A 115,343-nucleotide genomic window follows, 5' to 3' on the forward strand; every position below is an offset into this window, starting at 1 on the left:
GCTCTGGCCACCGCAATCGGTGCATAAATCTAGCCGGAGTGCTACTCGTCCCACTTCAACACGTCCCGCTGCCAGTCTGGCGAGATCCGGAAGGGGCTGCGTCAGGCGCCTACATAAGCCCTAAGGTGCTTGCCCGTCAGCGTTGAACCGTCGGCGATGAGTTGCTCGGGCGTTCCTGTGAAAACGATCCTTCCGCCGTCGTGTCCAGCGCCCGGTCCAAGGTCGATGATCCAGTCGGCGTGGGCCATGACAGCTTGGTGATGCTCGATCACGATTACTGACTTGCCGGATTCGACCAACCGGTCCAGCATGCCCAACAGATTTTGCACATCAGCCAAATGCAACCCGGTGGTCGGCTCATCGAGAATGTAGATGTCGCCTTTCTCGGACATCTGCGTGGCGAGCTTCAGCCTCTGGCGTTCACCGCCGGACAAGGTGGTCAGTGGCTGGCCAAGCGTCAGGTACCCGAGCCCGACGTCGGCAAGCCTGTCCAGGATCTTGTGGGCAGCAGGCGTACGGGCGTCACCGCCACCAAAGAACTCTTCAGCTTCATTGACCGACATTGCAAGCACGTCTGCAATATTCCTGCCGCCGAGCCGGTACTCCAGCACCGAGGCCTGAAAGCGCTTTCCCTCGCATTCCTCGCAGGTCGACTCGACGGTGGCCATGACGCCGAGATCCGTGTAGATCACGCCGGCGCCGTTGCAGGTGGGACACGCGCCTTCGGAGTTGGAGCTGAACAGTGCGGGCTTGACGCCGTTGGCCTTCGCGAATGCCTTGCGAATGGGTTCCAGCAGTCCCGTGTAGGTTGCCGGATTGCTGCGCCGGGACCCACGGATGGCTCCTTGGTCGATCACCAGCACGCCATCCCGCTTTGCCACCGAACCGTGGATCAATGAGCTCTTGCCGGAACCCGCAACGCCGGTCAGCACGCACAGGACACCGAGCGGGATGTCCACATCCACGTTTTTCAGGTTGTTGGTGGATGCGCCGCGGATCTCAAGACGGCCCTTCGGCGTCCGGACCGAATCCTTGATACCGGCACGGTCGTCCAGATGGCGGCCGGTGATGGTGTTACTCCCCCGCAGCCCGTCCAGGTCGCCTTCGAAGCACACAGTGCCGCCGCCCGTACCTGCACCCGGGCCGAGATCGACCACATGGTCAGCGATGGCAATGGTTTCAGGCTTGTGCTCAACCACCAGCACTGTGTTGCCTTTGTCCCTGAGCTGGACCAACAGTTGGTTCATCCGCTCGATGTCGTGGGGATGAAGGCCGATGGTGGGCTCGTCGAACACATAGGTCACATCGGTCAAGGACGATCCGAGGTGGCGGATCATCTTGGTCCTCTGGGCCTCACCCCCGGACAGTGTTCCGGCTGGGCGGTCCAGGGACAGATACCCGAGCCCGATCCCTGTGAACGAATCAAGAAGGTGCTGGAGCCCCTTGAGAAGGGGTGCCACCGACGGCTCGTCCAGCTCACGGATCCAACCGGCCAGGTCGCTGATCTGCATCTTGCAGACATCGGCGATGCTCTTGCCATTGATCTTGGATGACCGGGCCTCGGGGCTCAGCCTGGTGCCCTCACACTCCGGGCAGGTGGTGAACGTGATGGCCCGCTCCACGAAGGCCCGGATATGTGGCTGGAGGGCATCGACGTCCTTGGACAGCATCGACTTCTGGATCTTGGGGATGATCCCCTCGTACGTGAGGTTGATGCCTTCCACCTTGATTTTGGTGGGTTCACGGTACAGGAGATCGTGGAGTTCCTTCTTGGTGAACCTGGCAATCGGCTTGTCCATGTTGAAGTAGCCGGAGCCGCTGAAAATCCGCCCGTACCAGCCATCCATTGTGTAACCGGGCACGCTGAGTGCGCCCTCGTTCAGGGACTTGGTCTCATCGTAGAGGGCAGTGAGGTCGAAGTCGCTGACGGATCCCATGCCTTCACATCGCGAACACATCCCGCCCAGCCGGTTGAAGGACGCTTTCTCGGTCTTCGTCTTGCCCTCGCCGCGGTCCACCGTAATGGCGCCGCTGGCTTTGACGGTGGGGACGTTGAAGGAATAGGCGTTGGGCGAGCCGATGTGCGGCCGGCCCAGGCGGCTGAACAGGATCCGCAGCATCGCGTTGGCGTCCGTGGCGGTGCCGACCGTGGAGCGCGGGTTCGATCCCATTCGTTCCTGGTCGACGATGATGGCCGTGGTCAGTCCTTCCAGCCGGTCTACATCGGGCCGCGACAAAGAAGGCATGAAACCCTGGACGAATGCGCTGTATGTCTCGTTGATCATGCGTTGGGATTCGGCAGCGATGGTGCCGAATACCAGGGAGCTCTTCCCCGAGCCGGACACGCCTGTAAACACCGTAAGCCGGCGCTTTGGGATGTCGATGCTGACGTCCTTGAGGTTGTTCTCGCGCGCACCCTGCACCCGGATGAGGTCGTGGGTGTCCGCAACATGGGTGGCAGAGGCCTGGGTGTCGGTCCTCGCGTCAATGCTCATCGTCTCTCCATCTGCTGGGCGGCGCTGCCCAACAGTCCCCCGTCGGCGCCGCGTTCTTGGAACTGGCCGGCCACGGCCAGTAGCTTCGATTCTCGTTGGTTGCCACGCCTGCGGCAACGCCAGTGTCCACCCTAAACCCACGGTCCGCCGGGCCGTGGAATGGCGCGACCCGGCCGGCGGATGGCGGGCAGGGCATTGTCTTCCACACCATACTCACTAAGAATGAAGCATGCCGGTATACGTGAGGTCCCTTGAAACCGCAGTTCCGCCGACCATCCTCGTCCAGTCCCAGGCGCGTGACGTGTTTGCCGCGCAGCCCGGGCTGACCCGCCTGGGTTCACGACTCGTTTCCACCTGCTTCGATTCAGCCGCCATCGATACCCGCTACACCGCCGTCGAGGAACTGAGCCTGGATGCACATCCGGAGAATCCCAAGTTCTTTGATCCGGGCCTGAACCAGGTGTTGAGCCCCAGCACCAAAGTCCGCAATGAAATCTTCGCCACGGAAGCCACCAAGCTCTTCATTGAATCAGCGAAGGCCGCCATCGCAGGCGTCCCGGATCTTGACCTGGACGACATCACCCATGTTGTCACCGTCTCCTGCACGGGATTCTTCAACCCCGGACCCGATTACAAGGTGGTGCGTGCTCTGGGCCTTAATCCGGCCGTACAGCGCTATCACCTGGGCTTCATGGGTTGCTATGCAGCCTTCCCCGCGCTAAGGGCCGCCAGGCAGTTCTGCACGGCAGATCCGTCAGCTGTGGTGCTGGTCATCTGTGCGGAATTGTGTTCGTTGCATGTCAGGACGTCGAACGACCCTGACACGATCATGGGCTCAGCCATTTTTGGCGACGGCGCCGCCGCTGCAATCGTCACGGCGCGCGAACCCCAGGGTCCCGAACCTGTGCTCAGGTTGGATCATTTCGAAACTGTCCTGACGCCGGTGGGTGAAGAAGCCATGGCATGGAACATTGGGGACGAAGGCTTCGAGATGGTGCTGGGCTCGTACGTGCCGCACATCATCGAAGAGCACATCACGGGGGCCCTTGAGCCGCTGCTTGCCAAGGAACCGGAGTTGGCCGCCCGTCCGTACAAGGACATTACGCACTGGGCCATCCATCCTGGCGGGAGAAGTATTTTGGACAAGGTTGAGTCCAGGCTGGAGCTCACCCGGGAGCAGCTGGTTCCTGCCCGCGAAACGCTTCGGGAATACGGCAACATGAGCAGCGCGACGGTGCTGTTCGTGCTTAAGTACCTGTTGGACAGGCCGGCCCAGGCCCGCGAGGAGCGGATATGTTCCATGGCATTTGGTCCTGGACTCACGGTTGAGACAGCCCTCCTGACGCTGGTCTCCCCTGCCCTGTGACTCCCTGGGGCGCCCTGCGGGAGAGGGACCTTGCCGCCGTCGAGGAGATGGACAAACCGGACTGCGACCTTCGACGCCTGGAGCGCAGCTACGCCAGGTTCCCGGTGGTCAACAGGCTTCTGTCGGAATGGCCGCGGACCTACCGCAGCAGGATCAGGCCCCTGCTTGCCTCCCGGGGTTCGCTGTCCTTGCTGGACATCGGTAGTGGCGGTGGGGACGTTGCCCGGAGCCTGGCCAGGTGGGCCCGGAAGGACGGCTTCGACTTGCAGGTGACGGCGATCGACCCTGATGAGCGGGCGTTCGCCTTTGCGATGAGGGCAGCCGCAGTGCCGGGGGTGACTTATAGGCAGGCGCACAGCGCTGACCTCGTGGCAGAGGGCCGTTCATTCGACGTCGTCCTGTCCAACCACATGCTCCATCACCTCCACAGGGAAGAACTGATGGGGGTCCTGTCGGATTCGGAGCGGTTGGCCGCGCAGCTGGCCCTCCACAATGACCTCACCCGAAGCAACATCTCTTACTGGCTGTTCCTGGCGGGATTCTGGCCGCTTGGGCTTGGTTCCTTCATCTGCGGCGATGGACTTACCTCGATCCGCCGCAGCTATACGCCCGGCGAACTGGCGGCGATCGCACCGCCCGGGTGGCGGGTGGAACCAAACGGACCCTGGCACCATCTGCTGGTGCATGGCGACGGGAGCGGCCCCGATGGGCAGGATTGACGTCGGCATCGTGGGTGCCGGGCCGGTCGGGCTGTTCCTCGGTGTGCTCTTGCTGCAGCAGGGACTGAAGGTCCGGATCCTGGAGCGCAGGGAGGGCCGCAGCGGCCGTTCACGGGCCATCGGAATACATCCTCCTGCGCTGGCGGTGCTGGACCGGGCAGGGCTGGCGGGCCCCTTGGTTTCGGGCGGGATCCGCATCCCCAAGGGCGTCGCTTACAGCCGGGGAAGGAAGGTCGCAGAACTGCCCTTCCAAGGCGACCCCGGCTTCCCCTACATCCTCGCCGTGCCGCAGCCGGTCACCGAGCAGGTTCTTGAGCAGGCCGTGGTGGCTTTGGACCCGGAAGCGGTCATCCGGGGAGCTGACGTCCGGAGCTTTATCGACGACGGCGATGCGGTCACCATCCGTGCCGCAGGGCCCGACGGCGATGCCACCTTTGAATGCCGGTTCCTGGCAGCCGCCGACGGTGCCCACTCCCTGGTCCGTCGCCGGCTCATGCCGCGCCTTGGAGTGCGGCGCTATCCGGACAGTTACCTCATGGGCGATTTTGCCGACGGAACCGGGCACGGCAACCAGGCGGTCCTGTACCTCGAACCCGATGGGATAGTCGAGTCGTTTCCCTTGCCCGGGGGGATCCGCAGGTGGGTCGCCCGCCTTGGCGCCCCGGACAGGGGCTCGACGGCGGGTGCCCTGGCAGCGTTGATTACGGCCAGGACCGGCGTCCCCGTAGACCCGTCCACCACCACGATGCTGAGTGCGTTCGAGGTGCAGTCCCGGATTGCACCGCGGATGGTCCACGGGCGCGTGATGCTCTTGGGCGACGCAGCCCACGAGATCAGTCCCATCGGCGGGCAAGGGATGAACCTGGGGTGGCTGGACGCCGCGTCCCTGGCGCCGGTCATAGGTGCGGCGCTCCGAGAAGAACGGGTCGACCATGACCTGCCGGCGTGGGAGAAGGAGCGGATCCGGGCCGCCTCCAGGGCCTCATTCCAAGCGGGGTTGAACATGGTTCTGGGAAGGCCCATGCAGCCGGCGTTGCTCTCGGCCAGGAACCGCCTTTTTGCATCCGCCCTGAAGTCCACGGCCGTTGCCGGGCTCGTTGAAAGCCGGTTCACCATGCGTGGCCGGCCATCATCGCCGCCTGCGTGCGACTATCCAGCGGCGGTGTAGTAACAGTCGTAGGTATCCTGGCTGACGATCAGTCCATCCCTCAGTTCAAAGACTGCGGTGCTTCGCGCACGGATGGTCTCCCCCGCATCCCAATGTGGAAGGTCAAGCAGTAGCCTGGCTGACCAGTTCATTTCCAGCACCACCCGGTTGCCCTCGCAGGTGGTGCGGACGATCTCGAACTTCTGGTCCGCCACGATGTTCTTGCTGTCGTCGGCACCGGTCAGGGTTTGCTCCAGGTTCCTGGTGGACCCCGTCTTGGAGAGGGCGTGCGGCCACTCCGTCAGCGTGAATTCCGGATCCAGGTACGGCCTGATGTCCTCTGCGCCGCCGCCGGCCTCGACTGTTCTAACGAAACCGATGACGTGGTCGAGGGTGCTGTTGCTCATTCGAAGAGCCTAACCCACAGCCCGGTTGTGCCAGGACTGAGGGCCGCCGGCGCTTGGCGTTAGGCTCGGAGCATGACGCACCAACCGATGACGGCCGTACAAGGTCCGGCCACTGACTACACGCGGCATCAGATCAAGGACGCCGTCCGGCGTTTGCTCGATGCAGAGGGGATACCCCCGATTGTGCAGGCCGGACATCCCGTTCTCCGGCAACTGGCAGCACCCTTCGACGGCCAGGTCGACGATGCCGAGTTGGAAGCATTCATCAACCTCATGCGTGAGGTCATGCACGCGGCGCCGGGGGTGGGACTTGCTGCGCCACAGCTGGGCGTACCCCTCCAAGTGGCTGTTTTGGAGGACAAATACGAACTTGATCCGGCAGCGGCCGCTGTCCGCCACAGGGACCCGCTGGAATTCATGGCGGTCATCAACCCGGCCTACCATCCACTGGGAACGGAAACCGCGTCCTTCTACGAAGGCTGCCTGTCCGTCAACGGATACCAGGCGGTCGTAACCAGGCATCGGAACGTGGAACTGAAGTATGCAACTCCTGCGGGAACTCCTGTGGAGGAATGGTTCTCCGGCTGGCAGGCGAGGATCGTGCAGCACGAAACCGACCATCTTCGTGGAACCCTCTACCTTGATAGGGCCGAACTTCGGTCGTTGTCCAGCAATGCCGAGCACTCGGCCCGCTGGTCACAGCCGGACATCGATGAAGCACGCCAGGGCCTTGGTTTCCTGTGCCCTTAGGCCGAAATCGCAGGATTCAGCGGGGTGGGCAGATGCACCGCACACCAAGCAAGGATGTGCTCAAACCGCTGCCGCCGGTGGTGCGGCGTTCCCGAGCGTGAAAGCTCATGGTCCTCACCGGGAAACACCAAAAAGGCAGTGTCCACCCCGCTCGCCTTCAGGGTTGCGTAGTAGCGCTGGCCCTGCTCCAGGGGGCAGCGAAGATCGTTCTCGCTGTGGATGACCAGCGTGGGCGTCTTCACCGCGGACGCCACGGCCATGGGACTCCGGGCCAGGAGTTGTTCCGGTGTTCCGCCGGTGTATTCGCCCCCAAAGAACCACCCGATGTCCGAAGAGCCGGCGAAACTGACCGGGTCCAGGAAACCACGTTCCACGACAGCCGCCTCGAACCGGTGGTCGTGGGCGATGATCCAGGCGCTGAGATAGCCGCCATAGGAGCCACCCATGATTCCCGCGCGGGCGGCGTCGATGACCGGGTGGGCTGCCACTGCCGCGTCAAAGAATGCCAGCACATCCTGCATGTCCAGGGTTCCCATCTGACCCTTGATGGCGCGGCCGTGGGCCTGCCCATAACCTGAGGAACCACGCGGATTGCACATCACCACCGCGTAACCAGCAGCGGCGTACACCTGGGCTTCGTCGAAGAACGCCCCGGTGTACTGCGCAAATGGTCCCCCATGGATGGTGAGCAGCGCTGGGTGTGGCCCCGGTCCGTCAGGCAGGACAACCCAGCCGTGCACGGGGTGGCCGTCACCGGATTCCACCTCGAACGCGACGGGCTCCACAATCCGCGAATAATTCCTGAGGGCTGCAGAGAAGTCCGTCAGCAGCCGGAGTTCTCCGCCTTCCAGCGAAGCCACATCTCCCGCCGTCGAGCCGTCCTGGAAGCTCACCGCGATTTCACCGTTGGCGGCGACCGTCGCCCCGGTGACCACTTTCGGTCCGAACACCAGCGGTGTGATGTCGCCCGCTGACGAGACGGTGAGCAGTTCCACCGTTCCGGCAACCGTGTTCAGCACCAGGACGCTGTCGGGTCCGTTCTGTTCCAAGGGGCCGGAGACGTCCAAGTGCTCGGCGTCGGTCAGCGCCACCGGTTCTGCCGGGCCTTCCCCGGGCTGGCCGAGGGACACGGCAAACAGCACGGAATTGCGGGCAACGAAATCCGTGCCCGACTCCCCCAAGTCCTGCGCGGTGAAGAAAAGCGACCGCCCGTTGGCGGACTCGCGGACGGCTGTGACGTTTTGCGGGCCGGAGTGGCCGGTATGGACAACGGAGGCGTCGCCGCCTGCTGCCGCCACCTTGTACATGGAGGTGACGAGGTCGTTGTCGTTGCCCTCATGCGCAGCAGCAAGGAAGTAGATATGGCGGCCGTCTGAGGAAAAGGTCGCTCCGTCGTGGTCGGCATCGTCGAAAGTGAGCTGACGCGCTGCCGGTACGTCCGTAAATTCCGCGGCGGGCATTTCATGCGCGGCGCGTCCCCGTGGCTTGACCACCGGCTCGCCGCCCAGTTCCGGGAGATCAAGGACGAACACCTGCAGGCGCTGGTCGCTGAGGTACCCCACCCCGTTCATGCGGTACTTGTTCACGGCGATCAGCCGGGCATCCTCCCTACCGGGAGTGACGCCGTCGACCGTTCCGTAGCGGCCGGGCTCCGGCACCCGGGCGGTAAAGACGATCCTGTGGGAGTCGGGTGCCCAGGAGAAACCACTGACACCGCAGCGCTGGTTGGTAACGCGTTGCGGCTCACCACCGGCGGACTCCACCACGAACAACTGCGGCTTGCCGTCGGCATCCGGCCGAAGAAAAGCCAGGACCAGGCCATCCGGCGAGAACGCAGGCGCCGTGTCGCGGAAACCGCGGGTGATCCTCCTGGGATACTTGGTGGGATCCAACGGAACACTCCACAACTGGCCAACGTAGTCATCGGCGTCGAAATCGGGTCTCGTCACGGAGACCACGGCCCGGCTGCCATCGGGATGGATGGCGGGAGCGGACAATGTATTGACCAAGGGCAGTTGCTCGGGTTTCACGTGGGTGAGCCTAGCCGCATGGGCCCGGCGCCCCGCATCGGACACTCCGACCACCGTAGGATTGAAGCCATGTCCTCCCCTGCTGTCCAAGCCCTGCGTTGTCCCGTGTGCCAAGGGACGCTCCGGCTCCTGGATAGCCGGCCGCCGACCCTGGCGTGCCAGGCCGGACACCGGTTCGACGCTGCAAAACAGGGCTATTTCAACCTGCTGACGGGCAAGGGCACCGTCTTCGAAGCCGATAGCCCAGGCATGGTGGAAGCACGCCGGCGCTTCCTGGACGGCGGCCATTACGCCGCATTGTCGTCCGCACTTGCCGGGCACGTTGCCGGGCGGCTGCCCCGCTCTGGCGCCGTAGTCCTCGACGCCGGAACCGGGACCGGAAACTACCTCCACACCGTTCTGGACCGCGTGCCTTCCGCGTCGGCTGTTGGTCTGGACATCTCCAAGTACGCACTGCGACGGGCCGCGCGTACTAATCCGCAAGCGGTGAACCTCGTGTGGGACATCTGGCGGCCGCTCCCGCTGGCCGACCACTCCGTGGACGTGGTGATGGTGGTCTTCGCGCCACGGAACCCGGAGGAATTCGTGCGCGTCCTCCGTCCAGGCGGCACCTTGGTGGTGGTGACACCCCGACCCGGCCACCTTGCCGGGGTTGCTGCACAGGCGGGCCTGCTGGCCATCGAGGAGGGCAAAGCCGACCGCTTGCGTGCCTCCCTTAACCCATACTTTGAACCCGGGGACGACCAGGAACTGGACGTCCGGCTGACCCTCACCGGACCGGACCTGGCCGACCTCGCCTTCATGGGTCCCGCAGGACATCACCTGAGCCCGGCGGCGGTTGCGGAACTTGCCGGCCTGGAGGGTGTTTTCAGCCCCACGGCCAAGTTCCGGATCAGCACATTTATCCCCCGCCCGGCAGCTTCCTGACGCTACCGGATCCACGGGCTAGGATGGAGGAACAGTGACTGTGTCCCCTGCTCAAAGGGGGTCCGGGATCAAGGGGGAATGATGTTTGAATGGCTTGGTGAGAACTGGTGGGCCCTGTGGCTTACTGTTTTCCTCGCGTTCGCAGTGGTGGAGATGCTCACCCTCGACCTCTTTTTCATCATGCTGGGCGGTGGAGCCCTGGCGGGCCTGATCGCAGACTTCGCAGGAGCGGACCTTTGGCTCCAGATCGTCATTTTCAGCGTGGTTTCCCTCCTCATGATTGCTTTCGTCCGGCCGGTTGCGCTCAAGCACCTTCACAAGGGACCAGCCGAGCAACGGACCAACATCGACCGCCTGATCGGACAATCCGCTGTGGTCCTCGAAGCCGTCACCGGAACCAGCGGCCTGGTCAAGATCGGCGGCGACGTCTGGAGCGCGCGCAGCACCAACGGCATTCTCGACGCCGGGGCCACGGTCCGGGTCACCAGGATTGACGGTGCGACGGCGGTAGTCGCCTCCACCACCGGCGACACCACGCCTGGCTGAACCACCAACGTATTACTGCGGGAGCCGGGCGTGTCCGCCGGCGGAAGGCCGCATCAGACCACGCAATTGGGGAACGAAGGAGATGTATGGACGGCCTGGGAGGAACAGCAGCGGCAATTGTGCTGATTGTTCTGGTCATTTTTGTCATAATCGTGTTGGTCCGGTCGGTGAGGATCATCCCGCAGGCTCGTGCCGGCGTCGTGGAACGCCTCGGCAAGTACCAGCGCACGCTCAACCCTGGACTCACCATCCTGATACCGTTCGTGGACCGGCTGTTGCCGCTCCTGGACCTTCGCGAACAGGTAGTGTCCTTCCCGCCGCAGCCGGTGATTACCGAGGACAACCTCGTGGTGTCAATCGATACGGTGGTCTACTTCCAGGTGACGGATCCCCGGGCCGCTACCTATGAGATCGCCAACTACATCCAGGCTGTGGAACAGCTGACCACCACTACGCTCCGCAACGTTGTTGGCGGCCTGAACCTCGAAGAAGCGCTGACTTCACGCGACCAGATCAACGGCCAGCTCCGGGGTGTCCTCGACGAGGCCACAGGCCGGTGGGGCATCCGCGTTTCCCGGGTGGAACTGAAGGCCATTGATCCGCCCCACTCCATCCAGGACTCCATGGAAAAGCAGATGCGGGCCGAACGTGACCGCCGTGCAGCCATCCTGACGGCCGAAGGCACCAAGCAATCGCAGATCCTCACCGCCGAGGGCCAGCGCCAGGCCGCCATCCTGGCTGCAGAAGGTGATGCGAAGGCGGCGATTCTTCGTGCTGACGGTGAAGCCCAGGCCATCCAGAAGGTCTTTGATGCCATTCACAAGGGCAATCCGGACCAGAAACTCCTTGCCTACCAGTACCTGCAGACCTTGCCCAAGCTGGCCGAGGGCAGCTCCAACAAGCTGTGGATCATCCCCAGCGAGGTCGGTGAGGCTCTCAAGGGCATCGGCGGGGCGCTGGGTGGGACCAACGGCGACTCACCCGTGGCGGGACTGTTTGGTCCCAAGGACGGCGCACCGGCAACGGCCACGGAGCCTCCAAGGCCTTCCGCTTAGGCGAAGTACCTGACAAGAGCGGTCGGCCACAGGGCCGGCCGCTCCTTCAGTTAACAGCGGTTTTGAGGCAGGTGGCCTACCTGCGTATAATGGGATATTTGTCCGGCTGGTACAGCCTGGATGGAACATTTAAGCTTCGCCGAGCGTTGCAATGTGTGATGCAAGGTGTGCAGAAGTAGTCCGCGAGGACCGTGCAAACGACTTGCGGCAAGCGCGGGGCTCCGGCCCCGCGGACAGACAGAGGGAGTAATCATGAGCGATCGCAGCCTGCGGGGTATGCGTCTTGGCGCCCAAAGCATGGAAACCGAATCCGGTGTCGAGCCGGCGCCGCGCCAGCGGGTCGAATACCGGTGCGAGGACGGCGAGCAGGTCTTCGTGACTTTTGCCGCCGAAGCCGAGATCCCTCCCGTTTGGGTTTCCAAGACCGGCAAGGAGGCGCTGCTGGTTGACGGTGAGCGTCCTGTTGACGCCAATGAAAAGGCGGTCCGTACTCACTGGGACATGCTCCTTGAGCGCCGTACGCTTCCTGAGCTGGAGCAGATCCTTGAAGACCGCCTCAACATCCTGCGTGAGCGCCGCGGAGAGCGTCGCTCCGCCTGATAAACGCTGATTGAACGAAAGCCGGGCCGGCTCCCCCTCGGGGAGCCGGCCCGGCTTTCTTAATGCAGAGGAGCCTACTTGGCCAGTGCCGGCCGCTTGCCGGTAAGTTTCGCCCAACGGGAGGACAGGCCCCACTTGGTGACATTGATCATGGCCTCGACCACGATGTTGCCGCTCATCTTCGAGGCACCAAGCTCACGCTCCACGAACGTGATGGGGCGTTCCTCGATGCGAAGGCCAAGCTTGGCCACGCGCCAGGCCAAGTCCACTTGGAATCCGTAGCCCACCGACTCGACTTCGTCGAGTTTGAGGGCCTCAAGGGTGGAGCGGCGGAACGCGCGGTAACCGCCCGTGACGTCCTTGATCTTGACGCCCAACATGATTCGCGCGTAGGTGCTGCCAATCCTGGAGATGGCCTGGCGGTAGAGCGGCCAGTTGACCACGCTGCCGCCGGGAACCCAGCGCGACCCCATGGCGAGGTCGGCGCCGTCCTTGACTGCGTCGAGCAGGAGCGGCAACTGCTCCGGTTGGTGGGAACCGTCAGCGTCCATCTCCACCAGGATGTCGTATCCTGCTGCGAGGCCCCACTTGAAACCTGCGATGTAGGCAGCTCCCAGGCCTTCCTTGCCCTTGCGGTGCAGCACGTGCACCTGGCTGTCATCCGCCGCGATGCCGTCGGCAAGCTGTCCCGTTCCGTCCGGGCTGTTGTCGTCGACTACCAGGACATCCGACTCGGGGACTGCAGCGCGCAGTCGACCCAGTGTCTTGGGAAGCGATTCCAGCTCGTTGTAGGTAGGGATGATCGTCAGGACACGCAAGAAGAGGCCTTTCCTTGATGGAGCGGTCAGTGTGTGCCGGGCCGGCCCCGACGGGCCGGCGTCCTGGCGCAACTCTCCATTATAGGACGAGGAACGAGCCCCGGACTGCGGCTGTAATGCGGAACACAGTGCAGGTTCGGGCGCAGGAGGTGCTGCGGGCCGGTCCACAGGCCGAGGTCAGGCGGCGCTTTGTGGCCAACCAACAAATTCGCCCTAGACCCGGAGGGATTCGTGGGCGAACAACTCACTGCCTTCCCGGACCGTCTGCAGGCAGAGAGGGTCGCTGCCGGTATCAAGCGCCGGAAGCAGTGGCGTCCTGGCCCGGGGATCGGTGCTCCATGACTGCACGCGGCTGTCCGCGACCTGCACCATCAGTTCCTCGACTTCCCACACGGCAAAGCTGGCGGGAGCGCCGGGAACCAGTTGCCCCATAAGGGGGTTCCGGTGTTTGCTGGCGCGCCAGCCGGCACGGGTGTGCCCCAGGAACGCCGCCCTGGCGGAAATACGCTCGGCGGGGTTGCTGTGTTCCAGGCAGGCCCTGATGCTGGACCAGGGGCTGAGGGGTGTCACCGGGCTGTCGCTGCCGAACGCAACCGGCACCCCCTTGGAGTAGAAGGAAGCGAAGGGATTCATGGTTCGGCTTCGCTCTCCCAAACGTTGCTCGTAGAGGCCGCCGGGTGCTCCCCAGGCTGCATCGAACCCGGGTTGCACGCTTACTGTGACCGAGTATTCGGCGAGTTTCTCCACTGCGGCCTGGTCAGCCAGTTCCACATGCTCGAACCGGTGTCCCGCCGCCCGGACACGCTGGGCGCCGACTTCCGCGGCTGCAGCGTCCAAGGCTTCCAGGCCAGCAGCCAGGCCCGCGTCGCCGATGACATGGAAACCGCCCTGGATGCCCAGCAATGAACAGGCAGCAAGGTGTTTGGCTGCCTCGTCCGCGGACAGGTACAGGCTGCCACGTTGTCCCGGTGCGTCCGAATAATCGTCTTTCAGCGCAGCCGTCCGGGAACCGATGGAGCCATCGATGTTGAGGTCCCCTGCCAGTCCCAGCACGTGGACGCCCAGGTCATCGAGAATCTGCCGGGCGTGATCCTGGGAGCCGGCCAGTTCGCCCCAGTACGGCAGGATCTGCGGCACATTGCCATTGTCGTTCCACGAAGCCGCAGACCGAAGGTCCTCCGGGCCACCGATATGGGGAGCCGACATCTCGGCCAGGGCAACGTAGCCGTGCGCTGCCGCCTGCCGAAGTGCAAGCTCCTGGTAAGTGCGTCGGTCATTTTCGGTGAACTGCCGCGTGAAGAGGCGTGCGGTGGTGTGGGCCTGACGCACCACCTGCGCGCTGCCGCTGAAGCCGTCCTGGCCCGGCAACCCGGCTTCAGCCGCCAGTGACGCAGAGACGAGGGCCGAGTGGACATCGATCCGGGACAGGTACACGGGTCGCCCGCCGGAAGCCCGGTCAAGTTCTTCAAGCGTGGGAAGGCTGCGGTCGCGCCATGTGGTGTCGTCCCAGCCGTGCCCGATGACCGTCCCGGTTCCGGGGGCGGCGGCAACGGCGTCGAGCAGTTCATGGGCGGATGCGACGCCTGACAGCTGAAGCCCGGCAAGGGCGAGTCCGGTTTCGGTGAGGTGGGCGTGCGAGTCAACAAAACCGGGCGCCAGCAGCGCTCCGCGGAGATCGATGATGTCCATGGAATCGTCCGCGATGGAAGTGGCCGCCTGCTCGGAGCCGACCCAGGCTACGGTGTCCCCGTCAACCACCATCGCCGTGGCAAAGGGATCGGCGGCCGTATAGATCGACCCGTTGCGGTACAGGGTGACCTTGCGGTCGCGGGAGGTGCCGGCTGCCTGGCTTGGCTGGTTCATGCGGTGTGCTCCTAGAACGTTCTTAAGATGAATAGACCGGAATCAGGCGACAGTGGAGTACGCCACCACACCCCGTCGGACGAGATCGATGGCGTCGCGGCAGATCCGGGCAATCCGGGGGTCGAGTTGCGGAATTTTGGCCAGCTGGTCCAACAGGTCCACTACTTGCTTGGCCCAGCGGACAAAGTCTCCGGCGGCGAGGTCGGTGCCGTTGAGGACATCCTGAAGATGCCGTCCTTTAGCCCACTTGTACATTGGCCAGACCAGTCCAAGTTCCGGTTCGCCGGTCAGTGGGAGGCGGTTCTGCTCTTCGGTGTCCTCCAGCTGCGACCATTCCCGGACCACAATGTCCACGGCAGTTTCCAAGGAGACGGATGGCATCCGGGGCCGCAGGCCGCGGTCCTCCCGCTTCGCCTGGTACACCAGCGCGCTGGCAAGGGAGGCGAGCTCGGCAGCGTCGAGGTCATTGAGGGCGCCCTGCCTGATCGCCTGCGATATCAAAAGGTCCTTTTCGCCATAGATCCTGCGCAACCGCTGGCCGTCGGCACTGATGGCGACCCTGCCGCCGTCGTGGGTTTCCAGATAGCCGTACGCGGAGAGGACATCGCACACGCGGTCGAAGGTCTTGGCAATGGTATTGGTGCGGCCCTGGATCTGGCGGACCAATCCGTCCGTTTCCTTGCGGAGCTTCCACCAACGCTCTGACCAGCGGGCGTGGTCCTCCCTCTCGCTGCAGCCATGGCAGGGGTGGGCCCGCAGCGCCCTGCGCAATTCGGTGATCTTCCGCTCCTGGTCCGGCATGCGCGCTCCGAGGCCGAAGTCTTCATGCCTGCTGTTGCGCCTGCGCTGGGGGGCCTCCTCGCTCACGGCATTGCGCACAGAAGAGGCGAGGTCCCTGCGGGACTTGGGAACCTTTGCGTTAAAGGACTTGGGAATGCGGATCCGGGTCACCGGCGCAACAGGCGCCTCGACGTCGTGGACGCTGATGCGCCGCAGCTGGCTGTCCGAGGTCAGCACCGAGGGCCTCGGCTCGCGGGCGTTGGGATCGGAATCAAGCACGACGGCGTAACCTGCCAGCCTGCCGCTGTCCACGCTGATGACGTCCCCGGGCAAGAGGCGCGTCAAGGAATCGGCCACCCTCGATTTCCGCGCCCTCTGGTGGTCGCGCGCGGCGAACTTTTCGGCATCGCCCAGCTCCCGGCGGAGCCGGGCGTATTCGGTGAAGTCGCCCAGGTGGCACTGCATGGATTTGGCATAGCCGGCCAAGGACTCTTCGCGGCCACGAACCTGCCGGGCGAGACCCACCACGGAACGGTCCGCCTGGAATTGGGCAAACGACGATTCAAGGATCTCGCGCGCACGGACGCGGCCGAACTGCGCGATCAGGTTGATGCTCATGTTGTAGGTCGGCCTGAAACTGGAGTTCAACGGGTAGGTCCGGCGGGATGCGAGGCCGGCAACCGCCGCCGGATCGGTTCCTGGCTGCCACAGCACCACGGCATGGCCTTCGACATCGATGCCGCGGCGTCCGGCGCGCCCGGTCAACTGGGTGTACTCCCCTGCCGTGATGTTCACGTGGGCTTCGCCGTTGAATTTCTCCAGCTTTTCCAGGACCACGCAGCGGGCAGGCATGTTGACCCCCAAGGCAAGGGTCTCGGTGGCGAAGACCGCTTTGACCAGGCCATCGGCGAAGAGCTTCTCCACCACCTCCTTGAAGGTGGGCAGCATTCCGGCGTGGTGCGCCGCGAAACCCCGGACCAGGCCGTCCCGCCAGGCCCAGAAACCCAGGACATCAAGATCGTCGGCGGGGATGTCGTGGCTGGCTTCATCAACCCGCTGGGCAATGATCTGCTGTTCGCGTTCCGTGGTAAGCCAGAGTCCGGAGGCAGCACACTGCGCTACCGCGGCGTCGCACCCGGCGCGGGAGAAGATGAAGGTGATTGCGGGAAGGAGCCCCTGGCGGTTGAGGCTGTCAATGACCTGCGGGCGGCTGGCCTTGCGCACAGGGCTGCGCTGCTCAGCCGTGTGCCGGTCATCACGGTTCCTGTCCTGGCGGCGCCTGCTGCGGCCGCCATGGCCGAACCTGCCGTTGAAGTTCATCCGGCTCTCAGAACGAGCCATGGCCAGCAATTCAGGGTTCACTTCGAATTCCGGACCGGTGACCGGCTGCCGGGCCGACGGGCGGCCGGCCCGCGTGGCCACGGATTTACGGGCCGCTGCCGGCAGGGCTGCCTCGTCCGGCGCGTCCTCGGCATCGCTGAGGTCCGGTACTTCATCGTCCGGCAGCGACACCGCGATTTGGTCGAAGGTGGTGTCGCCGGCGAAAAGATCCACGATCTCCCGGCCCACCATCACGTGCTGCCACAAGGGCACCGGGCGGTGCTCGGACACGATGACGTCCGTGTGGCCGCGTACCGTGTCCAGCCAGGCGCCGAATTCCTCGGCGTTGGAGACCGTGGCGCTGAGCGAGGCGACCTGTACTTCGCTGGGCAGGTGGATGATGACTTCTTCCCAGACGGCGCCGCGGAAGCGGTCCGCGAGGTAGTGGACCTCGTCCATGACCACGAAGCCGAGGTCACCCAGGGTCTCTGAGTCTGCATAGAGCATGTTGCGGAGGACCTCAGTGGTCATGACCACCACGGGAGCGTCTCCATTGATGGTGGTATCACCGGTCAGCAGGCCCACATTGCCGGAGCCGTACTTTTCCGCCAGTTCCGAAAACTTCTGGTTGCTCAGCGCCTTGATGGGCGTGGTGTAGAAGGCTTTCAGCCCGCGCTGGAGTGCCAGATAGATTGCGAATTCACCGACGATCGTCTTGCCCGCACCCGTAGGGGCAGCAACCAGGACTCCCCTGCCTTCCTGCAGGGAACGGCAGGCTTCCCTTTGGAAATCGTCCATCTCGAAGTCCAGGGAGCGGGCAAACGCTCCCAGGTAGCTCTTGGCCTCAGCGGCCCGTTGGGCTGCTGCCTGATAGCGGTCCGAGGGAGATGGAGAGGCTGACGTAAAGGACATGCATCAAGCCTAGTGGGCTTGGGTCTACAGATTCTCCAGATCGGACGCCGGGGTGGCGATATCGGCCGTGGCTTCTGTCTCAGCAGCCCGCTTTACTGCGCGGCGCTCCCGGCGGCGGTCGTTCAGGACGCACACTCCGATCGCGGCAAAGAACAGGAGCAGCATGGGCGCTGCCAGGTAGAACATGCTCATCGCGTCGGCACCGGGAGCGGCCATGGCCGCGAACAGGCACACCAGGAAGATCGTGATGCGCCAGCTCTTGATGAGTTGCTGGCCCTTCACGATTCCCGCAAGGTTCAGTCCGACCAGGACCACCGGCACGAGGAAGGCAATGCCGAATGCCAGCAGCAGGCGCAAGACAAAGGCGAGGTATACCTGGGCGGTGATGAAGTTCGACGCGCCGCTGGGAGTGAAGTCAGTGAGCACCCGGACGGCATTGGGCAGAACCAGCCATGCGAGCAGGACACCGCCGATGAAGAGTGGAACGGCGGCTGCAACGAACGACAGCGCCAGGCGCCGTTCCTTCTTATGCAGGCCGGGAACGATGAACGCCCACAGTTGGTAGATCCAGACTGGGCTGGAGACGAGCAGTCCGAGGAACACGGAAACCTGGACCATGAGGTCAAAGGAGCTGGCAACGCCGTCGAAGTTCAGTGTTGCGGCACGGCCCTCCTTTTCATTGAGGTCCTTGATCGGTTTGATCAAGGCCTCCAGGAGCGGCTGGTACACGATGAAGCCCACCACGGTACCCAGGATGACACCAATGGCAGCCTTGAAGAGCCGGTTCTTGAGCTCCTTCAGATGGTCAAGGAGCGCCATCCTGGCTTCGGGGTTGGCTTTGCGCCCCTTCGTCTGTACCACTTCTTCTTAGACGCGGTTGGAGGGCGGAACGTCGGTTTCGCCGTTGTTCCTGGCCTTGGCGTCCGGGTGGTCCACGACCTTGCCCTCGACGGCGTCGGAGGCTGCAGGCGTGTCCTTGGTGTCGGAGGCGCCGTCCTTCTTCATTTCGCGGACTTCCGACTTGAAGATCCGCATGGACTGGCCGATGCTGCGCGCCATGGACGGCAGCTTGGGTGCGGCAAACAGCACCAAAGCCAGGACGATGATGATAATGAGATGCCAGCCTTCAAGCCTCATGTGGGGAGGTCCTTTCCTTGTGGATTCATCCTACGTCTAACTGAATTCTATGTCGTGCAGGGACTGGGGTTGACCCCGTCCGGCTTTGCGCTCAACGCGTTTCCGGCGACGAACTTCCTGGCGGAAGGCTTTGGCCGTCACGTAATCATGACGCATCTGTTCCGGCGAGGCAAAAATCGCCAGGCCGGGTGCGGGCGTGTTGCCGGCGCGTTCAACATCGGAGGTTTCCTGCGGCTGCGGAAGGTTGCCGAAACGTTGACCCGCGTCGCCCAACTCATGAACAGTTGCCATGAATTTGCGGAACAAACGATAGCCGAGGGTCAGGTGCAGGAGCAGGGACAGGGCAACGAGCGCGATCCACAAAAGGATCCAAAACCACCAAGGCATCTGTGTAGTCTAGCCAGCCGGGGCGTCCTGCGGGGAACGGCCACCGTATTGCGACAGGGCGGCTTCAAGCCACCGGGTAGCAGCTGTCCTGAGCTCAGGCGGTTCCACGATCCTGGCCGCTCCGCCCTGCTGGGAAATAAACATGGGAAGCAGGTCGGCATTGCCAAAACGGATCTCGGCCACCAGTCCGCCGTCGGGCAGGGCAGCCGTACGCTCGGCATAGTAGTCCTCGGCGATCCCCGCGCCTTGCCTGGTCAACTCGAGGACCACGTACACGTCGTCCTCCCCGGGGGTGAACAGCCGCGCTGGAAAGTCCTGTCCCGCAGTCACTTCCCCGGACACTGGACGGCCGTTCTGCTCCACGTCCACCATGCGGTCAAGCCGGAAGTTCCGCAGGCCCTTCCTGCTGTGGCAATAGGCCTCCAGGTACCAGACACTGTCCAGTGAGAAGAGGCGGAGGGGGTCCACATCCCGCTCCGTTACCGTGTCACGTTGCGGCGACAGGTAACTCAGGTGCAACTGGCGGCCGTCCTTGATGGCCTGGGTCACCGTGGCGAAGGCTTGAGACTGCCGGGGTGCCACGGACTGCCCGGAAACCGTGCCGGCCATACGGGCGGCTTCCCCGGCCGCTCCTGTGAGTTTGATGATGACGGACTCCAGCGGATTCTGTTCCGGGTCCTCCCCCAGTCCGGCCAGCTCAGGCAGGTCCCCCAGCATCGCCAGCCCGGTCAACAGGGCGGCGGCCTCGTCCCCGCTGAAACGGACAGGACGGTTCAGGTCAAGATGTTCGGTGATGTAGACGTGGTCGTTTTCCCACTGGATGTCCAGGAGGTCGTCCGGGTAGCCCTCCGGCAGGCCCGAGCAGATCAAAATCTTGAGGTCCTCGATCAGCGCCTTGCGGCTGATCCCGAAATGGTCCGCCACTTCCTGGATGTGGAGCCCCTGGTGGTGCACCAGGAACGGTACGAGTTGAAGCATCCGGGCCAGTTGGTCCTCGGACGTTCGCTTCCTTGCCCGGGGTGCGGGACCCGCTTCGGGAAAGACAACAGGAAGGGGCGGGGCGGCGTTGAAAGCGGCAGCGGCCTCGAGCCTGCGTACGACGGCGGTCCGCAAGTCGGCCGGCTCCGTCACCTTGACGTGGGGACCGTAGGAGGAAAGCTCCTCCGCAAGTTGGTCGGGGTCCCGGAAGTCGACGGTGAGCCGGTCCCGGGAGCCGGGTCCTGCAGCTTCCTCCACCGAGATGGCCCGTTTACGGAGCGCCAGCAGGCGGCCCGGGTCCACGTCAAGTACTGCCTGCTGCAGCGGCAGCTCATTCAGGGCATCCAACTCTGCCCGCGCGTTGAAGCCGCTGGGAGGTTCGAAGGAACTGTTCGATACCACTGACACCGCCGTGGTCATGCGCGACAGCCTGAAGATCCGTTTGGCGCCCCGGCCCCGGTCGAAGCCCACCAGGTACCACTGGCCGAAGCGGCTCCCCAGGCCCCATGGTTCGACTTCGCGCTCTTCCTCGCGTTCCGTGCTGCCGGCAAGGTAGCCGAAACGGACGGCATGCCGGGAGTGCATGGCGGCTACGACGTCGTCGAATGCCTGGCCAGCCGGCTTAATCCGCGGCTGGACGCCTGCGGGCAGGTCCACATCGCTGAAGCCGCCGGAGGCTTGAAGCTTCCGGACGGCGCTGGCGGCAGCGTTGCCAAGGGCGGCCCGCTCCCATAATTGCGCAGCCAGGAGAAGGACCGTGGACTCCGCGGGAGTGAGGCTCACATCCGGTAGGCGGTTGGAGTCCTTGCCGATGCGGTACCGTGTGGTGGCCGGATCCTCGCCGCCAAAACCAGGCTCGGTCAGCGTCTCAATCTCGAAGCCGAATTGTTTCAACTCCACCTTGTCCCGCTCGAACATGCGGCCAAAGGCCACATCATTCTCCGCCGAGCCATGGTAGACCTTCTCGCGCAGCACAGCGCGCGTCAGTCCGACCCGGGTGTTGAGCAAGGCCAGGAGCAAGTTAAGGAGTCGTTCAGTGCGGGATGCGGACACGGTTGCTACGTTACTAAAGTCCCGGAGAAAAGCAGCAAAGCGCGGCACCCGCCGGGAAGAATCCGGTAGATGCCGCGCTTTGCGTTGCCAGTCTTTAGCGGACCGCCACGAGGTCGACGACGAAGATCAAAGCCTCGTTCGGCTTGATGGCTCCACCGGCGCCGCGGGATCCGTAAGCGAGCTCCGAGGGAATCTCAAGGCGGCGACGGCCGCCGACCTTCATGCCCAGGAGGCCCTGGTCCCAGCCCTGGATGACCTGGCCGACGCCGACGCGGAAGTCCAGCGGTGCCCCGCGGCCCCACGACGCGTCGAATTCTTCACCGGTGGACCAGGCCACGCCCACATAGTGGGTGGAAACAGTGTCGCCGGCCTTGGCCTCCTGGCCAGTGCCCTCGATGAGATCGACGATCCGCAGTTCTGTGGGGACGTCGCCTTCCGGGAAGTCGATCTCCGGCTTGGTGCGATCGTAATCACGCTGGCCAAATGACATGGTTGCTCCTTTAGTGGGGTGCTGATGGTGCCAGGAACCAGCTTAGCCAGTCCCCGGGAGGCTACTTGACGCCGAGGATGTCAACGACGAAGACGAGGTCGCCCTTCGCTTCGCCCTGGCCGGCCTCACCGTAAGCGAGGTCCTGCGGAATGACCAGGAGGACGCGCGAACCGACAGTCTTGCCTGCCAGGCCCTGGGTCCAGCCCTTGATGACGCCGGTCAGCGGGAAGCTGGTGGGCTCGTTGCGGTCAAAGCTTGAGTCGAACTTGGTTCCACCCTTGAGCGTGACGCCAACATAGTTGACCGTCAGCGTGTCCGATTCCTTCACGACAGCACCGTTGCCCTTGATCAGGTCCTGGGAAACCAGTTCGGTGGGAGCGGCAACGCCCTCCACGGAGATCTCCGGTACGCCCTGGTCATTTTCCTTGACGGTGGGCAATCCGGCCGGCGGCGTCACCGTTTCACCCTCGGGCTTCTCAAGGACAGGCGCAGGGTCCTTGGCCGCAATCAGCTTGAAAACCACCAGCTGGGTTGAACCTGTCCCGGAACCGGTGGCCGAACCCGGGGCAGCGAAAGCGACGTGCGAGCCAACCTTGGCGCCGACGATTGCGTTGTAGATGAGTTCGTTCCCTGATTTGAGCTGATCGTTCAGCTCCAGCGGCTGGGGGCCGTTCTGGTAAGCGTCCTCGACGGTCTTGCCGTCGTTGCCGTCCACGGCAACATAGGCCAGTTCCGCGACCTGTCCGGCCTTGACGCGGTCACCGTCGCCCTCGCTGACAACCTTGATGGTCGGTTCGGAAACAGTCAGCGGCTTGCTGAATTCGAGTCCGGGGGCTTTGTCGTTTCCGTTGTCGGATACCTTCACGGAGTCGAGCTTGGAGATGTCGCCCGAGGACTGGCTGGTGGGCTCTGCGGACGGGGTGCTCCCTCCCCCGCATGCCGTGATGAGCAGCAGGAGGGGGAAAAGAAGTGCTAGGAGTCGGCGCACAAAAAGACTCTTTCGTCGGGGCAATGGACACTCGGAAAGGCGCTCTGCGCATCCAAGGAAGCGGCCTCGCGAAAGCGGGCCACTATCCAGAATAGCCCGTGAAGCTGGGAGTCAGCTCATAGAGTCAAGGAGCGCATCCACCCTGTCATCCACACTGCGGAAGGGATCCTTGCACAGGATGGTCTGGTGCGCACGGTCATTCAGCTTCAGATGGACCCAGTCCACGGTGTAGTCGCGGCCCAGTTCCTGTGCCCGCCTCACAAAGTCACCGCGGAGCTTGGCCCGGGTGGACTGCGGCGGCGCATCAACGGCGTCTTTGACGTCCGTTTCGGTCACCAGCCGCTTTGCGGCACCACGGGACTGCAGCAGGTAGAACAAGCCGCGTTGCCGCGAGATGTCGTGGTAGGTGAGGTCAAGCTGGGCAATGCGCGGCGAATCAAGCCCAAGGTCATGCTTGCGCATGTAACCATCCATCAGCTTCTTCTTGATGGCCCAGTCGACTTCCGTGTCGATGCTGCTGGAGTCGCCGCTTTCGATGGCATCCAGGGTACGGGACCAGAGATCAAGGATCAGGGGTACATGGGGGTTGTGCGCACCGTTGGCCGCAACGAACTCCGTCACCTTGGCCAGGTACTCCCGTTGGATATCCAAGGCGGACAACTGGCGGCCGTTGGCCAGGCGGACCAAGGCACGGCCCGTGAGGTCGTGCGAAATTTCCCGGATGCTTCGGATGGGATTCTCCATGCGCATGTCACGCATGATCACCCCCGCCTCGATCATGCGCAGGATCAGGTCCACAGTGCCGACTTTGAGCAGGGCCGTGGTCTCCGACATGTTGGAGTCGCCCACAATGACATGCAAGCGCCGGTAGAACTCGGCGTCGGCATGTGGTTCGTCGCGGGTGTTGATGATGGGCCGTGAACGGGTGGTGGCCGAGGAGACACCTTCCCAGATGTGGTCTGCGCGCTGGGAGAAAGCGAAGGTAGCCCCGTGGGGTGTCTTGAGGACTTTTCCGGCCCCGGCAATGAGTTGCCGTGTGACCAGGAACGGAATGAGGATCTCGGCCAGACGTGAGAACTCCCCGCGCCGCGGGATCAGGTAGTTTTCATGGCTGCCGTAGGAATTGCCGGCCGAGTCGGTGTTGTTCTTGAACAGGTAGACGGTGCCGTTGAAGCCTTCTGCGGCCAAGCGGGTCTGGGCCTCGTCAACGAGGTCGTCCAGGATCAGTTCGCCGGCCCTGTCGTGGGCTATGAGCTGTGCGAGGTCGTCGCATTCGGCGGTTGCGTATTCGGGGTGGGAGCCCACGTCCAAGTACAAGCGCGATCCGTTGGTCAGGAATACGTTCGATGATCGCCCCCAGCTGACCACTTTGCGGAACAGGTAGCGGGCTACTTCTTCGGGCGCCAGGGGGCGGGAATCGGGGCTTGAGTAGGAGATCCCGAATTCCGTCTCTATGCCGAATATGCGCTTGTCCATCTCAAGCCTCCTCTGAGAGCAGCTGTTCAACGTCCGCCGGGAGCAGGCGCCGGAAGGCCCGCCGCGAGCCGCGGTGGCTTTCGGATGCCCTGTCCAGGACCGCGGCTTCCACTGCGGTGGGCGGCAGCGAGTCGGCTTCCTTATCCACCGCGAGGGCCCGCAGGGCCAGGCGCAACGCCCCCGGGAAGGTCAGGCCGGCATCCCAGGCGTCCTTGACGACGTCGGAGATCTGGTCTGCAAGTCCGCCCATCACCACGAAGCCGTTTTCATCCGCGATGGAACCATCGAAGGTCAGCCGGTAAAGGTGGTCACGTTCCTGGGTGGGTGCGACTTCGACCACAGCCAGTTCGACTTCGAAGGGCTTCTGCTCCGCCGTGAAAACGGCACCGAGGCTTTGGGCGTAGACGCTGGCCAGGCCCCGGGCTGTGACGTCTTCACGGTCGTAGGAGTACCCTCGGACGTCGGCGTACCGGACGCCGGCCTGCCGGAGGCTCTCGAATTCGTTGTACTTGCCTACGGCGGCAAAACCGATTTTGTCGTAGATTTCACCGATTTTATGCAGGGAGGGTGAAGGGTTTTCGGCAATCAGGGCGATGCCGTCAGCACAACTGATCACAATGACCGAGCGTCCGCGGGCAATACCTTTCCGTGCGAAGTCCGCACGGTCCTTCATCAACTGTTCGGGTGAAACATAGAACTGCTGCGTCATGCTAGGCCTCCCGTCCCGCGATGGCGCGCGACTCAACAATCGCGCCCGCTATCGCACCCAGTTCGCGTTCCGACACCCTGCGGTTGCCGGCACGGTTGACCGTATAGACCACCGGCCACAATTGACGCACGGGATCCGGTCCACCGGTGGCCGAGTCATCGTCCGCAGCGTCGTAGAGAGCCTCGACGGCCACGGCAACCGCTTCTTCCTCGGACAAATTGGGCCGCCACAACTTTTTGAGGGCGCCGCGGGCAAAGACCGAACCCGAGCCAACAGAGTGGTGCTCCTGCTCTTCGTAGCGGCCGCCGGTGACATCGTAGGAGAAGACCCGTCCCGTGGCTGATACGTGGTCGAAGCCGGCGAAAAGCGGAATGACCGCAAGGCCCTGCATGGCCATCGGGAGGTTGCCGCGGACCATTGCACCGAGGCGGTTCGCCTTACCAACCAGGCTGAGCAGCGTCCCCTCGATTTTCTCGTAGTGCTCCAGTTCAACCTGGAAGAGCCGCGTGATGTCGATCGCAAGGCCCGCGGTGCCCGCAATGCCCAGCACGGAGTACTGGTCGGCAGGGAAAACCTTCTCGATATGGCGGCTTGCAATGACGTTGCCCATGGTTGCCCGCCGGTCCCCCGCCATCAGCACGCCACCGGCGTACGTCAGCGAGACGATGGTGGTGGCGTGGGGAGACGGAGGAACGTTTCCGGCCGGCAATGTTTGGTTGAATGGCAGAAGTTCGGGACGCGAACGTTGAAGATGCTCCGTGAAAGAAGACGTTGCCTGGGTGGCCAGGGGGCCGGTTGATGGGTCCTGCATTGCTGCACTCCTTCGATTCTGCGTTCCGATGCCCCCGGCCTCGCGCCGGCGGGCAGTACCTCCTGCGGGCGTCCGCTTACTGGCCGCCCTTTTGGACAAAGGCCCTGACGAATTCCTCGGCGTTGGATTCCAGGACGCCGTCGATCTCGTCGAGGAGATCGTCCACACCCTGGGTCGCTTCGGAAGCCTGGGCCTCCGGTGCCGCCGGCGGGGCCTCGGGGACGTCTACTTCCTCTGTCTCGCGGGACTGCGGTTGCTGTTGCTCCTGACCTGCCATTTCCTTCTCCCTACTGTCAGCCCCCGTCAGTGGGGACTTCCTACTGCCATATTGCCACGCAATACGGCGGTCCGTACGGCTTTACGGACCTCACGCTCCGTGTGCCGTACTACTGCCTGTCCTTGGTCGGTGACGGCTCCCGGCCGAGCAGCTCCGCCAGGAAGTTTCCGGCCTCCCGGTGTCTCTCGAAGAGCGCGCCGGTGAGGGCTTCGGTGCCGCGCAAAGGTTCCCTCGTGGGCACCCGCTGCAGCTTTCCCAAGCCGGGAACATCGAAAATCACCGAGTCCCAGCTGGCACCGACCACGTCCTTGCCGAACGTCGAGACGCACCGGCCCCGGAAGTACGCCCGCGTGTCCGACGGCGGTTGGGTCACCGCGGCGGCGATGTCGCCGTCGTCCACCAGCCGGGTCATCCGGTCACGCGCCAGCAGCCTGTAGTAGAGCCCCTTTTCGGGGCGGATATCGGACCACTGCAGGTCGACCAGGCCAAGTCGGGCGTCATTCCATTCGAGGGAGTCCCGGTTGCGGTATCCCTCCAGGATCGCTTTCTTGGCCACCCATTCAACAGAGGCCGCCGCGGAGGCCGGATCGCTTCCGAGGGCTGAGAGGGTGGACTCCCAGCGTTCAAGGACCCCGTGGGTGTGCCCGTCTCCTGTCACTGCGTCCGCGACGCCGGTCTCCTGGGCGAGTTTTGCCGCGGCCTCGAAGTACATCCACTGGATGTCCAGCGCAGTGACCCTCCGGCCGTCGAGCAAGCGCACGGTGGTGGTCAGTGAGGTGTCATGGCTGATGGACTGCAGGGCCTGCACCGGCTCATGGACCTCGATCCGCGGTGCCTGGCCGGCTTCGATGAGGCTGAGGACCATGGCCGTGGTACCGAACTTGAGGTAGTTGGATACCTGGCTCAGGTTGGCGTCACCGATGATCACGTGAAGTCGCCGGTAGCGGTCAGCCGTTGCATGCGGCTCGTCACGGGTGTTGATGATGGGGCGGCGGATGGTGGTTTCCAGGCCGACTTCGGCCTCGAAGAAATCAGCCCTCTGGCTGATCTGGTATCCAGGCGTCGAGCTGTCCTGCCCTATCCCCACGCGTCCTGCGCCGCACATTACTTGGCGGGAAACGAAGAACGGAGTCAGCCCCTTGATGATGTCCCCGAACGGAACCGAGCGGGGCATCAAGTAGTTTTCGTGCGATCCGTAGGAGACCGATTTGTTGTCCGTGTTGTTCTTGTAGAGGTTGATCGGAGGGAGGCTGGTATCGGCAGCCACTTTCCGGACCGTGGCCAATGCCACCTGGTCTCCTGCAGCGTCCCACTTCACGGCGTCGCGTGGATTGGTGACCTCCGGGCTGGAGTACTCGGGGTGGGCGTGGTCCACGTACAGGCGGGCACCGTTGCCAAGGACCATGTTCATGAGCAGGGAACCGGATTCGTCCGCGCCGTCGAGTTCCAACTCCTGTCGGCCGTAGGCCAAGGCGACGGCCTCGGCGTCGAGCACCGGCGGTTGGTCGGTGAGCTGGCTGGGATCGGCGCTGGCCCTGTCCACTGTCCACCCGCGGGCGTCGTGGAGGGGTTCCTCGTCGGTGTAATCCCACCGGGTCTCGGCGCCACCGGCGGCCCGCTGCCGCGTCACCGTGGCGTAGGCCTGGATGATCCTGGCCGACATCATGGTGGCATTGGCCCCGGGTGCCGACGGAGCGTGGATGCCGTATTCGGTCTCCGAGCCCATGACGCGCATGGCGCCACCCGCGGGCAACTTTTCGGTGGGAACTCCCTGTGCTCCGGCTGTCACAGGTACTGGCCTGTGTTGGCAGTGGTTTCGATGGACTTGCCGGGTTCCTGGCCCGCCTTGCCCTGGACGATGGTGCGGATGTACGTGATGCGCTCGCCCTTCTTGCCCGAAATCCGGGCCCAATCGTCCGGATTGGTGGTGTTGGGCATGTCCTCGTGTTCGCGGAACTCATCGACCACGGCCTTGAGCAGGTGGTCGATCCGAAGACCCTTTTGGTGGTTGGTCAAGAGGTCCTTGATGGCGTATTTCTTGGCCCGGTCCACCACGTTCTGCACCACTGCGCCGGAGTTGAAGTCCTTGAAGTACAGCATTTCAGTGTCACCGTTGGCGTAGGTGACTTCGAGGTACTCGTTGGACTTCTCCGTGGAGTACATGGCCTCCACGGTGCGTTGGATCATGGCGTCAACGGTTGCCTGGACGTCGCCGCCGTACTCGGCGAGGTCCTGGGCGTGGAAGGGCAGGTCCGTGGTGATGTACTTGCCAAAGATGTCCGCTGCGGCCTCGGCGTCCGGGCGCTGGATTTTGACCTTGACGTCCAGGCGGCCGGGACGCAGGATCGCCGGGTCGATCATGTCCTCGCGGTTGGAAGCGCCGATGACGATGACGTTGTCCAGGCGTTCCACGCCGTCGATCTCACTGAGCAGCTGCGGAACGATCGTGGTTTCCACGTCCGAGGACACGCCGGTGCCGCGGGTGCGGAACAGCGAATCCATCTCGTCGAAGAACACCACCACCGGGCTGCCGTCCGATGCCTTTTCGCGGGCACGCGAGAAGATCAACCGGATGTGCCGTTCGGTTTCGCCGACGTACTTGTCCAGCAGCTCAGGGCCCTTGATGTTGAGGAAGTAGCTCTTGAGGTCGGTATTGCCGGCACGCTCGGCGGCACGGGCAGCCAGGGAGTTCGCCACAGCCTTGGCAATGAGGGTCTTGCCGCAGCCCGGAGGGCCGTACAGGAGGATGCCCTTGGGTGCCTTCAGGCCGTGCTCGCGGTAGAGGTCCGGGTGCAGGAAGGGCAGTTCCACGGCATCGCGGATCTGTTCGATCTGGGGGCCGAGTCCGCCGATGTCCTGGTAGGTGATGTCCGGAACTTCCTCCAGGACCAGGTTTTCCACCTCGGCCCGGGGAACCTTTTCCAGGGCGTAGCCGGTCCGTGAGTCCAGGGACAGGGCATCCCCAACCTTCAAGTGCACGTTCTGCAGGGCCCCGGAGAGCCGGACCACCCGCTCTTCATCAGCCCGGCCCACCACCAGGGCGCGGTCCTTGCCCAGCAATTCCTTGAGCGTCACCAGCTCGCCGGCCCGTTCGTAGCCCAAACCGGCCACGACAAGAAGGGCCTCGTTGAGGAGGACTTCCTGGCCTACGGCCAACTGGTTGACGTTGACCAGGGGGCTGATGCCAACCCGCATCTTCCGGCCGGCATTAAAGATGTCCACGGATTCTTCCGTGGCCGCCTGCCCCGAGTTGCCCGGCGCAGGTTGCCGCCGCGGATTGATCTGCAGCACCGTTCCAAAGCTGTACGGCGGCTGGCCCTCCTGCTCCAGGGCTCCCTTGAGACGCAGGATCTCAGCCTTCGCTGTTTCCAGCATGGAAACGAGCTTGCTGTTGTTCTGGGTGGCGGCAGCAAGCTGGCGGTCGATGTGGCGGAGCTTGTCCCTGAGGATATTGATTTGCCGTTCGGCAACAGTCAGTTCGCTCGAAGGGTCCGGCGGCTGGATGCCAAGCCTGCGGTTCGCTGCCTCTCCCGCTGCAGCGTTTGGTTCCTCCGGCGTCGGCCGTCCAATGTCGTTGTTCGACGTATCCACGATTCATCAGCCCCTTCCTGCGCTTAACAAGACCTTAGTCCCGAAAAGCTCAGGGTGCTTGGTGACATCCGGAATGCGGACCCGATTGTGATCTTTGTCAGTTTGTGACTGACGGGCCATCCTGGACATTGGTCCCGGCGATGGCGTCGCGGGCAGCCCGCCGCAGTTTCTTGTCGGAGACGGCGCGCTCCCCTACTGCTCCAGGGGTCCAGGCGTTGAGATCTTCTTCGCTGAATTCTGTCTTGGAGGGGCGTCGTTTGGTGGAGATACCGGTGACTCCTTCTGCCAGCCGCCGGGTGACCAGCAGGAATCCCGTGTGTGCCACCATGCGGTGGTCGGGGCGTACAGCCAGGCCTTCCAGGTGCCAACCGCGCACCATGGACTCCCAGGCGTCGGGCTCGGTGAAGCGGCCGTCGGCGCGGATGGCTTCGGCCGTTCGGGAAAGCTGTGTCACGGTGGCGACATAGTTGATCCAGACGCCGCCCGCTGCCAGCACGGTTGCAACCGCATCAAGGCATTCCCAAGGCGCCAGCATGTCCAGGACCACGCGGTCAACGGAGCCGGGCTCCTCGGCCTTGACCACTTCTTCCTGGAAGTCGCCCAGCGAGATCTGCCAGGCCGGATGGGGGCCGCCGAAGATGGTCTCAACGTTTCCGCGGGCAATGTCCGCGAATTCTTCGCGTCGTTCGAAGGAATGGAGGTATCCGCCGTCGCCGACCGCCCTCAGGAGGGAAATCGACAAGGCGCCGGATCCCACGCCGGCTTCCACGACGCGGGCGCCCGGGAAGATGTCGGCCATGGTGACGATCTGCCCGGCGTCCTTCGGGTAAACCACCGCGGCACCGCGGGGCATGGAAAGAACGAAGTCCGACAGCAGCGGCCGGAGTGTCTGGTACTGCTGTCCGATGTTGTTGCTGACCACCGAGCCGTCCACCTTGCCGATGATCTCGTCGTGGTTCAGGAAGCCGCGGTGGGTGTGGAAGGCGCCCCCGACTTCCAGCGTGATGGTGTTCATGCGCCCGCGCTCGTCAGTGAGCTGGACGCGTTCACCAACCCGGAAGGGTCCGCGCCGGCGTGCCGCGCCGGTAGGTTGGACGGCGGCTCCGGCAGCTGGCTGGCCGGTGGTTGCGCCGGCTTCGGGGGCGGCGGTTTCGCTGCTCATCTGGTGTTCCTCGCTCCTGTGCGGCGGATGGACCGCCCTTGTGTTGCTGCGTGCTGGCGCCGAAAATCGGTGGTTTTGTTTTAGGGGCCGGCAGGTAACTCTACCGGCAACAGCGTCAGGCCCGCCCGGTACCCCGGACTTCCTTGCCTGTAATGGCTGTCACGACGGCCTGTTGGCGGAGCAGGCCAGTGACGGTTCCATTGTGGTCAACGACTGCGTATTCGCCACCTTCGAGCCGCGCCAGGTACTGGATCAGCTCCTGGCCCTTGGACCATTCCGGAACATAGGCACCGGCAGCCAAAGCGTGCGCCACCGCGGTGACCGGCGTCGTGGAGACTGCCTGCGGCGGCACAGCGGCAGCGGCAGCGGGGTTGACAACACCCTGCGGCCTGCCGTCAGGTCCACAAATAACGACGGCGGGACTCCCCGCCGGGGACATCGCCAGGACGTCTGCCACAGTGGCTGAGTTCGGAACGCCGACCGCGGGGTCGGCCAGGGCCGCCGCGCTGACAAGGTAGAGGCGGCTGCGCAGGCGGCCATGGTGGATGGACGCCGACGCCCCCATCCACAGGAAACCGCAGACGAGGACGGTGATCAGCATGAGGCTGATGTCCAGGGGTGCGCCGCTGATGAGCGGCAGGCCGATGAACCAGATGACCAGCGCGGCAACGATCGCGCGCCCTGACCAGCCCGCAGCGATGGTTCCTTTGTCCTGGCTGCCGGTGACCTTCCAGACAGCCGACTCGACCAGGCGCCCGCCGTCCAGGGGAAGCCCTGGCAGCACGTTGAAAATACCGATCAGGAGGTTGGCCCACATCAGGATGTTCGCCAGGATGTCGGCCACACCGGTGAGGGCACCGGTGGACAGCACGAGCCACATGCCGCCTGCCAGCACAAAGTTGGACACGGGACCGGCCATGGCAACGATCACTGAACGGCCGGGAGAAGCGGTAAAGCTCTCAAACTGGGTGTGGCCGCCCCACAAGTTCAGGACGATCTTCTCCGTGGGCCAGTTGAAGGCCTTGGCACTGAGTGCGTGGGCGAGTTCGTGCACCAGCACGGACAGGGCCAGCAGCAAGGCATAGCCAAGGGCCACAAAGTATGCCCCGGCGCCGAGTTCCGGCATCCTGACCAGGAGTGCAGGTCCGTAGACGATGACCGTGAATCCGGCAATCACGAACCACGAGTACGCAAGATACACAGGGATTCCCGCGATTTTTCCGAGGGGTATTCCGTCCTTCTTGCTGGCCGCGTGGTGTGGCGCGGAGGGACTGCTCACTTAGTTGGCCCTTTCCAGCAGGCCTGCGTCCGGCGTCTCCGTTGCCGCCTGGGCGGATGCCGCGCGACCATGGACGAGTTGTGCGACATCGTCGGTCGCCTTGCCGGCCAGAGTGTCCCACAGGATCATGTCCGGGAGTTCAGGAAGGGGGACCTGGTGCGGTATGCCTACAGTGACGACGCCGGAGGCCAGTGCCGCAGTGGCACCGGGAATGGAGTCCTCCAAGGCGACGCAGTGGTTGATGGTGAGGGCAGGATCGTCGAGCTGCAGACGGTCGACAGCCGTGAGGTAGGCCTCCGGGTGGGGCTTGCCGTTAGTCACGGTGTCACCAGTGACCAGGAATTCGAAGTATGGCTTGGGGAGGCTTTCGACCACCACTCCGGCCAAAGGCCCCTCGGACATCGTGACCAGGGCACAGCGGATGCCGGATTCGTGGAGGTCGTTCAGCAGTTCCCGGGCGCCTGGACGCCACGGGACCTCACGCCGGACCTGTTGGATGACTTCGGCGCTGAGGTGGTCCACGATGTCCCGGGCCTCCATCCGGACGCCCGCAGCCTGCAGGATGGCGGCCGAATGCATCAATGACTGCCCTACCAGCTGCATGGCCTGCTGGTGTGACCATGTTCCGCCGTGCGCTTCAACGAGTGCGCGTTCAGCGGCAATCCAGTAAGGCTCGGTGTCCACCAAGGTGCCATCCATGTCCCAGAGCACGGCTTTGAGGTGGGGCTGACCGGGAGATGAATGCATGGCTTCAAGTCTACGTGGAATGCGGCGGTGGCCACGCCGGGGTTGCGCTGTGGGCGATACAGGACACGCTTCGGTGTGAAATGCCATGCATCCGCATCGGACTTGGACGTAGGGTGAGTGGATGAACAGTGTCGACGGGACCCCCGAAGGACAGGACATCACAGCGGAGCCCGAGCGTTTCCTCAAGGAACCTGCGGACGGCGAACGCGTCACCGTCATGATCGCCGCTTTTGAAGGATGGAATGACGCCGGTGAAGCTGCCAGCGATGCCCTGCATTACGTGAACAAGCTCTGGGACGGCAAGAAGGTCGCCACAGTGGACGCCGAGGAATACTACGACTTCCAGTTCACCCGGCCTACGGTGCGGCGGACCTCCTCCGGCGCGCGGAAAGTGAAGTGGCCCTCTACGCGGATCTACAAGGCAGCCGTACCGGAGAGCAACGTGGACGTCGTGATCGTGCTCGGCACCGAACCTTCCTACCGCTGGCGCGCCTACACCACGGAACTGCTGGTTCATGCTGAAGCCCTCAAGGTGGACTCCGTGATCCTGGTGGGCGCCCTGCTGGCCGATGTGCCCCACAGCCGGCCCATTCCCGTCAGCACCACCACAGAGGACAACTCCCTGCGGGAACGCTTGAATCTGGAGGCTTCACAGTACGAGGGCCCCGTGGGGATCGTGGGAGTGCTGGCCGAATTCGCCATGCTCGCCGGGCTGCCCACCGTTTCCCTGTGGGCAGCGGTGCCCCACTACGTTGCCCAGCCGCCCTCCCCCAAGGCCCAGCTCGCCATCCTCCACAGGATCGAAGACCTCCTGCAGGTCCCCTTGGACAGCCGTGCGCTGGCAGAAGAATCCGAGGCCTGGGAACGCGGTGTGGATGAACTGGCCACGGAAGACCCGGAAATTGCCGCCTACGTCAGGCAACTCGAGGAAGCAAAGGACACGGCGGACCTCCCCGAGGCCTCGGGAGAATCGATTGCCAGGGAGTTTGAGCGCTACCTCAAGCGGCGCGGCAAGGACCGGCCCTGATCGTGAAATGGACCCGGCCAACCAAGCGGAAGGGCCCCGGCAGCGACCACGTCTCTGCCGGGGCCCTTCCCTGTTCCCGGGAACAGCGGGACTAAAGTTCGACGCCGAGGAGGGCGTTAACCGCGTCCGCCACCAGTTCGGAATCTGACGGGGAGTGCGGCGCCGCGTTGCGAAGTGCTGCTTCTGCCCAGGAATCGACGGCGGTCAGCGCACCCGGCGCGTCGAGGTCATTGGCCAGCTCCTTCCGCATGGCCTCGACCAAAGGTGCTGCCGATCCGGCCGGAGCTTGCGCCAAAGCACGCCGCCAGGTTGCCAGACGGTCCTTGGCGGCCTCGAATTCTTGGGCGGTCCAGGACCAGTCTGAGCGGTAGTGGTGGGCCAGGATGGCCAACCGGATGGCGGCGGGTTCTTCTCCGGCAGCGCGAAGATTGGAGACGAGCACCAGGTTGCCTTTGGATTTGCTCATCTTCTCGCCATCCAGGCCCACCATCCCCGCGTGTGAGTAGTGGTGCGCCAAGGGGACGCCGGACAGTGAGTAGGCGTGTCCCGCGCCCATTTCGTGGTGCGGGAAGATCAGGTCCGATCCGCCGCCCTGGACCGTGAACGGCGCAGGGAGGTACTTCTGCGCGATGACCGTACACTCGATGTGCCACCCGGGCCGACCGTCGCCCAGCGATGCCCCGGGCCAGCTGGGCTCCCCCTCGCGTGCAACCCGCCAAAGCAGGGGATCGAGCGCCTGGCGCTTGCCGGGCCTGGCCGGGTCGCCGCCACGCTCGGCGAACAAGGCAAGCATTTCGGCTTCGTTGAGGCCTGAGACAGCGCCGAGGGACCAGGCGTCCGTAGCGTCTGAGCGCTTCCCGGCCGTCTCGACGTCGTAATACACATCCCCGTCCGGTTCGCCGTCGGTGCCGTTCACGCGGTAGGCGACACCGTCGGCGATGAGCCGTTCGATGGCGGGCACGATGTCCGGGATGGCTTCCACGGCGCCGATGTAGTGGTCCGGGGAAACGACGTTGAGGGCGTCCATGTCAGTGTGGAACAGTTCGATCTGGCTTTGGGCCAGTTCACGCCAGTCCACGTTGGTGGCGTTGGCCCGTTCGAGCAGGGGATCGTCGATGTCGGTGACGTTCTGGACGTACGACACCCGCGCCCCGGCGTCACGCCATACCCGGTTCAGGAGATCGAAGGCGACATAACTGGCCGCATGCCCCATGTGGGTGGCGTCGTACGGCGTAATACCGCACACGTACATGGACTGTTCCGGCCCGGGTTCAAGAGCCACCACACGGCCCAGGGACGTGTCGAAGAGGCGAAGGTCGGACAAGCTGCCGGGCAGCTCAGGAACAGGGCGGGAGGTCCACGATTTCACGAGTCAACCTTAGTGCTAGGCGCTGATCACACCGAAACCGAGCAGGACATACAGGGCCAGGCCCAGCAGGATCCGGTACCAGACGAAGAGCCTGTAGCTGCGGGTGGAGACGAACTTGAGGAACCAACCAATGATGATATAGCCCACCACGAATGCAATAACCGTGGCCAGGGCGGTCTCGCCCAAGCCGTAAGGGCCGGCTATTCCTTCGTTGGAAACCGTTTTATACAACTGGTAGAGGCCGCTGCCGAAAACAGCAGGGATGGCCAGGAGGAATGAATAACGCGCTGCCGCTTCACGGGTGTAACCCATCAGGAGGCCGGCGGTGATGGTGCCGCCGGACCGGGAGACTCCGGGGATCAGGGCCATGGCCTGGGCGAAACCGTAAAGGATGCCGTGCTTGTAGCTGAGCTGGGTGAGGTCCCGCTCCTGTCGGCCCACTGCGTCTGCGACGGCCAGGATCATGCCGAAGACGATCAGCATGGTGGCCACAATCCACATGCTCCGGAGAACCGACTCGATCTGGTCCTGGAAGAGCAGCCCGAGGACGATGATCGGCAGGCTGCCGAGGATCACCAGCCATCCCATCCTCGCGTCGGGATTGTTCCGTTCAACCTTGCCGGTCAGCGATCCGAACCAGGCTCCGATGATCCGGACGATGTCACGCCAGAAGTACACGATGACGGCGGTCTCCGTGCCCAGCTGGGTGATGGCCGTGAAGGCGGCGCCCGGGTCGGCTGCATTCGGAAGGAACGAACCAACAATCCGCAGGTGCGCGCTTGAGGAGATCGGGAGGAATTCGGTGAGGCCCTGCACAAGGCCCAGGAGGGCTGCTTCTATCCAGTTCACGTGAATAGACCCTACGTCATGAAGTCCTGCAACTGCCCGTAAGCTAGCAGCATGCAGCAGCGTTATGTCGGCAACAGCGGCTTCCGTGTGTCCTCGCTTTCCCTGGGGACCATGTCCTGGGCACAAGAAACGGATGAACAGGATGCCGCGGCGTTGCTTCACGACTTCGTGGATGCCGGCGGCACGGTGATCGACACCGCTGCTTCCTACGCCCAGGGCCAGGCCGAAGCCATGCTGGGTTCCATGTTGGGCGACGTGGTGGCCCGTTCGGAAGTGGTCATTTCCACCAAAGCCGGAGTGTCGTCGTCGGATGGCCGGCGCAGCGTCGATGCCTCCCGCGGTGCCATGCTGGCGGCGCTGGACGCCAGCCTCGCCCGGTTGCGTACCGATTACCTCGACATCTGGTTTGTCCACGACTGGGACGGCAACGTTCCCTTGGACGAGACACTGTCAGCTTTGGAACTCGCCCAGCGCAGCGGCCGGGCACGCTATGTGGGAATCTCCAACTACAACGGCTGGCAGACGGCGAAAGCGGCCGCAGTGGCCGGATTCACGCTGGTGGCCAACCAGTCCGAGTACTCCCTGGTCCAGCGAAAGGCCGAAGAGGAACTGATTCCCGCGGTGGAAGATGCGGGACTGGGGCTGATGGCTTGGGCTCCCCTGGGGCGTGGCGTGCTTAGCGGCAAGTACCGGGGCCAGGTGCCCACTGATTCGCGCGCGGCGCAGGGCAGGCTTGCCGGCTATGTCGAGCAGTATCTTGAACCGCGTGCGTCACGGGTGGTTGAAGCCGTGACCATGGCCGCGCGGGGGCTGGGCCGCTCGCCACTGGATGTTTCCCTGAGCTGGCTGCTGTCCAGGCCGGGAGTAGCCACCGCAGTGGTGGGAGCAAGGACACCGGTCCAGCTGAAGGAATTGCTGGATGCCCAGCTGACTGCGCTGCCCGCCGAGATTTCCCGTGCCCTGGAGGACGTTTCGGGGTGATGACGGACGGTCACTGCCTCTCGAGGATATCCATGAGGTAGCTGCCGTACCCGCTCTTGGCCAGCTTGCCTGCCTGCCTGCGAAGCTCGTCGTCGCTCAGGTAGCCCATGCGCCACGCGACTTCCTCCGGGGCTCCGATCTTCAGGCCCTGCCTGTTTTCTGTGGTGCGGACATAGTTGGAGGCATCATTCAGGTCGGCGAAAGTACCGGTATCCAACCAGGCGGTGCCCCTGGGGAACTTCTGCACATGGAGTTTGCCCAGTTCCAAGTACTGCCGGTTGATATCAGTGATTTCAAGCTCGCCGCGGGCTGAAGGCTTCAGATCCTTCGCCATGGCTACTACGTCGTTGTCGTAAAAATAGAGGCCAGGCACGGCGTAGTTGCTCCTGGGAGCGGACGGTTTTTCCTCGATCGAGATGGCGAGGCCGTGGTCGTCGAATTCCACCACACCGTACGCTGCGGGATCCTTGACCCAGTAACCGAAGATGGCGCCGCCGTCCACGTCGCTGTATTTCCTCAGCTGGGCTCCCATGCCGGGGCCGTTGAAAATATTGTCGCCGAGGATGAGGGCAACTTTTCCGCCGCCGATGTGCTCTTCGCCCAGGATGAAGGCCTGGGCCAGGCCGTCAGGGGTGGGTTGCTCGGCGTAGGTGAGGCTAATGCCGAATTGGGAACCGTCGCCCAAAAGGCCATGGAACTGCACTGCGTCTTTTGGCGTGGTGATCACCAGAATGTCCCGGATCCCGGCCAGCATCAAAGTGCACAGCGGGTAATAGATCATGGGCTTATCGAAAACAGGCACCAGTTGTTTGCTGATTCCCAGCGTAATTGGATGGAGCCGTGACCCGGTTCCGCCGGCCAAAATAATTCCTCGCATACTTTGCTGTCCCCTCCCCTGCCGGTGTGCCCGTATGGGCGGCTACGCTATCGCCATGCAGAGAATCCTTGTCACCGGCGGGGCCGGATTCATCGGATGCAACTTTGTCCACTACATCATGGAGCACAGCAGCCTCCATGTCACTGTTCTGGACAAACTGACCTACGCCGGAAACCTTGCGTCACTGGACGGGCTTCCGGACAGCAGGTTCGACTTTGTCAAGGGCGATATCTGCGATGCAGGGTTGGTTGATACATTGACGGCCTCCGTAAATGCCGTGGTGCATTTCGCCGCTGAATCGCATAATGACAATTCCCTGCAGGATCCCCGGCCATTCGTGGACACCAATCTGGTGGGCACCTACACCCTGATCGAAGCCGCAAGGAAGCACGGAACCCGGTTCCACCACGTCTCAACGGACGAGGTGTACGGCGACCTTGCCCTGGACGATCCGGAACGCTTCACAGAGGAATCCGTTTTCCGGCCGACAAGTCCCTATTCGGCAACCAAAGCGGGGTCCGACCTGCTTGTACGGGCATGGGTCCGCTCCTTCGGACTCCGGGCCACCATCAGCAACTGCTCCAACAACTACGGGCCATTCCAGCACGTGGAAAAGTTCATTCCCCGGCAGGTCACCAACGTCCTGGACGGTATCCGCCCACGCCTCTACGGCGAGGGGCGCAATGTCCGGGACTGGATCCATGTGGAAGACCATTCCTCCGCCGTGGCCGCGATCCTGGAGCGGGGACGGCTCGGAGAGACCTATTTGATCGGGGCCGACGGTGAACTGTCCAACCGTGCCGTGGTGGAGAAGCTCCTGCTGGTCATGGGCCAGCCGCCCGGCGCGTTCGACCTCGTGACGGACCGCCCGGGGCACGACCTGCGGTATGCGATCGACTCCGCCAAGCTGCGCCGCGAACTGGGCTGGACCCCCCGGTTCGGGAATTTCGACGACGGCCTGGCAGCCACCGTCCGCTGGTACACGGACAACGAAGCGTGGTGGCGGCCGCAAAAGGCTGAAACGGAACTCAAATACGCCGGACAGGGACACTGACGCCGATGGCTTCCGCGCAGGGAATGACGGCCAGGACCACTCCCATCCCCGGCCTGCTGCTCTTTGACCTGCCCGTCCATGGCGATGCCCGGGGGTGGTTCAAGGAGAACTGGCACCGCGGCAGGATGCTCGCGTTGGGGCTGCCGGACTTCGGGCCGGTACAAAACAACATCTCCTTCAATGCCCGCCGGGGCACCACGCGCGGGATTCACGCCGAACCGTGGGACAAGTTCATTTCGCTGGCGTCAGGAAAGATCTTCGGCGCCTGGGTGGACCTGCGGGAAGGGCCGACCTTCGGGACTGTCTTCCATGCAGGGATGACTGAGGGACAAGCAGTGTTTGTGCCGCGCGGAGTCGGGAACGCGTTCCAGACCCTGGAAGACAACACCGCGTACACCTACCTGGTCAACGACCATTGGAGTGCCGGTGCGCAGTCCGGATACACCTTCCTCAATGTGGCCGATGAGGACACTGCTGTCCCGTGGCCTGTTCCGCTGGACCAGGCCATCCTGTCCGAGCAGGACAAGCAGCACCCCCGTCTCCGGTCGGTGGTTCCCATGAAGCCGCGGAGGATCCTGGTGCTGGGTGCCAACGGCCAGCTGGGCAGGGCGCTGAGGCAGGCCTTCGATGATGCCGCCCACGTCGACTTTGTCGGAAAGGACGGCTTCGACATCACACATGAAGCCGCGTACAGCACCTTGGAGTGGAAGAAGTATTCGACCATCATCAACGCCGCAGCCTTCACGGGCGTGGATGCGGCGGAAACCACGCAGGGGCGTTCGGCTGCCTGGAGCGTCAACTCCGGTGCGGTCTCCCGCTTGGCGCGGACCGCCGTCGAGCATTCCCTCACGCTGGTCCATGTATCCAGCGACTACGTCTTCGACGGAACTGCTCCGGTCCATACGGAGGACGAACCTGTGAGTCCCCTGGGCGTGTATGGCCAGAGCAAGGCCGCCGGCGATGCCGCCGCGGCGGTGGCGGCCCGGCATTACATCGTGCGGTGCAGCTGGGTGGTGGGAGACGGCCGGAACTTTGTCCGCACCATGGCGGGCCTCGCTGCCAAAGGGGCGGCTCCCACGGTGGTGGATGACCAGGTGGGGAGGCTGACCTTCGCGCAGGACATCGCAGAGGCCATTCGCCATCTCCTGGACTCGCAGGCGCCCTTTGGTACCTACAACCTCAGCAGCGATGGCGAACCGCAGTCCTGGGCAGACATTGCCAGGGAGGTCTACCGTCTGTGTGGAGCCGATCCCGGCCAGGTGACTCCCGTCAGCACCAAAGAGTATTTCAAGCCGGGGACAGCTCCGCGTCCGCCCAGCAGCGTTCTGGACCTCGGGAAAATCCGGAGCGCCGGATTCGAACCGCCCCAAGCGTCCAAGCGCCTGGCCGCGTACCTCGAGGATCCGAACCTCTGGCGCGGTCCCTGAAACAGGCCTACAGTTGGCCGTACGGCAGCCGTTGGCGCGGCCGGGAGACAACTCAAGAAACACAGGGCGGCAGGTGCTGCCCGCGGCGATCCGGGCAGTGCAGCAGCCCCGGGTCGTCGCGCAATGTTGTGCCATGAGTCAAGACCCGGACCTGAGCCTGGAGAGCCGAGAATGCTGCAGCCCAAGACACCCTTCGGCAGGAACGCCACCGCCGCGCGCGATGCACTCCACGCCGCCACCGTCCTGCACCGCGGTACCCGCGCCGGCACCCGGCCCGGCAGGGGCGCGGGCGGACCGGGAAGCCCGCAGCCGGGCATGCTCGAACTCGGCGGCGTGCCGGTGCGGCTCATGGACTTTGATGATGCCGTTTCCGGCATCATTGCGCGCGCAGAATGCAGTACCGGACGTCCACTGGGTGTCTGCTCGGCCAACCTGGACCACATCCTGCACTTTGGCGCCGGGGGCCGGTGGGCGGGCGTCCTCGGGCAGGCCTCCTCCGTGGAGTGGTTGACCCTCATGGACGGGGCTCCGTTGGTCTCGGCGGCCCGCCGCATGACCTCGACATCCTGGCCAAGGCTTGCGGGAAGTGACCTGATTGGTCCCTTGCTGGACGAGGCTGGGCGTCGAGGGTTGAGGGTGGGGTTCCTGGGCGGATCGGACGAAGCGCAGGCGATGATCAAACGGAAGCTTGCCGCGGAACGCCCGGATGTGGCCGTTGCCGGTTGGTGGGCACCGTCGCGGGAAGTGCTGGGCAATCGGGAAGAGTCCCGGGCGTTGGCTGCCCGGATCAAGGAAACAGCCCCACACATCCTGGTGGTTGGCCTCGGAAAACCTCGGCAGGAGTTGTGGATCGACGAGTACGGTCCACAAACCGGAGCCAGGGTGTTGCTGGCCTTTGGAGCCGTGGTGGACTTCCTGGCCGGAAGGGTACGCCGGGCACCGGCCTGGATCAGTTCCCATGGACTTGAGTGGGGCTGGCGGTTGATGCTTGAACCCCGCAGGCTCGCCCGCCGGTATCTGGTGGACGGCCCCGAGGCCTACTTCAGGCTGCAGCGGACAAGTGGCCCTTGGCTGCCGGCGGCAGAACCGGCACCATCACGGCCGACGCCGGTGCAGGCCGCCGGCCACACGGCCGGATCGTTCGTTCCCGCGGAGGTGGCTGCCGACGTCGCGGTTCTTGCCGTGACCTACAACAATGCCGATGACGTGGATGCGCTGATCGCGGGCCTCCGGCAGCAAACAGCCGCCCAGTCACTGAAGGTCGTGGTGGCGGACAATTCACCCACCGGTGAAACCCTGCAGGCTCTTGCCCGCCACCCGGATGTTGTTGCGGTAGCCACCGGGGGCAACCTCGGATACGCCGGCGGAATCAACGCCGCCATGAGGCAAGCCGGAGAGGCCGGGGCATATCTGGTGCTGAACCCGGACCTGCGGGTTGAACCAGGTGCGGTCGCAGCCATGCGCCACAGGATGGAGGCAACGGGAGCCGGGATGGTGGTGCCCGTCCTCCTGGACGATGACGGCAGCGTGTATCCGTCCCTTCGGCGCGAACCCGGCGTCCTGCGGGCGCTGGGAGACGCGGCACTGGGCAGCCGCCTGCCGCGCCGGCCGGGCTGGCTGGCAGAGATGGATTTTGAGCCGGAGAGCTACCGGCACGCCCACAGGGTGGACTGGGCCACCGGCGCGGCGATGCTGATCCATGCCGACGTAGCCCGCGCGGTGGGCTGGTGGGATGAGCGCTTCTTCCTCTACTCGGAGGAGACGGACTACTGCCGGCGGGTCAGGGCGGCCGGTGCCTCGATCTGGTTTGAGCCGGAGGCGCGGATGTGGCACGAGCGGGGAGGCTCGGGGACCTCCCCGCAGTTGACGGCGCTGATGTCCGTCAACCGCGTGCGCTACGCGGAGAAGTACTTCGGCCCGGGCCGCCTGGCGGCATTCCGCGTGGCAGCTGTCCTGGCCGAGGTCCTGCGATCAGGTAAGCCGGGACATCGGGAAGCTTTGGAAGCACTGCTCAGCTCCCGGCGGCGGGAAGCTCTGCCCGGGGCGACCCTGCAGCACGGCAGCGCCGCTGCTCCCCCGTCCGGGACCATTGTCATTCCGGCGCATAACGAGGCGGCGGTGATCGGGCGCACGCTCACCGCGCTCGCGGACGTGATCGGCTGGGGAACGGTGGAGGTCATCGTGGCCTGCAACGGTTGTACGGACGGGACAGAGGAGATCGCATCCGCCTTTGACGGTGTGCGGGTGCTCCACGTTGCGGAAGCGTCGAAGACCGCTGCCTTGAATGCTGCCGACCAGGTGGCCAAGGCCTGGCCCCGCCTCTATCTGGATGCGGATATCGAGGTAAGCGCCGAGGCTGTGGGGCAAGTTCTGAGGCGCTTGGCTGAAGGCACGTCGCTGGCTGCACGGCCAGCCTTCGTCTACGACACGCAGGGGGCGTCGCCACTGGTGCGGAGCTATTACCGGGCGCGCATGCGGATCCCGTCCAACTCGCAGGCACTGTGGGGTGCCGGCGTCTTCGGGTTGAGCCGCAAAGGCCACGCTCGCCTGGGCTCGTTTCCGGCGGTCACCGGGGATGACTACTACGTCGACCGGCTGTTCGGGCAGCACGAAAAGGCCGTCCTGGAGACGGAGCCCGTGGTGGTGAGGACGCCGCGTTCAGCCTCTGCCCTGCTCGGTATCCTGGGGCGGAACTACAGGGGAAATGCACAGCAGGATACGGCCGGCGGAACCACGGCGCGCGGCACCGTGCGGCAGTTGCTGTCGTCCGTCCGGGGTCCGCTGACTGCCGTTGACGCCGCCGTGTACGTGGCCTTCGCCGGTGCGGGCCGCCGTCGTGCGGTGTTGTCACGCAGGACAGCTTCCGGATGGGAGCGGGACAACAGCAGCCGGTGATCAGAAACCGCAGGTACCTCCCCCTTCGATGCGGTAGAGGTGCACAGCGTTGCCATCCGCGAAGCTGTCGGTGAACGTGCCGTCATTGATGGCCAGTGTGCGGTTTTCATCGATGACGACGGCGGAGCTGCCGCCGCACTTGAGCGTGAACGTGGCGGGACCGCCGGCCTTCTGGTTGGCTCCGGCGAGGATGTAGATCGTGCCATCGTGGAGCTTGGTGGCATGGTCCACCGGGCCACTGATGCTGACGGCGCCGTCCAGGAAGGGGGCGTTGAGGACGGGGGCAAGATTCCTGATCTGTTGGTTGACTGCGGTGAGGGCGGGCACGATGTCCTTTCCGCAGTCCCTGATCACGTGTTGGGTCACGCAGTCGCCACCAAAATTGTGGTTGAAATAGATGATGCCCCTGGCTCCATGAATGAGGCTGCTCCACACCGCTCCCCTGAGCTCAGGACCGGTGATGGTGGCGGTGTTGGGAACATCACCTGAGGGATGGCCGTTTTCGACGAAAGCCCACACGGGGATCCTCGCTGCGGGGTCCTGGAGGTTTCGCAGCCTGTCGACGGTCCAGCCATAATTGGCCGCCAGCCGGCATTCCTCCTGTGTGAGGTCACGGGCGTATCCCACGATCGCGCCACCTTCCCCGCGACCGCAGATATTGGGATCCGTAAACCAATAGTTGTCAGCTGAGACGAGGTCCTGCACGCCACGGAGGAACCCTCGTGCTTCTTTGTCCGACTCCCAGAAAGTAACGCCTTTGCCGTAGTTGGAGTAGAGCAACACACCTTGGGGCGCAACGGCCCGCCTCTCCTTCTGGATCGTGTATCCGCACGGCGATCCTGCCGGGACGCAGGGTTCTCCTTCACCGGGGTACCTTCCTGACCACTGTGCGGCACCAGGCCCGGCCCACATGTCCACTTCGTCACTCAGGGCGAAGCCCGCGGCGGCCGTGTGCGGGAAAGCCGGGATCGCGAACATGCCGGAGTCCCTGACCAGCTGGACATCGGAGTTTGCCGTCAGTTCCACATAGGTGTTCAAACCAGCAGCCGAGTCCATGGCAACGTTGCCCTTGTCCAGGACGCTTTCCAGCCACACTCCGATGGGAAAAAAGGCGGGGTCGGCGGGCAGGCTGCCCTTGAACCGCGCGTAGTAGTCCGGGCCGCCATCCACCTCACGCAGAGTGATGGCGGTGGTCCCCGCGGACGTCGCGTCTGCGGCCTTTCCGGTTGCGGAGGGAGTGGCATCCCTGGAACCCGGCCCGGATGCCACGGCAGCAACAATGCCCACCGCGGCGACTGCGAGCGCACTTCCGGCCCACAGGCCCATGGTCTTGCCCCTCAAGGTTTCCTCCCGGTTTGCTTCAGATCAATGCTGCGAGGGCGCGGGCGCTTGCCCGGACGTCGTAGGACTCTTCAAGGCGCAGGCGGGCCCGCTGCCCCATGGCTGTGGCTTGCGAGGGACTGTGGAGGGTGTTGAGGATTGCTGCTGTTAGTTGGTTGGAGTTCCCGGGCTCAACCAAGGTGCCGGTGTGTCCGCTGGCCACCAGGTCCGGAACTCCCCCGGCCGATGTTGCGACGATCGGCACTTGCATGGCCATGGCTTCCATGATGGCTACTCCCAGTGGTTCCTCGTGGCTGGCCAAGGCGAAGAGGTGTGCGTTTTCGAGTTCAGCTTTGATGCGGCTTTCGGGCACGGCGCCCAGCAGTGTTACCCGGGGGGTGAGCCCGCGCTCCGTTACGGCACGTTCCACTGCTGCCCGGTAGCCTTTCCCGCCGTGGTCGTCCTCTCCGGCGATGGTCAGGACGGCTTCCACGCCTGTGTCGACCACGGAGCGGAGGGCGGAGAGGAGTTCGATGTGGCCTTTGCTGGGGTTGAGCCTCCCGCAGCTGAAGATGCGGGCCGGGCCGGTGCCCTGCCAGGGGATGTATGGTGCTGCGCGGGTGAAGGCAGCCAATTCCACGCCCATGGGGGCGACTTCGACGTTCGCCGGCATGAATCCATCCAGCTGCTTTCGGGTTTCGTTCAGGAGTTTCTCGGTGATGACGATCGAGAACTTGGCGTTCCGCCATTTCTGCTGCTGGTTGGGTCCATAGTCACTGAGGGGTCCGTGGAGGGTGAGGCTGTAGGGAATGCCTGTGAGGAGGTGCGCGAACAGGGCTACCTGGGCTGAGTCGGCGCAGGAGTGCACGTGGATATGTGACCACCCCCGTGTGTGTGCATGATGTGCCAGTTCGGCTCCGGCCCAGAAGAGTCCTGCGGTTCGCAGGACATCACGGGCCATGGCCTTCGGGTTTGACTGTCGGCGCAGGCCCGAAGCTTCTGCCAAGGGGGCAAGATGGTGCAGCCCGGGCAGGGCGGATTTGGCTGATCCGCTGACGCTCTTAGGACTTGGGGGCATCAGGAACTTGGTCTCCGGCAAGCCGTCCTGTGCCCATGGTGGCGTGATCCCTGTTTGCCTGGGCCTGCGGGTGGACACTGGTTCGGGATGTTGCCCGAGGTCCATGAGGGCTTTCAGCTCCCGCCAGAAGAAGGCATGGGTTTGACCGGGGAACTCCGGTACGAGATATCCGAATCTGGTCATCGCCGGTGCTCTATTCGGGCGTTCAGCGCGTGTTTGCCGTTTTGAGGGGGTCTTTCGGTGCGGTCTGCCGGCGGGCTTCGGACCGTGGACGTGCGTCGCTTGCCACAAGGGTTTCCAAGTGGGCGAGTGCCGCCGCCTCCTCCGGCGCAGGTGGCACCGGTCCCGGCACGAGTGGCTTTGATTGCCGGCGTGTCCGGTTCCTGGGTTCACCGTTGCTGTTGTTCCGGGTCCTGGAGGCTTCCACGGCACGGGCGAGGGAGACTGTTCCAAGCGTGAGGACGATCCCGGCCACCACGACAACGATCACCGACCTGAGCCTGCTGGAGAACTGTTCTGTGGCTTTGTCGGGTGGGGCAACCGCCAAGGCCGTAAACAGGTACCTGTCGGAGGCTCCGTTGATGGTTTGAATGGTGCGCAGGTCCTGCTCCAGCCGTTCGCCGAGGGCCTTCGCGGTGGCGATGGCCTGCTCCTTGTCGTCGGAGATCCCCGAGATATCGATGAGGAAGGCGTCAGAGGGCCGCTCCACTTTGTAATCCGTGCTCAGTCCGCGGGAGGCAAGGAAATCGCCGGTGGCGACATCGTTCAGCCGCGTGACCGCCACTTGCGCTACCAGGGACGTGTCCGCGGACCGAAGATAGGGATTGTCAGTGTTCAACAATCCGAGAGACGGGTCCTTTTCGATGTCCTCGGACGTGGGAGTCTTTGGATTGACAATCGCGTACGTCGTCCGCGCTTCGTAGGTCCGTGGGGCGTACGAAAACATGTAGACCGCGGCCACGGCTGTCAGAAGGAGGACCGGCAGCACGAAGATCTTGTAACGCCACAGTGTCTTGAATACGGCTACGGGGTCCATGATCCCTCCTTGGGGAGTGGTTGCGTGGTACTTGGGCGTTCCGGGGGCTCGTGATGCGGGGCTTCGCCTGGTTCCTTGAGCTGGATTTCTCGGCGGACCATGTTCCAGGCTCCACCTGCCAATCCGACGATGAAGGGGTAGGTGAGGGCGAAGACCGGGAAGGACATGGAGTCGAAGGTGAAGGAGCAGACGGCGGCGACGATGCCTGCGGCCGCAACGGCGCCGGCGAGGCATCGGAGGGCCGGGATGCGGGATGCGCGGGCTGCAAGGAGTGTCGAGAGGCCCGGCAGGGTCAGGTAGGCGATCAAACCCACGAGCCCCACCAGGCCGATGGTCACCGTGGCGTTGAGGTACTGGTTGTCGAGGATGTGGATGGCGTTGCTGGGCATGTAGTTCCCGGGCCCCACGCCGAAGAAGGGCCGCTCTTCCACCATGGCTGCTACCCGTGGATAGTTGTTGGTTCGCGTCGTGATGGAAGGATCATTGTCGCCGGCGGTCAGTGACGCTGTCAGAGTGCCCACGAGCCCGGGCACACCGAGGAAGAGGGCCGCCACAATGGCGGGGGCGGCGATGAACGCCCAACGGCGCGCCATCCTGGGCAGGAAGGGAATGAAAACGGCCATACCGGCCAACAGTCCCAGGATTCCGGAGCGCGAGACTGTGGACGCAATGGCGAATACCAGCAGCGCCGTGATGGTCCAATGCACCCATTTCCTGCCCTTCACGTCGTACAGGCTCCTCCAGATGGAGAGGGGAAGGAGCATGGAGCAGATGACGGCCAACTCGATGGAATGGAACGTGCTTCCCGAGACGCGCATCATGGCGCCCCGTATTTGGAAGGCTGTGTTCCCGCCGTTGTTGGTGAAGCCCGGCATGGCCATTTGCAGCCACTGCATGGGGTCCACCCTGAAGAAGAACTGGACGACGGCGACGAGGCAGCAAAAGGCGGCACCGGCCAGCAAAGCCCTGGTCAGTGCCATGGCCGCGTTGAGTGTTCGTACAGCTTCGGCGGTAACGAGGATGATGCCGGCACTGGCCAACAGGAGTATCAGCCATCGATCGGCGGCGGCGCGCGCCGGGCTTTCGCTTCCGCCTGTGTAGCCCGAGTACATGGCCGCGTACGAGGCGCAGGTGCCCACCCACAGCAGAACGAAGCCCATGCGCCCCGGATGCCGGTTCTCGAGGGGGTTGGTCAGTCCGAAGAGCACGGAACATACCCATACGGCCAGCAGGAGCAGCGCAATGATCAAGGGCAGGGTGCCGACTGCCCCCAGGGGCTTGAGCACCATGTTGGAGGGGAAAAAGAAGATCCCGAACGCTGCGAACTTCAGGAGCAACGGCACGTGCGACGTGCCTTTGCCGGGTTCGAGGCCGTCGATTCCGGCAAAAGCGCTGGGCCGCATTGCCGGCCTGAACCTGGTGCTGCTCATGGCGATCCCGGAAGTATGGTGTTGCCTGAGCACGCTGACTCCAGCACCTCGGCAAAGGCGTCTGTAGATACTCTCCAGTCCAGCCGCCTCCGTGCGGCAATCCTTGAGGCCCGGTCCTGGATGTCGTTGGCCTCCACGGCGCGTGCCAGGGCTCCGGCCAAACCACTGGGGGTGGCCGGTGCCCAGATCACCTCCGGATCCTTCAAAACCTGCGCGGCGAACGCTGATTCGTTCAGGACCGGGACGTTGCCCGCGGCCAACAGTTCCTCCGGAACAAGGGAGATGTTGGTGAAGGACAGGGCAAGGCCTGCGACGGTGCTGTTGTACAGCCTGTTGAGATCTCCGGGGGGCAGGTTCCCATGATTGTGCACAGGAATGGACCACCCGGTGATGCTGTCCCCGTAGATGTGGATTTCCTGGTCGGGGTGCATGGCATGGAACTGTTCCAGAGCCAGCTTCGCCAGGAGATAGCCGCGCCGGTCTACAGCCCGCTTGGCGTAATACACCACCCCGTGGCGGGTCGGTGCCCCCTCCGGCCCTTCAAGCAGCCTGTATGTCCTGGTGTCGCACGCGAAGGGCACGGAAGCCGCGGGCTCCATACCCAGTTCGGACTTCATGACGGCGCCGATCATTCCCCCAAGGGCGATGTTGGTGAACCCGAGCCGGTAACTGTTTTCTGCGAGCGCATACAGGGTGCCCCTCGGGTAGAAGTAGGGTTCGTAGTCCTGGATGAAGTAGAAACTGTGGAGGTGTCGGCTGCCGTGGGCTGCGGCCGCATAAGCCGTAGGCCAGGAGCTGGCGACGATGGCGTCCATGCCGTGGAAACCTTCGGCGACGCTGCGGATCTCCGCTTCCATGAGTGGCCAGTGCTTTCTGATGACAGCGGCGTGGCGGGATACGTCGTCGCTGTTCCTGTCGTACAGGAAGAGGGCACAGCGGTGTCCGCGTTCTTCCATGCCCTGCACCATGCGGAAGAAGGTGGTGTGGCCGCCTGAGCCTGGACCGGGCGGTGTGCAGACCCAGCCGACATTCATGGCGCCGGATACCGGGTGGGGCTGACGGTGTGGTGCGTTATTGGCGGACGCCTGAAGATCTTCCGTGCGGACGGGCAGGTCGGGTTCGTTCACGGACAGCCGTTCGAGGGTCTTGCCTGCTGCCTTGTGGATGATCTTCCTGGTGACTGCGGGCCAGCCGTCTCGTTGTGCGTGTGCCATGACGCGGTGGAGTACGTTCATGGGCGGACTCCCCGATGGTTGGATCCTTGGCGTGCCTGCCTGAAGGCCTCCAGTGCCTGCCTTCGGTCCTGCAGGGGGATTCCGGCCTTGGCGGAGAGCATCACCACGTTCTTGTCCGGCGGTGCTCTGCGCAGAAGGCGTTCAATGTCCGCTTGGGTGAGCCTTTTTTCTTCCGAGTGCACGATCCCTTGCATTTCGCTGACGTGGGCACCGGGACCCGCGGCGACTTCATCCACGTACAGCCCGTACAGCATCATCTCGGAGAAATGCAGTTCGGCCCCGACGGCCGTGGACCAAAGGCGTCCTTTCACCTCCTGGATATGGCGGAGCATGTCCCGCACCAGCCGCGGTTCCCAGAGGCACGGCCAGCAGATGTAGTCGTCCAGGTCTCCGTCCGGTGGCGGTTCAAGGCCCAGCAGCCTTCGGGCCGACGCGTGCCAGAGCCTGTGGCCGGGCAGTGTTTTGTCAACACCTCCGGGTTTGCGGTACAGGGCGATGGAGCCATTGTGCCTGAACGTGTCGAGGTTGGTCTCGCGGATCAGCACGCTGTCGGAGTCCAGCAGCAGGGCTCCATCGACGTGCAGCACGGATACCGCCGACAGTTTCAGGATCTGCTGGGTAATCCAGCCTCGGACCGGTGGCCAGGGGCGGGCGCCATTGACCCAGACGTTGACTCCGGGAGTCTTGATGAAGGACCGGGGAAGGAACTCGCGGGCGTCGTGGACTTCCGTCCTGGGTCCTTGGAGTTTCCTGAAGGCCGGAAGGTCCTGGGCCGGCACAATAATGTGGTGCACCACGCCGGGGGCCGTCAGTTCAAGGACGGAACGGTTGAGGTCAACGCAGAGTTCGAGGTCAGGCAGGTAGCTTGGCGTGACCACTGAGAGGTTGCTGCCGGGCATGGACGCCGGACTGGCAGGTATTGGAGGCGGCATCATGCGGCACCCTCTTTCGCGGTTTCGGGCAAGGCAGTGTTCAGCCGGCCCCGCAGGAGGTTCCTCAGGGTCAGAAGGAGCACCCTCCCCTGCCGATAGGTCAGCGTGCCGTATACAGCGACACCCGCCAGGCCACCCAGCAGCAGCGGTACAACGGATCCCTGCACGGTTCCTGCGACCAGCCAAGCCGCGGTTCCTGCCGCTGCTGCGGCCAGCAGCGGCACGATGCTCCCCCGCATCAGGTCCAACGCCCGGATGCCCAAAACCAAGGTCAGGACCCTGACATACATCGGAATGACCACCAGGCAGGCCACGACCGCATGTGCAGCGCCCGCGCCGGCAATCCCCCACTGGCTGATGCCGACGTACAGGGCAGGCACCAGGGCGGCCAGCCACACTACCTGAACCCAGAAGAGCCACATGGTCCGGCCGGCGCCAACCGACAAGTCGGCGAAGAGTTCCACCAGGATGCGTGTGGCACCGAACACTCCCAAGGTAGCCAAAGCCACTGAGGCCGGGGCCCAGGTGGATCCGTAGGCTACGACGATCAAGGGGTGCGCCAGGCCCACCACCATCGCTGAAACCGGGAAGGCGAAGTATGCGATACCTGCAACAAAACGCCCGGCCAGCGTCCCCAGGGTGCCGTCGGCGTACAACCGTCCGAAGGTTGGGACTGCGGTCGCCCTGATCACCGACGTAATGACGGCGCTGGGGAGCCCGGCCAGATTGAATGCCAGCAGGTACAGACCCAAAGCCGTGGGGTCCAGCAGCCTGCCGATCAGGAAGTAGTCAACATTCAGGGTGATGAAGACCACCAGGTTCGCCATTGCCAGGGGCATCCCAAGCTTCACCACCTCCAGCGCCACGGAGCGGTCGAAACCCGGCAGGTAGCGGCGCGGGGTGATGATCCAATAACCCACCAGGGCCACCAGTTGGCCACCAACCCGGGACCACGCCAGCGCCATCGCACCCCAGCCCTCGGCAGCCATGGGAACCACCAGCACGAGCACCGTCAGCACGCTGCCGACATCCACGAAGACCCGGGCCTTTTGCAGGTACTCCCGCCACACCATGGTGGACGGGACGGCACCGAGGCCTTGGAGCAGGATTGTCAGCGACAACACCTGGATGACGGGGGTCGCTGCGGGGTCGTCGAAAGCCGCTGCGAGCGCGGGTGCGGTGATGATAGCCGCTGCTGTCATTACGGAACTCGTCACCAGGGCGATCGTGAACACGGTAGGGGCTACCCGGTCGGGATCCCCGGTGCCCCGTGCAAGGGACGCCGTGGCACCGAGTTCTGCCATGTTCGTGGCTATGGTTTGGACAACGATCGCAACTGCGAGAGCACCAAAGTGTTCGGGCGCGAGCATCCTCGCCACGATGATGGTGGTGGCGAACTGCACAATGCGCCCCAGGGCCATGTTCACGCCACCCCAGAGGGTGGCGCCTACGGCCCTTTTTCCCAGTGCTCCCCTGGTTTCCGTCATGAGATGCCCGTCATGGCCCACAACCGCCAGCGCACCCGGTCAAGCTGGCCCCGGACAAAGGCAATCGATGATGCGGTGCCACCAGGCCCGCGTCCCCGCGTTGCCCGGGCGATCCTCGCCTGGAGCAGGTTTGCCCTGCGCACATTGCCGGGGACATCGTGCAGTGACTCGACGAATTTCCTGAGTTCGGTGGCCGCTTCCACGGACACCGGCCCCGCCAATTCGCTGCAACCAAGGCGGGTTGCTTCCCGGCACAGGGCTTTCTTGGCGCGCAGCAGTTGCTTTGTCCGTACGGCGGCAGGGGCCGGGAAACGCGGATCTTCCAGCACACGGAAGGCATCCAGTCGGTGCTGGATGTCCACAGCGGCGGAGGCAAACCGGGTCTGGTGCATGTTGCTGCCGTGCACGCGGTAGTACGCCTGGACCGGACCGTTGATCCGGCCCACATCCCAGGACGCTGCTGCCCTCAGCCAGTACTCAAGGTCCCCGGAGTGTGGCAACAAGGGGCTGTACGCCCCGATGCCGAGGACGGCTTCGGTCCGCATCACGACTTCCGGGGACAGGATAAAGTTCCGCCCCCGGGCGCAGGCCAGTGACATCCACGTCCGGCCATCCCACACTGTCCACGTTTCGCGTTCCGGCGGGCCGGCGGGCGGCGGCTGTTCAGTGAAATCCCTGGGGAGGCCGTACACAAGCCCCACACGCGGATTGGCTTCCATCAGGGCAGCGGCCCGGGCCAGCGCACCGGGTGCCACCAGGTCATCGGCCGAGACGAGAGTGACGTACTTGCCGGCAGCCCGGGACAGGCCGTCGTTGTAGGTAGCGATGTGTCCTTGGTTGCTGCTGTGGGCCACTACCGTGATGCGGGGATCTGCCGAGGCCAACTGCCGGGCAACGGCCAGGCTGTCGTCGGTGGAGGCGTCATCGACGACGATCACTTCAACATCCACCCCGTCCTGCGAAAGGGCGCTCGCGGCCGCCTCCGGCAGGAAGCGCCCGTAGTTGTAGCAGGGAACCACCACCGAGACCACGGGACGGCGCGGCAGGGGGCGGGGGCGCATGATCTTCACAGGATGCCCTCCAATGCCGGGAAGTTCCCGCGTTGTATCACCTTGGCCGGCACGCCGGCCCAGGTTTCGTCCTGGGGGACGTCGTGGAGGACCGCAGCACCCATCCCGATCGTGGCGCCGGCACCGACGGAGCGGCGCTCGCGGACACTTGCGTTCATGCCGATGTAGGCTGCCCGGCCGATGACCACGTTGCCGCCCAGCGATACGCCGGCTGCGAAGGTGCTGAAGTCGCCGGCCACGTCATCGTGGGTGAAGGTGACGCCGGGCATGGCAACCACGTGGTTGCCCAGAGTCACCGACGCCGTCATGGTCACGTGGGCCAGGATGATGCTCCCGTAGCCGATATGGCAGCCTTCCGGGACATGGACGGACGGGTCGACGGCGGTGGCGTACCGGTCTTCTGCCAGGCCCAGTGTTCGCAGCCGCATGGCCACGCTTTCCCTTCCGCTTCCGGAACCGATGCACAGCAGCAGCCTGGCGTGCGGAAAGAGGAGCGCGTCCCGGATGGGTCCCAGGACATGGGCTCCGTCAACCACCCGACCCAGTTTGTCCTCGTCGTCATCCAGGATCCCTATGACGTCGTACTGCCCGCTGTTGCGCACCATGGCCAGGACTTCCCGGGCCAGTCCGCTGGCGGCGATCAACAGGAGCTCGGTCATCGTCCCTGCCCCGCCGCCCGCAGTACGGAATCGATCACCCGGAGTTGGTCCCCCAAGGTGAGCTGGTGATACAGGGGCAGGATGAGCGTGTGGTCGGTGAGCCACTCGGTGGCCGGAAGGGACACCGGGCCCGCGGCCGCGTAGGCCGGCTGCCGGTGCGCGGCCATGATGCCGCGCCGAGCCGAAATTCCGTCCTCCGCCAGCTTCTCCATCAAGGCATCCCGGCCGAGCCTGAAGCCCGGCCCCACTTCGATCCAGCACGACTGGAAGTTGGTTGTACCGTAGCCGGGGTCGGCAACCAGGCGCAGGCCCTCGATGTCCGCGAAGGCATGGGCGTACTCCGCGGCCAGTTCCCGCCGTCGCCGGACCGCCTCCTGGAGGCGGCCCAGTTGGACAAGCCCGACGGCGGCCTGAAGATCGGTCATGCGGTAGTTGTAGCCGACTTCGAGGTACTCTTCGGCAGGGGCCAGGATGCTGGCGTGGCGATCGGCTGCCGAGACGCTCATGGCGTGTTCACGCAGTCGGCGGGCCCTGTCCGCGAAATCCTTCCGTGGGGTGGAGAGCATGCCGCCCTCACCGGTGGTCAGGATCTTGCGGGGATGGAAAGACCAGGCAGCGAGTTCCGCTCCTGCCCCGGCAGGGCGTCCCCGGTACAACGAGCCGATGGCACATGCGGCATCCTCCACCACAGTGATGCCCAAGGGGTCGCACAGGCCCCGGATGGGGTCCAGGTCCACGGGGACGCCGCCTTGGTCCACGACGATGACTGCCGTGGTGCGGGGAGTCAGGGCGGCCCCGATGGTCTGCGCCGTCACGCATCCCGTTGCCGGGTCCACATCGGCAAAGACCGGCCTTGCGCCCGGATATGTCGGGGCGTTGGCCGTGGCTATGAAGGAGAACGAGGGAACCACCACGTCGTCACCGGCTTGGACGCCCGCCGCAGCCAAGGCCAGGTGCAGGGCTGACGTGCAGCTCGAGACTGCAACTGCAAAAGCGGCTTCCTGCCGGGCAGCGAAGGCGTCCTCGAACTGGCGTACCTTGGGACCTTGCGCCACCCAGCCGCTGGCAATGACGTCAGCCACGGCCTGGGCTTCTTCGGTGCCGAGCCAGGGTTTCATCACGTCAATGCGCGCCATGGATGTCCCGTAGGTAGTCATCGGGCACCTGCCACGGGTGTCTCCCGGCGTGTCACTTCACGTGCTGCCGCAATCTCCTCGCGCAACGGGCGCCACCAGGCAACCAGCGAGCGCAACCCGTCTTCCAGGCCAATGGCGGCTTCGAACCCCAGGTCGCTGCGCGCCGCCGTCGTATCCGCCAAGCGGCGCACCACGCCGTTGACGGCGCGTTCGGGTCCGTGCTCCAGGTGCAGTGGGGAGCCCATGACGGCCAGGAGGGTTTCGGCCAGTTCCGCCAGGCTGGTTTCCGTGCCGCTGGCGATGTTGTAGATGCCCTCCCTGACGTTGCTGGCGGCAGCGAGGACATTTGCCCTTGCCACGTCGGCGGTGTGGATGAAGTCCATGGTTTGTTCGCCGGTGCCGAAAATCAGTGGCGGCAGGCCGTCGGCAATCCGCTCCATCCACCGGACGAGCACCTCGGTGTAGAGCCCGTGCACATCCATGCGGGGCCCGTAAACGTTGAAGTAGCGGAGGAGGACATAATCCAGGCCGGACATGGCCCGGAAACTCCTGGCCATGCCTTCGTTGAAGGATTTTGCTGCACCGTAGAACGTGTCGTTGTTGTGATGGTGGTGGTTTTCCTTGGTTGGGAACGTCTCCGCCATGCCGTAGACCGACGCGCTGGAAGCGGCGATGAGCTTGTCGATGCGGTGCTCCACGGCCGCTTCGAAGACGTTGAAGGTCCCGTCCACCAGCACTTCCAGGGCCAGCCGGGGTTCTTCGGCGCACTGGGTGATCCTGATGGCTGCCTGGTGGAACACCAGGTCCTTCCCGGTCGTCAGGTCGTGGACCAGGTCGCGGTTCCGGAGATCCCCTTCCACCAGGTGCACGCGTTCGGTGGCCAGGGCGTCATCAAGGTTGGCCCGGCGTCCGCGGACGAGATTGTCCAGCACGTCAATGTGTGCGGCTCCGGCGTCAAGCAGTTGGTCGACGAGCGTGGAACCGATGGTGCCGGCCCCTCCCGTGACCAGGACGTTGGCGCCCAGGAGCGTTTTCACTGTGCAACCTGGAGCGTGACCTCATTGCCCTGAACCAGTGCCGACTGGCCGTCGGTGCCCAGGCTGCGCGAGACGGCCTCCAACACGGAGAGAACCCGCAGCCCCGATTCTCCGCTGGTGCGCGGAGTCGTGTGGTTCCGGATGGAGGCGGCAAGTTCACCGACTACCTGGCCCAGCGGTTCGCGTTCCTGCAGCGCCGGCGACCACGTGTCTCCGAGCCGGTAGGAGATCGCTGAGTTCTTCTTATCCGCTGCCGAGCGGGGTTGGTGTTCCAGGCTGACTCCCCGGTCGTAGACGCTGATTCTTTGCTGGGGGTTCAGGTCGTCCCACACGAGGGTGCGTTTGGATCCGCCAATGATCATTTGCCGGATTTTGGTGGGGCTGAGCCAGTTCACATGGATGTGGACCATGGCGTCGTTGGGGAGGCCGAAGGTCAGGTGGCCCACACAGTCGCGGCCTGTGCCCAGGGGGTCGGCGCCGTGGGCGGAGATTTCGGTGGGATGCAGTCCGCCGGGGAGGATGAAGTCAAGGATGGACAGGTCGTGCGGTGCCAGGTCCCAGAACACGTTGACGTCCGGTTGCACGAGTCCGAGGTTGATGCGTACCGAGTCCACGTACAGGATGTCCCCCAGGGCCCCGCTGGACACCAATTCCTGGATTTTCAGGACGGCCGGTGTGAAGCAGTAGGTGTGGTCTGCCATGAGGACCAGCCCACGGTTCTTTGCTTCCTGAACCATTTCCAAGCCTTTGGCCCGGCTGTCGGCCAGGGGCTTCTCCACCAGGACGTGCTTCCCCGCGCGAAGGGCCGTCATGACCACCCCGTGGTGGGTATGGGCGGGCGTCGCCACGGCGACTGCGTCCAGGTTGTAGGTGTCCAGCAGTTCATCCAAGGATTCGACGACGGGCACGGAGCCGACGGTTTCGGCCAGCCGCAGTCCGCGTTCGACGTCGAGGTCGCAGATGGCCACAAGCTCCCAGTCGGGGCTCGCTTTGAGGTTCCGTGCCAGGTTCGGCCCCCAGTAGCCGGCCCCTACGACGGCGATGCGGAGTTTGGGGGTCAGCCCGTGGCCGTTGAGGTGGCTGGTGGGTATCGGTCCTATGCTCATGTTCCACTCCAGGTTTCTGTGGATGGCTTGAATTTTTTTCTGCTGGTTGTTGCCCGGGTCAATAGGCGCCGGACGGGGCTGTCATGGCCTTGAAAGTGCGCCACATGATCATCACGTCCCCGGCGATGGACCAGTTCTCCACGTAGTAGAGGTCCAGGCGGACGGCTTCGTCCCATGGAAGGTCGGATCGGCCGTTGATTTGCCACAGTCCTGTGATGCCGGGCTTGATCAGCAGGCGGCGACGGGTGTGCCGTTCGTAACTGTTCACTTCCCGCAGCAACGGCGGACGCGGCCCCACGAGGCTCATGTCGCCGGTCAGCACATTCCAGAACTGCGGCAGTTCATCCAGTGAGTACTTCCTCATCCAGCGGCCGCATCGCGTGATCCTGGGATCACCGCGGATCTTGAAGAGGACGCCGGCCCCTTCATCCTGGGATTGCAACCCGGCCAGCCGCGCTTCGGCGTCCATCACCATGGATCGGAACTTGAGCATCTGGAAGGTGGAGCCTTGCTTCCCGATCCTTTCCTGGCGGAACAGCACGGGGCCGGGGCTGTCGAGTCGGACAATGAGCGCCAGGATCAGCAGCAGCGGTGACAGTACCAGCAATGCTGCAGTCGATACCGTGATGTCCATCAGCCTTTTGAGGGTGTGTTTTCCTCCGCTGTAGTGCGGAATGTCCACGTGCATCAGCGGCAGGCCTTCCACGGGCCGCCAATGGATGCGGGGACCTGCGACGTTGGTGAGGGTGGCTGCCAGCACGAGCTCGGCCATGTCGTCCTCCAGCCGCCATCCGAGTTCCTGGATGAACTGGTTCCCGCCGGGAACAGGGCCGGCCACGATCACTGCGTTCGCGCCCGTCTGCCGGACGGTGTGGGAGATTCCGTACAGGGAAGACAGCACCGGTACACGGACGCCGTCCACCACGAGAGCGGCTCCCTTGCGGGCTCCTGGCAGGCACGCACCCACGATGTCGTAGGGGGCCCCGCTGCGGCGGTTGATCTGCTTAATGACGTATCTGGCGTCCTGCGGTTCGCCCACGACTATCGCTTTGGACAGGCAGTACCCCTGTGCCTTTTGCCGGGACAGCCAGCGACGGAAACACCACCTGCTTCCCGTGAGTGCCACCAGGCCAACGGGCAGGGACACCAACACGAAGGAGCTGACGGATTCCAGGTGGAACACCACGGCGAGGATTCCGAGGAATCCGAAGACCCGCAGACTGGCCGACAGCACGCGCTTGTATTCTTCCGGGCCCACACCCAGGACTTTCGGGTCCCGGGTCCTGTAGACCTCAAGTGCTGCCATCCATGCCGCGGCAAGGAGCACGCCGAGGAGGGCTTGTTGACCATGCCCCGCTCCGACGGCCCAGGGAGCCTGTCCCTCTGCGATCGGCAGGAACCCCGCGATAACGGCGCCCATGACCAGCAGGCTGTCGGAGAGGCGGAGGCTTACGGTGAAGAAAAGCTTCCAGTTGTTCCGGCTTCCGTCGGCCCTGCTTCGCATATCGGCCGGGGGAAGTCCGGGCAGGGTGACTGGCGGCGTGGTCATCGGGGTGACATCCGGACCCAGCGCCGCCAGTCCCGCCTTTTCAGTCCGCTGTGCAGCAACGGACTTGTCAATCCAGGGAGACACCGGCAGATTGACATCGGCCGTGGCAGGGACGCCGGTGAAGGCAGCCTTGGTGGAAAGCCGGTGCGCACCGCCAGGTGCCGCTGCCCTGCCCATTCGCAAGACCGGAACTTTTACCATGTCAGCCTTCTTCGCAGACCCGCCATTGCCTACAACCCAGTGAAGCGGCGGCGCTGAAGAGGCGCACCAGTAGTCTGTACTCAAGTTTGCTCAGGATTACCCATACGTCATACTCGCGAGTACCTAGCTGGCAATCGCGGGACTACGTGGTCGGGTTCACGTCCAATGCGTGGCCAAGTGCCGGGCGACGGGGTTGACGGCACAAAAAACGGCCGCCCTGGGGCGGCCGGTTTTTGTGAAAATTTACTCCTCCAAGGACTCCAGGTCCTCGTCCAGGATGTCGTCCTCTTCCTCATCCTCATCGTCGAAAACCTGGAGAGGGGTGACCTCGGAGTACGTGTCATAGAGAGCATCCTCGTAGACTTCGAAGGCATCCGCCACCGCGAAAAATGCTGCCTCGACAGCCGGATCGCCTTCACCCCGGCGCGCGGAGGCCGCGGCCAGGTGCTCCTCGAGTGCTGCGGTCAACGATTGAAGTGCGACACGCGGATCGATGCTCATGACTTCACGTTAGCCGGAAAAAGACGAAAATGGAGAGGGATGAAGGAACAATTTAGCGGCGGCTCCGTAGAGCGCCAACGAGACTACGCACGCCAGTACGAATACCTCGTGCTGACGGTTGGACCTGAGGATTCCCTGCATGAGGCCCGCCGGCGGCTCGCGGAACATTCCGAATACGGCAAGTGGGAACTGGAGCGCAGCCGCATGTACATGGGTGGAGGACGCCGGTTCTGGCTGCGGCGCAAGGTCTACTCCATCCAGCGCACCGTCTAGCGGCTTTCTTGGCTCTCCAAAGGCCCCAGCCATGCGTTGGCGACGGTGTTGTGGGCGGATTCGTCGTTGGAGGGATGGAAAATACCCGCCAGCACATCGCGGTAGAGCCGTTCCATCTCGGAACCCCGGAAGTAGCTTGACCCGCCCGTCACACGGATGGCGAGGTCCACAACATGGCGTGCATTCTCGGTCGCCCTGGATTTGAGTCCCACGAGCTTGGGGAACCATTGCGGACCGTGGTCCACCAGATTGTCGACGTCGCGGGCAAGCAGTGTCAGCTGCGGCTGGATGCCGTCCATGGCCATGGCGGCATCAGCGACCTTCCACCGGATATCAGGGTCCTGGGCATAGCTTCGTCCGCCGTGTTTGGCCGAGACCCGGCGCTTGACGTTCTCCACGGCCAGGGTGAGGGCACGCTCGGCCAAGCCCGTGTAGACAGCAGCCAGCAGTGTTTCGAAACAGGCAAAGATCGCAAAGATCAGCAGGTCCTGGTTGGGACCTACCGGCAGCTTCCGGAAGATCCGTTCCGGGGGCACCACGGCGCCGTGCAACAGTGTTGTATTGGAGGCGCTGGCACGCATCCCCAAGGTGTCCCAGTCGCTCAGGGTTTCGTGCCCGGGCTCGTCCCGCCGGATGAAACCGAACACGAGCTCCCCCGCGCCGTCCCGGGCCTCCGGATCCTTGCCGAACGTCCCCAGCCGGGTCCAGCCGCGCGACAGGCTGGTGAAGATCTTGCGGCCCGTGAACCGGTAGCTGCCGTCCGGCAGGGGTTCTGCAACGGTTCCGGAGTCGAACAGCATGGAATCGTTGCCGGCTTCGGAGATGCCGAACGCGAAGATTTCGCCTTGTCCGGCCTCTTGCAGCAGGAAGCCCAGTGCATTGTCTCCCCTGGCCGCCATGACAGCCGCGACGCCGGTCCACACCAAGTGCATATTGATGGCCAGCGCCGTGGCCGGCGCTGCCGTGGCCAGGCGCTGCTGAAGCGCCGCGACCGCTTCAAGGCCAAGTCCCGGTCCGCCGTCGGCCTCGGGTACGAACAACTTCAGGTAGCCTGCCTCTGCCAGATCATCCAGATCCTCCTGGATGAACCGGTTGTTTTGGTCGTAATCGGCCGCGCGTCCGCGCAGCCGGTCCAGGAGAGCCTCGGGCAGGATGTCTTCGGGTGCCATGCGGATCCCTTCCTGTGTGTCCGTCAGTAGGTGGTGAGGAGCCTGTTGAGGACGCGTGCGCCAAACTGCAGGGATTCGGCAGGGACGCGTTCGTCCACGCCGTGGAACATGCCCGTGAAGTCGAGTTCGTCCGGCAGCATCAGGGGCGCGAAGCCGTAACCGGTGATGCCGATCTTGCTCAGCGACTTGTTGTCCGTTCCACCGGACAGGGTGTAGGGCAGCACCTTGGCCCCCGGGTCTTCTGCATGCAGGGCATCAATCATGGAATCAACCAGGTTGCCGGCAAACGGAACTTCCAGCGAAACGTCCTTGTTGACGTAGCTGATCTCGATGCCTTCTCCTGCCAGTTCCTTGATGGTGTCGAAAACCAGTTCCTGCTGACCGGGAAGCGTCCGGCAGTCCACATAGGCTTCGGCTGATTCGGGGATGACGTTGTGCTTGTAACCGGAGCGCAGGAACGTCGGGTTGGAGGTGTTCTGCAGCGTCGCGCCGACGAACCTGGCAACAGTTCCGAGCTCCTTCAGGATGATGTCCGGATTGTCGGGATCGAATTCGACGCCGGTCAGTTCCGTTACGCCGTCCAGGAACTGCCGGGTGGTGGGCGTCAGCTCCACGGGCCACTTGAACTCGCCGATACGGGTGACAGCCGCGGCCAGCCTGGTGACTGCATTGTCCGTGTTGATCTGGGACCCGTGCCCTGCCCTGCCGTGGGCTACCAGGCGCAACCAGGAAAGACCTTTCTCAGCCGTCTGGAGCATGTAGGTCCGCTGGCCGCCGATGGTGGTGGAAAAGCCGCCTACCTCGGAGATGGCCTCAGTGGCACCGTCAAAGAGTTCGCGCCGGTGCTCCACAGCGTAGCGGGCTCCATACGTGCCACCTGCTTCCTCGTCAGCGAAGAAGGCAAAGATGATGTCCCGCTTCGGCTTCCTGCCGGTCCGGGCAAAGTCCCGCATCACGGACAGGATCATGGCGTCCATGTCCTTCATGTCCACGGCGCCCCGGCCCCAGATCAGTCCGTCCTTGAGTTCGCCGCTGAAAGGATCGACGCTCCATTGGTCCTTCAGGGCGGGCACCACGTCCAAGTGTCCGTGCACCACCAGTGCGCCGGCCGATGGATCCTCACCGGCGATGCGCGTGACCACGTTGGCCCTGCCCGGCGCGGATTCAAAGATCTCCGCATCCAGTCCGACCTCGGTGATCAGGCCGGCCGTGTACTCGGCTGCCGCGCGTTCGCCCGGACCTGTTCCATCGCCGAAGTTGGAGGAGTCGATCCGGATGAGCTCCTGGCAGATCCGGACAACTTCATCCTCGGGGCGGATGTCAGACATGAAATCTCTCCTTGCGTGGCTGGCTGCAGGTTTCCGGTGGCCCGGCGCGGACGATGCGCCGCTGCTGTCCCTTTACCCCCAGCCTACTCATCACAACCGCGACATGTCCGGTGCCCCGTCATCCGCAAGACCTCAGGCCACCCGGGCAGGGTTTCGGGGTGATGGCCGATTTTTCAGTTGCCTTGTCCCCGTGTTAGAGTTTTTCTCGCTGCTTCGGAGGAAAGCGGGATGCTGCAAGCTGTCCACAGGGCCTCTGAATACCACTCTGCGCGGGTGGCGGAATGGCAGACGCGCTAGCTTGAGGTGCTAGTCCTCGAAAGGGGGTGGGGGTTCAAGTCCCCCTCCGCGCACCAAGAACAGGGCCTGGAATGAAGATTCCAGGCCCTGTTTCTTTTTTTGACCAGGGTCATGTTTGTTCATGATGGGTCAGCCCATGGAGCGCACACTGCCGCTGAAATGCCTGCGCCCGCTGCGCGGGTTCCACGCAACGTAGTCGGAGCGTTCCCAGGCTCCCGCATCGGTCTGGGTGGTGGCGATGTCCAGTGCCACCTTGGCCGGCAGGAAGACCGGAGCGTCGAAGGCAACCTCCCAGACGAAGGCATCGGACTTGGCAGAACCAACATCAGCCAGTGCGCGGGCAGCAAGATACATGCCGTGCGCAATAGACCCCCGCAAACCCAGTGCCTTGGCGGACAGGGTGCTGAGGTGGATGGGGTTGAAGTCACCGGAGACCGTGGCGTAGCTCCTGCCTGTCTCCAGGCCCAGTTGCCACACGGCGGTAGGGTCCGGCGGTGAAAAATCGCCTCCACCTGAAGATCCGTTCGAGTGGCCCGGCTTATCAACGCCTGGCAGGAACACGCCCTTGGCCAGGTACGTGGACACCCCGCGCCAAACGAGCGCATCCGAACCGCCGGAACGCACCTCGGCCACCACATCGAGTTGGGTTCCGGACCGGTGGCCGGCCAGGTTCTCCGACCAGGCCCGGACATCCAGGGCCTCGGTGAACAGGATCGGCGCCCGCTGTTCCACAACGTTCCGCAGGTGGATCATGCCCAGCAATGGCAAGGGAAAGTCGTCACGGTTCATCACGCTCATGGCGACGGGAAAGGCCAGCGCATGGACGTAACCGGCGGGAAGGACGTCGCTGGCGGTCTCGCCCACCAGGTGCTGGTACGCGGTCAGGTTCTCCACGTCCGCCAGCACGCCCCTGACCTCATGGACTGCTGAAGGCAGCCTTTTCCTGCCGGGAGCCGAGCCCAGGACCCGCCGCCTGGCCGCATTTGCCGCGGCGTTGACGTAGAGCTTGGACAGTGAGGGAACCTCACCAAGAATCACGGGCTGGGTCCGGCTCATGCCCCCACCAGTTGCTGTCCACAGACCCGCAGTACGCCACCGTTGATTCCACCGGCCGGTTCCGTTGCCAGGAAAGCAATGGCCTCTGCAACGTCCACCGGCAGGCCTCCCTGCTTCAGGGAATTGAGCCGCCTGGCGGCCTCACGGATGGCAAAGGGCATTTTGGCCGTCATTTCCGTCTCGATGAAGCCCGGCGCCACGGCATTGATGGTTCCGCCGAAGGATTCCATGAGTGGCGCCGTGGCCCGGACCATGCCGATCACGCCGCCTTTGGACGCCCCGTAATTCGTCTGGCCCCGGTTTCCTGCGATGCCGCTGGTCGAAGCGACGGAAATGATGCGCGGTGCGTCCTTGAAATGTTCCGATGCCAAAAGAACCTCATTGATGCGCAGCTGCGCTGCGATGTTCACTGCGATCACCGACTGCCACCTGCCCTCGTCCATGTTGGCCAGCAACCTGTCCCTGGTGATGCCGGCGTTGTGGACCACGATATCGAGGCGGCCGTGCCTTTCCACAGCGTGCTCGATGATCCGCGCCCCGGCATCGTCACGGGTGATATCCAATTGCAGGGCAGTGCCGTGGACCTGGTTGGCCACGGCCGCAAGGTGGTCGCCGGCAGCAGGGATGTCCACCACCACGACCTTGGCGCCGTCCCGGTACAAAGTCCTGGCGATGGCGGCGCCAATGCCCCTGGCGGCGCCGGTCACTACGGCGACCTTGCCCTGAAGGGGCTTGTCGACATCAGCAGGCATGCTGCCCGAAGCAGAGGTTACCGTCAGGAATTGGCCGTCAACGTATGCGGAGCGGCCCGAGAGGAAGAAGCGGACAGCCCCCAGGGCAGATGGGGCCGTGGTGGCGATGTCTTCTGCCAGCAACACTCCGTTGGCCGTGGCACCGGAGCGCAACTCCTTGGCCAGCGAACGCAGCATCCCGTCAACACCTTGCCGGGCCGCGGCCGACGCCGGCGTCGACGCCGAGTGCGGAGTCCTGGAAACCGTGATGATGCGGCCATTCGGGGACAGGTCGCGCAATGACGCTGCGACTGTCAGGATCTGCTTGCCCAGGTCGTCGGGATGCTGCACTGCGTCAAGCACCAGGATGACGGCTCCAAGCTTCTCCTTGGGCAAAGCATTGCGCCGCACGTCCAGGCCCCAGCCCAGCAGCGCCGTGGCGAGGTCGTCGGCACCGAGGCTGTCGCCGTTCACCAGCACCGGCCCGATCACCAACGGAGCACCGGGCGCATGGCGCCTCAGCTCTACCGGCTGTGGCAGTCCCAGCCTCCTGGCTACGTCTTTTCCGAGTCCCTGGCTGACGATCCGCGTGTATGTATCTGTCACGTCGCTCCCTAAGCTGCTTCGAGAATGGCTACGACACCTTGTCCGCCCGCCGCGCAGACCGAGATCAGCCCCCGGGCCGGCCTTCCTGCCACGGTCCCCTGCTCGTGAAGCATCTTCGCCAGCGAGGCCACGATCCGTCCGCCTGTGGCGGCGAACGGGTGGCCGGCGGCGAGGGACGATCCGTTGACATTGAGTTTGGCGCGGTCCACCTTGCCCAGTGCGCCGTCGAGCCCCAGCCGGGTCCGTCCGAAGTCTTCGTCTTCCCAGGCAGCCAGCGTGCTCAGCACCGTTCCGGCGAAGGCCTCGTGGATTTCAAAGAAGTCGATGTCCTCGAAAGTCAAGCCGTGGCGTGCGAGCAGCCGGGGAACGGCGAAGACCGGGGCCATGAGCAGTCCGTCCTTGCCGTGGACGAAGTCGACGGCGGCCGCCTCTCCGTCCAGGACCGTGGCCAGCTTGGGGAGGCCGCGGCCATCAGCCCATTCCTCCGTGGCGAGGAGAACGGCAGATGCACCGTCGGTCAGTGGCGTGGAGTTGCCCGCCGTCATGGTGGCCTGCGAGCCAAGGTTCTTGCCGAATACCGGCTTCAGCCCCGCCAGCTTCTCCAGGGAGGTGTCAGCGCGGAGGTTCGAATCCCGGCTCAATCCGCGGTACGGCGTGATGAGGTCATCGAAGAATCCCCGGTCGTAGGCGGCGGCGAGATTCCTGTGGCTGGCGAACGCAAGCTCATCCTGCGCTTCGCGGGTGATATTCCATTGCGCAGTTGTCAGGGCCTGGTGTTCGCCCATGGACAGGCCTGTCCGGGGCTCGCCGGTAGAGGGAGCCTCCGGGGCGAGGTCCTTGGGCCTGATGCGCGACAGGATGCGAAGACGCTGCGTGGGCGTCTTGGCCCTGTTGAGGTCGAGCAGGATCGTCCGGAGCCCTTCGCTGACTGCAATGGGGGCGTCGGAGGCGGAATCCACGCCACCGGCGATGCCGGACTCGATTTGCCCCAGCTTGATCTTGTTGGACAGCCCCAGGACTGTTTCGAGGCCCGTGGCGCAGGCCTGCTGGAGGTCGTAGGCGGGTGTTTCGGGTGACAGGGCAGAACCGAGGACGGCTTCGCGGGTGAGGTTGAAGTCGCGTGAGTGCTTGAGGACGGCTCCTGCTGCGACTTCGCCGATCCGTTCATCCTGCAGCCCGAACCGCGCGATGAGCCCGTCCAGGGCGGCGGTCAGCATGTCCTGGTTGGAGGACTTGGCATAGGCCCCGCCCGTGCGGGCAAAGGGGATGCGGTTGCCGCCAACAATCACGGCCCGGCGTGTGGTTTGTCCTGCCGGCGGGTTGGTACCGCCGGCGTTGTTGCCTTCTGCAGCAGCCATGGGGTCTCCTTCGATGGTGGCCTGTTACTGATACCCAGCGTACCTGATACGCTGGGTATCGTGAACAACCGGCGAACAGATTTCCCGTCCGGCGGCTACATGCCGGCGGACGCCTCCGCAACCCAGGCGGGATCCGCCGTCGACGGGCGCGCATCCCGGTGGCAAAACCATCGTGAGGAACGGCGGCGGGAGCTCATCAGGGCCGCCCGCAAGGCCGTCCACGCGCTGGGCAGCGAGGCCTCCATGGAAGACATCGCAAGCGCTGCAGGGACGTCCAAGTCCGTGTACTACCGCTATTTCGGGGACAAGGCCGGCCTCCAGCAGGCTATGGGCGAGGTAGTCCTGGCCCAGATGCAGCGGCGCCTCAAGGAAGCGGCCCAGCTTGCACAAACACCCCGGGAGGGGCTGTACGCCATGGTCTCGGCGTACCTGCAAATGGCCGGGTCCAGTCCCAACGTCTATGCCTTTATTACCCGGGTGTCCCCTGGCGAGGCGTCCGCGCAGGATGCCATCGCCGCCTCCGGTGCACTCGGCAACTTCTTCGAGCAGATCACCGGGATGATTGCGACCCCCATGCGCCAGTACCTCGGTACCGGCAAAGAGGCACTGATCCGGTACTGGCCCACCGCCGCAATCGGCCTGGTTAGGAACGCCGGTGAAATGTGGCTGGGCAGTCCTCCCGGCGAGGCCAAACCGGACCAGGCAACCATGGCCGGCCAGATCACCGATTGGCTGTGCCTTGGCGTTGCGCCGGAACTTACCGGGAATTCCGGCACCGCACTTTCCAATGACCATCAGCCCAATGACCCATCAGTTGTAGAACCAAAGAAGGAATCACAATGACGGATGTAGTTGATCGCACCCCAGCCAGGCAACCAGGCCGCGATGAAGCAGCAGCGATGCAATCTTCCCGCCAGGACGGCCCGGTGGTTGATGTGGCCGGACTCGGCGAGCAGCTCCTGGGCGCGTGGGCGGATGTACGCCGTGAGGCCCGCGCACTTGCCGGTAAGCCGGAAGTGCAGAAAATCGAAGGCCGGACGCACACTGAACACCGTGCCCGGGTCTTCGGGCAGCTCAAGTACCTGGTGGACAACAACGCCGTCCACCGTGCTTTTCCGGTCCGCCTGGGAGGTTCGGACGACCACGGCGGCAACATCGCCGGCTTCGAGGAACTGGTGACCGCAGACCCGTCCCTGCAGATCAAGGCAGGAGTCCAGTGGGGCCTGTTTGGCTCGGCGGTCATGCACCTGGGCACCCAGGAACATCAGGACAAGTGGCTCCCCGGAATCATGAGCCTGCAGATCCCTGGTTGTTTCGCCATGACCGAAACGGGCCATGGCTCGGACGTGGCCAGCATTGCGACCACGGCCACGTATGACCAAGCGACCCGGGAATTCGTTATCAACACGCCCTTCAGGGCGGCGTGGAAGGACTACATCGGCAATGCCGCCAACGATGGCCTGGCCGCCGTCGTCTTCGCCCAATTGGTAACCAAAAAGGTCAACCACGGCGTCCACGCGTTCTATGTAGAGCTCCGCGACCCGGCTACCAAGGAATTCCTGCCCGGTGTGGGCGGTGAAGATGACGGTATCAAGGGCGGGCTTAATGGAATCGACAACGGCAGGCTCCACTTCAGCAACGTCCGGATTCCCCGCACCAACCTGCTGAACCGCTATGGAGACGTGGCACCGGACGGCACCTACTCCTCCCCCATCGAGAGTCCCGGCCGCCGCTTCTTCACGATGCTGGGCACGTTGGTGCAGGGTCGTGTCTCCTTGGACGGTGCCGCCGTGGCCGCCAGCAAAGTGGCGCTGAAGACGGCCATTCAGTACGCCACTGAACGTCGCCAGTTCAACGCTTCCTCCACCACTGACGAGGAAGTCCTGCTGGATTACCAGCGGCACCAACGCCGGCTCTTCACAAGGCTCGCCACGACCTACGCTGCCGGGTTTGCCCACGAGCAATTGCTCCGCAAGTTCGATGACGTCTTCTCCGGAGCCCACGACACCGACGCCGACCGCCAGGACCTGGAAACGCTGGCCGCTGCCCTCAAACCGCTGAGCACCTGGCATGCCCTGGACACCTTGCAGGAATGCCGTGAGGCCTGCGGTGGTGCAGGCTTCCTGATCGAGAACCGTTTCGCTTCCCTGCGCGCGGACCTGGATGTCTATGTGACGTTCGAAGGCGACAACACGGTACTCCTGCAACTCGTGGCCAAGCGGCTCCTGGCCGACTATGCCAAGGAATTCCGCAGCGCCGACTTCGGTGTCCTGGCCCGCTACGTGGTGGACCAGGCGGCTGGCGTCGCCTTGCACCGGACCGGCTTGCGGCAGGTTGCGCAGTTCGTGGCTGATTCGGGCTCTGTCCAGAAGGCTGCCCTGGCCCTGCGCGATGAGGAAGGGCAGCGCACGCTGCTTGCCGACCGCGTGCAGTCCATGGTGGCCGAGGTGGGCGCGGCCCTGAAGGGGGCCAACAAGTTGCCGCAGCACCAGGCTGCAGCCCTCTTCAACCAGCACCAGCACGAACTCATTGAAGCGGCCCAGGCGCACGCAGAACTGCTGCAATGGGAGGCATTTACGGAGGCACTGGCCGACGTACGGGACGACGGCACCAAGCAGGTCCTGACGTGGCTGCGTGATCTCTTTGGACTGTCGCTCATCGAGAAGCACCTTGCCTGGTACCTGATGAACGGCCGGCTTTCCATGCAGCGCGGCCGTACCGTTGGTACCTACATTAACCGGCTGCTGGTGAAGATCCGTCCGCATGCCGTGGATCTGGTGGACGCCTTCGGGTACGGCCCCGAGCACCTTCGCGCCGCAGTAGCCACCGGCGCCGAGGGAGCCCGGCAGGACGAGGCCCGCGCCTGGTTCCGCGAGCAGCGGGCCAGCGGATCTGCACCTGCGGACGAGAAATCACTGCTGGCCTTGAAGGCACGCGCGCCACGGTAGCAGCCCCGCGTGACGTGCCGGTGAATACTTTCGGAACGTGCAGCGTCCCCTTGCCGGGAACGCACGACGGCGCCGTCCCCACCTTGGGGGCGGCGCCGTCGTCGTTGTTGGGCTGCTGCGCGGAACGCTCAGGCGTTGGTGCCGGCCTCTTTGAGGACTGAGCGGTACACCTCAAGGGTGGTTTCGGTGATGGACTCCCAGGAGAAATGCTCTTCTGCGCGACGGCGGCCTGCCGCGCCCATGGTGCGGGCACGGGCCGGGTCCGAAACAACCTCGTTCAGCGCTGCGGCGAAGTCGCTGACGAACTTGTCCGGATCGAGCGGGGTGCCGGTGCCGTCCGTCACCTGGTCCAGGGGGACCAGCAACCCTGTTTCACCGTGCTGGACGACTTCCGGGATACCGCCGGTGGCGCTGGCCACGACCGCTGCGCCGCAGGCCATGGCCTCAAGGTTCACGATGCCCAGGGGTTCGTAGATGGAAGGGCAGGCGAAAGCGGTTGCATGGCTGAGGACCTGGATCAGTTCACGCCGCGGGAGCATCCGCTCAATCACGATCACGCCCTCGCGGGTCTGCTGCAGTTCCCCGATCAGCCGCGCGGTCTCGGCGGCGAGTTCCGGGGTGTCCGCAGCCCCGAGGCACAGGACGAGCTGCACGTCTGCCGGAAGGCTGGAGGCCGCGCGGAGAAGGTACGGAACGCCCTTTTGGCGGGTGTTGCGGCCTACAAATACCACGCTGGGTTTGGCCGGATCGATGCCCAGGGCGCGGATTGCGTCGTCGTCTTCGTCCCTTTGCCACAGAGAAACGTCGATGCCGTTGTGGACCACCCTGACCTTGTCCGGGTCGACGTCGGGGTAGCTGCGCAGGATGTCCTGCCGCATTCCGTCCGACACGGCAATGATCGCCGCGGCGGCTTCATAGGCCGTCTTTTCCACCCAAGACGACAATGCGTAGCCGCCCCCGAGCTGCTCGGCTTTCCATGGCCGCAGCGGTTCCAGGCTGTGGGCGCTGAGCACATGCGGGATTCCGTGGAGCAGCGAGGCCAAATGGCCTGCCATGTTGGCGTACCAGGTGTGCGAGTGGACCAGATCGGCTCCCGCGATGTCAGGAACGATCCTGAGGTCGACGCCCAGCGTCTGCACTGCGGCGTTGGCATCGCCAAGGTCCGCCGGCGTGGCATAGGAGTCCACGGTGGCGCCGTGGTAGTCGGCATCCCGGGGCGCACCGAAGGCCCGGACATGGAGGTCGACGTGCTTTGCCAGCACCCGGCTGAGCTCGGCAACGTGGACACCGGCACCGCCATAAATTTCCGGAGGGAATTCTTTAGTCACAATGTCTATACGCACGCTACCCAACGTAGTCGTTCCGGCTTATGTGTTCTAGTGTGAAAGAGTCCGGAAAATCGGACTTTTGGGGGCTACGAAGACGTACGGGAGCTATGACCATGGCGTTGAAGAAAGTATTGGCAATCGTGCTGGCAGGTGGCGAGGGAAACCGCCTCATGCCGCTGACGGCGGACCGGGCCAAACCTGCGGTTCCGTTTGCCGGGGGCTACAGGCTTATTGACTTTGCACTATCGAATCTGGTCAATTCGGGATATTTGAAAATTGTGGTCCTGACGCAGTACAAATCGCACAGCCTGGACCGCCACATCTCCGAGACCTGGCGCATGTCCACGCAGTTGGGCCGCTACGTTGCATCGGTGCCTGCACAGCAGCGTGTGGGAAAGAGCTGGTTCCTCGGCAGCGCCAATGCCATCTACCAGTCCCTCAACCTGATCCATGATGACGCCCCGGACATCGTGGTGGTGGTCGGTGCCGACCACGTCTACCGCATGGACTTCTCCCAGATGGTGGAACAGCACATCGCCAGCGGCGCGAAGGCTACGGTCGCGGCGGTGCGCCAGCCGCTGAACATGGCCAACCAGTTCGGTGTCATCGAAGTCGACCAGAACGATCCCCAGAAGATCGCGGCCTTCGTGGAAAAGCCGGCCAGCACCCCGGGTCTTGCCGCCGATCCCAACCAGTTCCTGGCCTCCATGGGCAATTACGTCTTCAACGCCGACGCCCTGGTGGAAGCCCTTCACGTGGATGCCGAGCGGCTCGATACCAAACACGACATGGGCGGCGACATCATTCCCTATTTCGTGGACAAGGGCGAGGCCGGAGTTTATGACTTCACGCTCAATGACATTCCCGGAGCCACTGAACGTGACCGCACCTACTGGCGCGACGTAGGCACCATCGACTCCTTCTTTGACGCGCACATGGACCTGATTTCCCCGGTTCCGGTCTTCAACCTCTACAACTCTGAGTGGCCCATCTACACCCGCCAGAGCATTTCCCCGCCGGCCAAGTTCGTCCGCGGCGAGAACAGCACTGTCGGTACGGCGCTGGATTCCATCGTTGCCAGTGGAGTGGTCATCTCCGGCGGAATAGTGGAGGGCTCGGTCCTGTCCAACGACGTCTTTGTCTCTGCGGGCAGCCGCGTGCAGGACTCAGTACTCATGGACAAGGTCCGTATTGGCGAAGGAGCGGTCATCAAACGCGCAATCGTCGACAAGAACGTCAAGGTTCCTGCCGGTGCGGCCATCGGGCTGGACCCGGCACTGGACAAGGCGCGGGGCTACAAGGTCACCGAATCCGGCATCACCGTGCTGGCCAAGGGCCAGGTTGTTCCGGAACCGGGCGAGGCAGAGCTGGCCCTGTCTGCCGAGTACCGCCGAAGCCTTCCGGAAGCACTCAAGGCGGCCACACACGGCGATCCGGACATCCGGGATTCGGCTGAAAAAGTCGCCGCCGGGATCCAGGCACGGGTAGCGGACGCCGCCTCCCAAACCGTCGTCCGCTAAGAACGTCCCGAGGCAGGTCCGGGTCTTCCAAGGCTGTAAAATTGGGTCAATGAGCTCCACCGACCTGACGCCTGAAGAGATCCAGGCCTGCCTCAAGGTTCTGAACACGATCCACGTCTACGACGAAGAGCACCCGGACTACGTTTCGGTCCGGCGCGCCACAGGCAAGATGTTCAAGGCGGTGAAGCGGCACCGCAGGAACACTAAGCGTGACCAGATCGCCGAGGCCGACCGCGCCGTCATGGCACTGACTGCCACCGCGGCTCCCGACCGTATCGATGACGAGACGCGCGGCAACAAGCTGGCTCCGTCGGCCACAGGCCAGATTGCCGGCCACCTGATCCGCTCACGTCCGTGCTACATCTGCAAGCAGCACTACACGCAGGTGGATGCGTTCTACCACCAGTTGTGTCCCGAGTGCGCTGCATTCAGCCACAGCAAGCGCGACGCCCGGACCGACCTGACCGGCCGCAGGGCCCTGCTGACCGGGGGACGGGCCAAAATTGGAATGTACATCGCGCTGCGGCTCCTTCGCGACGGAGCTCACACGACCATCACCACCCGCTTCCCCAAGGACGCGGCACGCCGCTTTGCCGCGATGGAAGACAGCGCCGATTGGCTGCACAGGCTGCGGATCGTGGGTATTGACCTCAGGGATCCCGCCCAGGTCATGTCATTGACGGACTCCCTCAATGAGGCCGGTCCCTTGGACATCATCATCAACAACGCAGCCCAAACCGTACGCCGCTCAGGAAACGCGTACAAGCCACTGGTCGATGCCGAGGACGAGCCGCTGCCCGCGGCCCTTGAGGCAGCCAACGGAGGGCCGGAGCTCGTGACCTTCGGCCACGCCCACGATAAACATCCGCTGGCCCTGGCGACGAGTGTGACCGAGCATCCGGTCCTCGCCGGCGACGCCATTACCTCCCTGGCGCTTTCCACCGGCTCCGCTTCGCTGGAACGCATCGAATCCGGAACGGCCATTGACGCCGGGGGCCTGGTTCCGGACCTGGCCACCATCAACAGCTGGACACAGGTCGTGGACGAAGTCGACCCGTTGGAGATGTTGGAGGTCCAACTCTGCAACGTCACCGCGCCGTTCCTGCTGGTCAGCCGGTTGCGTGGTGCCATGAAACGGTCCAGCGCCCGCCGGAAGTACATCGTGAACGTCTCGGCCATGGAGGGTCAGTTCTCCCGTGTCTACAAGGGCCCGGGACATCCGCACACCAACATGGCAAAGGCCGCGTTGAACATGATGACCCGCACCAGTGCCCAGGAAATGCTGGAGGCCGACGGCATCCTGATGACGGCAGTGGACACCGGATGGATCACCGACGAGCGCCCGCATTACACCAAGGTGCGTCTCATGGAAGAGGGTTTCCATGCGCCGCTGGATCTGGTGGACGGGGCAGCCCGCGTGTATGACCCCATCGTCATGGGCGAACAGGGCGAGGACCAGTACGGCGTCTTCCTCAAGGACTACAAGCCGTCGCCTTGGTAGATTATGCGGTACAAAAGGGAGCGCCCTGCGGAACAGCATTCCGCAGGGCGCTCCCTTTTGTCCGGGCACTAGGCGAGCCGGGTGATCTCCACGGAGACCGACAGCGCTGAGCCGCCTCCTCCGGACAGGATGCCCTTGAGCGGGGGAACGTCGCGGTAATCCCGTCCCCGGGCAACGGTGACGTGATAGTCGCCCGCAGGCTTGTGGTTGGTGGGGTCCCAGCTGCGCCATTCCCCGTCCCACCACTCGAGCCATGCGTGGGACTGGCCCGCAACGGTTTCCCCGATATCCGCCGACGACCGGGGATGAATGTAGCCCGAAACGTACCGGGCCGGGATGCCACAGCTCCGGAGCGAGCCGATGGCCAGATGGGCCAGGTCCTGGCACACACCCTGCTTCTGTGTCCACGCCTGCTCGGCATTGGTGGTTACGCCCGTCATACCCTTCATGTAGGTCATCTCCCCCGCCATCCACGAGAAGACGGCAAGTGCCGCCTCGTGGGGGTTGGTGCCCTGGACCACGCCCGGGATAATTCCGAGGACTTCCTCCCCCGGACCGCTCAGCCGCGACTGGGGCAACCAGTCGCTGAACTCATCCTGGACCTTGTCCGAAGCAAGGACATCCCAACCGACGATCGTGTCGTCGCTGGCCACCCGCTCCGTGCGGTGGACTTCCACCGTGGCGGTTGCCAGGACTTCCAGGTTCTCGTGGGGCATCTGCATGTCGAAGGCCGTCACTCGCGTTCCCCAGTAGTCCCGGTAGGTGCTGACGGACGCCTGGTTGGGCGTGACTTTGAGGGACGACTCCAGGACAACCTGCTGGCCGTCGGTCAACGGGGTCATGCGGGCCTCGTTGTAGGACAGCGTCACGCGCCGGTTGTACTTGTATGCGGTCTTGTGGACGATGCTCAGCCGGGTCATGAAACTTCTCCCACCCAGGCGTGTTCGTCAGCCTGATTGAAGTACTTACGGGAAATGGCGTCCGATGCTTGAGCCACGGCCTTCTGAACACGTTCCATATGTTCGGGCAGTTCGGACATCAGGTCGTCGGTGCGGTGGAACTCGAGGAAGGTCCTCGCCTGGCCCACGATGCGCCGGGCATCGTTGATGAAGCCTACGCGCTGGGCGGAAGGGTCAAGCTTGGCCAGGCACTCGTCGGCATCGCGCAGGGCATAGACGATCGACCGCGGGAAGAGCCGGTCCAGCAGCAGGAATTCAGCCGCGTGCTGGTCCCCGAAGGCTGCCCGGCGGGTGCGGATGAAGGACTCGTAGGCTCCCGCGCACCGGAGCATATTGACCCAGGACATACCTGCGGACTGAACATCCCGGGTGGACAGCATGCGGGCTGTCATGTCGGCCCGTTCCAGGGAGCGGCCCAGGACCATGAACAACCAGCTCTCATCATGGCTCACGGTGGTGTCGGCCAGTCCACGCACCATGGCGGTGCGTTCGAGGACCCAGTTGCAGAATCGGTACGTGCCCACCACGTCCTTGCGGTGCTGGTTAAGGCCGTAGTAGGTGGTGTTCAGGCTCTCCCACAGCGACTGCGAGACGGTTTCCCTGGCACGCCGGGCGTTCTCGCGGGCTGCTCCGAGGGAGCCTGCGATCGAGGATGCGCTCTGTTTGTCATAGGCCAGGGCATTGAGCAGTTCCGGGAGCCCGAAGTCCTCGCTGTGGGGCCGGGCACCCATGACCGCGAGGAGTTCCCGCGCGACGCTGCGCTGTTCGTCAACGGGCAGGTGGTTCAACCGTTCCAGGTGGACATCCAGGATCCGGGCAGTACCGTCTGCCCTCTCCACGTAGCGTCCGATCCAGAAAAGTGACTCGGCAATACGGCTCAGCATGCGGCTGTGCCTCCTTCGCGTGGTGCGTGTCGACGGTCCAGTGACGGTGGGGTGGGCATGGGGCAGTTCCAGCAGGACGGGTTCACTGCTGTTGCTCCGACTGGCGGTCGCGCCAGTTGCTTTCCACGGGCCACACGGAAACCTGTTCCCGGACCGTGAGGGACGGGCGGGGAATGATCTCTGCAGGGAGTTGGGGCGAGTCGGCCAGGACCCAGGTGTCCTTGGAGCCGCCGCCCTGGCTCGAATTCACAATGAGGGACCCTTCCTTGAGTGCCACCCGGGTGAGTCCCCCCGGAAGGACCCACACGTCGTCGCCGTCGTTGACAGCGAAGGGCCGCAGGTCCACGTGGCGGGGACCGAATTTGTCCCCGGACAGGGTGGGAACGGTGGACAGCTGCAGGACGGGCTGCGCGATCCATCCGCGCGGGTCCTGGATGACCCGTTTGCGCAGGGCCTCGAGTTCTTCCTTGGAAGCGTCCGGTCCGATGACCAGGCCCTTGCCGCCGGAACCGTCCACGGGCTTGACCACGAGTTCCTCCAGGCGGTCGAGGACGTGTTCCCGGGCCTCCTTCTCTTCAAGCCGGAAGGTGTCAACGTTGGCGATGATGGGCTCTTCGTGGAGGTAGTACCGGATCAGGTCAGGCACGTAACTGTACACGAGCTTGTCATCGGCCACGCCATTGCCCACGGCGTTGGCAATGGTCACGCCGCCGGCACGTGCGGCGTTTACCAGGCCCGGGCAGCCGAGCATGGAGTCTGAGCGGAACTGCAGGGGGTCGAGGAAGTCATCATCGATGCGCTTGTAGATCACGTCCACGCGCTGCTCGCCGGCAGTGGTTCGCATGTACACGCGGTTGCCGCGGCAGATGAGGTCACGGCCTTCCACGAGTTCGACGCCCATGAGGCCGGCCAGCAGCGTGTGTTCGAAGTAGGCGCTGTTGAAGACGCCGGGCGTCAGGACCACCACGGTGGGATCGTCGACGCCGGCCGGTGCGGTCTTGCGCAGAGCGGACAGCAGTCTGCGTGGATACTCTTCAACGGGCCGGATGTGCTGTTGGCCGAATGCTTCGGGCAAACCTTTGGCCATGGCCTGCCGGTTTTCCAGCACGTAGCTGACGCCTGACGGAACGCGGACGTTGTCTTCGAGCACCCGGAAGGTGCCGGCAGCATCCCGCACGACATCAATGCCGGAGACATGCACGCGCACACCGCCGGACGGTTCGAATCCATGGACGGCCCGGTGGAAGTGCGCGCTGGTGGTGACCAGTTGGCGGGGAATGACGCCGTCGGCGATCACGGCCATGCGTCCATAGACGTCGTTCAGGAACGCCTCCAGGGCTTTGACGCGCTGGGCCACGCCACGCTCCAGCACATCCCATTCGTCCGCGGGAATGACCCGTGGAACGATGTCCAGCGGAAAGGGACGCTCCTCCCCTGCGTAGTCGAAGGTCACCCCGCGGTCCAGGAAGCTGCGTGCCATGGAATCGGCACGTGCGGTGACATCTGCCAAGGAAAGCTCGCGCAGCGCACCGGCAACCTGACCGTAGGATCTTCTGGCAACATGGCCCGGGGCAAACATTTCATCGTAGGCACCGCTGCGGGCAGCGGCCTCGGAGTAGTCGAGGAAGAGGTCAGACATGGGAATTAGACAATCACCTTTTTGGGTCGAGCGCATTTCGGGCTGATTGTGTCGCTGTTGCCAACCCGTTGCCGCCGCAGCGTGGCCGTGACCACGATCATGATTAGATAGCTGTGTGTCGAATCACAATCTGTCACGCGACGAAGCCGCAACCCGCTCAGCCCTCATCACCACCCACAGCTACGACGTCACCCTCGATGTCCGCGACGCGGCAGATCCCGACGTCGCGGGCTACCCCAGCAGCAGCACCATAGCGTTTTCAGCCGAACCCGGCTCCGCCACCTTCCTCGACTTCATCGGCGGAGATGTCCATTCGGTGGTGCTCAACGGCGCCCCGCTCGACCCAGCCACCGTGGTGGACCGGAACAGGATCCTGCTGGCAGGCCTTGCCGCCGAGAACACCGTCACCGTCCAGGCGACCGCTCTGTACAGCCGCTCCGGCGAGGGCATGCACAGGTTCGTCGACCCGGCAGACGGGCAGTGCTACCTCTATACCCAATACGAACCGGCGGATAGCCGGCGCGTCTTTGCCAACTTCGAACAGCCGGACCTCAAAGCCGAATTCACCTTCCATGTCATCGCCCCCTCCGGCTGGGAAGTGGCCTCCAACGGTGCGGAAACCGCGCGGACACAGGTTCCGGACGACGCTGCTGCGACCCGCTGGGACTTCGCCACGACCCAGCGCATGTCCACCTACATCACCAGCATCCTGGCCGGCCCCTACTTCAAAGCCACGGACCACTGGGGAACAACCTTCGACGACGGAACGCACCTGGACGTCCCGCTGGCCCTTTACTGCCGCGCGTCCCTGGCGGAGGCCTTCGATGCCCGTGAGCTCTTCAAGCTCACCAAGAACGGGTTGGAGTTCTTCAATGAACTCTTCGACTACCCCTATCCGTGGGGCAAATACGACCAGGCATTTGTCCCCGAATACAATCTGGGTGCCATGGAAAATCCGGGCCTGGTCACCTTCACCGAGAAATATGTCTTCGCGTCGCGGGCCACGGACGCGCAGTACCAGGCCCGCGCCAACACCTTGATGCACGAAATGGCGCACATGTGGTTCGGCGACCTCGTGACCATGACGTGGTGGGACGACCTGTGGCTGAAGGAATCGTTTGCCGACTTCATGGGTACCTTGGGCGTTGACCGTGCCACGGACTGGGACTCCGCGTGGGTCACCTTCGCCGGCAAACGCAAAGCCTGGGCATATGTCCAGGACCAACTGCCCACCACCCATCCGATCGTGGCTGACATTCCCGATCTCGAGGCCGCCAAGCAGAACTTCGACGGAATCACCTACGCCAAGGGCGCTTCTGTCCTGAAACAACTGGTGGCTTACGTTGGGTTCGACGCCTTCATCGCCGGGTCACGGCAATACTTCCGGCAGCACGCCTATGGCAACACCTCCCTCCAGGATCTCCTGCACGCCCTGGGTGACGCGTCCGGCCGGGATCTGGGCCACTGGGCGCGGCAATGGCTGCAGACCGCCGGAATCCCCACGCTGGCCGCAGCGATCGTGGACGACGGCGGCACCATGGGCACGGTGACGATCAGCCAGGACGCGGTGGATCCACTGAGCGGCAAGCAGGAACTTCGCCCTCACCGCTTGCGCCTTGGCCTCTACGAACCAGACGCTTCCGGCAACCTGATTCGCGTTGACAGCGTCGAGCTCGACATCACCGGGCCCTCCACCGTGGTTGAGGAACTCAGCGGCCGCCCCCGGCCTGCCTTGCTGCTGCTCAACGATGAAGACCTCACGTACGCCAAGGTCAGGCTCGACGCCGTCTCGGAGGAGACCGTGCGCAGCTCGTTGGACAGGATCCAGGACCCCATGGCCCGGGCACTGTGCTGGACCGCACTGTGGGATTCGGCCCGCGATGGCGTGACCCCGGCAGCGCGCTACGTGGCCGCCGTCGAGCGTTTTGCTCCGGCGGAGACCGGCATTGGGGCGCTGCAGACAATACTTGCCAATGCGGCCATGGCCATTGAGCGCTACGTGCCGGCGCCTGGTCGCGACGGTGTCCGCAAGGACTTCCTTGCCGTGGCGGCCGCGCAACTGCGGTCCGCTGTCCCCGGGTCTGACCAGCAACTGGCCTGGGCGCGGGTCCTCGCGGAGGTGTCCCGGCATGGCGACAGCCAGTTGCCCCTGCTCCGCGGCATCCTGGCTGGAGGGGATGTAGTGGACGGCCTTGTGGTGGACGCCGAGCTGCGCTGGAGCTTCTGGCAGGCGCTGGCTGCCCACGGACTTGCCAGCCTCGCGGAGCTGGATGCGGAACTCGCCCGGGACAAGACCGCTTCGGGACGGGAAGGGCACGCACTCGCGGCATCGGCCAGACCGGATCCGGCGGTAAAAGCCGCGGCGTGGGATGCCTCAGTCAACGCATCCGGGCTGTCCAACGAACTCCTCAGCGCCACGATCACGGGCTTCGGACTGGCCCCTGCGGCCATGCTGGACCGCTATGTGGAGCCGTATTTCGACTCGCTGGAACGCGTGTGGGCCGAAAGGAGCATTGAGATCGCAGGCAGGATCGTCCGCGGACTCTTCCCGGGCGCCCAGGATCCGGGCCCCGGGCAGGAACCAGGCACACATCCGGTGGTGGCCAGGACGGACCGGTGGCTCCAGGAGCACGAGCATGCTCCGCGTGCGTTGCGCCGCATCATCATCGAGCAGCGGAGCCACCTCCTCCGTGCCCTCACGGCCCAGGCGGCTGGCTGAAACCTTCAGGTGCACGTTCCGTAGCTAGGGAACGCGGTTGAGCCATTCTTCGGTGCCGAACTTGGCATCAACGCGTTTCCTGGCTTCGGCAAGTTCAGCATCCGACAACCGTGACTCCACCGCGCCGTACCGCTCGGTGAAGACGTCCTGCATGGCGCTGATGATCGCCGCACGCGCCAGTCCCGTTTGCCGTCGCAGCGGATCGACGCGCTTCTTGGCGCTCCGTGTCCCCTTGTCCGAGAGCTTTTCCTTGCCGATGCGCAGGACCTCGACCATCTTGTCCGCATCGATGTCATAGCTCATGGTCACGTGGTGCAGCATGCCGCCGTTGGCCAGCCGCTTTTGCGCTGCTCCCCCGATCTTCCCCTGATCAGTGGCGATGTCGTTCAGCGGCACATAGAACGCCGTGATGCCCAGCTTTTCCAATGCCGCCATGACCCACGAGTCCAGGAATGCGTAGGAATCGGCAAAGCTGATGCCGTCCACGAGGGTCTGTGGCACGTACAAGGAGTAGGTAATGCAGTTGCCGGCTTCCATGAACATGGCACCGCCCCCGCTGATGCGGCGGACAACGGTCACGCCGTGCTTTTCCACTCCTGCAGGATCCACCTCGTTGCGGACGGACTGGAAGCTCCCGATCACGACGGATGGTTCTTCCCAGTCCCAGAAACGCAGCGTGGGATTGCGGCGGCCGGCGCCAACCGCCTCTGTCAGCACTTCATCGAGGGCCACATTGACAGGTGTGGGCAGGACGGAGGGGGGTATGACTTCCCACTGATGATCCGCCCACCCGGTGGCTTTCGACAGCGCACGCCGGACAGTGACGGCGACTGCCTCGGCCGAGAAACCGAACAGCACCGCGTCCTGGGGCAGGCCGGCAGAAACTGCTGCGGCAATGTCGGCAGCGGATGAAGACACCGGCAGGCCAGTCAGCGCAGCGTTGATGTCCAGCAAGGCTTCATCGGGTTCCAGGAAGAAATCACCGCTGACAGAGACGTCGGCGAAGGCTCCGTCGTTGACCTCCAGGTCAACCACTACAAGTTTGCCGCCCGGAACTTTGTATTCCCCGTGAAGGTGCGTGCCGTCGTCGTGCGTTTCCTGGGCCGGGTGGGAAGTCATGGGCTCCATCTTGCCCGAAAACGCAAAGGCCCGCATCGCCGTAAAACGGTGATGCGGGCCTTCCAAAAGACTTGGGGTGAAGTGGGTTACTTCTTGCCGCCGAAGCCCTTGAAGCGAGCGTTGAAGCGCTCGACGCGGCCAGCGGAGTCCATGATGCGCTGCTTGCCCGTGTAGAACGGGTGGGACTCCGAGGAGATTTCGACGTCGATGACCGGGTAGGTGTTGCCGTCTTCCCACTCGATGGTCTTGGAAGAAGACACGGTGGACTTGGTCAGGAACTTGACGCCGGAAGCCAGGTCGTTGAAAACAACAGCTTCGTACTTCGGGTGGATATCAGACTTCATAATTGGACCTTTGTTCGCGCAACTGGATTTTGCCAGCTGCCAGGTATGAATGGAGGTGGTCCGGCTTGCTGTCATCCAAGGATTCCAGCGGGCGGACCAACAAGCAATCATACCGGATACCGGGCGCAGGCACGAACCCGGCACACACCAGCCCCAGGCTTCGCGGCGGCCGACCCTACCGGCGAACCGGGGGATTCCCCTGCGCAGACGGCCGGGTCTACTGTGAGTGCATGCGCGGGAGCATCGAGGCCGACTACCTGGTGGTCGGCGCCGGGACAGCGGGGATGGCCTTCACCGACCGGATCCTCGCGCACTCCGACGCCACGGTGGCGATCGTCGATAGCCGGCACGCGCCCGGGGGACATTGGCAGGATGCATATCCGTTCGTTCGGCTGCACCAGCCCGCGAACCTCTACGGCGTCGAATCCGTGCCCTTCGGATCCGACAGGCGCGACGTCACCGGCACGAACGCAGGCATGTACGAGTTGGCTGGCCCCAGCGAGATCTGCGCGCATTTCGAAGAGGCGATGAGGAGGGTTTTCCTGCCGACCGGTCGTGTGACCTACCTGCCCGGGAGCGAGTTCCTTGACGAAGGGCTGGTGGTCTCCCGCCTGAACGGCCGCACCGTGCCCGTCACCGTGCGCCGCCGCGTGGTGGATGCCAGGTATCTTGAGGGCCGCATTCCCGCTACCTCCGCACCGCCGTTCGCCGTGGCCGAGGGAGTCCGCTGCATCCCCACCGGTGGGCTCGCCCGACTCGCCCATCCGGCCGGACGCTTCACCGTCATCGGATCGGGAAAGACCGCCCTCGACACGTGTGTGTGGCTTCTCGAGCGGGGTGTGGATCCCGCAGACATCACGTGGATCAAACCGCGCGAGGGCTGGTGGCCGAATCGACGCTACCTGCAGCCGCACGACCAGGTAGTGGAGCAGTACGTCGCAAACGCCGCACAGATCGAGGCCATGGCCCAGGCGACCACGGTTGAGGATCTCTTTGCACGGCTCGACGAACAGGGAATCCTGCTGCGGGTTGATCCCTCCGTGCCACCCACGATGTTCCACGGAGCAATTGTCTCAGAAGCCGAGATCGCTCTCCTCCGGCGAATCGAGGATGTCGTCCGCCTCGGCCACGTGCGCAGTGTGGAGCGTGACCGCATCATCCTCGACGACGGTGTCATCCCCACGACACCCGACACACTGCACCTCCACTGCGCTGCGTCGGGACTCGCCCGGCCGCCGCTTCGTCCGATCTTCGAACCTGGCCGCATCACGCTTCAGCCGATGTTCTGGGGCACCGTCTCGTTCCAGTACGCGATGCTTGGCGTCGTCGAAGCCGAACTCCACGACGACGACCAGAAGAACAAGCTGTGCCCCCCGCTGCACCTCTGGGATCGGAATGTCGACTTCCTCATCGCTTACGCCGCGCTGATGGCGAACGCCCGGGCACGCGCCCAGCATCCGGCCGTGTCCTCCTGGTCGCGCACGAGCCGGCTGTATCCTTTCGCCGAGCTGGAGCGTTATGCCGGGGACCCTCGCATCCCCGGGGCCCGCGAACGCAGCCGGGCCCATGCGGCCGCAGCGCTCTCCAATCTCCCCCGCCTCATCGCCTCGGAATTGGAACCCTAGCCAACCGAATCCGAAGCTTCCGGCTACCGGGTCGCGTAGAAAGCCACAGCGGAGGACGCCGCGACATTAAGCGAATCCACGCCGTTCATCATCGGAATCGTCACACGCGCGTCGAGCACCTGATCGGTTTCGGGCTTCAACCCGTCGCCCTCGGTGCCGAAGACCAGCGCGAGGTTTTGATAGTCCTGGGCGACCAACTCGTCAAGAGTGATGGCACCTTCGCCGAGAGACATGCCGGCCACGAAGTAGCCAGCTTCCTTAAGGACCTCGAGGTCGCCAGGCCACGATTCGATCCGGGTCCACGGCACCTGGAACACGGTGCCCATCGATACGCGGATCGAGCGCCGGTACAGCGGGTCGGCGCACTGGGGCGAGACCAGTACAGCATCGACGCCGATGGCTGCGGCGCTGCGGAAAACCGCGCCGACGTTCGTGTGATCGGTAAGGTTCTCAAGGACCGCGATCCTCGATCGTCCCGGTGGCCGGGTGTTGCCCGCCCCCTGCATTTTCAGGCCATTCACCCTGGTGTGGTCCACGATGTCTTCCGGGACTGCAACGCGCTGAGCCCCGGCGAGCAACTCCGTCAGCGGGACCGGGGTGGGCCGGTGCATGGCAGCCATGGCTCCCCGGTGAAGGTGGAAGCCGGTGATCTCCTCCAGCAGTGACGCCTTGCCGATGAAAACCGGAACGTCGGGCCAGGCCTCGAAGACATCCTTGAGATCCTCGAGCCATTTCTCTGCGAGGAAGAAGGACCGGGGCGTGTGGCCTGCCGCAAGGGCCCTGCGCAGTACGCGCGAGGACTCGGCGATGTACATGCCTTCCTCCGGCTCGCGCAGCTTGCGCAGGTGCACATCAGTCAGTTTGGTGTAGTCCGAAACCCGGGGGTCGTCGCCAGATTCAAGGTAGTGGAGGGTCATCGCCGACCCGTCACTTCAGGAGGTTGGCGATCATGAAGCCCAAGGCCACGATGCCCAGCGTGAAAATGACACCGCGGAGGACCTTGGGTGAGAGCTTGCGGCCCACTTTGGAGCCAACCAGTCCGCCAATGGTGGAGCTGACGGCGATGAGCAGAACCACGAGCCAGTTGATCCGGTCGAAGGCGAAGATCAGGTAGGAGACTGCGGCAACCATGTTCACCGTCAACGTCAGGATGTTCTTCATGGCGTTCGCGTTCTGCATGGTTCCTGACAGGAACACCCCGAGGATACCTACCAGCAGGATTCCCTGGGCAGCCACGAAGTAGCCGCCGTAGATGCCGGCGAGGAAAATGAGGACCACCAGGAGGATTCCGTGGCTCTTGTCTTTGAGGGCATGTTCCGGATTCTGTTCGCGGTTCCGGATCCAGGCTTGAAGCTTCGGCTGGAAGAGGACCATCAGAAGCGCTGCAACCAACAGCACGGGTGCAACGTACGCGAAGACCCGCTCCGGCAGGTGCAGGAGCAGCCAGGCACCCGTGATGCCGCCCAACAAGGACGCGGGCATCAACTTCATGAGCTGCCTGCCCCGGCCGGCAAGTTCACGCCGGTAGCCCCAGGCGCCGGCGGCCGTGCCGGCAACCAGCCCCATCGCATTGCTCATGGAGGCCACCACAGGTGCGACGCCCAGGGCGATGAGGACCGGGAAAGTGACCAGGGTGCCGGAACCGACGACGGCATTGATGGTGCCTGCCCAGAGTCCGGCGAAAAAGACCAGGATGCTGCTAAGAATCTCCACAGTTAATACGCTCGACCGTACCTAGCGGCGGGCAGTGGCCGTGTACCGGCCACCGTTCTCGGTGACATCGAGGGAAAGTCCGAAGGTGGTGCTGAGGTGTTCGTCCGTGAGCACTTCCTTGATGGGCCCTGCGGCCACCACTTCGCCTTCCCGAAGCAGCATGGCGTGCGTGAATCCCGGTGGCACCTCTTCAAGGTGGTGCGTCACCAATACCATGGCCGGTGCTGCTTCATCACTGGCGAGTTCACCCAGTTTGTGCACCAGTTCCTCGCGCCCTCCGAGGTCCAAACCGGCAGCCGGTTCGTCCAGGAGAAGGAGCTCGGGGTCCGTCATGAGGGCGCGGGCAATCTGTACCCGCTTGCGCTCACCTTCGGACAGTGTGGCGAAGGTCCGGTTGAGAAGCGGACCCATCCCCCATTCGTTCAGCAGACCAAAAGCCCGGCGTTCGTCGTCGCGCTCGTAGCCCTCGCGCCAACGGCCGGTGACGCCGTAAGCAGCTGTGACAACCACGTTGAGGACGTTCTCGTGTTCGGGGATCTGGTTGGCCAGGGCTGCCGAAGACAGGCCGATGCGCGGACGAAGTTCGAAGACATCCACCCTGCCAAGGACCTCGTCGAGGATTCCTGCTGTGCCGCTGGAGGGGTGCAGCCGTGCGGCAGCGATCTGGAGAAGTGTGGTCTTGCCGGCGCCGTTAGGGCCAAGAATCACCCAGCGTTCGCCTTCATTGACCTGCCAGTCGACCTTGTCCAGCAGGGTCTTCTTGCCTCGGACAACGCTGACGGAAGCCAATTCCAGAACATCACTCATAGCAGTAGACACTAGGACAAAACTGAACGTGACTGATAACCGGCGCCGCGGCCTGTCGACACAGCGAAACAGATTCGGGTGCAGGTAACCGCCTCGATAGGATTGACGCCATGACTTCGAATGTGGCTGCGGTCAGCTATGGCGTGAATTTGTCCCCTGGATCCCTTGAAGATCTGCGCAAGGTACTGGCCGGCTCCGGCGTCTCAGTGTCATCGGAATCACACTCCGGAGATGACCGTTTTGGAGTCCACACCGCGCAGCTCGCCGCCGCTGCCCTGACGGCGGAGGACCTGGCCTCCCTGCGCCGCACCATCGCTGCTGCCGGCCTTCCCGGTGTTGATACCGCGATCGTCCCAGAAGCCCTTCGGCAGGCTCCCCGCAAACTCCTCATCATGGACGTCGATTCAACGCTCATCCAACAGGAAGTCATTGAGCTGCTGGCCGCCTATGCGGGCAAACGGGAAGAAGTCGCAGCCGTCACCGAGGCAGCAATGCGAGGGGAACTGGACTTCGCCCAAAGCCTCCACGCGCGGGTCGCCGTCCTCGCAGGCCTCCCGGCCGCCGTCGTCGACTCCGTACGCCAGGAAGTGCGCCTCAGCCTTGGCGCGGCAGAACTCGTGGCCGCGTTCAAGGCCGCAGGTCACGTAGTGGCGGTCGTATCCGGCGGGTTCAACCAGATCCTGGGGCCGATCGCCGAAGAGCTGGGCCTGGACTATTGGATTGCCAACGAACTGGAAATCGTCGACGGCGCGCTGACAGGCAAGGTGCTCGGTGCGGTCATCGACCGGGCGGCCAAGGAAAAGTACCTCAGGGAATGGGCAGCGGCCGAAGGAATCGACCTCGACCACACGATCGCAGTCGGCGACGGCGCCAATGACCTCGACATGCTGGGTGCGGCCGGAATCGGAGTAGCGTTCAACGCGAAACCAGCAGTGCGTGAAGTTGCTGACGCCGCCATCAACATGCCGTACCTGGACGCAGTGCGCCATATCGCGAACGTCTGAGCCTGAATAGGTCGATCAAACTCCGTCATGAATTGGGTTTGCAGCCACTTAACTATGTAACTGGCCGATGATCCTGCGTGTCCTGCAGTGATTCCCCCAACGGTTCGTTCTTTGGTACGTGGCAGTCGACTGTAAAGGTGCAAGGTCAAAAGTGAGCATTTCCGAGCGTTCGTGGAAATGGTGGAAACGATCCGAGGTTCCTGCGCCGGATGAAAACCCGTCGGAATACCAGGATGCGCTACCCAGCTCACTCCAGCAATTACTCAGTGTTGACCACGGAGCAGTGTCCGAACCGGGGGTGGATACCACCATCGGCCGCGAATCAATGACTATTACCGTCACTGACCATCATGAAAAGGAAGAAGACATCATGAGTTCTCTTGATGAAGCGGTCAAACAGCTCCTGTCCATCGAAGGCGCTACCGGCGCAGCCATCGTGGACTACACGAGTGGCATGGCCCTGGCCCAGGGAGGAAGTCCGGGCTTCGACCTGGGCGTAGCGGCTGCCGGCAACTCGAATGTTGTCAGCGCCAAGCTCCGGACTATGGCAGAGCTGGGATTGAACAGTGATATCGAGGACGTGCTGATCACCCTGGATACGCAGTACCACCTCATTAACGTGCTGAACTCGGCAGGTTCAAAGGGCCTCTTTGTCTACCTTGTCCTGGACAGGACCTACGCCAACCTGGCACTGGCCCGGCACAAGCTCAAGAACCTCGCCAAGGGGATCACCATCTGACACCAGCCGAACAGCCAAAGGGGGTGCCCGCATGAAGCGGGCACCCCCTTTTCAGTTGGGCAGGTTTTACGTTGGTTGCCCCTTGAGCCGGCGGGCCTCCCCGCGTGGTTCCTGAAATTTGTCGCCGAGCATGTGATGCACCAGGACATCCTCATTGGTATTGGCATTCGCTTCGATGGAAACCAGCTCACCGTCGCGCATGACACCGATACGGTGGCACCAACCGACGAGCTCGGACAGGTCCGATGACAAGAGGATGACCGCAACACCGGTCTGGGTGAGTTCATGGAGCATCCTGTAGACGATTTCCTTGGCCCCGATGTCGATTCCACGGCTGGGGTGGCTCAGCACCAGGATGTCGCAATCAGTGGTCATCCATTTGGCCAACTGGACCTTCTGCCGGTCGCCCCCGGACAACGTGGCCATGGTGCAGTGGATATTGGTGGTGTTGATCCGCATCCGCCGAACAAGCTCGATCACGCCCCGCAGTTGCATCACTTCATCCTGCAGGCTGACGGCCGCCGGATCTGCTGCGTGATGCAGTCCGTCGACGATGCTGCTGGTCTCCGGTGCGAAGTTGTCCGTGGTGTCGGAGAGGAAGCCGATCCCGAGATCGCGGGCATCCTGATGATTGCGGATCGCGGCTTCCACGCCACGTACGAAGATGCGTCCGGAAGTGCTGGGGTGCAGGCCGACAAGAGCCTCCACCAGGGCGTAGATTCCGGACCGATGGGTACCCACCAACCCGAAGATCTCGCCTTTTGCAACGCTGAACGTCACATCCCGTACCCGGTCACCCACTCGAAGATTGGCCACCCTGAGCGCCTCGTCCCCCGCTGCCGGTTCTCCAGGGCGTGAATTGCCCTCGGGCTTTTCCTGCAGCAGCAGGAAGGCCAGTTCGTCTTCATTCGTCTGGCTCGCGTCCAGGACCCTGTGGACCCTGCCGTCACGCAGGACGGCGATGCGGTGGGCTATTGACCGTACCTCGTCCAGCCGGTGCGTGATGTAAATAATGGCCCGGCCTTGGCTGATGAGCATGCGAAGGACCTTATGCAGCACGGCAACGTCGTGGTCCGGCAGCGAGGCAGCGACCTCGTCCATGATCACCAGCTGTGCCTCTTCGGCGACCATTCTCAGTACTTCCACGAGCGTCTGTTCAGCTCGTATCAGTCCGCCGACTTTTGTGTCGGGATCCAGGTCTACGCCAACGTCCGCCAGGAGGGCACTGGCTTGCCCGCGAAGGTCGGCATGAGGCTTGGCACCCTGGAAAGTTCCGCGGAAAATAGCTTCCGCGACAGTGAGTTCCGGATTGAGCCTGAAGTTCTGCGGTATGAGGCCAACGCCGCAGGCTTGGGCTTCATCGATGGTATCGGGACCATAGACCTCCCCTGCCAGGGTCATCCGTCCGCTGCTGTGTTGATGGGAACCGGCGAGTACGCCCATCAGCGTGCTTTTGCCGGCTCCATTGGTCCCGATAAGTCCCAGGATTTCACCTCTATGCAGCGAAAAACCGACTCCTTTGAGAATCCGGCGTTGATCGTAGGATGCGTGAATGTCATCAGCGTGCAATAGCAGGTCCAAAGAAGCTCCTGGTTCACAGTAATGCTTTCCCGCATTGGGTCCGCAACTCATGAATTACCGCCGGACCATCCATTTCAAGCGGTGGCATGGGCGACTTCCTGAGTCAACCAGAAAAAGAAGGATCTTGCCAAATCGCTTTCTTCAAAACAACTTTCGATATTTTATGACGTGAAAAAGAATAACTTTATGGAAATGTCATCCAACTACGAAGGGATACAAAAACGGCCCGGGACCCAAGTCCCGGACCGTTGTGAGTTTGGTGGTGGGCTACTGCCCGGCCTTGCCGAAGTAGTCGGCGCCACCTACGTATTCGGTGTGACCGGACTCAACGTCCGCAGTGACCATCTTGGCCACCTCGGCGGCGAACTCCTCTACCGAGTACAACTTGCCCGCTTCAGCCCGGCGGGCTTCGATGGCCCCGGGGTTGGACCGGTCAAGCAGGGTTGCGGTGACCGTGCCCTCGATCATGTCGCCTGACACCACCACCAGCGAAATACCCTTATCCGCGAGGTTGGGAAGGAGGGCACGGAGTGCGTCCTCGCCTGCGCGCTTGCTCCTGGCCACAGGCTCGTACTCAGGCATGGTGGCCACGGAGTCAATGAAGTGCGCCTGGTGGCTGGTCACGAAAACGACGCGGGAGCCTTCCTGCATCACCGGCACGGCCGCGTTGAGCATGTTGATCTGGGCGTCGCGGTTGAGCTTGAGGGCGTACCCCTCTTCCATGCCGGACTCCATGCCACCCGAGGCATTCAGCACCAGAACGTCGAGGGATCCGAATTCCTCCATCGCAGTGCTGGCGAGGGTGTGGACACCCTCCTCGGTGGTCAAATCGGCGCCCACGGCTACTGCGCGTCCGCCGGCAGCCTGGATTTCGGAAACAACCTTGTTGGCCCGGGGGGCCTTCTGGCGGTAATTAACGACGACGGCGGCACCCTCACCTGCCAGGATCTTGGCGACCTCGGCACCGATCCCGCGGGACGACCCCGTGACGATCGCCGTCTTGTTATCCAGCGTTCCCATTCTGCTCCTCTTGTTTAAATCATCCAAAAAACTGAAGGCCTGGCTTCCATCATGCCAGCGCATCCGACGAAAGCGGTTGTTGCCCGTCTACAAAATGTGACGGGTCAAGCAAGAACCAGGGCCTAGTGGCCCATTCCCAGGCCGCCGTCCACAGGGATCACGGCACCGGAGATGTACGCAGCTTCATCGCTGGCCACCCACCGCACGACATTGGCAACTTCAGAAGCCTCGGCAAAGCGTCCGGCCGGAACATTGGCCAGGTAGGACTTCTGGGTTTCCTCCGGCAGCTCGGCTGTCATGTCCGTGTTGATGAAACCTGGAGCGACCACATTGGCCGTAATTCCGCGGCTGCCGAGTTCGCGGGTCAGAGACCGGGCGATGCCCACCATGCCGGCCTTGGAAGCGGAGTAGTTGATCTGGCCCGGAGCACCGTACAGGCCGGAAACGGAGGAGATGAGGACTACGCGGCCTTTCCGGAGGCGGATCATGCCCTTGGAGGCGCGCTTGATGACGCGGAAAGCGCCCGTCAGGTTCGTGTCCAGCACGGACGTGAAGTCGTCTTCGCTCATCCGGAGCAGGAGCGTGTCCTTGGTGATGCCGGCGTTGGCCACCAGGACTTCCACGGGACCGTGCGCTTCCTCGACCACTTTGAAGGCCGCGTCAATGGAGGCTTCGTCGGTGACATCGGCCTTGACACCGAGGACACCCTCCGGCAGCGTCGACTCGCTCCGGTAGGTCACAGCCACCTTGTCGCCGTTGGCGAGGAAGGACTCCGCGATGGCGAGGCCGATGCCGCGGTTTCCGCCGGTGATCAGGACGCTGCGGCCGGTGGGTGCTGTTTCAGACATGCTTACGCTCCAGGTTCTGCGGCATGGCTGTGCCGCTGGGACGAGAAAGGGATTTTCCTGCCTCGATCTTAGCGGTGTTGCCGGCCGACCCGCGGGTAGCCGGCTCCGGCCGGTTTTGGCGGCTACCACCTTGGTGAGAGAATTGGAAGAAGCCTTTGGAGCGTGATGATTCAGCTGTGACACGAAAGAACAGTCCCTTGCAGCAGGTGCCCGGGGATCCGGACGCCGTTTCCGGCGATGCGGAAATCCATAGCATCACCGATGCTGCGGCCGCCCACTCGGAGGACATGCGGGAGCGCATGATCAAGTATGCGGTGGCCATGGGCATCCGCATGGTGTGCATTGTCCTGATCTTCGTCGTTGACGGCTGGTTCAAAATCATCGCTGTGGCCGGGGCCGTCTTCCTCCCCTGGGTAGCGGTGGTCATAGCCAACGGCAGTGATAAAGCGGAGGACCACAGTGAGTCACTGCTGGACTACGTCCCGGTCGCCGAAATCGAAGGCTCCGACCGCGAGGCGGAAGAGCCTCCGGCCGAGGAAGAGGTCACGGTCCTCCAAGGAGAATTGGTGGACGACGAGCCCGCCACCCCTCAGGCAGACACCCACCAACCACCACCGAAGGCCGGGGAACCCGGCGACGAACGGGCGGCTTCATGAACATCTTCACCTTGGGCAGCTCCGGACCGGGCGGCCAGGCAGAACAGGCCCCGGGGCCGGACATCTGCTCCCGGAAAGGCTGCCGCGAAGCCGCACGCTGGCAACTGCTGTGGAACAACCCCAGGATCCACACTCCGGATCGGCGAAAGGTGTGGTTGTCGTGCGCAGAACACCGGGAATGGCTCGAAGAATACCTGCAAACCCGCGGCCTGTGGAAGGAAACCCTGCCGTTTGAGGCCAGTGACGCCACCACCGTAGGCGGGGCGCACTGAATGTACCGTTTCCTGTTCTCCAGCAAGTGGCTGGGTTATTTCGTGCTGGCCGTCATCTTTGCCACGGCCTGTGTGTTCCTGGGGCGTTGGCAAATGGACCGCAGGGCTGAAACGCTGGCCGAGATCAACCGTGTGGTCAGTAATTACTCCGCCACGCCGGTGCCGTTCCCGCAGGTCAAGGACCAATTCACCCACTTGGATCCCGAACGCGAGTGGACGCAGGTTGAAATGCGGGGCACGTACGATCCCGATGGGCAGCGCGTGGTCCGAAACCGTCCATTGAACGGCCAGCCGGGTTACGACGTGGTGGTTCCCTTCCGAATGACCACCGGGGAAGCTGTAGTGATCGACCGTGGCTGGCTCCCGATTGGCAACAACACCCCGGGAAGGCCCGACGTCGTGCCGTCGCCGCCTGCTGGAGAGGTCACCATCGTGGCCCGCCTCAAGCCGTCGGAACCCCGGCTCGACCGTGGCGCAGTGGAGGGGCAGTTGGCGTCCATCGACCTTCCCGGATTTGCGGAAGAACTGCCATATCCGGTTGCCACCGGGGCTTACGGACAGCTGGCCAGCGAAACACCTGCCGTCCAGCCGATGCCTGCTCCGTTCCCGAAACCGGCCACGGAGGAAGGCACCCACTTGTCGTACTCGCTGCAGTGGTTCGCTTTCGGCGTGCTGATGTTTGTTGGTTTTGGGTATGCCGCCCGACAACAGGCGCGCAACGCAGCCATCGATGCCGAGGACGAGGAAGACGACACAACCATAGCGGCAGCGGGTTCAACCAAGCGCCGTGCACCTGCGCCACGCAAGAGTAAGCGCCGCACATCCGAAGAAGAGGAAGACGCAATCCTGGATGCCCAAGGCTACTGAAACCATGCCCGCAGTCCTCTCTGTCAAAGCGGCGCTGACAGCCTCCGGTGCCGGCGATACCGTCCGCATCTTCCAGGAGAAAGTACCGACAGCAGCGGCTGCCGCGGCAGTCCTCGGGTGCGACGTCGCCGCCGTCACCAACAGCCTGGTTTTTGAGGTGGGCGGTGCTCCGCTGCTGATTCTGGCCAGTGGTGCTGCAAAGGTGGACACCGGCCTTGTCTCACGGCAGCTCGGCCTGGGCAAGGTCCGCCGAGCCACAGCTGAGTTCGTTGTGGAGCACACAGGCCAGGAAGTAGGGGGCGTAGCGCCGGTCGGCCACCCCCACAAAATCCGCACCATCCTGGACGATTCCTTGAAACGGCACCCCTTGCTGTGGGCCGGAGCCGGCGACCACAATTCGATGTTCTCCATCACCTATGGGGAGCTGCTCCGCATCACGGCAGCTGAAGAACTCCGCGTACGGTAGCTTCATCACGCGAGGGTGATCAGGTCCAGGTAGTCCTCGTTCCAAAGGTCCTCCACGCCATCCGGAAGCAGCACCACGCGCTCCGGGTTCAGCGCTGCCACCGCGCCTTCGTCGTGGCTGACCATGACCACGGCGCCCGCGTAATTCTTCAGGGCGCCGAGGATCTCCGCGCGGCTGGCGGGATCGAGGTTGTTGGTGGGTTCATCGAGGAGAAGCACGTTGGCGCTTGAAGCGACGATCGTGGCCAAAGCGAGCCTGGTCTTCTCGCCACCGGAGAGGACGCCTGCGGGTTTGTCGACGTCGTCGCCGGAGAAGAGGAACGAACCGAGGATGCCCCGTACCTCCGAGTCCTTCATGTCGGGTGCGGAAGAGCGCATGTTTTCCAGGACGGTCCGGTCGTGGTCCAGCGTCTCGTGCTCCTGGGCGTAGTAGCCCACTTTGAGGCCGTGTCCGGGCACAATCTCCCCGGTGTCCGGGGCGTCGACGCCGGCAAGCATTCGCAAGAGGGTGGTCTTGCCTGCGCCGTTGAGGCCGAGGATGACCACCCGGGAACCACGGTCGATGGCCAAGTCGACGTCGGTGAAGATTTCCAGCGAACCGTATGACTTGCTCAGTCCTTCTGCGGTCAAGGGAGTCTTGCCGCAGGGTGAGGGCTCGGGGAACCGCAAAGCGGCCACGCGGTCATTCTCGCGGACAGCCTCAAGTCCGCCCAGCAGCCTCTCGGCACGCTTGGCCATGTTCTGGGCGGCCACGGCCTTGGTGGCCTTGGCCCGCATCTTGTTGGCCTGGTCCATGAGGACCTGCGCCTTCTTCTCTGCATTGGCACGCTCGCGCCGGCGTGCACGCTCATCAGTTTCGCGCTGCAGCAGGTAGCGCTTCCACCCCATGTTGTAGTAGTCGATCTGCGCACGGTTGGCATCGAGGTGGTACACCTTGTTGACTGTCGCTTCGAGCAGTTCGACGTCGTGGCTGATGACGATCAGGCCGCCCTGGTGGTTCTTGAGGAAGTCCCTCAGCCAGGCGATCGAGTCGGCATCGAGGTGGTTGGTGGGCTCGTCAAGCAGGAGTGTTTCAGCTGACGAGTACAGGATGCGGGCCAGTTCCACGCGGCGACGCTGGCCGCCCGAGAGCGTCTTCAGTGGCTGGTTAAGGATGCGTTCCGGCAGAGCCAGATTGGAGGAGATGGCTGCTGCCTCTGCCTCGGCAGCGTAGCCACCACCGGCAAGGAACTCGGCCTCAAGCCGGTCGTATCGGTTCATGGCCTTGCGCTGCACGGACTCGTCACCACTGGACATCTCGGCCTGAGCCTTCTTCAGCTTGCCGACCACAACGTCCAGGCCGCGGGCTGACAGGATACGGTCCCGGGCCAGCTGCTCCATGTCCGGCGTGCGGGGATCCTGGGGAAGGTAGCCGATCTGTCCGCTGCGGGTTACCTTTCCGCCCGCGGGAAGCCCTTCTCCGGCGAGGACCCGTGTCAGAGTGGTCTTTCCAGCGCCGTTGCGGCCTACCAGCCCAATTTTGTCGCCCTTGTCCACCCGGAAGTTAACCTGATCCATCAGCAGGCGGGCGCCGGCACGGAGTTCGAGGTCCTGGACGGTAATCAATTCGGGTGATGCCTTTCGAAGGAAGAGCCGGCAACGTCCGGAATATATTGGGGGCGCTGCGGAGAAGCCGTGGGAACGGCCTGTCCAAGTCTACCGGCAGCCCGGGGAGCCGCCGAACCGGTGCCCGCGGCCGCGCTCGTGGGCCCCCCACCAAGGAACCCGCGATCCGTTTGTGGAGAGGCTCCAAAAACGGCGTACCGGGGCCTGCGTATTCTCGAATTCCAGGGGGAACACCGCATCACAGCACCCAGCTTTTCCTGAGAGGACTTCCCGTGAGCCAGACCACTTCCGCTTCGGCACAGCGCACTGCACCCCGCAAACGCTGGACCGCCACCGACCTCGGCCTGATCGCCGTTTTTGCGGCGCTCGTCGCCGCATCTTCTATTGTTCCGGGCATTCCGGTGGGTGCCCTGGGCGTGCCGATCACGCTGGTGACCCTCACCGTGATGCTCAGCGGCTTGGTGCTCGGTCCCGGAAGGGGGTTCGCCGCCGTCGGACTCTATGTACTCCTGGGCCTGGCAGGTCTGCCGATCTTCAGTGGCGGGCGCAGCGGGCTGGGGATCCTCGCCACACCTTCCGCCGGTTACATCATCGCGTTCCCCATTGCGGCTGCAGCTACCGGTTTTCTTGCCGCATGGATTATCCGGAAATCCCGGAAGAACCGGGCTCTCCTGCTTTTTGCGGCGACCATGGCCAGCAGCATCGTCGTTATCCACGGGCTGGGTGTCCTGGGCATGATGGTGAACGCCAAACTTGACCTCACCAAAGCATTCCTTGCCGATTTGCCCTTCTACCCGGGTGACATCCTCAAGAACATCCTGGCTGTAGTCATCGCGATCGCCCTTCACAAGGCGTTCCCGGACCTGCTGGTCCGGCGGGTCAAGTAGGCTGCCACCTTATGGATTCCATCAGCTTCGACGCTGTCACGGTGCGGGTAACCGTTGATGGCACGGATGCCCCCAAGACGCTCCTGCAGGATGTCTCCCTCGACCTGACCGAGCAACGCATCGGGGTCATAGGCGCCAACGGCTCGGGGAAGTCGACCGTGCTGCGGCTCATCAACGGGCTGGTGGAGCCTACCGAGGGCAAAGTGCTGGTCCACGGTGAAGACACCGTTACAGCGGTCCGGAAGGTTCGCAGCAACGTTGGCTTTGTCTTTACGGACCCTCTGTCCCAACTGGTCATGCCGACCGGGCGCGAGGACGTTGAATTGTCCCTGCGGCGCTCCGTGAAGAACGGCCGCGAACGTGCCGTGCGGGCCGAGTCTGTACTCGACAGGTTCGGTCTGCTGCGGCTTGCGGACCAGAGCATCTACGAGCTTTCCGGGGGCGAGCGCCAATTGTTGGCGTTGGCGGCGGTGCTCGCCGTCGACCCGAAAGTGCTGGTCCTTGACGAACCGTCCACACTGTTGGATCTCCGCAACCGCGAGCTGCTCAGGCGCTCAGTGGCGGGGTTGGATCAGCAGGTCATCATGTCGACCCACGACCTTGAACTCGCAGCCGACATGGACCGGGTCCTGGTGGTGGACGCCGGCCGGATCCTGTTCGACGGGGCCGCCCGCGACGGTATTGCCTGCTACCGGGAGCTGTGCGCAGCGGAAGTGCAGTCATGAGGGGCAAGGCCGTACTTATCGCGGACTATGTCAGGGGCGATTCCTTCGTCCACCGTACCCCGCTGTGGGCGAAGTTCCTGCTGGTGGCTGCCTGCGGCACCGCGTCATTCCTGATTGTTGACTGGGTGGTGTCCCTGGTTGTCTTCTGCCTGATGTGCGCTTTGTTCCTGCTGACAGGAGCCGGCCTCAGCCGCCTGTGGCGGGTCATCCGGACGGTGGCACCAATTCTGGCGGCGATAGGGCTGTTCCAGTGGTGGCAGCTGGGCGGTCCCATTGCTGCGCGAATCGTTGTGAACGTCCTTGTTTGTGTGGTCGCAGCATCGGTCCTGACAGCAACGACTCCCGTTCAGAAGCTCCTGGACGGGGTGGTGTCACTGGCCAGGCCTTTCCGTCGCTGGGGCGCCGACCCCGAGCGTTTCGCGTTGACGATCGCGATCATGCTCCGGAGCATTCCCTTCATTGCAGGCGCCTTCTCGGATGTCCGTGATGCCGCCCGCGCTCGGGGGCTGGAACGCAATCCCCGGGCACTGGTTCTTCCGGTCTTCATCACCACGGTGGCCTACGCCCGGCAAACCGGTGACGCGCTGGCAGCAAGGGGCCTGGGCGAGGCCGGGGACAGCGACGAGTAGTCTAGAGCCTCACATACTGCAGGAGGGCGGCGGTACCCATGCCCCCGGCAATGCTGATCATGGCCAGCGACAGCGGCGTGGCTCCGGCTTCCTTGTAGCGGACCCGCGACTGGGCCAGCAGCCTCGTGACCAGCACGGCACCGGAAGCGCCATAGGCGTGTCCAAGAGCCAGGGCCCCGCCGTCACGGTTGGCGAGCGAAGGGTCGATCCCAAGATGTTCCAGGCAGGCGATGGTCTGGGAGGCGAACGCCTCGTTGAATTCGACCAGGTCCACCAGTGCGGGCTCCAGGCCATGCTCTGTGAGCAACCGGGCGGCGGCGTAGGCCGCCCCGATCCCCAAAAGTTCCGGGTCAACACCTGCGGTGTCGCAACCCCGCACCAACAGGCCGTCCTTGGCCCCCAGTGAGCGGGCGCGCGCCAGGGAGGTAATAACGACGGCGGAAGCTGCGTCCGCGTCGAAGCACGAGTTTCCTGCGGTGACAGTTCCCCCGGTGACGAAAGCGGGAGGAAACCGCTCCATGAGTGCAGCTTTGAGCGACGGACGCGGACCATCGTCCCCGGACACGATTCCGCCCCCGGTATCCAGGGGGACGATCTCCGCGGAGAACGTCCCGGCAGCGGCAGCCGCCAAGGCCCGCTGGTGGCTGCGCAGGGCGAACGCATCCTGGCGTTCCCTGCCGACACCGAAAGAGCGCGCCACGTTCTCGGCGGCCACACCCATGTCCGGGTCGCCAAAGCCGGGCGGTACGAAGGTCGCCCGACTGTAGAAGTCCAGCCCGCCGTCGTCGTTCCTGCGGGCCCTGGCCGGGGCGGTACTGATGCTTTCCACGCCGCCAGCCAGGTAAACAGGATCGCCACCGGCCCCGACCATTCGCGAAGCCAGTGCTATGGCGTCCAAGCCCGATCCGCACTGTCGGTCCACGGTGACTCCCGGGACCGATACTGGCATCCCCGCCTGGAGCGCGGCATAGCGGGCCACGTTGCCTCCCCCGCCCACGGCGTTGCCCATAATGACATCGTCCACTTCCTCCGGATGGAGGTGCGCTTCACGCAGCAGGGCAGCCAGGACCGGAGCCAGAAGGTCATGGGCACCAAGGTGCTTCACTTGTCCGTTGGCGCGGCAGATCGGCGACCGGAGTGCTGCGATGATGACCGGCTGCCGGGACTCGTCCACCCCGGAGGCGTCGCCAGGAAGGCTACCCAAGGATTTGTGCCCGTGGGTCGTGGTTCTTGATCCAGTCCAACATCACCTTGCGGCTGATCTTGCCCCGGTCGGTCATGGGGATCTCGGACAGGACGAAGTACTGCAAAGGCCACTTGTCCCTCGCGAGCAGGCCGTCGAGGCCCGTGCGGAGTTGGGTCGCGGTCACGGCACCATAGGCGGGAAGGACGCCTGCAACGACCCTCTGGCCGCGGATGTCATCAGGGGCGCCGGCAGCGACGGCAGTCTCCACGCCCGGAACAGATCCAAGGGCCAGCTCAACCTCGTGAGGGTAGACGTTCTTCCCCGACGTCACGATCATGTCCGACTTGCGGCCCAGGATGTGCAGGACGCCGTCGTCCACGTACCCTTGGTCGCCCACGGTGTACCAGCCGTCCAGGCAGCGCAGCGCGTGACCGTCGTCGCCCCACAGATAGCCATCGCTCACCATGCCGCTCCGAACGCTGATGTTGCCGTGGTCACCCTCCGGAACATGTCTCCCTTCATCATCCAGGATGCTGAGCTCGACGCCGGGGAAAGGGCGTCCGATTCCTGTGCCACCGGGATCCAGTGGCTCGCCTGCCGCCAAACGGGTGCCGGAGACGAAGCTCAACTCCGAGGCACCGTAATACTCGAAGATCGCGGCGTTGGGTGCCCAGCGCCGCGCCGCCTCCAAAGTCCGGCCATCGAGTTTGGAGCCTGCACAGATGATGCTGCGGATACCGGAGGCATCCACATCGCCGGCCAGGCCCCGCTCGCTCAACAGGCGAAGCATGGTGGGCGCCACGACCAGCCGCGTGATGCCGTCATGGCTGATGGCTGCATGGGCATCGCCCACATCGAAACTCTCCAGGGTATGGAAGGACGCCCCGGCGAAAAGGCATTCGGACAAGGCGTAGAGGTTCAGCGAGGCCGACAAAGGACCCGGCGCCAGGGTGCGGTCATCCTGCATCAGCCCAAAAAACTCGATGGACGCTTCGAAGGAAATCTGCCACGAGCGGCGTGAGCGCGTGAAAGCCTTGGGGACGGACGTGGTTCCGGAGGTAAGGCCAACCAGGAACGTGGTGGCCGGATCGCCGTCCCTTAATGCATCAACGGCAGCAATCTCCGGCTGTGTGATCCGCGACGACACCTCGTCGATCATGGCCGAAGGCCAGTGCGGATCCAGGACGGCGCAACGGCGCTCCCCCGCCACTGCGGCAGCATAGCGTTCGATGAAACCTGTTGAATTCGACTCCGCGAGGATCGTGGTTGCGGCAGCATCATGGAGCCGGGCCGTTGCAGCGTGGTGGAGCTGTGCCCAGGTGAGGCGCCGGCGTCCCACGACGACGGCGGTGTCGTGCGGGTGCTCAGCGGCCCAGAGGTGAAGTTTGTCCAGGAAAGGCATCCACCCGATTTTACGGCAGTGTCCCGCACCGGTCACCAAAAGTGACGTCTATTCTGACTGTATGAGTTTCAACGACGGCGCACAGCTCGACCCATCCCAGGTACAGGACAGGCGTGGCGGCGGCCTGGGCCGCGGAACCAAGATCGGCGGCGGAATCGGCGGCGGCATCGTGGCACTGCTGCTGGTACTGCTGGGCGTCAATCCGAACATCCTCGGCGACCTGACCGGCGGCGGGCAACCACCCGCCGTCGAGGGTGGAGCAGGCACTGGTGGCGTGCAGGAATGCAAGACAGGCGCTGACGCCGACAAGCGGCTCGACTGCCGCATCCTCGGCACGGTGAACAGCCTCAACGCCTTCTGGCCCGACTACCTTGCCGACTACAACGTGCAGTACCCCCGCCCGGAGACCGTCATCTTCAGCCAGGCGACCAATACCGGATGCGGCTCTGCCACCAGTGCCGTCGGCCCGTTCTATTGCCCGGCAGACACCACCGCCTACTTTGACCCCGGCTTTTTCGACGAACTGGTGAGCCGCTTCGGGTCCTCAGGCGGGCCCCTCGCCCAGGAATATGTGGTGGCCCACGAATTTGGCCACCATGTGCAGAACATCCTGGGGACACTCGGCCAGGCACAGCAGGATCCACAAGGGCCGCAGTCCGGTGCGGTCCGTGTGGAACTCCAGGCTGATTGCTATGCCGGCCTGTGGGTCCGCCATGCGACAACCCAGCCCGATCCTGCCACCGGGAAACCGTTCCTTGATCCCCTGACGGAGCAGGACCTGCAGGACGCGTTGTCGGCAGCCTCCGCGGTAGGCGACGACCGAATCCAGGAAGCAGCCACCGGAAGGGTCTCCCCCGAGTCCTGGACACACGGCTCCAGTGAACAGCGGCAAAAGTGGTTCTACCAGGGCTATTCCACAGGTGACATCAACAAATGCGACACGTTCGGGGTGGCTGTCCCCTAGGCTTTTGGTCCGTTGCACGCCAGCGGCCCGACGGTTGAACCCGCCGGGCCGCTGGTGGGTGGTTACTTGCAGGTGACGTCCACGCGGTACGTGTAGTCGCCTTCATTGTGGTCCGCAACGGTCACGGACACCGTGGCGCTGCTGCCTTTGATCTTCGCCAGCGCGCCGTCCGGGCCCACCACGGCTCCGAGGCCACAGCCAGGCTGACCGGAAACCTTGATGGAGTGGGTTCCCTGTTCGGTCGCCTCGAAGTGTGCCTCGTGGTAGGCAAGAACATCAGGGTTCCATTCGGAGAACTTGATGTTGTGCGCACCGTTGGTGTCGGTCCATTCGGCCGCATAGCCGTCCAAGGCCACGCCGTTCTTGAAGAACCGGACGTCGATTTCAACAATCAACGGATTCCGGACCTTGAAGTTGTCGACTTTGCTGTAGCGCGGAACGAAGCAGTACTTGTTGCCTGGTGCCGAACAGTCATAGCGTTCCACCGGTGTCACCCACACCTTGTAGACGCCGCCGTTGTTGGGTGTATCGGCGTAGGGGAACAACTGGACCGTCGCCCCGCCGTCCTCACCGTCTGCACCGGTGGCGTGTTCACAGCCTCCTGCCGCTACGACATCTTCAATGACTCCGGAAGCATTCACCGTGAAACGCCGGCACTCGATGGCGTCAGAGGACAACAGCGTCTTTCCTGATGGGTCCGTGACCTGGAAGTAGTAGTCACCGGCTGGAAGGCCCGCCGCGTTATCGGGGGCGTTGATGCCCGGGCCGCCGTTGAGGTACACGTCTTCCTTGGCCTCATAGATGTTGAGGTTCACAGGTACTCCGGATCCGTCGGTGGTGAAGATCGCTCCGGATAGCTGGCTGCCGGCGGGCGGTGCCGAGGATGCCGGCGGTGCCAGGAGTCCCACTGCAACGATGGCTATTGCACTGGGAATAACGGCCATTCTTCTTCTCATGGGGGTGCCTCTGATCTGCGTGTAGTGATATACCTGCACTGTTGCGCAGTAAGCGGCCACTCCCCAGCAGCAGGCACCGCCACTCCCCGGATCAGGGGGCCGAAGGAGTCAGGACCGCGCCTCAGATGGCGGCATAATACGCCCTCATGGATTCCGTGAGAAGAGCCTGCGAACGGGTAAAGGAAAGGGTCCCGGGCATATTGCCCGGGACCCTTTTAATCCGCTGCAGCGGAGCGTGATTCCTGCTCAGATGTTGAAGCCGAGGGCCCTCATCTGGTCCTTGCCATCGTCAGTGATCCGCTCCGGACCCCATGGCGGCATCCAGACCCAGTTGAGGCGCCAGTCGTCCACGATGCCGTCCAAGGACTTGCCGACCTGTTCTTCCAGGACGTCCGTCAGCGGACAAGCCGCAGTGGTCAGCGTCATGTCGATCAGCAGGGCACCGTCCTCGTCCGAGTACTTCAGGCCGTACAGCAGGCCAAGGTCCACCACGTTGACACCGAGTTCGGGGTCGATGACGTCCTTGAGCGCCTCCTCGACGTCCTCAAGGCTGGTACGCGCCGCGTTGATTTCGGTCATGGAACGATCCTAACTAGGCCTGGGCGGCAGGAGCAACGGCGACGCCGGCACCGGCGGCGTAGCGGTCGTAGCCCTCTTCTTCAAGACGGTCGGCGAGCTCAGGGCCGCCTTCTTCCACGACCTTGCCGTCGACGAACACGTGAACGAAGTCCGGCTTGATGTAGCGGAGGATCCGGGTGTAGTGCGTGATAAGCAGTGTGCCCATGTTGCCCTGGGCGTGCGCCCGGTTGACGCCTTCGGAAACAACCTTGAGGGCGTCGACGTCCAGGCCGGAGTCGGTCTCGTCCAGGACGGCAAACTTCGGCTTGAAGAGTTCCAGCTGCAGGATCTCCACGCGCTTCTTCTCACCACCGGAGAAGCCCTCGTTGACGTTGCGCTGTGCAAAGTCGGCGTCGATGCGCAGCTGCTGCATGGCTGCCTTGACGTCCTTCGTCCAGGTACGGAGGGCCGGAGCCTCGCCATCGATGGCGGTCTTGGCAGTCCGCAGGAAGTTGGTCATGGTCACGCCCGGAACCTCTACCGGGTACTGCATGGCAAGGAAGACGCCTGCACGGGCGCGTTCGTCGACGCTCATCTCCAGGACGTCTTCGCCGTCAAGGGTGATGCTGCCGCTGGTCACCGTGTAGCGGGGGTGTCCGGCGATGGTGGAGGCAAGAGTGGATTTGCCGGAGCCGTTCGGGCCCATGATCGCGTGGGTTTCACCGGTCTTGATCGTCAGGCTGACGCCCTTCAGGATCTCCTTGGTGCCCTGCTCCGTCTCGATGCTGACGTGCAGGTCCTTGATCTCAAGAGTAGACATGCTGTTCTTTCTTTCCGTTCGTAAGTCTGGAGGACTCGGCGCTCAGTAGTTGTTAACCGGGGCGCCGTTCACAACGTTGGTCACGTCCACGTAGACGTCGTCGCCATCCACGGCGACAGCGAAAACGGGGACGGGGTCATAGGCAGGCAACTGGAGCGGCTGGCCGCTGCGCAGATCGAACTGGGAACCGTGGCCCCAGCACTCAATGGCGCAACCTTCAACTTCGCCCTCGGACAGGGAGATATCCGCATGGGAACAGGTGTCCCCGATCGCATGGATTTCGCCCATTGAGTCCCTCACGATGGCTACCGGGTAGTCATCGATGAGGATGCGCAGCGCCTGCTTCACTTTGATGTCGTTGGCGCTGCACACCAGCTCACCCTTGGGTTGTTCACTCATGGTTGTCCTGACCGCCTGTGGCTAGTTGTCCGTTGCTTCGAGTTCGCGCTCGACGGCTTCGGTCAGGCGCTCCTCAATGGCGGGAACCTTGATCTTCTGGATGATCTCGTTGAGGAAGCCCCGGACGACGAGCCTGCGGGCTACGTCTTCGGGGATGCCGCGGGCCATGAGGTAGAACAGGTGCTCGTCATCAAAGCGTCCGGTGGCGCTTGCGTGGCCTGCACCCTCGATGAGGCCTGTCTCGATTTCCAGGTTGGGGACGGAGTCAGCGCGGCAGCCGTCGGTCAGCACCAGGTTCTGGTTCTTCTCGTAGCTGTCGGTTCCTTCGGCCTGCTTCTGGATCAGGACATCGCCAACCCACACAGTGTGCGCGCCCTTACCCTGAAGGGCACCCTTGTAGAGAACGTTGGATACGCAGTTGGGCTGTGCGTGGTCAACGAAAGTACGGTGCTCAAGGTGCTGGCCGGCGTCGGCGAAGTACAGGCCGAAGAGCTCGGCTTCACCGCCGGGAGCCGCAAACCGGGCAGTGGGGGTTACTCGTACGAGGTCCCCGCCCAGGCTCACGGTGATGTGCTTGAATTTGGCGTCGCGTCCGATCCTGGCCTGCTGGGAGGAAGCGTGGACGGAGTCGTCGTTCCATTCCTGCAGGGAGACGACGGTCAGTTCCGCACCGTCCTCAAGTACGATCTCCACGTTCTCGGAGACCACGGCGGAACCCTCGTGGGAAAGAACCAGGACGGCCTTGGAGAACTTCTGTGCCACGACAACCACATGCTGGGCCGAAGCTTCAGCGCCGGTACCTGCGAGCGTGACCGTGATCTCCGGCTCCACGGACGTTTCCGCGGGCACAGTGATGACGGTGGCTTCCTTGAAGTTGGCCCAGGCGTTGGCCGAGACACGGTCTTCCGGAATACCGGCTGAACCGATCCTGACATCGTCACGGCCCACGGTCTCCACAGCTACGCCTTCCGGCGCGGCCACGGAAACAGCCGGAGCGGCGCCGTCGAGGATATCGGTGTGCAGGCCGCGGAGGCGGCGCAGCGGCGTAAAGCGCCAGTCTTCTTCCAGGCCGGTGAGGGCATTGAAGTCCTCGAGCTCGTACGAGGTGAGGCGGCCGGCCCGCGAGCTGTCCGGAACGCCTACGCCGCCACCGTGCGAATGGCCCTTGGCCGAAGCGCCCGCGAGCGGGCCCGCGGACGGCTGCTCCGCCGTCGTGCCTGCTGCGTTGATGGGCGAGAGGTTCTCGCCTTCTTCCGTGAAGCCGTCGATAAAGGGCTGTGCCGAAGGCGCGCCGATGCGTGCCTTCTCAGTAGTGATATCAGTCATTGTTAACCGACGGATCCTTCCATCTGAAGTTCAATCAAGCGGTTCAGCTCAAGGGCGTATTCCATGGGAAGCTCGCGGGCAATCGGCTCGATAAAGCCGCGCACGATCATGGCCATGGCCTCGTCCTCCGGCATGCCGCGGGACATCAGATAGAAGAGCTGCTCTTCGCTGACGCGGGAAACAGTCGCCTCGTGTCCCAGTACGACGTCGTCCTCGCGGATGTCGATGTACGGGTAGGTATCCGAGCGGGAAATCGTATCCACCAGCAGGGCATCACAACGGACCGTGTTGGCCGAATGCTTGGCCCCTTCACGAACCTGGACCAAACCGCGGTAGGCCGCGCGGCCGCCGCCACGGGCCACGGACTTGGAGATGATGGAGCTCTTGGTGTTGGGTGCAATGTGCACCATCTTGGAACCGGTGTCCTGGTGCTGGCCCTCGCCGGCAAAAGCGATGGAGAGCGTTTCACCCTTGGCGTGCTCGCCCACGAGGTAGACGGCCGGGTACTTCATGGTCACCTTGGAGCCGATGTTGCCATCGATCCATTCCATGGTGGCGCCTTCTTCGCAGATCGCGCGCTTGGTCACCAGGTTGTAGACGTTGTTGGACCAGTTCTGGATGGTGGTGTAGCGGACGCGGGCGCCCTTCTTGACCACGATCTCGACGACGGCCGAGTGGAGGGAGTCCGAGGTGTAGATCGGAGCCGTGCAGCCTTCGATGTAGTGAACATACGAGTCTTCATCGGCGATGATCAGCGTGCGCTCGAACTGGCCCATGTTTTCCGTGTTGATGCGGAAGTAGGCCTGGAGGGGAATCTCGACGTGGACGCCCTTGGGCACGTAGACGAAGGAACCACCGGACCACACTGCCGTGTTCAGCGACGCGAACTTGTTGTCACCCACCGGGATGACCGTGCCGAAGTACTCCTGGAAGATCTCCGGGTGCTCACGCAGCGCGGTATCGGTGTCGAGGAAGACAACGCCCTGGGCTTCGAGGTCCTCGCGGATCTGGTGGTAGACGACCTCGGACTCGTACTGGGCGGCCACACCGGCAACCAGGCGGTTGCGCTCGGCTTCCGGAATGCCCAGCTTTTCATAGGTGTTGCGGATGTCCTCGGGCAGGTCCTCCCACGTGGCGGCCTGCTTCTCGGTGGAGCGGACGAAGTACTTGATGTTGTCGAAGTCGATGCCCGAGAGGTCTGCACCCCAGGTAGGCATTGGCTTGCGGTCGAAGTACTTCAGGCCCTTGAGGCGGAGGTCGAGCATCCATTCGGGCTCGTTCTTCTTCTGGGAGATGTCGCGGACAACTTCTTCGTCCAGGCCACGACGGGCGTTCGCTCCAACGTCGTTTTTGTCGGCCCAGCCGTACTCGTAGTTGCCGATACCGTGGAGCTCGGGATTCTTCTCCAGAATCTCCGAGATCACAGTGCCGTCAGCGACTGCCTTCTCTGCTGTTCCTTCAGCTAATTGACCCGTCATCACGGCCTTTCTTGCTGGTTGTTTGATTCCTGGTACGGGTTGCCGGCCGGTGCTGCGGCGCCTGGGGGCACCGTTGCGGCCAGCCGCCCGGTAGGTATGTGGGTGGTGCAGACGTGACCGCCTTGCGCCAGGGTGGAAAGGCGCCGGACATCGACACCCACCAGTCGGGAAAAGACTTTGGTTTCGGTTTCACAGAACACCGGGAACTCTGCTGCCAGCTGCTGGATGGGACAGTGCCCCTGGCAGAGCTGGACGCTGGAGAACTCAGCCGGGAGAGGGGCCTTGGCCTCAATGGATTGGGCAGAGGAAACGTAGCCGTCGCGGTTGAGGGCCTTGGACAGTGCCATGGCGCGCGCGGTGATGTCCTCTCCGGCCGCCTCCACCTCCGGGGCATAGCGCCGTTCCAGTTCGGTGAACCGCTCTTCCGCGTACTGGCGGACCGACTCTTCTCCGGCAATATCCTGGAGGCGGCGCAGTGCGGACCGGGCTATGTTGAAGTAGTCATCCCCCAGCTTGGACTGGCCCTGTGAACTAAGGACGTACCGGCGCGCGGGCCGCCCCGCACCTCCGCCGGCTTTTGCCACGCGTTTGACCTCGATGACTCCGGTTCTCTCGAGGTGGTCCAAGTGGCGGCGTACGGCGGCCGGGGTGAAACCCAGGAGGTCACCGAGTTCAGCCGCGCTGACGGGACCGTTTTCGAGGACGGCTCCAAGGACGCGGTCACGCGTGCGGTCCTCGGCGTCCGGCAGGGCAGGCGAGGCCGCCAGGGCCTCTGCCGCTGCAGCATGCCGCTTGGAAGGCATGGGAAGTGGACTGCTCATGGAATACACAACACAATCATGTCGTAATTTGTTTCATGCCTCCAGTAAGGCAAGACTGACCTCACCTGCCCGCACAGTGTGACCGTACTACTTCCCGTAGAATACTGTGGTGCGATCCCCCGATTCCCCGGCCCTCACCATTGAAGGCCTCATAAAGGACGTAGGTCCCCTGGCTTCCCTCGACGGTAAAATGCTCAGGGTTGTCAGCGGCCTTTCCCTGATTGCGGAACGTGGACAGATCACCGCGCTGCTCGGTGCCAACGGCGCCGGCAAGACCACCACGTTGGAGTGCGCACAAGGGCTGCAGAAGCGAACCGGCGGATCCATCTCCCTCCTCGGCGAGGATCCCGATTCGGCGGGTGCGGAACTGAGGTCCCGCGTCGGCGTGATGCTCCAGGACGGCGGACTCCCGCCGTCGGCCCGTCCTGTTCCACTCCTTCGGCACGTAGCCGGCATGTACCGCAACCCCATGGATGTCGACGTCCTCATGGACCGGCTGGGCATCAACCAGTTCAGCAGGACCTCGGTGCGCCGCCTGTCCGGTGGGCAGAAACAGCGGCTCGCCCTGGCAGCGGCACTGGTCGGCAATCCCGAGATCCTGTTCCTCGACGAACCCAGTGCAGGCCTGGATCCTCAATCCCGCCAGATGGTTTTCGACCTGATCGCCGAACTCCGCGATGCCGGCATGGGAATCGTGCTCACCACCCATCTCATGGATGACGCCGAGCGCCTGGCCGACTACGTTTACATCATCGACGGCGGCCATAACGTCGCCGAGGGCACAGTGGCCGAACTCCTGCGCCACGACCATTCAACGGACATTACGGACAGGACCCTGGTGTTTGATGCCCCGCCGGGACTCGATTTTTCCGCTGTGCTCACGCCCGGCGTGCAGGTCAGCGAAACCCGGGCGGGCAGCTATTCCGTGTCCGGACCCATCACTCCCAAGGACCTGGCAGCCCTGACGGCATGGTGGGCCGAAAGGGACATCCTGCCGGCATCTTTGCGCCTTGAGGCCAGGAGCCTTGAGGATGTCTTCCTGGATATCTCCGGAAGGGACCTCCGATGAGCAAACTCTTGACGGCGAACGCCGGTCCGGCTTCCCTGGCGAAGCGGATCGTGCAGCAGGGACGCTACGAGACCATCACCATGCTGAGGAACGGCGAACAGTTGATCCTGGCGGTGGTCCTTCCCCTTCTTGCGCTCGTCGGCCTGACTGTTACCCCCCTGTTGGATGGTCTGGGAGGTTCAAGGGTGGACGTGGCGACGCCCGGCATCCTTGCCCTTTGCGCGATGTCAACGGCGTTCACGGGCCAGGGCATTGCCACCGGATTCGACCGCCGCTACGGCGTTCTCCGGTTCCTTTCCACCACGCCCCTGGGACGGGGCGGCCTTATTGCCGGAAAGATCCTGGCAGTGCTTGCCGTCCTGTTGCTTCAGGTAGTGGTGGTGGCAGTGGTCGCAGCCATGCTCGGGTGGCAGCCCAAGCCGGAAGCCTGGCTCCCGGGTTTGGCACTCCTGATCCTCGGAGCCGCAGCTTTCACCGCGCTCGGCCTCCTGGTGGCCGGCACGGTCCGGCCCGAGGCCACCCTTGCCATCACCAATCTCCTGTGGATTTTGCTGGGGGCCCTGGGCGGAATCGTGGTGCCTGCCGAAAGACTGCCGGGTGCGGTCCAAGGCCTTGTGCATTTCCTCCCCTCAGGCGCGCTTGGGCAGGCATTGCGCGACGTATTCCTGACAGGCACCGTACCGTTGGCCGGTGTCCTGGTACTTCTGCTCTGGACGCTGCTTGCAGGGGCTGCGGCCATCCGCTGGTTCAAGTGGAACTGATCGATTAAGACGAACTGAGGACTGAGAAATTGTGAGCACGGCGTCCCGCCTTCCGAAAACCGTCCAGCGGCTGGCATCCAAGTTGCCGACGGAGGTCAACCGCGCCATCAGGCGACTGGCCGTTCTTTCCCTGATTGGGCAGACAGTCCTCGTGGTCACCGGTGGGGCCGTTCGCCTCACAGCATCCGGCCTGGGTTGCCCCACCTGGCCACGCTGCACCGACGACTCCCTGGTCAACACTCCGGAGATGGGCATCCATGGTTTCATCGAGTTCGGCAACCGGCTCCTGACCTTTGCCTTGGCAGCGGTGGCAGCCCTCATGCTGGTGTACTTGTGGAACTTGCGCAAGGAACGCCGTGATCTGTTCCTGCTTGCCCTGGGTCTGCTGGCCAGCATCCCGGCACAGGCAGTGATCGGCGGGATCACCGTACTCTCCGGCCTCAACCCGTGGGTGGTGGGGCTCCACTTCCTGGTCTCCATGGCCCTGGTGGTCTTTGCGACGCTTTTGGTCAACCGCGCGTTCGGGCGCACGGGGCGTTTCATGAACCGCTCCCTGCCGTCCCTTCCGGGTGCAGCCCGCCCGGTCATGATGGCCGTTGCTGTGTTTTCCGCCATTGCCGTGATGCTGGGGGTGGTGGTGACCGGTGCGGGTCCCCACGCCGGTGACGCGGACGCGCCCCGGAACAACCTTGACTGGGACCTCTTCTCGCACATCCACGCCATCCCCGCCTACCTCATCACCGCAGGTTCGTTCTTTGCGGTCTACCTGGTCTTCCGGCACAAAATCGGCGGCCCCTTCCGCACGGCCGCCTACCTGATGCTGGCAGTTACGGTGCTTCAGGCGATCATCGGCTTCACTCAGTACTACAACGGAATTCCGGCGCTGCTGGTGGGAGCGCACATGCTGGGTGCGGCACTGCTTATGAGCGCGGCCACCAATGCTGCAGACCTGGCAAAGGCGAGCCCGGCCACGTAGGCAGGGCCACGCCGCCCAGCTCATCCGCGTCACCTTAGGATCCCCGGGCCGGGACGCCGCGTATCGGCCAACCTCGGACTCACCGCTGCGGGAGCCTTGGGCAGGTGATGAAAAAGCCCGACGCCGGCACCCAGGTGGGTGCCGGCGTCGGGCTTTAACTCTTGGAGGCTGCGCTCCTTAGCCGCCAATCAGCGGCGAACCGACGAACGGATCCACGGCCAGGGCAATAAAGAGAAGCGTCAGGTAGCTGATGGAACCGTGGAAGACCTTCATGGCTCCCTTGTTGGAGACGTCACCGCCCTGTGCCCGCTTATACAGTGCGTGGCTCTCGTAGAGGAACCAGGCGCCGGCGGCAACGGCAGCCACTGTATAAACCCAGCCGGCACCGCCGACCGGAATCATCAGGAGGGAACACGCGACCATGGCCCACGCGTAGAGGACGACCTGGACGGAAACGACCTTTGCGCCGGCGATCGCCCCCAGCATGGGCACGTTGGCGTTGCGGTAGTCTTCGCCGTACCGCATGGACAGGGGCCAGTAATGCGGTGGTGTCCAGAGGAAGATGACCATGAAGAGGACAATGGCCGGCCACTCCACGGTATTGGTAACGGCGGCCCAGGCGATCAGGACAGGAAAGCAGCCTGCAGCGCCTCCCCAGACAATGTTCTGGGCCGTACGGCGCTTAAGGATCATGGTGTAAATGACCACGTAGAACACGATCGCACCCAGGCCCAGCCATGCAGAGAGCGGGTTGGCCCCGAACCAAAGAATGGCAATCGAAGCAGCGCCAAGCACCCACGCGAAGACCAGGGCCTCACGGGGGGTCACCTCTCCTGTAACAAGGGGGCGCTTTTCCGTCCGGTGCATCAGTTTGTCGATGTCACGGTCGATGTAGCAGTTGAAGACACCGGCGCTGCCGGCGGCGAAGGCGCCGCCCACCAGCGTGGCCAGGATGAGTCCCAGGGAGGGGAAGCCGCGCTGCGCGAAAATCATGGTGGGCAGCGTGCTGACCAGGAGCAGTTCGATGACGCGGGGTTTGGTGAGTGCGAGATACGCCTTGAACTTACGGGAGAATCCGATGCTTCCCCGGGCCGGGGACGCGTTGAGGTGCGTATCAGTTGTGCTCACGGCGGCAGTCACTCTGTTCTATGCTCTGGGGTTCTCGCAGCAGTTGCCATCCGGGACTCCGACGTGGGACCGCGGGCGCGCGAACTGCTGGTGGCCTCAAATATCATACCGTGGCCGGGCACGGGCCAATGTCCGCAAAAATCGCCAATGTTTCCGAATCTTCACGCCTCCGCGGCGCCTTGGTGATTCATATAAGCGAATTTCTGTCCAGTTAGTGGGATTCCCTGAGTCCCACGACACGTTTCGGGCTAAGCTGTGAGCAGATCAGCACACGTCGACTTTCCGGGAAACCGTATTCTCGGATCTCCGTGCGTCTGGATGAGAGATCAACGTTTCAATGGTGAACGGCTGGGAGACACATTGCAGCGGGCCGCCATCCTGAGCTTCTGCGTGCCGTCTCCATAAACTTGCCGTCAGCACAGAGAGGGGCTCGGTTTTCGTGCCACATTTGGAAGAGCAACAACTGTCCTGGACCGATCTGGACAAGAAGGCCGTGGACACCGTTCGGGTGTTGGCTGCGGACGCTGTGGAGAAGGTGGGCAACGGACACCCCGGTACCGCGATGAGTTTGGCTCCCGCGGCGTACCTGCTGTTCCAGAAGCTCATGCGTCACGATCCGAAGAACCCTGACTGGATTGGCCGTGACCGTTTCATCCTGTCTCCGGGCCACACTTCTTTGACTCTTTACATCCAGTTGTTCCTCTCCGGTTACGGCCTGGAACTGAAGGACCTCGAGGCGCTGCGTACCTGGGGTTCGCTGACTCCGGGCCACCCGGAGTACAAGCACACCGCCGGTGTTGAAATCACTACCGGACCGCTGGGCCAGGGTCTGGCGTCGTCGGTCGGTTTCGCGTACTCCCAGCGCCGCCAGCGCGGCCTGTTCGACGCCGATGCTCCCGCCGGCCAGTCGCCGTTCGACCACACCATCTGGGTCATCGCTTCCGACGGCGATCTCCAGGAAGGTGTCACCTCGGAGGCTTCCTCCCTGGCCGGGCACCAGGAGCTGGGCAACCTCGTGGTGATTTACGACGAGAACCACATCTCCATCGAAGACGACACCGACATCGCGTTCACTGAGGATGTCCTGAAGCGCTACGAGGCCTATGGCTGGCACACCCAGCGCGTGGACTGGACCAAGACCGGCGAATACGTCGAGGATGTCCAGGAACTGTACTCGGCGCTGCTGGCGGCCAAGGCCGAAACGACCAAGCCCTCCATCATTTCGTTGCGCACCATCATCGGCTACCCGGCTCCGAAGAAGCAGAACACCGGCAAGATCCACGGTTCGGCCCTGGGAGCCGAAGAAGTGGCCGCGCTGAAGACGGTCCTGGGTTTCGACCCGGAAAAGTCCTTCGACATTGACGAAGAGGTTCTGGCCCACGCCCGCAAGGTTGTTGAGCGTGGTTCCGAAGAACGAGCAGCCTGGCAGGCGAGGTTCGAGGCATGGCAGGCTTCCAACCCGGACGGCGCCGCTTTGCTCGAGCGCATTGAGGCCAAGAAGCTTCCGGTGGGCATCGACGCTGCCCTTCCGGTGTTCGAGGCCGGCAAGGACGTTTCCACCCGTGCCGCTTCGGGCAAGGTCCTGAACGCCATCGGACCTGTCCTGCCCGAACTCTGGGGCGGGTCCGCTGACCTGGCCGAGTCGAACAACACCACGATCGAGGGCTCGCCCTCGTTCATCCCGGCCTCGCGGTCCACGGACGCCTGGAAGGGCAACCCGTACGGCCGTGTGCTGCACTTCGGTATCCGTGAGCACGCCGCTGCCTCGATCGTGAACGGCATCTCGCTGCACGGCCGCACGCGTGCGTTCTCGGGCACGTTCCTGATCTTCTCGGACTACCAGCGTCCGGCCATCCGTCTTGGCGCTTTGATGGGTGTTCCGTCCCTGTACGTGTGGACGCACGACTCCATCGGCCTGGGCGAAGACGGCCCCACCCACCAGCCGGTGGAACAGCTCGCATCCCTGCGCGCCATCCCGGGCCTGGACGTGGTCCGCCCCGGTGACGCGAACGAAGTCTCCGCTGCCTGGAAGGCCATGCTGGAGAACCACGAGAACCCGGCAGGGATCGTGCTGACCCGCCAGAACATCCCCACCTACGCCCGCGGTGAAGGCGAAGCCACCGGTGATACCTTCGCATCCACCGCAGGTGTGGCCAAGGGCGGCTACGTCCTGGCCGAGGCCTCCAAGAACGGTGAAACGGTGGAAGCCCAGGTCATCCTGATCGGCACCGGCTCCGAGGTCCAGCTCGCCGTGCAGGCCCGCGAAGCACTCCAGGCCGAAGGCATCGCCACCCGCGTCGTCTCCATGCCGTGTGTCGAGTGGTTCAACAAGCAGGACGAGGCCTACCGCGAATCCGTCCTCCCGGCCTCCGTCAAGGCCCGCGTCTCCGTCGAAGCCGGACTCTCCCAGGGCTGGCGCGAATTCGTCGGTGACGCCGGCCGCTCCATCTCGCTGGAACACTTCGGCGCCTCGGCTGACTACAAGCGGCTCTTCCAGGAGTTCGGCATCACCGCCGAGGCTGTCGCCGCAGCCGCCAAGGACTCCCTCGCAGACGCCGCAGCATAACCGTCTGACCCCCTAAGACAGGAGAAATTCAATGACTACTCCAACACAGCAGCTTTCCGAAGCCGGCGTTTCCATCTGGCTCGACGACCTCTCCCGCGGACGCCTTGAAACCGGTACCCTGCAGAAGCTCATCGATGAAAAGAACGTCGTTGGCGTGACCACGAACCCGTCGATCTTCCACGCCGCCATCACCTCGGGCACGGACTACGACGCCACGATCGCCAAGCAGGCAGCAGCAGGCGCCAGCGTCGAGGAGACCATCTTCGAGATCACCACTACCGACGTGGCCGACGCCTGCGACCTCTTCGCTCCGATCGCCGCAGCGACCAACGGTGTTGACGGCCGTGTCTCCATCGAGGTCGATCCCCGCCTCGCCTGGGACACCGCCGGTACCATCGCGGAAGCCAAGCACCTGCACGCCAAGGTGAACAAGGACAACGTCCACATCAAGATCCCGGCAACCCTGGAAGGCCTCGAGGCCATCACGGCAACCCTGGCCGAAGGCATCAGCGTCAACGTCACGCTGATCTTCTCCCTGGAGCGCTACCGCGCAGTCATCAACGCCTTCCAGTCCGGTTTGGAGCAGGCGAAGGAGAACGGCCACGACCTCTCCAGGATCCACTCGGTCGCGTCATTCTTCGTCTCCCGCGTGGACACCGAGATCGACAAGCGGCTCGATGCCATCGGAACCGACGAGGCCAAGGCTCTCAAGGGCAAGGCAGGCGTTGCCAACGCCCGTCTCGCCTACCAGGTCTACGAAGAGCTGTTCTCCACCGAACGCTGGGCACTCCTGGCCGAAGCCGGCGCCCGTCCCCAGCGTCCGCTGTGGGCATCCACCGGCGTCAAGGACCCGGCATACCCGGACACCCTGTATGTTACGGAGCTCGTAGCTCCGGGTGTCGTCAACACCATGCCCGAGAAGACGCTTGATGCTACTTTCGACCACGGCGTCGTCACCGGGGACACCGTCTCCGGAACCTACGAGGACGCCAATGCAACCCTGAACGCCCTTGAAGGCCTTGGCGTCGCTTACAACGACGTCGTGGCGCTCCTTGAGTCCGAGGGGCTTGAGAAGTTCGTAGCCAGCTGGAAAGAACTGCTGGCCGACGTCGAAGGCGCTCTCGCAACTGCACGGAAGGCTTCCTAACCAACAATGAGCACAATCAGCTACGACGCCAGCGGTGCTGCACAGCAGGCTATCGCCCAGCACATCGACGCCCTGGTCGAGGACAAAATCGCAACAAGGATTTTCGCCAAGGACCATACTCTGTGGGGTCCTGACGCCGAATCCGAGTCCGCCATCAGGCTGGGCTGGGTAGAGGCTCCAGCCGTCTCCCAGCCTCTGGTTGCGGAGATTCTGGAACTGCGTGACGCCTTGCGCGCAGAGGGCGTCTCCCATATCGTCCTGTGCGGCATGGGTGGATCCTCGCTGGCCCCCGAGGTCATCGCCGGTACCGCCGGCGTCGAGCTGACTGTGCTGGACAGCACCGACCCCGAACAGGTCAGTGCTGCCCTTGCCGACCGCCTGGAGGAAACAGCCATTGTGGTTTCCTCCAAGTCAGGTTCCACTGTGGAGACCGACTCGCAGCGCCGCGTCTTCGAGAAGGCCTTCAACGAGGCCGGAATCGAAGCGGCCAGCCGGATCATCATCGTGACGGATCCTGGCTCTCCCTTGGACAAGGCGTCCCGTGAGGCCGGCTACCGTGCTGTCTTCAACGCTGACCCCAACGTCGGCGGACGGTTCTCGGCCTTGACCGCGTTCGGCCTGGTCCCGTGCGGCCTGGCCGGCGTCGACATCCAGGCCTTCCTCGATGAGGCTGAAGAGGCTGCGGAGGTCCTCAACGAGGACTCCAACGACAACATCGGCCTCGCTCTCGGCATCGCCCTGGGGGGAACCACCCCCCTGCGCAACAAGATCGTCATCGCCGAGGACGGCTCCGGGATTGTCGGCTTCGCCGACTGGGCCGAACAGTTGATCGCCGAATCCACCGGCAAGTCGGGCACGGGTGTCCTGCCGGTCGTTGCCGGCCCGGACTCCCCCGAAGCCGTTGCGGGCGCGGACGACGTCCTGGTGGTGCGCCTGGTGGACGCCGACGCGGACGTCGATCTTCGCGACAACGAGGTGGCCATCGCAGGCGGACTCGCATCCCAGATGTTCGTCTGGGAATTTGCCACCGCAGTTGCCGGCCGGTTGCTCGGCATCAATCCCTTCGACCAGCCGGATGTCGAGGCCGCCAAGGTTGCTGCCCGCGGTCTGTTGGACGCACGTCCCGAGCCCACACCTGCGGCTTTCACGGACGGCTCCGTGGAAGTCCGGGGCGGCGACTGGCTCGGCTCCGCAGCGACAGTCACCGACGCCGTCCAGGCTCTGCTGGATCAGCTGGGCGCTGACGGCTACCTGAGCGTCCAGGCGTACCTTGACCGGATCGCCCACGCTCCCCTGGAAGGAATCCGTGACGAACTGGCCGCTGTGTCCGGGCGCCCGGTCACCTTCGGTTGGGGACCGCGCTTCCTTCACTCCACGGGGCAGTTCCACAAGGGTGGACCCGCCATTGGAGTGTTCCTCCAGGTCACGGCAGCCGCCTCCACGGACCTGGAGATTCCGGACCGCCCGTTCACCTTCGGTGAGCTTATT

Annotated in this window: 102 protein-coding genes and 1 tRNA gene (1 of these 103 running past the window's edge); 37 read left to right on the forward strand and 66 right to left on the reverse strand. The window is 63.8% G+C overall.

Annotated elements, in window-relative coordinates; translation table 11 throughout:
* Positions 1–101 precede the first annotated feature (101 nt).
* A complete protein-coding gene (locus ACSVIE_RS00005) occupies positions 102–2,495 on the reverse strand; it encodes an ATP-binding cassette domain-containing protein (RefSeq protein WP_442422641.1) in 2,394 nt (797 codons plus the stop codon).
* Between the two features lie 229 nt (positions 2,496–2,724).
* On the opposite strand from ACSVIE_RS00005, the gene ACSVIE_RS00010 reads away from it, so the two are divergent.
* Genes ACSVIE_RS00010 through ACSVIE_RS00020 form a run of 3 tightly spaced genes read left to right on the forward strand, consistent with a single transcriptional unit; the run spans position 2,725 to position 5,748 of the window.
* A complete protein-coding gene (locus ACSVIE_RS00010) occupies positions 2,725–3,861 on the forward strand; it encodes a type III polyketide synthase (protein ID WP_442422642.1) in 1,137 nt (378 codons plus the stop codon).
* Complete coding sequence (locus tag ACSVIE_RS00015) at positions 3,858–4,580, forward strand: class I SAM-dependent methyltransferase (RefSeq protein ID WP_442422643.1); 723 nt, start codon at positions 3,858–3,860, stop codon at positions 4,578–4,580. Before ACSVIE_RS00010 ends, ACSVIE_RS00015 begins: the two co-directional genes overlap by 4 nt.
* Entirely contained in the window at positions 4,546–5,748 is a 1,203-nt protein-coding gene (locus ACSVIE_RS00020) for an FAD-dependent oxidoreductase (RefSeq protein ID WP_442422644.1), read from the forward strand. Before ACSVIE_RS00015 ends, ACSVIE_RS00020 begins: the two co-directional genes overlap by 35 nt.
* On the opposite strand, the gene ACSVIE_RS00025 is transcribed toward ACSVIE_RS00020, so the two are convergent.
* Positions 5,730–6,134, reverse strand: a complete 405-nt coding sequence (locus ACSVIE_RS00025) for a nuclear transport factor 2 family protein (protein WP_442422645.1) — start codon at positions 6,132–6,134, stop codon at positions 5,730–5,732. The two genes, ACSVIE_RS00020 and ACSVIE_RS00025, sit on opposite strands and share 19 nt — an antisense overlap.
* Before the next feature lie 72 nt (positions 6,135–6,206).
* Here ACSVIE_RS00025 and ACSVIE_RS00030 point away from each other — a divergent pair, with 72 nt between their 5' ends.
* Complete coding sequence (locus ACSVIE_RS00030; protein WP_442422646.1) at positions 6,207–6,884, forward strand: peptide deformylase; 678 nt, start codon at positions 6,207–6,209, stop codon at positions 6,882–6,884.
* Here ACSVIE_RS00030 and ACSVIE_RS00035 read toward each other — a convergent pair.
* Positions 6,881–8,914, reverse strand: a complete 2,034-nt coding sequence (locus tag ACSVIE_RS00035; RefSeq protein WP_442422647.1) for a prolyl oligopeptidase family serine peptidase — start codon at positions 8,912–8,914, stop codon at positions 6,881–6,883. The two genes, ACSVIE_RS00030 and ACSVIE_RS00035, sit on opposite strands and share 4 nt — an antisense overlap.
* 69 nt (positions 8,915–8,983) lie before the next feature.
* Here ACSVIE_RS00035 and ACSVIE_RS00040 point away from each other — a divergent pair, with 69 nt between their 5' ends.
* From ACSVIE_RS00040 to ACSVIE_RS00055, 4 genes are all read left to right on the forward strand, one after another.
* On the forward strand, positions 8,984–9,841 hold the full coding sequence (locus ACSVIE_RS00040; protein ID WP_442422648.1) for a methyltransferase domain-containing protein: 858 nt from the start codon (positions 8,984–8,986) through the stop codon (positions 9,839–9,841).
* Between the two features lie 81 nt (positions 9,842–9,922).
* Entirely contained in the window at positions 9,923–10,387 is a 465-nt protein-coding gene (locus ACSVIE_RS00045) for an NfeD family protein (RefSeq protein ID WP_442422649.1), read from the forward strand.
* A gap of 86 nt (positions 10,388–10,473) precedes the next feature.
* A complete protein-coding gene (locus ACSVIE_RS00050) occupies positions 10,474–11,442 on the forward strand; it encodes an SPFH domain-containing protein (RefSeq protein ID WP_442422650.1) in 969 nt (322 codons plus the stop codon).
* A 252-nt stretch (positions 11,443–11,694) separates the two neighbouring features.
* Entirely contained in the window at positions 11,695–12,042 is a 348-nt protein-coding gene (locus ACSVIE_RS00055; RefSeq protein ID WP_397321881.1) for an RNA polymerase-binding protein RbpA, read from the forward strand.
* A gap of 74 nt (positions 12,043–12,116) precedes the next feature.
* On the opposite strand, the gene ACSVIE_RS00060 is transcribed toward ACSVIE_RS00055, so the two are convergent.
* The 18 genes from ACSVIE_RS00060 to ACSVIE_RS00145 form a co-directional block, all read right to left on the reverse strand.
* On the reverse strand, positions 12,117–12,860 hold the full coding sequence (locus tag ACSVIE_RS00060; RefSeq protein WP_426002718.1) for a polyprenol monophosphomannose synthase: 744 nt from the start codon (positions 12,858–12,860) through the stop codon (positions 12,117–12,119).
* Between the two features lie 213 nt (positions 12,861–13,073).
* A complete protein-coding gene (locus ACSVIE_RS00065; RefSeq protein WP_442422651.1) occupies positions 13,074–14,723 on the reverse strand; it encodes an amidohydrolase in 1,650 nt (549 codons plus the stop codon).
* A 42-nt stretch (positions 14,724–14,765) separates the two neighbouring features.
* Positions 14,766–17,735, reverse strand: a complete 2,970-nt coding sequence (locus tag ACSVIE_RS00070) for a DEAD/DEAH box helicase (RefSeq protein ID WP_426002715.1) — start codon at positions 17,733–17,735, stop codon at positions 14,766–14,768.
* Positions 17,736–17,759: 24 nt separating this feature from the next.
* On the reverse strand, positions 17,760–18,596 hold the full coding sequence (gene tatC / locus ACSVIE_RS00075) for a twin-arginine translocase subunit TatC (protein WP_426002714.1): 837 nt from the start codon (positions 18,594–18,596) through the stop codon (positions 17,760–17,762).
* Between the two features lie 6 nt (positions 18,597–18,602).
* Positions 18,603–18,872 carry a Sec-independent protein translocase subunit TatA gene (tatA, locus tag ACSVIE_RS00080; protein WP_442422652.1) on the reverse strand — a complete coding sequence of 90 codons (270 nt, stop codon included), beginning with the start codon at positions 18,870–18,872 and terminating at the stop codon, positions 18,603–18,605.
* Between the two features lie 36 nt (positions 18,873–18,908).
* Positions 18,909–19,259: a hypothetical protein gene (locus ACSVIE_RS00085; protein ID WP_442422653.1), complete on the reverse strand. Its 351-nt coding sequence runs from the start codon at positions 19,257–19,259 to the stop codon at positions 18,909–18,911.
* A 9-nt stretch (positions 19,260–19,268) separates the two neighbouring features.
* On the reverse strand, positions 19,269–21,290 hold the full coding sequence (locus ACSVIE_RS00090) for a helix-turn-helix transcriptional regulator (RefSeq protein WP_442422654.1): 2,022 nt from the start codon (positions 21,288–21,290) through the stop codon (positions 19,269–19,271).
* Positions 21,291–21,384: 94 nt separating this feature from the next.
* A complete protein-coding gene (locus tag ACSVIE_RS00095; RefSeq protein ID WP_426002709.1) occupies positions 21,385–21,780 on the reverse strand; it encodes an FKBP-type peptidyl-prolyl cis-trans isomerase in 396 nt (131 codons plus the stop codon).
* A gap of 61 nt (positions 21,781–21,841) precedes the next feature.
* Entirely contained in the window at positions 21,842–22,768 is a 927-nt protein-coding gene (locus tag ACSVIE_RS00100) for an FKBP-type peptidyl-prolyl cis-trans isomerase (RefSeq protein ID WP_426002707.1), read from the reverse strand.
* A gap of 111 nt (positions 22,769–22,879) precedes the next feature.
* Positions 22,880–24,244, reverse strand: coding sequence for a Pup--protein ligase (gene pafA, locus ACSVIE_RS00105; RefSeq protein ID WP_426002706.1), 1,365 nt, complete (start codon positions 24,242–24,244; stop codon positions 22,880–22,882).
* 1 nt (position 24,245) lies between these two features.
* Positions 24,246–24,953 carry a proteasome subunit alpha gene (gene prcA, locus ACSVIE_RS00110; protein ID WP_426002705.1) on the reverse strand — a complete coding sequence of 236 codons (708 nt, stop codon included), beginning with the start codon at positions 24,951–24,953 and terminating at the stop codon, positions 24,246–24,248.
* A 1-nt stretch (position 24,954) separates the two neighbouring features.
* Positions 24,955–25,764, reverse strand: a complete 810-nt coding sequence (gene prcB, locus ACSVIE_RS00115; RefSeq protein WP_426002704.1) for a proteasome subunit beta — start codon at positions 25,762–25,764, stop codon at positions 24,955–24,957.
* 76 nt (positions 25,765–25,840) lie between these two features.
* Positions 25,841–26,041: a ubiquitin-like protein Pup gene (locus ACSVIE_RS00120; RefSeq protein WP_426002702.1), complete on the reverse strand. Its 201-nt coding sequence runs from the start codon at positions 26,039–26,041 to the stop codon at positions 25,841–25,843.
* 109 nt (positions 26,042–26,150) lie between these two features.
* Positions 26,151–27,776, reverse strand: a complete 1,626-nt coding sequence (gene dop / locus ACSVIE_RS00125) for a depupylase/deamidase Dop (protein WP_442422893.1) — start codon at positions 27,774–27,776, stop codon at positions 26,151–26,153.
* A 50-nt stretch (positions 27,777–27,826) separates the two neighbouring features.
* Positions 27,827–29,632, reverse strand: a complete 1,806-nt coding sequence (arc, locus tag ACSVIE_RS00130; RefSeq protein WP_426002701.1) for a proteasome ATPase — start codon at positions 29,630–29,632, stop codon at positions 27,827–27,829.
* A 97-nt stretch (positions 29,633–29,729) separates the two neighbouring features.
* Complete coding sequence (locus ACSVIE_RS00135; RefSeq protein ID WP_442422655.1) at positions 29,730–30,794, reverse strand: tRNA (adenine-N1)-methyltransferase; 1,065 nt, start codon at positions 30,792–30,794, stop codon at positions 29,730–29,732.
* A 115-nt stretch (positions 30,795–30,909) separates the two neighbouring features.
* On the reverse strand, positions 30,910–32,073 hold the full coding sequence (locus ACSVIE_RS00140) for a site-2 protease family protein (RefSeq protein ID WP_442422656.1): 1,164 nt from the start codon (positions 32,071–32,073) through the stop codon (positions 30,910–30,912).
* Positions 32,074–32,820, reverse strand: a complete 747-nt coding sequence (locus tag ACSVIE_RS00145; protein ID WP_442422657.1) for an HAD family hydrolase — start codon at positions 32,818–32,820, stop codon at positions 32,074–32,076. It lies immediately after the preceding gene.
* Between the two features lie 121 nt (positions 32,821–32,941).
* On the opposite strand from ACSVIE_RS00145, the gene ACSVIE_RS00150 reads away from it, so the two are divergent.
* Positions 32,942–33,847: a PAC2 family protein gene (locus tag ACSVIE_RS00150; RefSeq protein WP_426002695.1), complete on the forward strand. Its 906-nt coding sequence runs from the start codon at positions 32,942–32,944 to the stop codon at positions 33,845–33,847.
* A gap of 91 nt (positions 33,848–33,938) precedes the next feature.
* Here ACSVIE_RS00150 and mshC read toward each other — a convergent pair whose 3' ends face one another.
* On the reverse strand, positions 33,939–35,216 hold the full coding sequence (gene mshC, locus ACSVIE_RS00155) for a cysteine--1-D-myo-inosityl 2-amino-2-deoxy-alpha-D-glucopyranoside ligase (RefSeq protein ID WP_426002693.1): 1,278 nt from the start codon (positions 35,214–35,216) through the stop codon (positions 33,939–33,941).
* Between the two features lie 15 nt (positions 35,217–35,231).
* Positions 35,232–36,065 carry an undecaprenyl-diphosphate phosphatase gene (locus ACSVIE_RS00160; protein ID WP_426002692.1) on the reverse strand — a complete coding sequence of 278 codons (834 nt, stop codon included), beginning with the start codon at positions 36,063–36,065 and terminating at the stop codon, positions 35,232–35,234.
* Between the two features lie 51 nt (positions 36,066–36,116).
* Here ACSVIE_RS00160 and ACSVIE_RS00165 point away from each other — a divergent pair, with 51 nt between their 5' ends.
* A complete protein-coding gene (locus tag ACSVIE_RS00165; protein WP_426002691.1) occupies positions 36,117–37,046 on the forward strand; it encodes an aldo/keto reductase in 930 nt (309 codons plus the stop codon).
* Positions 37,047–37,056: 10 nt separating this feature from the next.
* Here the strand turns inward: ACSVIE_RS00165 and rfbA are convergent, their stop codons facing one another.
* On the reverse strand, positions 37,057–37,923 hold the full coding sequence (gene rfbA, locus ACSVIE_RS00170; RefSeq protein WP_426002689.1) for a glucose-1-phosphate thymidylyltransferase RfbA: 867 nt from the start codon (positions 37,921–37,923) through the stop codon (positions 37,057–37,059).
* Between the two features lie 55 nt (positions 37,924–37,978).
* Between rfbA and rfbB the strand changes: the two genes are divergently transcribed.
* The 3 genes from rfbB to ACSVIE_RS00185 all read left to right on the forward strand — a co-directional run bounded on the left by rfbB (position 37,979) and on the right by ACSVIE_RS00185 (position 43,299).
* The gene (gene rfbB / locus ACSVIE_RS00175; RefSeq protein WP_426002687.1) at positions 37,979–38,977 is read left to right on the forward strand and encodes a dTDP-glucose 4,6-dehydratase; all 999 of its coding nucleotides are present in this window, start codon (positions 37,979–37,981) and stop codon (positions 38,975–38,977) included.
* Positions 38,978–38,982: 5 nt separating this feature from the next.
* Entirely contained in the window at positions 38,983–40,404 is a 1,422-nt protein-coding gene (locus tag ACSVIE_RS00180; RefSeq protein WP_426002686.1) for a sugar nucleotide-binding protein, read from the forward strand.
* A gap of 171 nt (positions 40,405–40,575) precedes the next feature.
* A complete protein-coding gene (locus ACSVIE_RS00185) occupies positions 40,576–43,299 on the forward strand; it encodes a WecB/TagA/CpsF family glycosyltransferase (RefSeq protein ID WP_442422658.1) in 2,724 nt (907 codons plus the stop codon).
* Here ACSVIE_RS00185 and ACSVIE_RS00190 read toward each other — a convergent pair whose 3' ends face one another.
* The 14 genes from ACSVIE_RS00190 to ACSVIE_RS00255 all read right to left on the reverse strand — a co-directional run bounded on the left by ACSVIE_RS00190 (position 43,300) and on the right by ACSVIE_RS00255 (position 59,076).
* Positions 43,300–44,640: a hypothetical protein gene (locus ACSVIE_RS00190; RefSeq protein ID WP_442422659.1), complete on the reverse strand. Its 1,341-nt coding sequence runs from the start codon at positions 44,638–44,640 to the stop codon at positions 43,300–43,302.
* 19 nt (positions 44,641–44,659) lie between these two features.
* Positions 44,660–45,880 (reverse strand): exopolysaccharide biosynthesis GT4 family glycosyltransferase EpsE, encoded by a 1,221-nt coding sequence (gene epsE / locus ACSVIE_RS00195; RefSeq protein WP_442422660.1) that lies wholly within the window; start codon positions 45,878–45,880, stop codon positions 44,660–44,662.
* Between the two features lie 22 nt (positions 45,881–45,902).
* Entirely contained in the window at positions 45,903–46,733 is an 831-nt protein-coding gene (locus ACSVIE_RS00200; RefSeq protein WP_442422661.1) for a chain-length determining protein, read from the reverse strand.
* Positions 46,721–48,163, reverse strand: a complete 1,443-nt coding sequence (locus ACSVIE_RS00205) for an O-antigen ligase family protein (protein WP_442422662.1) — start codon at positions 48,161–48,163, stop codon at positions 46,721–46,723. Before ACSVIE_RS00205 ends, ACSVIE_RS00200 begins: the two co-directional genes overlap by 13 nt.
* Entirely contained in the window at positions 48,160–49,398 is a 1,239-nt protein-coding gene (locus tag ACSVIE_RS00210) for a glycosyltransferase family 1 protein (RefSeq protein WP_442422663.1), read from the reverse strand. Before ACSVIE_RS00210 ends, ACSVIE_RS00205 begins: the two co-directional genes overlap by 4 nt.
* Positions 49,395–50,333, reverse strand: coding sequence for a DUF6492 family protein (locus ACSVIE_RS00215; RefSeq protein WP_442422664.1), 939 nt, complete (start codon positions 50,331–50,333; stop codon positions 49,395–49,397). The genes ACSVIE_RS00210 and ACSVIE_RS00215 overlap by 4 nt, the downstream gene beginning before the upstream one ends.
* Complete coding sequence (locus tag ACSVIE_RS00220; protein ID WP_442422665.1) at positions 50,330–51,817, reverse strand: oligosaccharide flippase family protein; 1,488 nt, start codon at positions 51,815–51,817, stop codon at positions 50,330–50,332. Before ACSVIE_RS00220 ends, ACSVIE_RS00215 begins: the two co-directional genes overlap by 4 nt.
* A complete protein-coding gene (locus tag ACSVIE_RS00225) occupies positions 51,814–52,878 on the reverse strand; it encodes a glycosyltransferase family 2 protein (RefSeq protein ID WP_442422894.1) in 1,065 nt (354 codons plus the stop codon). The genes ACSVIE_RS00220 and ACSVIE_RS00225 overlap by 4 nt, the downstream gene beginning before the upstream one ends.
* Positions 52,879–52,883: 5 nt before the next feature.
* Positions 52,884–53,546, reverse strand: a complete 663-nt coding sequence (locus tag ACSVIE_RS00230; protein WP_426002674.1) for an acetyltransferase — start codon at positions 53,544–53,546, stop codon at positions 52,884–52,886.
* Positions 53,543–54,703, reverse strand: a complete 1,161-nt coding sequence (locus ACSVIE_RS00235) for a DegT/DnrJ/EryC1/StrS family aminotransferase (RefSeq protein WP_442422666.1) — start codon at positions 54,701–54,703, stop codon at positions 53,543–53,545. The genes ACSVIE_RS00230 and ACSVIE_RS00235 overlap by 4 nt, the downstream gene beginning before the upstream one ends.
* Complete coding sequence (locus ACSVIE_RS00240; protein WP_426002672.1) at positions 54,700–55,719, reverse strand: NAD-dependent epimerase/dehydratase family protein; 1,020 nt, start codon at positions 55,717–55,719, stop codon at positions 54,700–54,702. Before ACSVIE_RS00240 ends, ACSVIE_RS00235 begins: the two co-directional genes overlap by 4 nt.
* Positions 55,716–56,825 (reverse strand): Gfo/Idh/MocA family protein, encoded by a 1,110-nt coding sequence (locus tag ACSVIE_RS00245; protein WP_426002671.1) that lies wholly within the window; start codon positions 56,823–56,825, stop codon positions 55,716–55,718. The genes ACSVIE_RS00240 and ACSVIE_RS00245 overlap by 4 nt, the downstream gene beginning before the upstream one ends.
* 58 nt (positions 56,826–56,883) lie before the next feature.
* On the reverse strand, positions 56,884–58,575 hold the full coding sequence (locus tag ACSVIE_RS00250) for a sugar transferase (protein WP_442422667.1): 1,692 nt from the start codon (positions 58,573–58,575) through the stop codon (positions 56,884–56,886).
* A gap of 243 nt (positions 58,576–58,818) precedes the next feature.
* The gene (locus ACSVIE_RS00255; protein ID WP_426002668.1) at positions 58,819–59,076 is read right to left on the reverse strand and encodes a hypothetical protein; all 258 of its coding nucleotides are present in this window, start codon (positions 59,074–59,076) and stop codon (positions 58,819–58,821) included.
* 39 nt (positions 59,077–59,115) lie between these two features.
* Between ACSVIE_RS00255 and ACSVIE_RS00260 the strand changes: the two genes are divergently transcribed.
* On the forward strand, positions 59,116–59,349 hold the full coding sequence (locus ACSVIE_RS00260) for a DUF5703 family protein (protein ID WP_426002667.1): 234 nt from the start codon (positions 59,116–59,118) through the stop codon (positions 59,347–59,349).
* Here ACSVIE_RS00260 and ACSVIE_RS00265 read toward each other — a convergent pair.
* Both ACSVIE_RS00265 and ACSVIE_RS00270 read right to left on the reverse strand, forming a co-directional pair.
* Positions 59,346–60,518 (reverse strand): acyl-CoA dehydrogenase family protein, encoded by a 1,173-nt coding sequence (locus ACSVIE_RS00265; protein ID WP_442422668.1) that lies wholly within the window; start codon positions 60,516–60,518, stop codon positions 59,346–59,348. The two genes, ACSVIE_RS00260 and ACSVIE_RS00265, sit on opposite strands and share 4 nt — an antisense overlap.
* Before the next feature lie 23 nt (positions 60,519–60,541).
* Complete coding sequence (locus tag ACSVIE_RS00270) at positions 60,542–61,846, reverse strand: M20/M25/M40 family metallo-hydrolase (RefSeq protein WP_426002665.1); 1,305 nt, start codon at positions 61,844–61,846, stop codon at positions 60,542–60,544.
* A gap of 267 nt (positions 61,847–62,113) precedes the next feature.
* Between ACSVIE_RS00270 and ACSVIE_RS00275 the strand changes: the two genes are divergently transcribed.
* Positions 62,114–62,199 (forward strand) — tRNA-Leu (locus ACSVIE_RS00275).
* Between the two features lie 73 nt (positions 62,200–62,272).
* On the opposite strand, the gene ACSVIE_RS00280 is transcribed toward ACSVIE_RS00275, so the two are convergent.
* Genes ACSVIE_RS00280 through ACSVIE_RS00290 form a run of 3 tightly spaced genes read right to left on the reverse strand, consistent with a single transcriptional unit; the run spans position 62,273 to position 65,894 of the window.
* The gene (locus ACSVIE_RS00280) at positions 62,273–63,199 is read right to left on the reverse strand and encodes a MaoC/PaaZ C-terminal domain-containing protein (RefSeq protein WP_426002663.1); all 927 of its coding nucleotides are present in this window, start codon (positions 63,197–63,199) and stop codon (positions 62,273–62,275) included.
* Positions 63,196–64,536, reverse strand: a complete 1,341-nt coding sequence (locus ACSVIE_RS00285; protein ID WP_442422669.1) for a 3-oxoacyl-ACP reductase — start codon at positions 64,534–64,536, stop codon at positions 63,196–63,198. The genes ACSVIE_RS00280 and ACSVIE_RS00285 overlap by 4 nt, the downstream gene beginning before the upstream one ends.
* 8 nt (positions 64,537–64,544) lie before the next feature.
* Positions 64,545–65,894: an acetyl-CoA C-acetyltransferase gene (locus ACSVIE_RS00290; RefSeq protein ID WP_426002660.1), complete on the reverse strand. Its 1,350-nt coding sequence runs from the start codon at positions 65,892–65,894 to the stop codon at positions 64,545–64,547.
* Positions 65,895–65,993: 99 nt separating this feature from the next.
* Here ACSVIE_RS00290 and ACSVIE_RS00295 point away from each other — a divergent pair, with 99 nt between their 5' ends.
* Together ACSVIE_RS00295 and ACSVIE_RS00300 are read left to right on the forward strand one after the other, a co-directional pair.
* Positions 65,994–66,737, forward strand: coding sequence for a TetR family transcriptional regulator (locus ACSVIE_RS00295; protein ID WP_442422895.1), 744 nt, complete (start codon positions 65,994–65,996; stop codon positions 66,735–66,737).
* Positions 66,734–68,842 carry an acyl-CoA dehydrogenase family protein gene (locus tag ACSVIE_RS00300; protein ID WP_442422670.1) on the forward strand — a complete coding sequence of 703 codons (2,109 nt, stop codon included), beginning with the start codon at positions 66,734–66,736 and terminating at the stop codon, positions 68,840–68,842. Before ACSVIE_RS00295 ends, ACSVIE_RS00300 begins: the two co-directional genes overlap by 4 nt.
* A 128-nt stretch (positions 68,843–68,970) precedes the next feature.
* Here ACSVIE_RS00300 and glgA read toward each other — a convergent pair whose 3' ends face one another.
* Positions 68,971–70,185, reverse strand: a complete 1,215-nt coding sequence (glgA, locus tag ACSVIE_RS00305; protein ID WP_442422671.1) for a glycogen synthase — start codon at positions 70,183–70,185, stop codon at positions 68,971–68,973.
* 92 nt (positions 70,186–70,277) lie between these two features.
* Between glgA and glgC the strand changes: the two genes are divergently transcribed.
* Complete coding sequence (gene glgC, locus ACSVIE_RS00310; RefSeq protein WP_426002656.1) at positions 70,278–71,690, forward strand: glucose-1-phosphate adenylyltransferase; 1,413 nt, start codon at positions 70,278–70,280, stop codon at positions 71,688–71,690.
* A 49-nt stretch (positions 71,691–71,739) separates the two neighbouring features.
* Positions 71,740–73,191: an SDR family NAD(P)-dependent oxidoreductase gene (locus tag ACSVIE_RS00315; RefSeq protein WP_426002655.1), complete on the forward strand. Its 1,452-nt coding sequence runs from the start codon at positions 71,740–71,742 to the stop codon at positions 73,189–73,191.
* Positions 73,192–73,259: 68 nt separating this feature from the next.
* Here the strand turns inward: ACSVIE_RS00315 and ACSVIE_RS00320 are convergent, their stop codons facing one another.
* The 3 genes from ACSVIE_RS00320 to ACSVIE_RS00330 all read right to left on the reverse strand — a co-directional run bounded on the left by ACSVIE_RS00320 (position 73,260) and on the right by ACSVIE_RS00330 (position 76,673).
* Positions 73,260–74,111 carry a transglutaminase family protein gene (locus ACSVIE_RS00320; RefSeq protein ID WP_426002654.1) on the reverse strand — a complete coding sequence of 284 codons (852 nt, stop codon included), beginning with the start codon at positions 74,109–74,111 and terminating at the stop codon, positions 73,260–73,262.
* On the reverse strand, positions 74,108–75,034 hold the full coding sequence (locus ACSVIE_RS00325) for an alpha-E domain-containing protein (RefSeq protein ID WP_442422672.1): 927 nt from the start codon (positions 75,032–75,034) through the stop codon (positions 74,108–74,110). The genes ACSVIE_RS00320 and ACSVIE_RS00325 overlap by 4 nt, the downstream gene beginning before the upstream one ends.
* Positions 75,035–75,116: 82 nt before the next feature.
* Positions 75,117–76,673 (reverse strand): circularly permuted type 2 ATP-grasp protein, encoded by a 1,557-nt coding sequence (locus ACSVIE_RS00330; RefSeq protein ID WP_426002652.1) that lies wholly within the window; start codon positions 76,671–76,673, stop codon positions 75,117–75,119.
* A 115-nt stretch (positions 76,674–76,788) separates the two neighbouring features.
* Between ACSVIE_RS00330 and pepN the strand changes: the two genes are divergently transcribed.
* Entirely contained in the window at positions 76,789–79,392 is a 2,604-nt protein-coding gene (gene pepN / locus ACSVIE_RS00335) for an aminopeptidase N (protein ID WP_442422673.1), read from the forward strand.
* Between the two features lie 24 nt (positions 79,393–79,416).
* Here pepN and ACSVIE_RS00340 read toward each other — a convergent pair whose 3' ends face one another.
* Complete coding sequence (locus tag ACSVIE_RS00340) at positions 79,417–80,511, reverse strand: lipoate--protein ligase family protein (protein WP_426002649.1); 1,095 nt, start codon at positions 80,509–80,511, stop codon at positions 79,417–79,419.
* Positions 80,512–80,597: 86 nt separating this feature from the next.
* The gene (locus tag ACSVIE_RS00345; protein WP_009358283.1) at positions 80,598–80,855 is read right to left on the reverse strand and encodes a type B 50S ribosomal protein L31; all 258 of its coding nucleotides are present in this window, start codon (positions 80,853–80,855) and stop codon (positions 80,598–80,600) included.
* A 230-nt stretch (positions 80,856–81,085) separates the two neighbouring features.
* Between ACSVIE_RS00345 and ACSVIE_RS00350 the strand changes: the two genes are divergently transcribed.
* Positions 81,086–82,480, forward strand: a complete 1,395-nt coding sequence (locus ACSVIE_RS00350) for a pyridine nucleotide-disulfide oxidoreductase (RefSeq protein WP_442422674.1) — start codon at positions 81,086–81,088, stop codon at positions 82,478–82,480.
* A 23-nt stretch (positions 82,481–82,503) separates the two neighbouring features.
* Here the strand turns inward: ACSVIE_RS00350 and ACSVIE_RS00355 are convergent, their stop codons facing one another.
* The 3 genes from ACSVIE_RS00355 to ACSVIE_RS00365 are packed head-to-tail and all read right to left on the reverse strand — an operon-like array spanning position 82,504 to position 85,000.
* Positions 82,504–83,397 (reverse strand): TrmH family RNA methyltransferase, encoded by an 894-nt coding sequence (locus ACSVIE_RS00355; protein WP_442422675.1) that lies wholly within the window; start codon positions 83,395–83,397, stop codon positions 82,504–82,506.
* A gap of 10 nt (positions 83,398–83,407) precedes the next feature.
* Positions 83,408–84,193 (reverse strand): sulfite exporter TauE/SafE family protein, encoded by a 786-nt coding sequence (locus ACSVIE_RS00360; RefSeq protein ID WP_442422676.1) that lies wholly within the window; start codon positions 84,191–84,193, stop codon positions 83,408–83,410.
* Positions 84,194–84,214: 21 nt separating this feature from the next.
* Positions 84,215–85,000, reverse strand: a complete 786-nt coding sequence (locus tag ACSVIE_RS00365; protein WP_442422677.1) for an ABC transporter ATP-binding protein — start codon at positions 84,998–85,000, stop codon at positions 84,215–84,217.
* A gap of 110 nt (positions 85,001–85,110) precedes the next feature.
* Between ACSVIE_RS00365 and serB the strand changes: the two genes are divergently transcribed.
* Positions 85,111–86,004, forward strand: a complete 894-nt coding sequence (gene serB, locus ACSVIE_RS00370) for a phosphoserine phosphatase SerB (protein WP_426002640.1) — start codon at positions 85,111–85,113, stop codon at positions 86,002–86,004.
* 151 nt (positions 86,005–86,155) lie between these two features.
* The gene (locus ACSVIE_RS00375; protein WP_442422678.1) at positions 86,156–86,743 is read left to right on the forward strand and encodes a hypothetical protein; all 588 of its coding nucleotides are present in this window, start codon (positions 86,156–86,158) and stop codon (positions 86,741–86,743) included.
* A 66-nt stretch (positions 86,744–86,809) separates the two neighbouring features.
* Here ACSVIE_RS00375 and ACSVIE_RS00380 read toward each other — a convergent pair whose 3' ends face one another.
* From ACSVIE_RS00380 to ACSVIE_RS00390, 3 genes are all read right to left on the reverse strand, one after another.
* Complete coding sequence (locus ACSVIE_RS00380; RefSeq protein WP_442422679.1) at positions 86,810–88,375, reverse strand: sugar ABC transporter ATP-binding protein; 1,566 nt, start codon at positions 88,373–88,375, stop codon at positions 86,810–86,812.
* A 216-nt stretch (positions 88,376–88,591) separates the two neighbouring features.
* Positions 88,592–89,344, reverse strand: a complete 753-nt coding sequence (locus tag ACSVIE_RS00385; protein ID WP_426002635.1) for an SDR family oxidoreductase — start codon at positions 89,342–89,344, stop codon at positions 88,592–88,594.
* A 122-nt stretch (positions 89,345–89,466) separates the two neighbouring features.
* On the reverse strand, positions 89,467–90,192 hold the full coding sequence (locus ACSVIE_RS00390) for a beta-ketoacyl-ACP reductase (protein ID WP_426002634.1): 726 nt from the start codon (positions 90,190–90,192) through the stop codon (positions 89,467–89,469).
* Between the two features lie 155 nt (positions 90,193–90,347).
* On the opposite strand from ACSVIE_RS00390, the gene ACSVIE_RS00395 reads away from it, so the two are divergent.
* Genes ACSVIE_RS00395 through ACSVIE_RS00410 form a run of 4 tightly spaced genes read left to right on the forward strand, consistent with a single transcriptional unit; the run spans position 90,348 to position 92,453 of the window.
* Complete coding sequence (locus ACSVIE_RS00395) at positions 90,348–90,848, forward strand: DUF3099 domain-containing protein (protein WP_442422680.1); 501 nt, start codon at positions 90,348–90,350, stop codon at positions 90,846–90,848.
* A complete protein-coding gene (locus ACSVIE_RS00400) occupies positions 90,845–91,120 on the forward strand; it encodes a hypothetical protein (protein WP_426002631.1) in 276 nt (91 codons plus the stop codon). The genes ACSVIE_RS00395 and ACSVIE_RS00400 overlap by 4 nt, the downstream gene beginning before the upstream one ends.
* A complete protein-coding gene (locus tag ACSVIE_RS00405) occupies positions 91,121–91,987 on the forward strand; it encodes an SURF1 family cytochrome oxidase biogenesis protein (protein WP_442422681.1) in 867 nt (288 codons plus the stop codon). It abuts the gene before it with no gap.
* Positions 91,971–92,453, forward strand: a complete 483-nt coding sequence (locus ACSVIE_RS00410) for a YbaK/EbsC family protein (RefSeq protein WP_442422682.1) — start codon at positions 91,971–91,973, stop codon at positions 92,451–92,453. Before ACSVIE_RS00405 ends, ACSVIE_RS00410 begins: the two co-directional genes overlap by 17 nt.
* Before the next feature lie 5 nt (positions 92,454–92,458).
* Here ACSVIE_RS00410 and ACSVIE_RS00415 read toward each other — a convergent pair whose 3' ends face one another.
* On the reverse strand, positions 92,459–94,057 hold the full coding sequence (locus tag ACSVIE_RS00415; RefSeq protein WP_426002627.1) for an ABC-F family ATP-binding cassette domain-containing protein: 1,599 nt from the start codon (positions 94,055–94,057) through the stop codon (positions 92,459–92,461).
* 272 nt (positions 94,058–94,329) lie between these two features.
* Here ACSVIE_RS00415 and ACSVIE_RS00420 point away from each other — a divergent pair, with 272 nt between their 5' ends.
* Genes ACSVIE_RS00420 through ACSVIE_RS00430 form a run of 3 tightly spaced genes read left to right on the forward strand, consistent with a single transcriptional unit; the run spans position 94,330 to position 96,298 of the window.
* The gene (locus ACSVIE_RS00420; RefSeq protein WP_426002626.1) at positions 94,330–94,944 is read left to right on the forward strand and encodes a biotin transporter BioY; all 615 of its coding nucleotides are present in this window, start codon (positions 94,330–94,332) and stop codon (positions 94,942–94,944) included.
* Between the two features lie 11 nt (positions 94,945–94,955).
* Entirely contained in the window at positions 94,956–95,669 is a 714-nt protein-coding gene (locus ACSVIE_RS00425) for an energy-coupling factor ABC transporter ATP-binding protein (RefSeq protein WP_442422683.1), read from the forward strand.
* The gene (locus ACSVIE_RS00430; RefSeq protein WP_426002623.1) at positions 95,666–96,298 is read left to right on the forward strand and encodes an energy-coupling factor transporter transmembrane component T family protein; all 633 of its coding nucleotides are present in this window, start codon (positions 95,666–95,668) and stop codon (positions 96,296–96,298) included. Before ACSVIE_RS00425 ends, ACSVIE_RS00430 begins: the two co-directional genes overlap by 4 nt.
* A gap of 1 nt (position 96,299) precedes the next feature.
* Here ACSVIE_RS00430 and ACSVIE_RS00435 read toward each other — a convergent pair whose 3' ends face one another.
* Positions 96,300–97,502 carry a thiolase family protein gene (locus ACSVIE_RS00435; RefSeq protein WP_442422684.1) on the reverse strand — a complete coding sequence of 401 codons (1,203 nt, stop codon included), beginning with the start codon at positions 97,500–97,502 and terminating at the stop codon, positions 96,300–96,302.
* On the reverse strand, positions 97,495–98,886 hold the full coding sequence (locus tag ACSVIE_RS00440) for a class I adenylate-forming enzyme family protein (RefSeq protein WP_442422685.1): 1,392 nt from the start codon (positions 98,884–98,886) through the stop codon (positions 97,495–97,497). Before ACSVIE_RS00440 ends, ACSVIE_RS00435 begins: the two co-directional genes overlap by 8 nt.
* 61 nt (positions 98,887–98,947) lie before the next feature.
* Between ACSVIE_RS00440 and ypfJ the strand changes: the two genes are divergently transcribed.
* Entirely contained in the window at positions 98,948–99,850 is a 903-nt protein-coding gene (gene ypfJ / locus ACSVIE_RS00445) for a KPN_02809 family neutral zinc metallopeptidase (RefSeq protein ID WP_426002619.1), read from the forward strand.
* Between the two features lie 62 nt (positions 99,851–99,912).
* Here the strand turns inward: ypfJ and ACSVIE_RS00450 are convergent, their stop codons facing one another.
* From ACSVIE_RS00450 to ACSVIE_RS00480, 7 genes are all read right to left on the reverse strand, one after another.
* Positions 99,913–100,794, reverse strand: a complete 882-nt coding sequence (locus ACSVIE_RS00450) for a hypothetical protein (protein WP_442422686.1) — start codon at positions 100,792–100,794, stop codon at positions 99,913–99,915.
* Between the two features lie 258 nt (positions 100,795–101,052).
* Complete coding sequence (locus ACSVIE_RS00455) at positions 101,053–101,385, reverse strand: metal-sulfur cluster assembly factor (RefSeq protein ID WP_021470428.1); 333 nt, start codon at positions 101,383–101,385, stop codon at positions 101,053–101,055.
* A 13-nt stretch (positions 101,386–101,398) separates the two neighbouring features.
* Positions 101,399–102,184: a Fe-S cluster assembly ATPase SufC gene (gene sufC, locus ACSVIE_RS00460; protein ID WP_426002616.1), complete on the reverse strand. Its 786-nt coding sequence runs from the start codon at positions 102,182–102,184 to the stop codon at positions 101,399–101,401.
* A gap of 42 nt (positions 102,185–102,226) precedes the next feature.
* Entirely contained in the window at positions 102,227–102,583 is a 357-nt protein-coding gene (locus ACSVIE_RS00465) for a non-heme iron oxygenase ferredoxin subunit (RefSeq protein WP_426002614.1), read from the reverse strand.
* 21 nt (positions 102,584–102,604) lie between these two features.
* Positions 102,605–103,909, reverse strand: a complete 1,305-nt coding sequence (gene sufD, locus ACSVIE_RS00470) for a Fe-S cluster assembly protein SufD (RefSeq protein WP_442422687.1) — start codon at positions 103,907–103,909, stop codon at positions 102,605–102,607.
* Between the two features lie 2 nt (positions 103,910–103,911).
* On the reverse strand, positions 103,912–105,387 hold the full coding sequence (sufB, locus tag ACSVIE_RS00475) for a Fe-S cluster assembly protein SufB (RefSeq protein WP_426002611.1): 1,476 nt from the start codon (positions 105,385–105,387) through the stop codon (positions 103,912–103,914).
* Positions 105,387–106,208 (reverse strand): helix-turn-helix transcriptional regulator, encoded by an 822-nt coding sequence (locus ACSVIE_RS00480; RefSeq protein WP_442422688.1) that lies wholly within the window; start codon positions 106,206–106,208, stop codon positions 105,387–105,389. Before ACSVIE_RS00480 ends, sufB begins: the two co-directional genes overlap by 1 nt.
* Before the next feature lie 109 nt (positions 106,209–106,317).
* Between ACSVIE_RS00480 and ACSVIE_RS00485 the strand changes: the two genes are divergently transcribed.
* Genes ACSVIE_RS00485 through ACSVIE_RS00495 form a run of 3 tightly spaced genes read left to right on the forward strand, consistent with a single transcriptional unit; the run spans position 106,318 to position 109,014 of the window.
* Positions 106,318–107,277, forward strand: a complete 960-nt coding sequence (locus tag ACSVIE_RS00485) for an ABC transporter ATP-binding protein (RefSeq protein WP_442422689.1) — start codon at positions 106,318–106,320, stop codon at positions 107,275–107,277.
* Positions 107,274–108,038 carry an ABC transporter permease gene (locus ACSVIE_RS00490; RefSeq protein WP_442422690.1) on the forward strand — a complete coding sequence of 255 codons (765 nt, stop codon included), beginning with the start codon at positions 107,274–107,276 and terminating at the stop codon, positions 108,036–108,038. The genes ACSVIE_RS00485 and ACSVIE_RS00490 overlap by 4 nt, the downstream gene beginning before the upstream one ends.
* A gap of 31 nt (positions 108,039–108,069) precedes the next feature.
* On the forward strand, positions 108,070–109,014 hold the full coding sequence (locus tag ACSVIE_RS00495) for a COX15/CtaA family protein (protein WP_442422691.1): 945 nt from the start codon (positions 108,070–108,072) through the stop codon (positions 109,012–109,014).
* Between the two features lie 177 nt (positions 109,015–109,191).
* Here ACSVIE_RS00495 and ACSVIE_RS00500 read toward each other — a convergent pair whose 3' ends face one another.
* Positions 109,192–110,154: a heme o synthase gene (locus tag ACSVIE_RS00500; RefSeq protein ID WP_426002603.1), complete on the reverse strand. Its 963-nt coding sequence runs from the start codon at positions 110,152–110,154 to the stop codon at positions 109,192–109,194.
* A gap of 436 nt (positions 110,155–110,590) precedes the next feature.
* On the opposite strand from ACSVIE_RS00500, the gene tkt reads away from it, so the two are divergent.
* The 3 genes in view from tkt to ACSVIE_RS00515 are tightly spaced (at most 31 nt apart) and all read left to right on the forward strand, a layout consistent with a single transcriptional unit that may run on beyond the window.
* On the forward strand, positions 110,591–112,708 hold the full coding sequence (tkt, locus tag ACSVIE_RS00505; protein ID WP_442422896.1) for a transketolase: 2,118 nt from the start codon (positions 110,591–110,593) through the stop codon (positions 112,706–112,708).
* Between the two features lie 31 nt (positions 112,709–112,739).
* Entirely contained in the window at positions 112,740–113,855 is a 1,116-nt protein-coding gene (gene tal / locus ACSVIE_RS00510) for a transaldolase (RefSeq protein ID WP_442422692.1), read from the forward strand.
* Between the two features lie 6 nt (positions 113,856–113,861).
* Positions 113,862–115,343: the 5' portion of a glucose-6-phosphate isomerase gene (locus ACSVIE_RS00515; protein ID WP_426002601.1), read on the forward strand. It continues 150 nt past the right edge of the window; 1,482 of the gene's 1,632 nt are visible here — the first part of the coding sequence; the start codon lies at positions 113,862–113,864; the stop codon falls past the right edge of the window.

Source organism: Paenarthrobacter sp. NCHU4564, from assembly GCF_052156435.1.
Lineage (GTDB): Bacteria > Actinomycetota > Actinomycetes > Actinomycetales > Micrococcaceae > Arthrobacter.

Coding starts and splice junctions, on each gene's coding strand:
- ACSVIE_RS00185 (WP_442422658.1), top strand. CDS start 40,576: ATGCTGCAGCCCAAGACACCCTTCGGCAGGAACGCCACCGCCGCGCGC.
- ACSVIE_RS00465 (WP_426002614.1), bottom strand. CDS start 102,583: ATGAGTGAACAACCCAAGGGTGAGCTGGTGTGCAGCGCCAACGACATC.
- ACSVIE_RS00365 (WP_442422677.1), bottom strand. CDS start 85,000: ATGAGTGATGTTCTGGAATTGGCTTCCGTCAGCGTTGTCCGAGGCAAG.
- ACSVIE_RS00490 (WP_442422690.1), top strand. CDS start 107,274: ATGAGCAAACTCTTGACGGCGAACGCCGGTCCGGCTTCCCTGGCGAAG.
- ACSVIE_RS00030 (WP_442422646.1), top strand. CDS start 6,207: ATGACGCACCAACCGATGACGGCCGTACAAGGTCCGGCCACTGACTAC.
- rfbB (WP_426002687.1), top strand. CDS start 37,979: ATGCAGAGAATCCTTGTCACCGGCGGGGCCGGATTCATCGGATGCAAC.
- ACSVIE_RS00330 (WP_426002652.1), bottom strand. CDS start 76,673: ATGTCTGACCTCTTCCTCGACTACTCCGAGGCCGCTGCCCGCAGCGGT.
- ACSVIE_RS00410 (WP_442422682.1), top strand. CDS start 91,971: ATGCCCAAGGCTACTGAAACCATGCCCGCAGTCCTCTCTGTCAAAGCG.
- ACSVIE_RS00385 (WP_426002635.1), bottom strand. CDS start 89,344: ATGGGAACGCTGGATAACAAGACGGCGATCGTCACGGGGTCGTCCCGC.
- epsE (WP_442422660.1), bottom strand. CDS start 45,880: ATGACCAGATTCGGATATCTCGTACCGGAGTTCCCCGGTCAAACCCAT.
- ACSVIE_RS00300 (WP_442422670.1), top strand. CDS start 66,734: ATGACGGATGTAGTTGATCGCACCCCAGCCAGGCAACCAGGCCGCGAT.
- ACSVIE_RS00235 (WP_442422666.1), bottom strand. CDS start 54,703: ATGACTACCTACGGGACATCCATGGCGCGCATTGACGTGATGAAACCC.
- ACSVIE_RS00345 (WP_009358283.1), bottom strand. CDS start 80,855: ATGAAGTCTGATATCCACCCGAAGTACGAAGCTGTTGTTTTCAACGAC.
- ACSVIE_RS00390 (WP_426002634.1), bottom strand. CDS start 90,192: ATGTCTGAAACAGCACCCACCGGCCGCAGCGTCCTGATCACCGGCGGA.
- ACSVIE_RS00455 (WP_021470428.1), bottom strand. CDS start 101,385: ATGACCGAAATCAACGCGGCGCGTACCAGCCTTGAGGACGTCGAGGAG.
- ACSVIE_RS00325 (WP_442422672.1), bottom strand. CDS start 75,034: ATGCTGAGCCGTATTGCCGAGTCACTTTTCTGGATCGGACGCTACGTG.
- ACSVIE_RS00220 (WP_442422665.1), bottom strand. CDS start 51,817: ATGACGGAAACCAGGGGAGCACTGGGAAAAAGGGCCGTAGGCGCCACC.
- ACSVIE_RS00085 (WP_442422653.1), bottom strand. CDS start 19,259: ATGCCTTGGTGGTTTTGGATCCTTTTGTGGATCGCGCTCGTTGCCCTG.
- ACSVIE_RS00005 (WP_442422641.1), bottom strand. CDS start 2,495: ATGAGCATTGACGCGAGGACCGACACCCAGGCCTCTGCCACCCATGTT.
- ACSVIE_RS00350 (WP_442422674.1), top strand. CDS start 81,086: ATGCGCGGGAGCATCGAGGCCGACTACCTGGTGGTCGGCGCCGGGACA.
- ACSVIE_RS00200 (WP_442422661.1), bottom strand. CDS start 46,733: ATGGACCCCGTAGCCGTATTCAAGACACTGTGGCGTTACAAGATCTTC.
- ACSVIE_RS00055 (WP_397321881.1), top strand. CDS start 11,695: ATGAGCGATCGCAGCCTGCGGGGTATGCGTCTTGGCGCCCAAAGCATG.
- ACSVIE_RS00245 (WP_426002671.1), bottom strand. CDS start 56,825: ATGAGCATAGGACCGATACCCACCAGCCACCTCAACGGCCACGGGCTG.
- ACSVIE_RS00135 (WP_442422655.1), bottom strand. CDS start 30,794: ATGAGCAGCGAAACCGCCGCCCCCGAAGCCGGCGCAACCACCGGCCAG.
- ACSVIE_RS00145 (WP_442422657.1), bottom strand. CDS start 32,820: ATGCATTCATCTCCCGGTCAGCCCCACCTCAAAGCCGTGCTCTGGGAC.
- ACSVIE_RS00260 (WP_426002667.1), top strand. CDS start 59,116: ATGAAGGAACAATTTAGCGGCGGCTCCGTAGAGCGCCAACGAGACTAC.
- ACSVIE_RS00270 (WP_426002665.1), bottom strand. CDS start 61,846: ATGTCTGACATCCGCCCCGAGGATGAAGTTGTCCGGATCTGCCAGGAG.
- ACSVIE_RS00320 (WP_426002654.1), bottom strand. CDS start 74,111: ATGACCCGGCTGAGCATCGTCCACAAGACCGCATACAAGTACAACCGG.
- ACSVIE_RS00065 (WP_442422651.1), bottom strand. CDS start 14,723: ATGAACCAGCCAAGCCAGGCAGCCGGCACCTCCCGCGACCGCAAGGTC.
- ACSVIE_RS00255 (WP_426002668.1), bottom strand. CDS start 59,076: ATGAGCATCGATCCGCGTGTCGCACTTCAATCGTTGACCGCAGCACTC.
- ACSVIE_RS00180 (WP_426002686.1), top strand. CDS start 38,983: ATGGCTTCCGCGCAGGGAATGACGGCCAGGACCACTCCCATCCCCGGC.
- ACSVIE_RS00315 (WP_426002655.1), top strand. CDS start 71,740: ATGAGCTCCACCGACCTGACGCCTGAAGAGATCCAGGCCTGCCTCAAG.
- ACSVIE_RS00295 (WP_442422895.1), top strand. CDS start 65,994: ATGCCGGCGGACGCCTCCGCAACCCAGGCGGGATCCGCCGTCGACGGG.
- sufC (WP_426002616.1), bottom strand. CDS start 102,184: ATGTCTACTCTTGAGATCAAGGACCTGCACGTCAGCATCGAGACGGAG.
- ACSVIE_RS00215 (WP_442422664.1), bottom strand. CDS start 50,333: ATGATGCCGCCTCCAATACCTGCCAGTCCGGCGTCCATGCCCGGCAGC.
- ACSVIE_RS00020 (WP_442422644.1), top strand. CDS start 4,546: ATGGCGACGGGAGCGGCCCCGATGGGCAGGATTGACGTCGGCATCGTG.
- ACSVIE_RS00405 (WP_442422681.1), top strand. CDS start 91,121: ATGTACCGTTTCCTGTTCTCCAGCAAGTGGCTGGGTTATTTCGTGCTG.
- ACSVIE_RS00050 (WP_442422650.1), top strand. CDS start 10,474: ATGGACGGCCTGGGAGGAACAGCAGCGGCAATTGTGCTGATTGTTCTG.
- prcB (WP_426002704.1), bottom strand. CDS start 25,764: ATGCAGGACCCATCAACCGGCCCCCTGGCCACCCAGGCAACGTCTTCT.
- ACSVIE_RS00120 (WP_426002702.1), bottom strand. CDS start 26,041: ATGGCAGGTCAGGAGCAACAGCAACCGCAGTCCCGCGAGACAGAGGAA.
- ACSVIE_RS00165 (WP_426002691.1), top strand. CDS start 36,117: ATGCAGCAGCGTTATGTCGGCAACAGCGGCTTCCGTGTGTCCTCGCTT.
- ACSVIE_RS00205 (WP_442422662.1), bottom strand. CDS start 48,163: ATGAGCAGCACCAGGTTCAGGCCGGCAATGCGGCCCAGCGCTTTTGCC.
- ACSVIE_RS00045 (WP_442422649.1), top strand. CDS start 9,923: ATGTTTGAATGGCTTGGTGAGAACTGGTGGGCCCTGTGGCTTACTGTT.
- ACSVIE_RS00430 (WP_426002623.1), top strand. CDS start 95,666: ATGAGGGGCAAGGCCGTACTTATCGCGGACTATGTCAGGGGCGATTCC.
- serB (WP_426002640.1), top strand. CDS start 85,111: ATGACTTCGAATGTGGCTGCGGTCAGCTATGGCGTGAATTTGTCCCCT.
- ACSVIE_RS00010 (WP_442422642.1), top strand. CDS start 2,725: ATGCCGGTATACGTGAGGTCCCTTGAAACCGCAGTTCCGCCGACCATC.
- sufD (WP_442422687.1), bottom strand. CDS start 103,909: ATGACTGATATCACTACTGAGAAGGCACGCATCGGCGCGCCTTCGGCA.
- ACSVIE_RS00290 (WP_426002660.1), bottom strand. CDS start 65,894: ATGGCTGCTGCAGAAGGCAACAACGCCGGCGGTACCAACCCGCCGGCA.
- ACSVIE_RS00070 (WP_426002715.1), bottom strand. CDS start 17,735: ATGTCCTTTACGTCAGCCTCTCCATCTCCCTCGGACCGCTATCAGGCA.
- ACSVIE_RS00250 (WP_442422667.1), bottom strand. CDS start 58,575: ATGGTAAAAGTTCCGGTCTTGCGAATGGGCAGGGCAGCGGCACCTGGC.
- ACSVIE_RS00265 (WP_442422668.1), bottom strand. CDS start 60,518: ATGGCACCCGAAGACATCCTGCCCGAGGCTCTCCTGGACCGGCTGCGC.
- tal (WP_442422692.1), top strand. CDS start 112,740: ATGACTACTCCAACACAGCAGCTTTCCGAAGCCGGCGTTTCCATCTGG.
- tatA (WP_442422652.1), bottom strand. CDS start 18,872: ATGAGGCTTGAAGGCTGGCATCTCATTATCATCATCGTCCTGGCTTTG.
- ACSVIE_RS00280 (WP_426002663.1), bottom strand. CDS start 63,199: ATGAGCCGGACCCAGCCCGTGATTCTTGGTGAGGTTCCCTCACTGTCC.
- ACSVIE_RS00380 (WP_442422679.1), bottom strand. CDS start 88,375: ATGAGTTGCGGACCCAATGCGGGAAAGCATTACTGTGAACCAGGAGCT.
- ACSVIE_RS00025 (WP_442422645.1), bottom strand. CDS start 6,134: ATGAGCAACAGCACCCTCGACCACGTCATCGGTTTCGTTAGAACAGTC.
- rfbA (WP_426002689.1), bottom strand. CDS start 37,923: ATGCGAGGAATTATTTTGGCCGGCGGAACCGGGTCACGGCTCCATCCA.
- ACSVIE_RS00040 (WP_442422648.1), top strand. CDS start 8,984: ATGTCCTCCCCTGCTGTCCAAGCCCTGCGTTGTCCCGTGTGCCAAGGG.
- ACSVIE_RS00480 (WP_442422688.1), bottom strand. CDS start 106,208: ATGAGCAGTCCACTTCCCATGCCTTCCAAGCGGCATGCTGCAGCGGCA.
- ypfJ (WP_426002619.1), top strand. CDS start 98,948: ATGAGTTTCAACGACGGCGCACAGCTCGACCCATCCCAGGTACAGGAC.
- prcA (WP_426002705.1), bottom strand. CDS start 24,953: ATGACGCAGCAGTTCTATGTTTCACCCGAACAGTTGATGAAGGACCGT.
- ACSVIE_RS00225 (WP_442422894.1), bottom strand. CDS start 52,878: ATGCGCCCCCGCCCCCTGCCGCGCCGTCCCGTGGTCTCGGTGGTGGTT.
- dop (WP_442422893.1), bottom strand. CDS start 27,776: ATGCGCGTCATGGGCTCGGAGACCGAATACGGCATCCACGCTCCGTCG.
- pafA (WP_426002706.1), bottom strand. CDS start 24,244: ATGGACAAGCGCATATTCGGCATAGAGACGGAATTCGGGATCTCCTAC.
- glgC (WP_426002656.1), top strand. CDS start 70,278: ATGACCATGGCGTTGAAGAAAGTATTGGCAATCGTGCTGGCAGGTGGC.
- ACSVIE_RS00210 (WP_442422663.1), bottom strand. CDS start 49,398: ATGAACGTACTCCACCGCGTCATGGCACACGCACAACGAGACGGCTGG.
- ACSVIE_RS00340 (WP_426002649.1), bottom strand. CDS start 80,511: ATGACTTCCCACCCGGCCCAGGAAACGCACGACGACGGCACGCACCTT.
- ACSVIE_RS00150 (WP_426002695.1), top strand. CDS start 32,942: ATGAACAGTGTCGACGGGACCCCCGAAGGACAGGACATCACAGCGGAG.
- ACSVIE_RS00355 (WP_442422675.1), bottom strand. CDS start 83,397: ATGACCCTCCACTACCTTGAATCTGGCGACGACCCCCGGGTTTCGGAC.
- ACSVIE_RS00095 (WP_426002709.1), bottom strand. CDS start 21,780: ATGTCATTTGGCCAGCGTGATTACGATCGCACCAAGCCGGAGATCGAC.
- sufB (WP_426002611.1), bottom strand. CDS start 105,387: ATGACGGGTCAATTAGCTGAAGGAACAGCAGAGAAGGCAGTCGCTGAC.
- ACSVIE_RS00440 (WP_442422685.1), bottom strand. CDS start 98,886: ATGCCTTTCCTGGACAAACTTCACCTCTGGGCCGCTGAGCACCCGCAC.
- ACSVIE_RS00400 (WP_426002631.1), top strand. CDS start 90,845: ATGAACATCTTCACCTTGGGCAGCTCCGGACCGGGCGGCCAGGCAGAA.
- ACSVIE_RS00425 (WP_442422683.1), top strand. CDS start 94,956: ATGGATTCCATCAGCTTCGACGCTGTCACGGTGCGGGTAACCGTTGAT.
- ACSVIE_RS00230 (WP_426002674.1), bottom strand. CDS start 53,546: ATGACCGAGCTCCTGTTGATCGCCGCCAGCGGACTGGCCCGGGAAGTC.
- ACSVIE_RS00450 (WP_442422686.1), bottom strand. CDS start 100,794: ATGGCCGTTATTCCCAGTGCAATAGCCATCGTTGCAGTGGGACTCCTG.